The following is a 111,683-nucleotide window of genomic DNA, read 5'->3' as shown; positions in this document are numbered from 1 at the left end:
AGTTCAAAGATTCTTTTGTTCCTTATTGAATGTCTTCTTTCCCAAACCCTGTTTTGCACCTCCCACAGGTCTATCATCAGCTCAAACCTTCCCACTTTAGTGTTGTAGTCTTTTATCAACTCCACAATCTCTAGAAGTTCTTCTTCCTCTCCTTCTTCCAGCTTGATAATGCAAAGCTCTACAAAATGTTTAGCCAAACGATGTGCTTTTAGGTCCAAGCCAAGCTGTTGTGCTCTGTTAAAAAGCTCCTTAATAGCCTTTACATCTTTGTCCTTTACCAAGAGTTCTTTTAACTTTAACTTCAGGAGGAGCTCCGTGTGGCCTTTCACATCCTCCAAAAACTCAAAGTTTTTGGATTTGGAATAGTAAGCTACCTCTTCCAAAAGGTACATGTAATCGGATAAAAAGCTAAGGTATCCCTCTTCAAAGGACTCCATCCAGCTTTTCAGTATTCTTCCCAAGAATCTATCCGGCACTTCCTCAAGGTTTAATTCCTCCCATTCAATTTCAAAGGAGAAAGTTTCCTCCGTCTCTGGGTCCTTTAGCTTCACAGAAAAGCCCTCTTCTTTTTCTTGAACTTCGTATTCCCAGCGCCCAAGGGTTTTTTCCTCCAAAAGATGTAAAAATACAGCGGTTTTGGCTATGGTTTTTGGCTCATAAACCTGAGGTTTAACCAGTTTTTCCCAAACGCCAAGCCCATTTCCGTAAGCTAAAACATTGCTCGGTGCCTCCTGTAGGTATTCCTTTAGCACCTTTTCACCATCTTCAAGTTCCAACAGGTCTATTGCCCTTTTGGCAAACAAAAGATTTTTAACCGTTTCTATGCCGGATATGTCCGCAAAAAACCAGCCGTCAGAGGAAAAGGCAAAGTGCATGTATTTGATGGCAGAAAGGGATTTGAAAACTTCAACGATTTCCTTTGCAGACAGACGCCTTTTGGCATGTTTTCTTAGAAAGTCCTCCTTTGCGGACTGCGAATAGTTCTCCAATATCACATCTACATAATCTAAGAGGGCAAGCTTTGGTTCTCTTAGGTATTTCTCAAGGATTGAATAAGCCTTTTCTTTTACCATGCTCCGCAGGTTCTCCAAGCCTTCCCTGAGAGGTGCCCTCCACTTTTGATGCCAGCCCGGAAGCCCTCCCGCCGAACAGCCACAGTTGGACCTCCACCTTTCAATGCCATGCACACAGCTCCAAGAGGTATAGGGCACAAGTTCTCCTCTTTGGTTTGGCTTTCGGGCTCTGTAGTAATCCTCCAAGGTGGTAAAGTCGTCGGGATATTTTTTGAAGAGGTAGGCAAGGGCAAGCTCGCCAAACTTTTTGTGATGCCCAAAGGTCTCTCCGTCGGTGGCAATAACCACCGGTGGTTCCTTGCTTTTCATAAGTTGATGCAGTCTTTCCGCGGACACCAAAAGCTCTCCAAAGGACACACCATGGGAAAGTTCTCCATCATAGACAAAAACCGCCAAGTCTTCCACCCAAAGGTATTTGGCGTTGCCCTTGACCTGATGGGGTGCAAGGATTACAAACTCTATGCCGTGTTTTTTCAAAAGCCTTAAGGTTTCATAATCCACCGCCAACTCAGGAAGCCAAAAACCCAAAGGCTTTCTACCAAAGAACCTTTCGTAAGCCCTTATACCCCAAACTATCTGAACTTCTCTGTCCTCCAAAGGGTCCAGTGGAAGGATGGTGTGGTTAAAGGTGCTTGCCAGGGTGTGTTCTCTTCCTTCCTTTACCTTTTCCAAAAGCTCGGGATGCTTTTTTTCCAACCAATGGGTTAAGGTCCATCCCATGTTAAAACTGAGATGCTTGTAGCCGTTGATGATGTCTTTGGTTGTGCCATCTTCTCTATAGTGGGCATAGGCTACGGGTAAATAGCATTCTCTGTATATTCTCTCGTTCCAGTCTTCAAAGGGATGGGCACCCTCTTCCAAGGGGATCTCTTCCAAGTAGGGATTTTCCCTAAAGGGTTGGTAAAAGTGTCCGTGGATGATTAGATTTTTCATCTTTCTATAAAAAAGCCCATCTTTTCAAACTTCTTTATGCGTTGATTTACAAGCTCTTGAGAGTTCATGGTTAGCAGAGGTTTAAGGTGTTTTTTTATGCATCGTTTTAAAACCCTTGCGGTACGGACAGGATCCCAGTGGGCGGAGCCAAGGGGCTCAGGAACTATAGCGTCTATGACCTTTAGCTCCAGCAGGTCTTTGGCAGTCAGCTTTAGAGCCCTTGACGCATCCTTTACCTTTGATTGGTCTTTCCACAGGATAGCCGCACAGCCCTCGGGAGATATAACTGAGTATATGGAGTTTTGAAGCATTAGAACCACATTTGCTACCCCCAGAGCCAAGGCACCACCAGAGCCACCCTCTCCTATAACCACCGCGATCACCGGCACCTTCAGGTATCCAAAGGTGTATAGACTTTCTGCTATTGCTTCAGACTGTCCCCTCTCCTCAGCCCCTATGCCTGGGTAAGCCCCGGGCGTATCCACAAAGGTAATCACCGGCAGGCAGTAGTGTTCTGCCAGCTTTGCCACCCTTATTGCCTTTCGGTAGCCTTCTGGGTGCGGCATGCCAAAGTTTCTCTCCATTTTTTCTTTGGTAGTTCTGCCCTTTTCGTGGCCTATGATGGCAATGGGCAAGTCATCTAAATAACCAAAGCCTGCAACTATAGCCTTATCGTCTCCAAACCTCCTGTCTCCGTGAAGTTCTATAAAGTCCTTAAAGATCAGTCCTATGTAGTCTATGGTGTGGGGTCTTTGGGGATGCCTTGCCAACTGCACCCTTTCCCAAGGGTCAAGCTTGGAGTATATCTCCTTTGCCTTTTTCCTAAACTCCCTCTGCAATCTTCTGAGCTCCTTTTCCTTTTCCTTCTCTCCCAGCTGATAGAGCCTTTTTAACTGACTTATCTTTTGGTGAAGCTCCACCAGTTCCTTTTCAAAGTCCAAGAACATCAGAAAGATTATAAAACTTCCAGTAGAAGATCCAAATATACCGCACCACCCACCGCTTTGGAACTGAGAAACAACTCATCGTACCGCCCACCCCCCGCAATGGGATAGCCAACCTCTGGATGGAAGACTTCAAAAACTATGCCCGTGTAATATTCTTGAAGCCTAATCTCCGAAAGGTCATAAAGCACCTTTACACCTGCTTCTCTGAGAAGACTTCCAAGATGCCTTAACTCTTCGCATTGGGAAGAATATTCCTTAAACCTCTCAGAAAACTCCTCAAGGACCTCCTCCCCACCGTAAGCCCTTAGAAGGTGGTATAATGGGTCTTCTTCTTTTAGTCCGTAGAAGTTCTTCTTCCTTAGCCTTTCTTTGGCATATTTGTCTTTGCACAGTCCTTTAACTATTTGAGTGTGCCCCAAGATCACCGAAAGCTCCTCCAGACCCATAGCTTTTAAGTACTCCACCAGCCTTTTTATTACTTCATACTCTCCTTCCGGAAAGGGCACCCCTATGAGCTCTATGCCCATCTGAAACCTTTCCATCTCCTTTGGAGAAAATACCGGACCCCAGTAGAAGACCCGCAAAGGCAGTTGAACCTCCCGCAGGCTGTTTAAAAATCTCATAAGGCTCAGCGTCCAGTCGGACCTTAGGGCGAGTATACTGCGATCTGTTTGTGTGCCAATCAAAAAGGGAGAAAGCCCCCAACTTTCTGGCGAATAAACCTCCAAGGTGGGAAGCTGGACAAACTGATAGTCCTCAAAGAGCTCGCATGCCAAGAGAAAGGATTTTTTCAGCTTTTGGGCATCCTCAAAGTTAAAAAATCTTTCACCCTCGGGAATTTGGCGTGCCATCTGCTAAAATTATAAGGGATGCTTAAAGTTAGGCGAGAGTGAGAATCTTGGGAAAAGGTTTTGCTTAACCATTTCTTAACAGAAAAGGTTTAATATTAAAACTATGGCAGGGGCAAAAGTGGAAAGGCTTATAAAAGAGTTGGAAGATAGGAAAAGTTTTTATGAACGCTGTCTGCGCAAAGGCGAAAGGAGAAGAAAGAGGGAGAGGGACCAATTTTTAACAGAGAAAGACAGAACCATACTGATTGAGTCTTTCGTGCTGGGTGGAATCATAGAAAATCTCATCACCAAAGTCATAAACAGGCTCTTTTAAGTCTTAGCAGAACTATCTAAGGATAACTGGGAAAAGTATGGGAAGTAGTATTAAACAGAAGCTTAGCTTGAGTTTTATGGCGCTGAGTTGGACTATGTTGGCGCTTTACGAGGTATTTGCTAAAATTATAAGGAATGCTTAAAAGCCTAACAAAAGAAGAGAAGAGAGTTATCCTTGGCATATCCTTTGCTGTGGCTGTTCGGATGTTAGGGCTCTTCTTGCTACTGCCCGTTCTTTCACCCTACTTGAAAACCCTTGACGGTGCCACTCCTCTTCTGATAGGGCTTGCCATAGGCGTGTATGGCTTTTCTCAAGCCTTTTTGCAGATCCCCTTTGGTTATCTATCGGATAAGCTGGGGAGAAAGCCTGTAATAATCTTTGGGATGGCAACCTACATACTGGGCAGTTTGATGGGTGGAATGGCAAAGAATATTTGGTTTATGGTGTTGGCAAGGTTCATTCAGGGCTTTGGTGCAGTATCCTCAGCCATGACTGCCCTCTCTGCAGACCTAACAAGGGAGGAGGTGCGAACCAGAGCTTTTGCCTTCATAGGTGCATCCATAAGCTTGGTTTTTACCCTCAGCATTGTGTTTGCCCCCATCGTGGCGGGCACCTTGGGAGTGCCCTTTATCTTTTACCTTACAGCCTTCCTTAGCCTTTTGGCTACCCTGTATGTTGCCCTTTTTATACCAGAGCCCAAAAACCATCACAGGGAAATAGAGCCCACCCTTAGGAACTTTTCCCTTGTTTTAAAGGATAAAAACCAAGCCTTTTTGAACCTTTCCATAGCCCTACTGCATGCCTTTTTGGTGGTGGTTTTCACGGTGGTGCCCTATCAGTTAGTTTATGAATATCAATTTCCAAAGGTTCAGCACTGGAAGGTTTACCTACCAGCCCTTTTGCTCTCTTTGGCCCTTATGGTGCCCTCCGTAGTTTATGCAGAAAAGAGGAAAAAGTTCCGAGAGGTTTTCTTGCTGGGTGTTTTGCTCATAGCCTTGGGGTTTATGCTGTCTTTTCTTAAAAACTCCTTTTTTACTTTGGTCCTTTTAGTTTTCTTCTTTTTGGTGGGCTTTCATCTTTTGGAGCCCATTATTCCCTCTTTACTAACACGGCTTACCCACAGGGATATAAGGGGACTTTCCCTTGGCTTTTTTAACACCACCCAGTTTGTGGGTGCATTTTTGGGCGGGCTTTGGGGCGGTTTTGTTTTAAAGCATGGGCTCATTTACATGACTGTCTTGGGCTTTCTCTTTTCCCTCCTTTGGTTTTTTGGGGCTTACCTTTGGTTTAAAAGGCTGTAAAATATTTCTGTGAGGTTTTTCATTCTTGCCTCCCAGTCTAAAAGGAGGGTGGAAATTCTCAAGATGCTTGGCTACCACTTCTTTGTGGTGCCATCTTTGGCACAGGAACGCAACGAGGGAGAACCGCTGATAGTTGCCAGAAGGAACGCCTACGATAAAGCCCTTAAGGTTTGGAAGGAGTACAAGTTTGCCACCGTCTTGGGGGCAGACACGGTGGTAGTGTTGGGCAAAAAGCTTCTGGGAAAGCCAAGGGACAAAGAACACGCAAAGGCTATGCTTTTGAGCCTTTCGGGCAAGTGGCACAAAGTGATCACTGCGGTAGCCATAATATCCCCCAAGGGAAGGGTGCTTTTCCACGACACCGCCTGGGTTAAATTTAGAAACATTGACGAAGGGGAGATAGATGAATACATTAAAACAGGGGAACCTATGGATAAAGCTGGAGCCTATGCGGTGCAGGGGTATGGTGCCAGGTTTGTGGAAAAGATCCGAGGAGACTTCTACACGGTCATGGGTCTTCCGGTGGTTAAAACGGACCTTTTCCTTAGGCGTCTTCTTGATTAGCCTGAGCGCCTGTGCGTGGGTTTCGGTTGGAGTGGGCACAGATGGTTCCAATGTAAATATTGGAGTAGGCACCCAAATACAGATTCAACATCGGAGGTAAGAGATGAAGGAGTGCATCTTTTGCAAGATCATAAGCAAAGAGGTCCCCTCAAAGGGTGTTTATGAGGATGAGTTGGTCTATGCCTTTCATGACATTAATCCCGTTGCCCCCGTCCACATACTGATAGTTCCCAAAAAGCACATCTTTGGTGTTCAGACCTTAGAGCCCGAGGACGAGCCCATAGTGGGACATATGTTCTACGTGGCAAGAAGGCTCGGAGAGGAGCTTGGTTTGATAAAAGGGGAGGACCTAAAGGGTGGCTACAGGCTTGTGTTCAATGTGGGTGAGGATGCGGGTCAGAGCGTCTTTCATTTGCACCTGCACCTTATAGGGGGTAGGAAGATGACTTGGCCTCCGGGTTGATGTCTTCCCAGCTCTATCAGTTTTTACTCAAAAAGGGCTTAGAGCCAAGAAAGGCACAGGAAGAGTTTTTCCGCATAGTCCACAAAACCATAGAGGAGGGTTCCATAAGCATAGTCCAGGCTCCCACGGGCACTGGCAAAACCTACGGCTACCTTATACCCATAATAGAACGGGGCGAAAAAGCCATCATATCCACTGGCACAAAGCTCTTGCAAGAGCAACTGAGAAGGGACATTGAAACCCTCAGGAGCTATTACTTTTACCTCACGGGGGAGGATGTGGATTATTTGGTGCTCAAGGGTAAGTCCAACTATCTTTGTCTGGATCGGCTAAAGGCTATGCCCTCTGACCAAGTGCCCGCAGAACTTGAGGACCTATTAGGCAGCCAATGGGACGGAGATGTGGAGTTTGCACGGGTAGAGCCTGAGTTTTGGTCTAAGGTGTGCGTGGATGATGACTACTGCACGCCTCACTACAGAAGCATATGCAAATATAGGGATGAGTGCTACTATTGGGCAAAGCTCAAAAGAAGGGAAAAGAAGGCAAGGATTCTTATCATCAACCACGCCCTGTTGGCTTTAAAGGACTTTGAGGACCCACAGGAACGCCTCTTGGTAATAGATGAAGCCCACGAGTTAGACAAATACATAACCTCCTCTTTAACTGACGGCATATCCACCTACACCTTAAGGGTGGAGATCATGGAAAGGATCCTACAATTTTTGCCCGATGCGGACAATGTGGATGTGGAGGGGTTCTTTGAAAGGAACTTCTCTGGGCTTTTTAAATCAGAACAAGAACATGTGCCTCTGCAGGACTTGGGACCCTATGTGAAGGACTTTGAGGATAGCATCCTAAAGCCCTTAAACCTGTATCACAAGAGAATAAGGGAAAAGCTAATCTCAGAGGTCCACGACTTTTTAACGTCCTCCATGTGGGTAAGCGAAAAGTTTGCGGAGTATCTGAGGCGTTCAATGCTTTTGGACTGGGAGGAATACTTTCAGCTTAAAGTAGGCTTTGAAGAACCTTCAGAAGAGGAAGAAAAGCTCATAAAAAAGTTGAAGAGCTACGAGCTTTTGGAAAGGCGTCTCCAAAGGGTAAAGGACTTTTACAAGAGTATGAAAGAGCGTCCCGCAGAACTTGGCTTTGCGGTAAGTAGAAAGTGGAGCAGTAAGTTAAGGACTTTCAACTACCGACTGGAGAGGTTCCCCGTATTTCCCGCCGGATACTTTGACCTGAATGGTTATAAGGGAGTGGTTATAACCTCCGCCACCGCAGACCCAGAGGACCTCTACTACACTATGGGCATAGTGGGCAACTACTATGAACTTCCCCACAGCTTTCCCTACGAAAGGGTAGAGTTTGTGGTCTATGGGGTAAGTCCAAAGGAGAAAAAGGAATGGGAAGAGTGCTTAAGGTTTGCCTACAAAAGGCTCAGAACTCTTTATGACAAAGTTTTGGTACTACTTACCAACAAAGAACAGATTGAACTTTTTAAGGGAGAGGAAGGCTTAGCTGTTCAGGGAGAAGACAGGCTCTCCTTTTTGGTGGAAGCCCTAAGAAGAGGAGACATAAAGGCACTGGTTGGGCTTGATAGTCTTTGGTTTGGTGTGGATGTTAAAGGAAGAAAGGGACTTTTGATGGCAAAACTGCCCTTTGACAGCCCAGAGGACCCTCTAACTTACCACAGGATCAGATATCTGCGAGAGATCGGAGAGGACCCCTTTGAATACCAAAAGAGAAAAGCCCTAATAAAGTTCAGACAGGGCATAGGAAGGCTCATGAGGAGCAAAGAGGACGAAGGGACCATAATTCTCTGTGATAGGAGGATCTTTAAGTTCAAAGAGTTCAAACGAGTGGTGGAGGAGTTAGGTATGAGAATAAAATACATAAAGAATGCGTAAGTGTGTGGCGGTAATAGGCTCCTCCCAAGCCAACGAAGAGGAGTATGAGGTAGCCTATCAAGTTGGAAGACACTTGGCTAAAAAGGATGTTGTTGTGGTCTGTGGTGGAAGGGGTGGAGTTATGGAGGCGGTTTGCAAGGGTGCCAAGGAGGAGGGAGGCATAACGGTGGGCATCTTAACCACCTACACGGGCGAAGAAGCAAACCCTTATGTGGATATAAAGATCAACACGGGCATGAGTTGGAACAGAAACCCCATAGTGGTGGCGAGCGGAGAGTTTGTGGTTGCCATAGGAGGACACTGGGGAACCCTCTCCGAGATTGCCTACGCCCTAATTCTCGGAAAAAAGGTCATAGGCTACAAAACCCACCCAATAGAGGGAGTTAAGCAAGTCCATAGTCTGCAGGCCCTTCTGGCTGAAATAGACCTCTCCCTTGAAAAAATGTAAAATTTGATTATTTTTCTCAATTATGACAAACAGCCTTTTATTTTTGGAGGATATGCTATTTAGAACACTCTCCAAAGAAATAGAAGAGCGCCATAGGGAGGTGTTAGCCCTTTACAGCCATGACCTAGAAATAACCAACATTGCCAACAGTATAAAAAGGCTGTGCGACCATATTTTTGAAATTTACAAAGGCATACCGGACCCCTCAAGGAAGCTGGACGAGAATCTGTATTCAACCCTCTACTATCTTCTCAAAGATATGAGCATAACCCTTTACGACCTGACCATCGCAGAGGGAGAACAGCTATACTACGTAATATCCTCTGCCTATCAGAAGCTAAACGGTGCCGCTAATCTCCTTGAGAGGCTAATGCTCTGACTTCCTTCAGCACCTCCTCGGGTGGGATCTGCAGGCACTTATAGGTGCGGTACTTACACTCCCCTTTTCCGTGCAATGTGCAAGGCTGGCATGGAAGGTTCTTTATGATAACCTTTCCCTCCTCTGGTAGAAGGGAAAAACCCAAGGTGGGATGGGTTGCCCCATAAATTTGCACCGCCTTTGTGCCCACAGCCCTCGCAACGTGCAAAAGCCCAGAATCGTTTCCTACAAAAACCTTTGCCAATTTAATGATGCCCGCAGTGTCCAAGAGGGAAAGCTTACCGCAGAGGTTTTGGGCATTGGTTTTTTCAAAGCCCTCGCACTCTCCTGGGCTACCCACCAAAACCACTTTATAGCCCTCCCTCTCAAGCCCGAGGGCTAACTCTCTAAAAAAAGGATATCTCTTTTTCTTGTACCTTGCTCCCGGTCCGAGTGCCACAAAGCCCTCGCCGTAGTTTTTTTTGAGCAGTTCCAACCTCTCCTCAGATATAAGAAGGGAAGGTCTGTAGCCTTCTTCTCCAACGGCTTTTAGATAGGCAGACACCACGCTGTAGGGCTTTCTAAAGATGGGAAACCTCAGGGCAAGCCGTCTTCTTAGGCTATCCTTTGGGTAGCTTCTCCAATTTCCTCTAAGGAGTAGTCTTAGGACAAGGGTCTTTAAATTTTTGTGCAGGTCTAAGTAAAGGTCAAAGCCTCTAAGTAGGTCAAGCCGGTTAAAGAGTTCATCTTTTCTTATCTGGATAACCTCAACCCTTGGGTCTTCCAAAAAGAGCTCGCCGTAGGGTGGATGGGTAAGAAGGTAGGGCTTGTAGCCCCTTTTTATGAGAGGCTCAAAAAGGCAGGAGGTCAGCACCACATCCCCAAGGGAGGAAAATCTAATCAGCAACGCCCTTTTATCCACCGCTAACGGGGGGTATCACCGCAACTGTTTCCCCGCCCTTTAAGATAAAGTCCTCCCCCACATACTCTTGATTGACTGCAAAAAGGCAGACTTTAAGAACATCCGCTAGATGGGGTTCCCTTTCTATGAGCAGTCTTCTTAACTCCCCTACACTACCAGAGAATTCTAGCATCTCCTCCTGCTTTCCAAGCTTTTCCCTCAGTATGGCAAAGTATAAAAGTCTTATCATCTCAGTCCACCTTCAAAACGCTCAAAAATGCCTCTTGAGGCAGTTCCACCTTGCCAAACTGTTTGAGCCTCTTTTTACCCTCCTTTTGCTTTTCTAAGAGCTTTTTCTTTCTTGTAACGTCTCCGCCGTAGCACTTGGCAGTTACGTTTGCCCTGAGGGGTGGAATCCTTTCGGATGCTATTATCTTATTGCCAATGCCAGCTTGCACCTTAACCTCAAAGAGCTGTCTTGGTATGGTGTCCTTGAGCTTTTCCACCAACTGCCTTGCCCTTCTGTAAGCCTTGTCCCTATGAACTATGAAGGATAACGCATCCACTGGTTCGTTGTTTATAAAGACGTTCAACCTCACCAGGTCCTCTTCCTTATAGCCTATGAACTCGTAATCGTAGGATGCATATCCCCTTGATAGGCTCTTTATCTTATCATGAAAATCCAGAAGGATCTCACTGAGGGGCATCTCATATTCTAACATAACTGTGTTTGGGTCTAAGTACTTAAAGCCCTTTTGAATGCCTCTCTTCTCTTGGCATAAGTTCATAATAGAGCCCACGTATTCCTTGGGTGTGATTATGGTTACGTTTACGAAAGGCTCCTCTATGGCTTCTATTAAGCCCCAATTCTCGGGTAGCTCGGAGGGGTTCTTGATTTCCTTCACAGTGCCATTTTTAAAACGCACCCTGTAGACCACACTGGGTGCGGTGGTAATCAGTCCTACGCCGTATTCCCTCTCAAGCCTCTCTTGGACGATCTCCATGTGCAAAAGCCCCAAAAAGCCCACACGAAAGCCCATTCCAAGGGCTGGTGATGTCTCCGGCTCGTAATAAATGGCTGCGTCGTTTATGGCATACTTCTCCAAAGCATCCCTTAGTTCTTCAAAGGTGTAGCCTTCAGAGGGGTATAGCCCCGCAAAGACCATAGGTTTAGCTGGTCTAAAACCGGGAACTGGACTGTCTGCAGGTCTTTTTGCATCGGTGATGGTGTCTCCAACCCTTATGTCCCTAACATCCTTTATGGACGCTGCAATGTATCCTACCTCTCCTGCAGAGAGCTTTTCAAACTTGGTCATCTTGGGTGTTTGGGCTCCCACCTCCGTTACCTCAAACTCTTTGCCCGTGGAAAAGAGTTTAATCTTTGTTCCGGGTTTTACCTCTCCATCAAAGACCCTAACAAAAGCCACCGCACCCCTGTAGGGATCGTAATAGGAGTCAAAGATGAGTGCCTTTAATGGAGCCTTTGGGTCTCCCTTTGGAGGAGGAATCCTCTCTATTATGGCGTTAAGTATTTCTTCTATTCCTATACCCTCTTTGGCAGAGGCCAGGATCACATCATCACCATCAAGCCCTAAAATTTCTTCAATCTGTTTTCTAACCCTTTCAGGGTCTGCGGCGGGCAGGTCTATTTTGTTTATGACGGGGATTATTACCAAATCCTGTTCCACCGCCTTCCAAAAGTTGGCTACTGTTTGGGCTTCTATGCCTTGGGTAGCATCCACTAAAAGGATAGCTCCTTCGCAAGCGGCAAGGGCTCTTGAAACCTCGTAGGAGAAATCCACATGTCCCGGGGTATCTATGAGGTGCAAAAGGTAGCCCTTGTGTTCCATTCTTACCGCTTGCAACTTTATGGTTATTCCCCTCTCCCTTTCTATCTCTAAGGTGTCAAGCATCTGTTCTTTTAGTTCTCTTCGAGAAACTGCACCAGTGTATTCCAGCAAACGGTCTGCAAGAGTGGATTTACCATGGTCTACATGGGCTATTATGGAAAAGTTTCTGATTCTTTCCAGCATAGATTCTTAAATTATAAGAGAAAGGTGGAATTATCAAGATGTAGAAAAGGCGGGGGAGAATGACCCCCGCAGGTGATTAATAAACGAGGAATATTTTCACAGCCCTTTGGGTTTTAAAGTCCTTACCAAGTAGGTCTGCTACTTCCTTACCGTAGGCAGCTACCCTTATCTTTCCTATATCAACACCCTTCTTGGCAAGGTAGCTGGCGGTCATTTGGGCTCTCCACATAGAAAGGTTGAAGTTATAGTTAGATGTTCCCCTTTTGTCTGCAAAGCCAACTACCAAGACCTCTCTACCAGATTCCTTTATCTTGTTCACCAGCTCATCCAATTTCTTTGCCTCGGACTTCTTTATGTTGAACTTGTTGAAGTCAAAATGCACAACACCCACTTCCTCCAACTGCCACTTGTAAGGACCCACACCTTCGGTTTTTGGCTGAGGTGCTGGTGGGGGCGGTGGGGGCACCTCTGGCTTTCTAGCTTCCAAAGCCCTTATTCTTCTTTCGTGGTCATCTGCAGTTCTTTCAAGGGAAGAAACCCTCTTTTCCAGGTCGCCTGCCTTGTTGTTGGCTTCCCTTGCCAATCTAAGGGCTTCGTCGGCGTTCTTCTTAGCCTCCATTATGGCCTCAAAGTATCCCTTGTAGCATTGGTCCAAGAGATACTTTGAAAATACCTCCTTGGGGCTACCGCATGGGTCTAAAGGCTTGTCTTGCGCGAACACAACTCCCCCAAGTAAAGAAAGTGCTAACAGGCTCTTTTTCATGGCATCGCCTCCTTTTACGGTTATTATAACATAAAACAAATGAAAATTTCATTAAAATTTCGTTAATCATACTTCTCCTTCTTTATCCTGTCCCTTTCCACACCAAGCCCTTCCAAGATGGAAGCCATATCATCCACAAAGGTAGGTGGTCCGCAGAGGTAGTAAAGATTGTCTCGTAGATTGGGAACTTCCTTTAAGATCATATCTTTGTTTATCCTTCCTGTATAACCCTTCCAATGTTCTGGTATTTCCCTTGTTAAGGTATGCACCACCTTTATGTTTGGAAGCTCAGAGAGTTTATCAAGCTCCTCTCGGTATATGATCTCTTCATAGCTGGTATTTGAGTAAAGAAGTATTGCAGAAACATCCCAAAGCTGGGCACTTTTTATGAACCTTAGCATGCACATTAGGGGCACAATACCACTGCCTGCACCTATTAGAACTATGTTCTTAGACATCTGGGGGAGCCATATAAATTTTCCGTAGGGTCCCTTTATCTTGAACTTGTCTCCTATCTTCACCTCCTGCGTGAGCACCACCGATGCCCTACCTTGGGGTGTGCGCTTTATAGTTAGCTCAAGTTTGTCTTTTTGCGTGGGAGGGCTGGCTATGGAGTAAGCCCTTTTTAGAATTTCACCGGTTGGTGGGTAGGGCACCTGTAGCATCACATACTGCCCTGGGTAAAAGTTAAAATCTATGTCCGATATATCAAACACCAAGGTCTTTGTAGTGGGAGTTTCTGTTTTAATTTCTATTACCTGGGACTCAAACTCAATTACGGGTAACTTTTCATTTTCCATAACTTTTAAATTATAGTCTAAGGTTGTTAAAATATTCTTTGATGATAAAAATATACGCCAGTTCAACCTTTGGATTTACAGAGCACTCGGTGGATGAGTTTGGAACGATCCCAAAAGACAGAATTTTATGGATTGACGTGGAAAAGCCAACGGAGGAGGAGATCCTCTGGCTTAAGAGTGCAGTTGGCTTTGAAATGCCACCGAGGGAAGTCTTTGGAGACATAGAGATAAGCAGTAAATACAGAGAAGAAGGTGAAAAGATCTTTATGAATTTCTCTTTTGTCATTCAACAAAAGGAAGACATACTGGTAGAGCCTGTCTTTTTCTTCCTCAAGGGTAGGTTTATGGTGACCATCCGGTACAGAGATATACCGACCCTTATGATCTTTCAAAGAAGGGTTGAAGTTCAGAGGCTTGTTTTCCAATTTCCGGAGGAGATGTTCTCACAGATCATAAGCATAGAGGTGGATAGAATAGGAGATAGGCTTGAGATCCTTGGAAGGCGTATAAGAAACCTTAGGAAGGAGGTCTTTGAAGAGCAAACGGAGGAGATCTTGAAAGATATATCCTACTATGACGAACTGAATATAACCCTAAGGGAGACAATAAACGAAAAGCTCAGAATTCTCTCTCACTTTGTAAAGAGCCCAAAGATCAACGCCCAAACCAAAAGAGAGATAAAGGTGATTCTTGAGGACCTTTATACGCTCTTGGATTATACAGCCTTTTACATGGACAAAATAGACAGCATACAGAACACACTGATAGGTCTTATAAACGTAAGGCAGAACGAAGCGGTAAAGGTCTTTACAGTTTTGGCAACCATCTTCCTGCCTGCAACCCTCGTAGCAAGCATCTTTGGTATGAACTTTGAAAACATGCCGGAGCTTCACTGGAAGTACGGCTATGTTTATTCCCTTGCCCTGATGGTTATAATCACGGTAGTTCTCATCTTTTGGGTAAAGAGGAAGGGATGGCTTTGAGAAAACTTAAAGAAATCAAGATTGAAGATGTACTTTTGGGCCTTATAGTTTTGTTTGCCATTCTTTACCCTCTCATCATAGCCTTCATCATATACAAGTCAGACCAGCCGGTGGAGGATGAGTTAGTGAACGCTGTGGTGGAATACTTCGAAGAGGGCAAATGCACCTTGGACGGTCCAAAGGGGCTAACAGTGGAAAAGAGAGAAGACTTGGAAAGACTTACAGCCCTATGCCAAAGGATAAACCAAGAGGGCTTTGATCTGAGAAAAAAAGAGGTTGAAGAAGGAAAGGCAATTCTGTATTACGGAAAAAAGGTAAAGGGTATGGAAAGAAAGCTTGTCATTGAGCTTACTATTGAAGGAGACAAGATCACAGGTATAAGAGACTATGAAAAAGGGCGTTGATGTGGGTGGAACCTTTATAAAGGTCCTTTGGGAGGATGGCAGAAGGGAGAAAATCTATGTTAGGGATATATCCCAAAACAGAGAAGAGTTTATAAAAAAGCTAAGGGAAGTTATAAAGGACGGTAGACCATCCAGAGTGGGCGTGGCGGTGGCGGGATTTACCTCCTTAGAGGGAGTGGTGTATAGGTCTCCTAACATCCCTGCCCTGGATGGGGTTGATGTGGGGAAAATTTTGGCAGAGGAAGGAATAGAGGGGGTTGTTATGAACGATGTGAGCGCTGGTGCCTTTGGGGAGTGGTTTTATGACTATAGGGATAGTAAAAGTTTGCTCCTTGTGGCAGTTGGCACCGGTCTTGGGGCAGGCTTTGTTCATGAAGGGAAGGTATTCTTGGGTAGCTGTGGTAGTGCCTTGGAGCTGGGACATCATACAGTGGAAAAGGGAGGTTTTCTCTGCAATTGCGGTAGAAGGGGCTGTTTGGAGGCATACTGTTCCTCCTATGGTTTAGAGAGGTTGTATGAAGTTTTTTCTGGAAGGAAGCTGAAAGATTATCAGATCGTCCAGAGGGCGAAGGATGGGGAGGAAGAAGCCCTAAGAAGTGTGGAGACCTTTAAAGAATACCTTGTTTTGGGTTTGATGAACGCGGTTCATATTCTTAACCCTGATTTGGTGGTGCTTGGTGGAGGGTTGATAGACCAACTTAGGGAGTTTTTGGGAGATTTAGAGATTAGGCTAAAGGACGCGGTGGAAAGTTTGCCCTCTAAGTGTTTGAGGGTCAGATTTTCTGAGTGTGGTGAATTCTGTATGGCACGGGGGGCTTTAGCACTTGCCTTAAGGGACGATTTTTAAGGTATGGAAATTCGTCGTATAGAGGGAGTATTTTTACAGCACGCTTTGGAGACCGTCCAAGGGCTAAAAGCGGAGAACATCAGCAAGCAGATGAGCCTAAAGCTTCTGACCACCGTTCCGCAAGCCCTACTTGACGCTTTTTCCGAGGGTACCATCTTGGAAGGGCGCGTGGTCCAAACCCAAGGTAGAACCCTAAGGGTGATGCTAAACAACCAAGAGCTTGTTGCAGAGAATCTGTCTGACCTTGAAATAAAGGAGGGAGATCAGTTAAAGCTGATGCTTGAAAGTAAAAACCCAATTACCCTGAAGATTGTCTCCTTACAAAGAAGGTTAGACATAGAGCGGGTTCTACAGTTTGTGGTTGATTTTCAGGAGGAACCACCCATAAACTTGGACTTACAAAAACTCCAAGCACTGGTAAAGAACTCTGGGCTTTTTTACGAAAGAAAACTGTTGGACTTCCTTACAGGAAAGGTAGATTTGAAGAGCATTCTTGAGGACACAAAGGCACAACTGCTCAGTAATATCTTTAACTTAGCAGGACAAATTCATGGCGGAGAGGTTAAGGACATAAAAACTATAGACCAGCTATTTGGGATGGTGCTAAAGAGGACAGAGAACCTAAAGGAGATAGAGAATCTCTTAAGGACACTCTATCTTGAGAACTTAAATCACTGGGAGTTTACGCAGTTTGTGAGGCTCGTTGAAAGCATTGGAAAAAAGGAAATTTTGAAGGCTTTAGAAAAGGGGGACAAGGATGCCCTCTTGATACTTTTGAGTAAAGAGCTAAAGAGCATAGAGGACACGCCTGCCGGCAAGAGCTTTAGCTTGGCCTTTGAAAGGCTAAGGCAGTTTAGCCTTTTGGTAAGGGATGAGGAGCTTGGTGATCTTCTTAGAAGCTTTTTCGAGGCGGTGGAGAAAGAAGATATCGGCAAGCTCAGAGAAATTCATAGAAGGCTTGAGAACTTCATAGAAGAGGGTAGAAGACTTTTGCCCTTTAGGGAGAAGATAGAGAAGGATGGTCTTGTATGGCTCCAACAGCTAAACACCATCTCTCAGATGCAGAGGCTCATGATCAATGAGGGCACGGTGGTGCTACCCTTTAAGTGGGAAGGGTACAAGGGGGGAATGCTAATAAGGACGCAAAAGAACGAATACAAGGTTTTTATAAACCTAAACTATCCGGAAGGTTTTGTAAGTGCCATCCTCTCAAGCCCGAAGACAGAAAAGGTAAAAGCCGTAAGCTTGAACTTATACACTAACAATGAGCTTTTCTACAAAAAGATGGAGGAAGGAAAAGCCTTGTTGGAAAGCATGCTGAAAGAGGAAGGTCTTCAACTCAGGGATTTAAAGCTAAACCTACTGCCCTCTTCTCAATCTTTGAAGGAGGTTTTGAAGGAGCATTTTTACGAAGCAAATTTATATTTGGTGGTTTGAAATGGAGGAGAGAAAGAAGGCGGTAGCCCTCAGGTACGACCCAGAGAAGGACAAGGCACCCGTTGTTTTGGCAAAGGGCTACGGTGAGTTGGCGGAGAGGATCATAAAAATAGCAAAAGAAAAGAACATACCCATAGTAGAAGATAAGGACCTAGTATCAGCGTTGATAAGGGTGGAGGTTTTTGAGGAGATTCCTCCCGAGCTTTACCGAGCGGTGGCAAAGGTTTTAGTTTTTATAAAGACGTTGAGAACTTAACTCATGCTCTGATAAGATCTGGATGCAGAGTAGAGATAATACCTAAGTAATTGATATACCTTAGCCATATATTGGCTTGCTATTCTCAACTTTTCCTCATCCCAAGCTGTGAGCATATCCTCCAACAGAACCACCACCTCTTCTATATCCTTTGCCAGCTCTTTGTCTGCAAACATGGGGGACATGGCACTTAAGAAGGGGAGGGACACTAAAGTCAAAGACAGAGACTCCAAGGCAAGCTCCAAGAGGTAGGATTTTTTATTTTCTTCTTCTAAAAATTCTATGTTGTTTAGAAGTTCCGAGAGCATTTCAAATATATCCAAATAAAAAAAGGATATACGCATGGAAACCTCGGAGGAGGGCTTTATACTCTTAGCATGCAGGATGATATTGACAGATTTTTCCTGCAACAGCACCAACTCCTCCAGCCTTCTTATGAAGTTATAAATGTACCCATCCATCACAGTATATACCTTGAAAGCTCCACATCCTTTACGAGGTTTGAAAGCTTTGCCCTTACAAACTTGCTGTCTATTATTATACGTTGTCCGGCCAAATCCGGTGCGTTGAAGGATATATCCTCCAAGAGCTTTTCCATTATGGTGTACAGCCTTCTTGCACCTATGTTCTCTGTACGGTTGTTTATCTCCTCTGCAATGCTTGCGATCTCTTCTATGGCATCGCTGGTAAATTCCAGATCCACACCCTCCGTCTTTAAAAGCTCTACGTATTGCTTTACAAGGGCGTTCTTCGGCTCTACCAATATGCGCACAAAGTCTTCCTTGGAGAGGGGCTTTAGTTCCACCCTTATGGGAAATCTTCCCTGCAGTTCAGGAATTAGGTCTGAGGGCTTGGACATATGGAAGGCACCCGCTGCAATAAAGAGGATATGGTCTGTCCTCACAGGTCCATACTTGGTTCTAACCACAGTTCCCTCCACTATGGGCAAAAGGTCCCTCTGCACACCCTCCCGGGAAACACCCGGACCCACTCCCGGTGTCTTGATGGCTATCTTGTCTATCTCATCAATGAATATGATCCCAAAGTTCTCTGCCCTATAGATGGCCTCTGAAATTATTTCCTCTTGATCTATGAGCTTTTCCGCTTCCTCTTGCTCCAGGATCTGAAGGGCTTCCTTTACTTTTACCTTTCTCTTTTTCCTGTAAGATACCATGCCTCCCAGTAGGTTTCTGAGCTGGTCTTCCAACTCCTCCAAACCGGGGGGACCCGCAATGCCTACAATTGGTGGTAGTTTTTCTTGAACTTCTATCTCCACGTACTTATCATCCAACTCTCCCTTGCGGAGCTTTTCTTTGAGGTAAGAACGACTGACGGTAGTTTGGGTAATTCTCGTCCCAAAGCTGAGCTGTTGGGGAGTCAGGTAATCTAAGAGCCTTTCCTCCGCGTTCCTTTTTGCCCTTTCTCTCACCTCCTGCATCTTCTCCTGCTTTACCATCTGATAGGAAACCTCCACCAGTTCCCTCACCATAGATTCCACATCCCTTCCCACATAGCCCACCTCTGTGTATTTGGTAGCCTCCACCTTTATGAAGGGTGCCTTTATAAGTTGGGCAAGCCTGCGGGCGATCTCTGTCTTTCCTACACCCGTAGGACCTATCATCAAAAGGTTCTTTGGTGCCACTTCATCCCTCATATGGGGCGGAAGCTTTTGTCTCCTCCAGCGGTTCCTGAGGGCTATGGCCACTGCCCTTTTTGCCTCCTCCTGACCTATCACATACTTACTCAGCTCTTCCACTATCCTTTTTGGAGTTAGCTCCTCCAAGATGGCAGTTAGTTCTTTGACTTCCATCAAGAGCCTCCCGTTTTCTTCCTAATATCAAGGGTTCTAACAAGCTTTTCAAGGTATGCGTCTAAGTTCTTGGGAAAGGGCTCCAAGCTAATGCTATATGGATACACCCTGTTTATCACACTTAAGGGCGGATTTCCCACGCCCATGGCAGGCACTATCTCCTTTGCTCCTCTCCTCCTTGCCTCCTCGTAAGCCAAACGGTAAGCAGTCCTGAGGGCCTCCTCCAAGTCAGAAAATCTCTCTATTTCATCACCCAGCTCGTAAAGGACTATGTGTTTTGCACTTTTGCGGAACAAATCCCAGTCTAACACCTCCTTTATGTAATGCTTTCCATCTAGTTCCATAATTTCAACGCAGGAGAGGTCTTCCAGCTCAAAGGTTACGATGTAGTAATCCACGAGCTCTCTGTCTGCGTAAACGTCAGGAAAAAAGAAAAGCTCCACCCTAATAGAATAGTATAAGCCAAAAACTTTAAAATGTTATAAATGGTTCCCTCGCAGTGGTTTTCCTCCGCCGAGAGGTACTTGACAAACCCAAAGAAGGCTGAGGAATCCTTTAAAGAACTCCTTGAGAAGCATCCTGAACCCAAGAGCCTTCTGGATTACCTAAACGAAAGAAGGTTTATCCTCCTCTTGAGGCTTTTGGACCACTCCGAGTGCATGAGAAAGTTCCTCATCAACCATCCCACGGACTTTCAGAATGTTATACCGGGGCTCTGGTATGTTTCAAAGAGAAAGGAGGATTATTTGCGAGAGTTAGAAGAGTTGGTAAGCCCGCACTCGGAGGATAAAAAGTTTTCGGAAAAGTTAGCTTATTACCGCCACAGGGAACTTATGAGGCTCCTTTCAAAGGAGTTTCTTGGCACCGCAAAGCTTGAGGATATACTGAGGGAGTATTCTGAGCTTCCAGATGCCCTTTTGGAGCTTGCCTACAGAAGGTCCCTCTCGGAGGCAATTGACCTTTACGGGGAGCCATTGGAGGAAGACCAAAAACCCGCCACCGCCTGCATAATAGGTCTTGGAAAGCTCGGAAGCTACGAGCTCAATTATTACTCAGACATAGACATAATGTTCATACACTCCTCCGATAAGGGAAGGGCAGGGAAGCTAACTCTGAATGAATTTTTCAGCAAGGTATTTCAGAAGGTGGTAAGCCTTATGACAAGCATCACACCAGAAGGCAAGCCCTACGAGGTAGATTTGGACCTCCGACCCTTTGGAAAATCCGGGCCCATCTCCATGTCCCTCAGAAGTGCAGAGCTCTACTACGAGAGCTATGGTAGAATGTGGGAAAGGTTTGCCCTCCTCAGGGCTCGCTACAGTGCGGGAGACCCAGAGCTTTACAGAGCCTTTGAAAGGGAAGTCAAAGAGCCCTTTGTATTTAGAAAATCCATAGACTACAGGGTACTGGAGGAGATAAGGCTAATAAAAGCCCAGATCAATGCCCAGGCAAAGAAAAGTCTCTTAAATAAGATAAACGTCAAGACGGGAGAGGGTGGCACAAGGGAGGTGGAGTTTATGGTGCAGGCTATGGTTTTGCTATTTGGGGGAAAGTTTCCCTTTCTAAGGGAGAGCAACACCATAAGGGCCCTGTGGAAATTACACCAAAAGGGCATTTTTTCCATGGAGGAGGTGAAATTTTTAGAGTCCGCCTATTTGTTTTTAAGGAAGTTGGAGCACCGGATCCAGATGAAAAACTGCACGCAAAATCATGCCTTTAGCCCACAGGAGGTGCCTCTATTAGCCAAACTCATGGACATGGATGTGGAGGAGTTCCAGCGTAGGTTTCAAGAATACACCAAGAGGATAAGCCAGATGTTTTATAACATGCTACCAGCCCAAGAGGAAAAGGAGTTGGATCCTCTAATGGCTTCCCTTTTGGAGGGAGACCAAGAGTCGGGAAAGGAGTTTTTAACTTCCTTGGGCTTTAAAAACCCTGCAAGGGCTTTTAATATACTCCTGAACTATGTGCAAGGAAGCCTTGGAGTAAGCCTATCCTCGGAGGAAAGAAGACAGTTTTACGAACTTCTTCCTCAAATGGTGAAGATGATGGCAAGCACGCCGGACCCAGACGAAACCCTAAACAACTTTGACAAATTCTTCTCTAACCCAACGGGTAGGAGGGTGATCCTCAGCAGTTCCAAGGAGGACTTTAGAACAAGACTATGCAAGGTGTTTTCCTTATCTTCTTATCTTTCCACTCTTATCAGCAGAAACCCAGACCTGGTAGAGGATGTGCTAACTTTATATCAGGATTACCCAGACCAAAACAGATTAGAGGAAGAGTTTGAAAAATACAGGGAAAGGCTACCTTTGAGCCCTGAGAATTTATTCAGAAGGTTCAAAACCATTTGGGAAGTGCGGAATGCTTTAGTTTATTTAGTAAAGCAAGAGGACAGATACACAAAGCTTGAAAAGTTTTTCCTGAGTCTTAGCGAGCTTGCGGACTTTTTGATGAAAAAGCTCTGGCAATTTTCAGAAGGTGTATGCCTTTATGCCCTTGGAAAGTATGGTAGTCGGGAGCTGACGATAGGTTCAGACCTTGACCTTGTTTTTGTGGCAAGGTCGCCAAGCTTTGAGGAGGTCAAATTAGCCCAGCAGATGATCAAGTTCATCACCCTGCATACCTCAGAAGGATACCTTTACAAGTTAGACTTTAGACTGAGACCCATGGGCAGTAAAGGGGAGCTATTGCCATCCATAGACTTTTACAGGGAATACTTTGAAAAGAATGCCCGCACTTGGGAAAGGATCGCATGGACACGGGCAAGGTTCATAGTGGGAGACACAACCCTAAGGGACGAGTTTGAGGAGGTTATAGAGAACTTTCTTTTCAGCAAACCCATAACGGAGAGAGAAATCAGAGAGATAAGGGACATGCGCTTTGCCTTGGAAAGCAACGCAAAGAAAGACAAAGAGCTGATAGATATAAAGTTCGGCAGGGGTGGTCTAATAGACGGAGAGTTTTTAATCCAGCTTTACATACTCAGGGAAAAACTCAGAGAACCATCCATGATCAGGGCTTACAGGATTTTAGCCCAAAAACACTCCCTTTTGAAGGAGGCTTTTGAAATATACATGTTCCTTAGGTTGGTGGAAACAAGGCACAGGCTCTCCAAAGAGCACGGCGGTTCTGTGCTCAACAAAAAAGACAGAGAGAGGGTTGCCAGCTCTCTAAATATGTCCTTTGAAGACTTTGAGGACAAACTCAGAGAAAGCCTGAAAAGAATGCGGGAGATATTCTTGGAGGTTTTTGAGGTATGAAAAGAAAAGACTTAAAACCAATCGCCAAAAGGATAAAACTCTTTTTGATGGATGTGGACGGGGTGCTCACCGATGGAAGGCTATACTACACAGAAAGGGGCGAAGAGATAAAGGTTTTTGACGTTAGGGATGGCTTGGGGATAAAACTACTGCAAAGGTCAGGCATTGAGGTGGGAGTTATCTCCGGGCGCTCTTCAAAAGCCCTGCTTAAAAGGCTTGAAGAACTTGGCATTGAAGAGGTTCATACGGGCAGGAACGATAAGCTGGAGGTTTTAGAGAAAATTCTCAAGGAAAAGAACTTAAAGGCGGAGGAGGTTGCTTACGTGGGAGATGATTACCTGGATGTGCCAGTTTTAAAGGTGGTGGGTTTTCCCGCTACCGTAAAGGATGCACCGCCTTTGGTAAAGAGGTATGCCCTTTATGTATCAAAGAGGGAAGGGGGAAGGGGTGCAGTCAGGGAAATTGCGGAGTTTTTGCTAAATTTGAGGGGAGAGTTAAAGGGACTTTTGGAGGGCTATCTATGACAAAGATTATTCTTCTTTCACTGCTTTTGATTTTTATGGCATACCTTGGCAACCGATGGGTCAATTCCTACGAAGTGATCCAAAAGCCTACAAAAGAGGTGAGCCTTTTGGAAGGAGTTGAGGTTAAAGTCTTTGGTGGAAAGGGGGAGGAGTGGCAAATTTATGGAAGTAGGGCAAGGCTTGAGGACAGCAAGATTTTTATGGAAGATATATTGCTCCAATCGGGGGAAACCACCTTAACCGCAAAGAGTGGTTCCATAGATAGGGACACGGGCGAAGGTTACTTAGAAGGAAACGTGGTTTTGCAAACAAAAGAGGGAGTCTTTAAAACAGACAGGGCGGAGTTAAAGCTAAAGGAGGGGCTTGCCTACGGAGAGGGAAAGGTGGTCTTTGAAGATGGGCGCAACGTGGTGGAAGGGGTAGGATGGCAAGTGGAGTTTAAGCCCACAAGGGTTATAATAAATCAAGCTAAGGTTAAACTGCAATGAAAAGTCTACTTTTCCTGTTAATACTGTTTATTTTTGCTTACTCTCAGCCAATACTGGCAGAGGCTGATAAGATGGTCTATGAAAAGAACAGCATAGTTTACATAGGGAATGTTAAAATCACCAAGGGCAATGAGTTGCTTACCGCCGATAAAGTGATAATCTACTTGGATGAAAACAGAAAAGCAAACTCTGCAGAAGCGGAAGGTAAAGTTTTTTACATGGACGGAAAAAGGACTGCAAAAGCAGATAAAGCGTTCTATGACTTCAAAAAGGATATTGTACAACTTGTAGGCAACGCAAGGATAGAAGAGGGACCCAACTTTGTGGAGGCAGACGAGATCGTCTATTACAGAAAGGAGGAAAGGGCTATAGCTATAAGCAAAAACAAAAGGGTTAGAAGCTTTTATGTGGAAGAGAAGGAGAAAAAATGAACAAAAGCCAGCTTATAGACAAAGTTTCAAAGGAGTTTAACTTGGATAGGGCAAGCGCAAAACAGCTTGTGGAGTGCATTTTAGAAAGCATGGTGGAAGTTCTAATGAGTGGTAAGAGAATAGAAATGAGGGGCTTTGGGGTTCTCAAACTGAAAAAACTAAAGGGCACCTTTGTGAAGAACCCAAGGAATGGGATAGAGTTTTTTGTAGGAGAGAGATACACCGTTAGGTTTAAACCCTCAAAAAGGCTCTTGGAAAGGCTCAATGAGAAGGCTTAAGTGTGAATTTTTAGTGGTAGGTGGAGGACCGGCAGGATCAACCACTGCCTACAAGCTGGCAAAGGGGGGTGCAAAGGTTTTGGTGGTGGATTTCAAGAGAAAAATAGGTACGCCCGTTCAGTGTGCGGAGTTCGTTCCCATACAGCTCTATCATCAATTTAAAGAGTTCTTTGACGAGGAAGCCATAGCCCAAAGGGTAAATAAGATGGTGCATTTTACTCCCTGGGGGGAAATGGTCTCCATGGACTCTCCGGGCTTTGTTCTAAACAGGGAAATTTTTGATTACAAAATACACCTTTTAGCCCTCCAGAACGGTGCGGAGTATATGCTCAGAACCCGGTTTTTGGCCCTAGAAGGAAAGTATGCCCTACTGGAGAACATAGACACAAGGGAAAGGCTTGTGGTGGAGTTTGGGCTTTTGATAGGTGCGGATGGACCACGCTCAAGGGTAAGCATCCTAACGGGAGAACATACCAAAGACTTTTTAACCACTGCCCAGATCACTGCGCCTTTGAAGGTTCCTGTGGAAGACCTTCTCATCTTCTTTAAGGACTACATACCCGGGGGCTATGGATGGCTCTTTCCAAAGGGCTCTACTGCCAACGTGGGAGTGGGCTTGGACCCAAGCTTTGGAATAAATGTGATGGACGCTTTGAAGAGGTTCTTTACAGAGGTTGTGGCAGAGGGTTTTGTGGAGAATAAAATCCTTAAGAGAACGGGTGGATGGATCCCTGCAGAGGGACTTTTAAAGGTGGTCCGAGACAGGGTTATGTTGGTGGGTGATGCGGCAGGATTTTGCCATCCCATAACAGGGGGTGGCATAGCAAACGCAGTGCTCTCTGGAAGCATGTGCGCAGATGCCATCTTGGAAGGTTCTCCGGAGGATTTTGAAGAGCTATCAGAAGACATCTTTGGCGAAACCCTCAGAAGGGCAAGCTTAAAGAGGAAGAAATATATGAAAGAATGGAATGCCTTGGAGGATAGGATAAAAAAGACTTGGATTGCTTTTAAGGAGTATTGGGAGGATTAATCATTGAAAATGAAACTCATTTGATATATATTTAAGTGCATGCAGGGGGACTTGGAGAACCTAAAGAGGGACTTTGAGAGGTTTTTGAAAAGCAGGGGTGGGAAGATAACAAAAGGGCGTTTTGAGATAATTGATATGATCGCCAACTACGGCACGCATTTTGAGATAGAGGACTTGGTCCGATGGATCTCTTCCCGAAACAAAAACGTGGCATCACGGTCCACCATATACAGGACGGTCCGATTACTACAGGAGTTTGGGGCTATAAGGGAGGTCATAAAGCTAAACAACAGGACAATCTATGAGTTTGTGGTAGGAAAGCAACATCACGAACATCTGATATGCGTTGAGTGTGGCAAGATCATAGAGTTCAACAAAGAGGAAATAGAACAACTGCAGGAAAAAGTTTGCGAAGAATACGACTTTACGCCCATAAATCATCGCCTTGAAATATTTGGCATCTGCAGTGATTGTAAGGAGAAGCGTCGTGAGAATAGAGTGGGGTGATCTACCCTTAAAGACCACAAGGGCATGGCATATACAGAGTGAAAGGGAAAGCTTTGAGAAGGTTCTGGAGGAGGTTTCTTCTGTTAAAAACACGACGAACATTTCTGCATTGGTGGAAAAGGCTTCATTAAAGTACGGGATACCCAAGGAAATACTCATGGCTATAATAAGCGTGGAGAGCGGGTTTAATCCAAGGGCTTACAACAAGAATAAGGATGGCACCGAGGACAGAGGACTGATGCAAGTCAATTACCAGCATAATTTAAGTTTGATGAAGGAGTATGGAATCACAGACCCGGAACAGCTTTATGATCCAGAGCTAAACATAGAGATTGGGGCAAGGATCCTTTACGAGAATTACAAAAGGTTTGGCAACTGGATTATGGCAATTAAAGCCTACAATGGTTTAAAGGCGGACAACTGGGATTACGTGAGGAAGGTTTTGAGCAAGGTCTCAGAATTTAGGCGTTCTTATTGAGCCATTGCATGAAGAAGTATATAAGCCAGCCAGTTATGGCAACATAAAGCCAAACAAAGGCGGTTATTGGTGCGATTTTTCTATGCTTTTCAAACATGTTTTTAAAGGCATACCTTATGGTAATAACCGCAAGGGGGAAATTCACTATGGCTAAAATGGTATGCGTCCATAGTATGAAGAAGAAGAGCCCTCTGTAGGGTCCAGTGTAAGGCTGTGGAGGGTAAAGGATGCTTTTCAGCACATAGAGTAAGACAAATACCAAAGCAAAGATGGAGGCGTTGATCATGAAAAATTTGTGGATTTCTCTCTTGCCCTTTTTGATGAAGAACAGTCCAGCCAATATGGAAAGACCGCTTATGCCTATGGTGATCAAGCTGAGGTAGTTTAAAAGTGAATAGCCCATCGTGGGTATTATATCATAGCTGGCTTATAATTTTTGCACATGGATACGGCGGAACTGCTGAAAAATATAAAGGTGGGAGAAAAGTACGAAGTTATTACCACTTGGCATGGGGTACCTGTAAGGATTAAGCAGGAGGTAAGATGGGTCTCGGTACCTGATAGGTTAATCAGCTTTGACTTTTCTGACTGTAAGTTCAAACGGGCCTTCAGTGATGAGAAGGTGTATGTAAAGCTGGGTGAGTTGTATCTTGAGTGTGATATATTCAGCAACATTAGGGACGAACTGGTTTTGCGTGTTAATATGGTGAGCCCACCTCCACCCGTGGTTATAAGGGAGTTTGTAAGGGTTGAACCTTCAGAAAGCAAGCCTGTGTATGTTTCCTTTTGTGCTGGAGAGGATTGCATAGTTTCTGCTAAAGCAGTGGATGTAAGCGAAAGTGGTGTGGGTGTAATGCTATCAAAGGAAGATGTTACTAAACTTCTTTCTATGCTAAATAATTCCGAAGTGGAGCCTTACCATAAAACCTTTTCTATGGTAATAGAACTGCCCGAGGAAGGTAGCATCTCTGCCCTCGGAGAGCTAAAAAACATACTGAGTAAGGATGAGGGCATATACTTTAGGCTTGGGTTTAAGATTGAGCTTAAACCCGCAGACCTGAAAAAACTCAGAAGCTACATAATGAAACGCCAAAGGGAAATACTGGATAAACTAAAGTCTCTATGAACCTGTTGATCAAGCTTGCCCTCAGATATCTTTTAAGCGTTAGGGGTTCTACTCTTGTAATATCCCTAATAGCTTTTGTGGGAATATCACTAAGTGTAAGCGCGGTGCTTCTTACGATGGGTGCCTTCTCGGGTTTTCAAAAAGCTCTCAAGGAGAAAATTTTGTCTACTACGCCTCATATTATAGTTAGCCTACTCAACGATGACTTTGTAGTAAAAGAGGACGAGCTCAGAAAACTGCCCGAGATAAAAAAGATAGAATATGTGATCCTATACAGTGGAGTGATTTCAAAGGAGGGGAGGGTGCATGCGGTCAGTGTTAAGGGATTAAGAAACTTAAAAGGAGAGGGCATCCTTGTAGGAGAGGGTCTTGCGGACGTTCTTGGTATAGAAAAGGGTCAGGAGGTCGTCTTAATCTCTCCCCTTGGTGTTAGAACTCCGTTGGGCTTTGTGCCAAAGGTGGGGCAGTTCAAGGTAGCCGGGTTTATAAAAACGGGTGCCATGCATCAGGACTATTTTACGGTGGCAATGCCGGTAGAAGAGGCGGAAAAGTTCTTTGGAGACAGCTGGCAGATGAAGGGCTATGAAATATACCTAAAAGACCCATACCAGGCCCAGGAGGTAAAAAAGAAAGTGGAGAATATCTTTGGCTTTTCTGCCATTGTGCGTTCATGGATAGACCTGAACCAACAGCTCTTTAACGCCCTGCAGTTGGAAAAGGTTGCCATCTTTTTTGTGCTTTTGCTTATGACCACCCTGTCCTCTTTTAACATCACAAGCTTGCTATTTCTAAAGGTAAGGGACAAGGTAAGGGACATAGCGGTCTTAAGAACCTACGGCTTTAAGAGAAAGGATATTATGCTGACGTTTTTGTTGCAAGGTATTATATTGGGCCTGGGTGGTGCCTTCTTTGGTATAACTTTAGCTTTGGTAGGGCAGTTTCTGATAAATCAGTACAAGCTAATAAGGGTGCCCGCGGATGTGTATTTAATGGACCACATTCCCTGTGCCATAGAGCCCACAGATCTGGCAATTACCTTTTTTGTAGCCCTCTTTATATCCCTGATGGCGAGCCTTGCTCCCTCTTACAGGGCAAGCAAGCTAAGCGTGGTGGAAATTCTAAGAAAGGACTGAAACCAAGGAGCATTCCAAATTGTATGGATTTGCCTTTTCAACTCGTACCAACACAGTTTTGCCCAAAAGCTCCTCTGGACCTTGAAGTGTAGCCCACCTGTTGGTTAGAGTTCTGCCCACCAATTTTCCGTTTTCGTAGCTTTCCAGAAGCACCTCCTGAATGGTGCCCTCGTATTCTTTGGCGATCTCGGATAGTATTTTCTTTTGCAGGTTCAACAGCCTTGCCATTCTTTGGGTTTTTACATCATCCGGCACCTGTCCTTCCATAGAGTAGGCGGGCGTGCCCGGTCTTGGAGAGAACTTAAAGGAAAAGACCTGCTCAAAACGTACCTTTTCCAAAAGGTCAAGGGTGTGCTCAAAGTCTTCCTCTGTTTCAGTGGGAAAGCCCACGATAACGTCTGTGGAGAAGGTTATACCCTTTTTATACTCCCTCAGCATTTGGATTTTTTCCAAATACTCCTCCTTTGTGTAGCCTCTGTCCATTAGGGCTAAGATCCTGTTGGAGCCAGCTTGGAAGGGAAGATGCACATGGGGGCAAACGGTTGGTATTTCTCCCATTGCTTTCGCAATTCTCTCATCCATATCTTTAGGATGTCCTGTGGTAAACCTTATCCTTTGGACGCCTTCCACTTGGGCCACTTCGTAAAGAAGGTCTGCAAAGTGCATGCCAATGTCTTGTCCCCATGCGGTCACATTCTGCCCCAGTAGATGGATCTCTTTTACTCCATCCTCCACCAGGGCTTTGACTTCAGAGAGAATGCTCTGTAGGCTCCTTGATCTTTGTCTTCCACGGGTCTTTGGCACCACGCAGTAAGTACAATTTTTGTCACATCCTTTCATAACCGTTACGTAGGCGCAGTATTGGTTATCTCTGACGGTTGGATACTCCCAAAGCTTGTCCTCATCCTCTGGAGGTTCCTCCAGGATGGCTATGGCTTTGTAGCCTGCCTGTGCTTGCTGGATAAGTTGGGGCAGTTGATGGATGTTAAAAGAAGAGAACATCAGGTCTATCACCGGTGCCTTATTGACAAGCTCCGCACCCATCCGTTGGGCTAAGCATCCACACACACCTATGATTGCCTTAGGGTTCTTTTCCTTTACCTTCTTGTATTCTCCCAAGTGAGAATAAACCTTTTGGTCGGGCTTTTCTCGGATGGTGCAGGTGTTCAAAAGGATGATGTCTGCCTCTTCGTAGCTTCGGGCCTGCTCGTAGCCCAGGCTCTTTAAAATACCCTTTATCCTCTCCGAGTCGTTAAAGTTCATCTGACAGCCAAAGGTCTTTATGTAGAACTTCATAGGAAAAATATTAAAGCTTATAATATCCGTATGCAAGTGGTAAGCACAAAGGATATAGACAAAGTGGTTCAGGTACTAAGGGAAGGTGGCATTGTCTGTGCGCTCACTGATACCATTTACGGGCTTCTGGCGGACGCGGGCAACAGAAAGGCGGTGGAAAGGCTTTACGAGTTCAGAAGGCCCTCCGGCAGACCCTTTATAGTACTAATTCCTAAGGTGGAGGATGCCCTGAACTTTGACATACTCATGCCAGAGCTCGGCTTTGCGCTCCTCAGCTTGGGTATAACGGTTATCTTCCAAAAGAGGACCACCATACCCACCTACCTGACCCGATGGAGAAAAAGCATAGCACTGCGGGTTCCAATCCAGGGCACCTTTATAACAAAGCTTATGAAAAAGTTCGGCGGACCTCTGGTAGCACCCAGTGCAAACCCAGAAGGTATGCCCCCCGCAAGGGATGTAAAGGAGGCCATGGATTACTTTGGAGATAAGGTAGACCTATATGTGAGAGGGGCAAAGCTTGAGGGCAAGCCCTCCACAATTGTAAAGTTTGTCAGCCATAAAACCATAAAGATCATAAGGGAGGGCAATGTACCAAAGGAAAAGGTCCTTCAAATAGTGCGCCTTTATCAGGAGAAGGGAGATCTTGTGCTCTCAGACACCCTTCCTTTTTTCTCTGAGCCTCTCCTTTAGGGTCTTTCTCTTGGGTTTGTCCGCCTTACCTTCTGCACCGCTAAAGATGGCTGACTTTAAAAGTCTTTCTCTCTCCTCCTCTTCCTTTCTTACCTGCTCCTCCACCTCCTCTTGGGAGGCGATCTGAACTCTAATCAGATCCTGCAGAACCCTTTCCTTTAGGGTAAAGAGCATGTTCTCAAAGAGCAGGAAGGCTTCCTTTTTGTATTCTACCAGTGGGTCCCTTGCAGCGTAGCCCCTTAGGTATATACCCTCTCTGAGTCTGTCAAGGATGTGAAGGTGTTCCCTCCAGAGGTGGTCCAGGTTAGAAAGGGCAATGGTTTTGAGAATTTCCTTAAAGAGGGCTTCTCCCCACTGTTCTTTTTTCTCCTCCAAGATTTTTAAAACCTCCGAAACGAGCACTTCCAGGAGCTCTTCTTTATCCCTGACCTTGGGAATGTTTATATCCCTTCCTGCTAGCTCCCGCAGATAGTCCTGTAGAGGTTTTAGGTCCCAAAGCTCTGGCTCTTCCTCTGGTAAAAGCTCTGCGATCTTTTGGTTCAAGAGGTCCTCTGTCCATTCCTTTAGGTATTCTTCCAAGTCCTTGCCTTCCAGTAGGTCCCTTCGCATACTGTACACTGCTTGCCTTTGGATGTTTGCTACGTTGTCGTATTCCAAGAGACGCTTCCTTATCTGAAAGTTCTGGGCTTCTATCCTCTTTTGTGCGTTCTCGATTGCTTTTGTTACCATCCTGCTTTCTATGGGCTCCCCTTCGGGAATTTTGAGAAACTCCATCATCTTTTTTACTCTGTCTCCACCAAAGAGTCTGAGCAGGTCGTCCTCAAGGGAAAGGATAAAGCGGGATTCGCCGGGGTCCCCTTGTCTTCCCGCCCTACCCCTCAGCTGGTTGTCAATCCTCCTTGATTCGTGCCTTTCTGTGCCAATGACCAAAAGTCCGCCCAGTTCTATAACCTTCTTCTTTTCCTCTTCTGTTATCCTGTAAGCTTCCTCTAAGGCTTGCTTCCACTCCTCTTGGGTGGCGGTTTCGGGTATCTTGCCCTTTTTCCTAAGGATCTCCTTTGCCAGGTATTCAGGGTTTCCGCCCAAAAGTATGTCCGTTCCTCTTCCTGCCATGTTGGTGGAGATGGTAACTGCTCCTAACCTTCCCGCCTGGGCTATGATCTCCGCCTCCTTTTCGTGATGTTTGGCGTTCAACACATTGTGAGGAATTTTTCTCTTCTCAAGGAGCTTGGAAAGATGCTCTGAGTCCTCTATGGAGATGGTGCCCACAAGGATAGGTCTTCCCTTCTTGTGCTCTTCCTCTATCAGCTTAACCACCGCATCCCACTTTTCCTTTTTTGTCTTAAAGACCATATCGGGCAGGTCCTTTCTACGCATGGGTTTGTGGGTGGGAACTACGATTACATCAAGCCCGTAGATCTCTTTGAACTCTAAGGCTTCCGTTTCGGCGGTGCCCGTCATACCCGCCAACTTTTGATAGAGCCTAAAGTAGTTTTGGAAGGTTATGCTTGCTAAGGTCTGGTTTTCCTGCTGGACAGGAACACCTTCCTTTACCTCTATGGCTTGGTGGAGCCCGTCGGACCACCTCCTACCCGGCAGTATCCTTCCGGTGAATTCATCCACTATCAAAACCTCGCCATCCTTAACTATGTAATGCACATCCCTTTTGAAAAGCTCGTGTGCCCTGATGGCTTGGTTTATAGCATGCAGAAGGTCTATATGTTTAAGGTCATAGAGGTTTTCAATACCCAAGAACTCCTCAAGCTTTCTTATGCCCTTCTCTGTAAGTTGTACCGTTCTGTTCTTTTCATCCACCACGTAGTCTTCGTCTCTCCGTAGCTGTCTTACAGCTTGGTCCGCCTTGTAATAGATAGAGGTATCCATCTGGGAGGGACCAGAGATGATAAGAGGCACCCTTGCCTCATCTATGAGGATGGAATCCACCTCGTCCACTATGGCGTAGTGATGGTCTTTTACTTGGACGATTTCCTCAAGGCTGAAAGCCATATTATCCCGCAAATAATCAAAGCCGAATTCGTTGTTGGTGCCATAAGTTATGTGGGCTTGATAGGCTGACCTTCTGTCGCAAGGCTCCAGTTTTGTAAAGAAGGCTTTCTTGGCGGACACGTTTACCATTTCGGAGGGCAAAAGTTCTTCAAAGTAGCCCTTGGGCCAAACCCTCCAGTCTTCCTCTATTGCCCTTTGAGCGAGCTCCTCATCCACCCACTCCACCCGGTAGGAGCTGTAATCGGAGTTTATTACGCCTACTTCTAAGCCCAAAAACTTGTATATGGGACCCATCCACTGGGCGTCCCTTCTTGCCAAGTAGTCGTTAACCGTCACCACGTGGACTCCTCTGTCCGTTAATGCGTTGGCATAGGCGGCGGAGGTTGCCACCAAGGTCTTTCCTTCTCCCGTTTTCATCTCTGCGATCTTACCCTCATGAAGGACAAGCCCACCCAAAAGTTGCACATCAAAGAACCTTAGCCCGATGGTCCTCTTTCCCGCCTCCCTCACCAAGGCAAAGGCAAGGATCACCTCTTCGGTTATCCTTCCCTTGGTGATCTGGTCCTTTAACTCTTCATTCTGGGACACTTTGTAAAAGAGTTCCTTTGAGAGGGAGACAAGCTCCTTGTTGGAAAGCCCATCCAACTCCTTTTCCTTCTGGTTGATCTTCTCCACAAACTTTCTTAGGCGCTTTACTTCCCTTTCGTTTTTCGTGCCGATGATCTTCTTTAAAAGCCAATCTATCATAGCAATAAGTATATTACAGTTCCACCATCACCTCTTCCAGTAGCTTAATAAGCTTGCGTAGCCTTTCCTGTTCTTGCGTTAGCTCCTCCACACTTTGCTTTGTCTTTTCCACCTCCTCTGGAGGAGCCTTCTCCAAAAAGTTTGGGCTCTTTAGCCTTGCGGAAAGGCTAGTGAGGGTCCTTTCCACCTCTTGGAGCTTTCTTTTGTAAGATTGGATCAACTCCTCCACCTTTGCGCCAAATTCCACGGGAATGTAAAACTCAAAATCCTTTGAAAAGCCCGCTATGGTGGCTGGTGGCCTTTCTTGAACCTCCATCAACTCCTCCACCTTTGCCAAAGAGAGGATGTACTCTTTAAACTCCTCCACAAGTTCCTTAGAGTCCTCAGCCCTATAGTAGAGCTTAATCTTCTTGGCGGGTTCTATTCTAAGGTCGCTACGCAGTGCCCTTATGGAGGTGATAATTTCCTTGAGCCTTTCAATCTTTTCCTTTGCCTGCGGATAGACCTCTTGAGGATTGTATTGAGGGAACTCTTCCAAGGAGATGCTGTCCTTTACTGCAGTGGGAAGATGTAGGTAGAGCTCCTCCGTAATGTAAGGCATGAAGGGATGCAATAGTTTTAGGATGCGGTCAAAGGTCATTAGCAAAAAGGACTGGGCGGTGATCCTTTCCCTCTCAATCCTCTCCTTTTCCTCTGGTGGTGTGTTCTCTTCCACCTTGGCGTAAAGTCTTAGTTTGCACATTTCTATATACCAGTCGCAAAACTCAGACCAAACAAAGTCATAGAGGGCTTGGCAAGCGTTGGAGAACTTATACTCGGAGAGGGCATTATTTACCTCCTGGGCGGTCTCGTTGAGAAGGGTCAAGATCCAAAGGTCCTCCACCCTTGGTGGTGCAGAGTAGGGTAGCTTTGTTAGAAGGTCGTCATCCAAGTTCATCAGTATGAACCTGCCTGCGTTCCAAAGCTTGTTGGCAAAGTGCTTGTATCCCTCAAACCTCTTTTCTGAGAGCCTTATGTCTCTGCCCTGCTGGGTCAGAATAGCCAAGGTGAACCTCAGGGCGTCCGCACCGTACTTTTCTATTATGTCAAGAGGGTCTATCACATTCCCTTTGGTCTTGGACATCTTCTGTCCCTTTTCATCCCTAACCAAGGCATGTATATAGACATCCCTAAAGGGAATATCCTTCATAAAGAACATGCCCATCATGATCATCCGGGCTACCCAAAAGAAGATGATGTCAAAGCCCGTTACCAAAAGGTCTGTTGGGTAAAGTTTTAGGTCCTCGGTGTTTTCCGGAAAGCCAAAGACACCAAAGGGCCATAGGGCAGACGAAAACCAAGTGTCCAGAACGTCCGTCTCCCACTCAAGCTTATCAGAACCGCAGTTTTTACAGTAAAGCATAAACCTGAACTTCTTGGTTTGGGAGTTGTACTTGTACCTGACGCTACGGTTGGCAAGCAGTGCGGTAGGGTTCAGGTCTTGGGTGAAAAAGAGCCTCAAAGAGTGGGCGGATACGTCGGTGGAGTGGTATTTATGAAAGACAAACCTCTTGTAAAATTCCAAGACCGTCATCTCCGGATGGACAAAGGACGGAGACTTTAGAACCTCCTCCACCTCCTCTGGCGTGAATTCTTCTTTGATCTTGCCGTCGGCAATCAGGTTGAAAATTAGCTTGTCGTAGACCCTATCAAAGTCATCGTCGGTGAAAACGTTTATATGCCCACAGTCTTTGCAGTACCAGACGGGTATTCTGTGTCCCCACCATATCTGCCTTGAGATGCACCAGTCTTTGAGGTTTTCCATCCACTGAAGGTATATCTTCTTCCAGTTTTCGGGCACAAAGGCTACCCTCTTTTCCTCTTCCCAAACCTCCTTTTCCCTCTCCCACTTTACCCTCAAAGACTTCTGAACAGGCTCCAACTGAACCTCTCCCTTTTCTAAGAGCCTTTGTTCCCTGTCATCCAAGAGTTTTAATCCCTCTTTGTCTGCCACCAGCATGAGCTCGCCGGAGAGGTTCTCCTCCGAGTATTCCCTGATCAGGGTTATCGCTCCTTTTACCTTCAGGAGCATGTGGGCATTTTTGTGCTCCTTTGCCTTCTCCTTTGCTACCTCCAAGAGCTCCTCCCTTCCCTCTGGGATGTATATGAAGGATAGCTCACCCTCCTTTTTGCCCACCAAAAAGTCTATGCCTTCTTTGATAACAACCACCAGCTTAGTCTTTGAGCCTTCCGCAACTTTTATAACCACCTCCAAGCCTTGAACATACAGAATTTGAAGGTTTAGCTCCCTTTCTTGCCTTTGGGTGTAGCCAAGAACTGCCTTTATGGCAGGCTCCTTTATCCTTGGGTCGGAGACCTTTAAGAACCACTGGGTGGACACCATGGGCTCAAGGACGGTTTTACACCGGTAGCATTTCCCCACTGCGTGCCTGTGGCTCTCCACCTTTTCAAGGAGTCCCAACTCCTCCAGCTTTTGCACTATCCTCTGCCTTGCGGTGTATCTATCCAAGCCTGCGAACTCTCCACCATTCTCGTTTATCCGTGCAAATTGGTCCATTATTTGAACCATAGGAAGGTTGTGGCTCTTTCCTATCTCAAAGTCCAAAGGGTCGTGGGCGGGTGTGATCTTCACCGCACCAGTTCCAAACTCAGGCTTTACCCTCTCGTCCGCTATTATGGGTATTCTTCTGCCTACCAAGGGCAGTATGGCGTACTTTCCCACCAAGTGTTTGTATCTTTCGTCCTCGGGATGAACTGCTATCGCGGTGTCTCCCAGCATGGTCTCGGGTCTTGTGGTGGCAACGGTTATATAACCGCTTCCATCCTCCAAGGGATACTTTATGTAGTAAAGCTTTCCTTCTTCCTCTTCGTGCTCCACCTCAAGGTCCGAGAGGGCGGTCAGGTCCTTTGGACACCAGTTGACTATGTACTCACCCCTGTATATGAGACCCTCTTCGTAGAGCCTTCTGAAGGCGTACCTGACTAGCCTTGAAAAGCCCTCATCCAAGGTGAACCTTTCCCTCTGCCAATCTACGCTGGCACCGAGCTTTATGAGTTGCTCCCTTATGCTGTTTCTGGAGATGGGCACCCACTCCCAAACCCTCTTTAAAAACTCCTCCCTTCCCATCTCAAGGCGGTTTTTACCCTCCTCCTGGATCTTTTTATCCACCACGTACTGGGTGGCTATGCCCGCATGGTCAAAGCCCGGCACCCAAACCACATCCTTTCCCAACATCCTCTGCCACCTGCACACAATGTCCTGAAGGGTTATGTTGAGGGCGTGTCCCATATGCAAAGAGCCCGTCACATTGGGCGGAGGGATCACCACCGAGAACTTATCCTTTGGCTTTTCTATGTGATAGAGCTTTTGGTAGTACCACCTTTGGGCGTGCTTTTTTTCAATCTCTTTATGATTGTATTCTTTTATGTCCTTCATAAAGAGAAAATTATAAGCTAATACGTCGGGTGAGAAATTACCCCATATTTGAGACTTCCTGAAAAAGCCATAGCCTATAGCGTAGCCATAAAGATAGGCAAGTAAGGTAATCCCTTTCCTCTACCTGCTTACTAGGTTGAAAACCTTCATCTGAGAATTTATACCCTCTACCACCTGCCTTATACTCTTTTGTTCCTTGCTTTTGCAAACCTCTACGTACTCACAACCCCTATATCCCCTGTCTCCCATAAGCCCAGAACTATCCACCAAACTGGAGGTCAGAGACTTTTGGAAGCCTGCCTGCCCTTTTCTTTTCCCGATTAACTCCAAGATATGAAATTAGGTACTTTAGGACCATTTGGTATAAAAGAGGTAATTTTCCATGTTACTGCCTCCTTGGTGGGGGTTTTGGGGATATTATAAGCTCCCTCCTTGCCAAGACTTTTTCCTAGGAGATTTCCAGCTTCTCGGAATTTCTCACCCGACGTGTATTTTATTATTAAGTATGCTATACTAATTAAAAAGATGGGATTTCTATGAGATGTCAGAATTGTACAACTACACCTAAATCACCTCAAAATATAAAAAAGATAGTGGTTTTTGCATCTCATGAATACATGCTAAAGAAAATTTATAATATTTACAAAGATATTTTTAATGTTGAATATTTTAATGATTATGTTATTTGTAATGTAGACTTTGATTATTTCATAGAAAATATAAGCAATTCAAAAGAATTTACTCAGCTTGAACTTGAAAATATCAATATTTTACCTTTGGAATTATATGAAGATTTAAATTTTGCTACCATCAAAAAGTATAAAAGCCTGAGTTATTATATTAGTCTATACCACTCTTCTGATTTAAAGTGGATACTTGATAATGAATCTATAGTCACATATTTTCAGCCAATAGTAAGTTGTGATAACTTAGAGATTGTAGCTTACGAATGTTTATCAAGAGGTATAAAACAGGATGGTACGGTTATGCCACCTAATTTGATGTTTGAATCTGCAAGAAAAACAGGCATGCTCTTTAATCTTGATAGACTTTGTAGAGTTAAAGCTTTAAAAAATGCCAAATCTAAAAATATTCAAAAAGATATATTTATCAATTTTGCTCCAACTTCGATTTACAATCCAGAATTCTGTCTCAGGGATACTGTAAATACTGCATTAGAACTTAATTTAGACCCTAGTAAAATTGTTTTCGAGGTAATAGAAAGTGAAAAAGTTGAAAAATTCGAGCATCTTACAAACATTATAAATTTTTACAGAAGTAGGGGGTTTAGAGTTGCCCTTGATTATGTTGGGTCTGGATATTCTGGTTTGAATCAACTTGTACAGTTAAATCCTGATGTAATTAAAATAGACGTTGAGCTTGTAAGGGATATAGATAAGAATCCTGTAAAGCGGGCAGTGGTAAGTTCAATAGTCCAAATAGCAACGGAGATTGGAGCAAAAACACTTGCAGAGGGTATAGAAACAAAGGATGAATTTAATGTCGTCAAAACATTGGGAGTAAATCTTGCACAAGGCTATCTTTTTGGAAAGCCGTCTCCGGAACCTCTTCGTTCTTTAGGTGATATACGGTTGGATTAAGAATTAGTATGTTATATTAGAATCTAAAAGTTTATGAAGGAAATCTAATTAATACCTTGAGTGAAAAATTAGTGTTTTTTTTTAAATTTAAAAAAAAGATCCTTCGGGCTAAAGTCCTCAGGATGACAGAGAAAGATTAAATGATAAGCATCAGAGAAGGGGTAATCTTATTTGTAATTCTGAGCGAAGCGAAGAATCTCATACTTTTGTTGAATTTCTCACCCTACGCATAAAGAGGAAATTATAAGCTAATCTAACACCTCCACCACACCCCTGTCTATGACCCTACCCCTGAGCAGTTTTCCACCGGATGTTTTTATTCGGACCACCTTCCCCACATATCCCACATCCAAGGCGGTTCCTCGTCCCTCAATTTGTATATTTCCACTACGAAAGATCACTTTTACTATATCTCCCCTATTTACCGCCGGCGAGGGTTTCATAACAGACCTTCTGAGTATTGAACCCTTTGGAATGTCCGTGCTTGCCCTGTAGTCCTCTAGCTCCTTTGGGTCTATGAGAAGGTCCTTAGGAATGCTCTTGAGCCATCTCTCTTCCACATCAAAGAACTCCGCAGAGAGCAGTTCTCCCTTTTTTATGTCCTTCTTTGCCCTTAGGAGCTTTGCCCTCCAGAGGGCATCTATCGCCGCAGTGTATCTGTTTCCTTCAAACTGAAGGTAGGCAAAAGCCCGCACCTTTCCGTATTCCATATCAAGCTCCACCTTTGGCACTCCCTCTCCCTTTCCATCCCAGTTGAGGAGAATAACCTTATTAACCCTAACATCCTCGCCAAATTTTTCCTTTACCTGCCTTTCAACAAAAGCGCTTAGCCCCTCCTTGGTCCAACAGAAGGCAAAGGAGAAGGCAAACAAAAGGTTAAGTAGCCTCAACATCCACGAGCATGAGCCTCCTTATCAAGGTGGCAGGCTCCACCTCCTTTGGACATACATTGTTGCACTTATTGCAGGATAGGCAGTGATACAGCCTTCCCTCCAGGGCTTGATGTAAGCGTTTTTTGTTTTCGCTATCCCTTGGGTCCAAAAGGAACCTGTAAAACTTGGCAAAGAAAAGGGGTCCCGCGTAAGCACTTTCTAAAATCTGAGGACAGTAGGACTGACAGGCAAGGCACAAAATACAGTCTGCGGAGTTTTCTATGCTCTTGCTCAGCTGAGGGTCTATTCGGACCTCTTTTTGACTGCCCTTTACCCAGAGGGAGAACTCTTTGATCTTTTGAGGGATTACCTCATGATCCACCACCAAGTCCTTGATAACTTTAAAGTTTTTGAGGGGTTCAATGAGTACCTCCTGTCCGCTAAGCACATAGGGAAGCACCTGCTCTTTGCAGGCAAGCTTTGGAAAGTGGTTTATGTATATAGCACACGTCCCACATATTCCCGCCCTGCAAAAGTGTCTAAAACTCAGTGTCTCATCTTGGTCTTCCTTAATCTTTTGCAGGGCGGAGAGGAACGTCATTCCCTCCTCGTAGGGAACCTCAAAGGACTGATACCAAACTCTGCCGTCCTGCTCCCTTCTGATTTTCAACCTCAACTGCATAATCTAAATAAAATATGCCAAACCATACCGCTTGTCAGATTTTGGCTGAGTGTTATATTTATATATATATCCGTAAGGGGGCGAACGGTTTCGACGGGGTTCGCAGGCTTAGGGAAGCAGGCAGGGTGGCAACCTTAACAGCCACTCAAAACACTTCCCGAGCGCGAACTCGCTCTCGCTGCCTAATAGAGGCAGCGGCCCACTGATGGCTCTGCGGGTGGGCTGTCAGATGGGTTCATAGACACCCGCTAGGAGGGAAGGATTGGCGTGGTCCTCCCTCCGAAAGGGCACACGCTGAGCCATCCCTTTGCTTGCCAGTGGGCGGGGGATGGTTAAAGGAAAGCACTGGCTAAGCCTGTAGAAGCCCTAATAGCCGGGCGAACCTCGGACGAGGGTTCGATTCCCTCCGCCTCCACCATTAAAATATTCTCATGGAAATAAAAGCCTTTCGGTGGGAGTCGGGCAAACTTTTGCTCCTTGACCAAAGAAAGCTTCCAGAAGTAGAAGAATGGGTAGTTTTGGAGGACCACCTTCAGACCGCACAGGCTATAAAGGATATGATGGTGAGGGGGGCACCCGCCATCGGTTGTGTAGCTGCTTATGGGTTTTTGATGGGAGTTAGGAAGGGGGAAGACCCAAAGGTGGTCTATGAGACGCTAAAAAACACAAGACCCACCGCCTACAATCTCTTTTATGCCCTAAATAGGATGATGGAAGCCTACCAAAGAGGTGAAGATTTGGAGGCAACCGCCAGGGCTATTGAGGAAGAGGATTACTTAGCCAACAGAAAGATGGCAAAGATTGGAAACGAGCTTATTCCAAAAAACGCCAGAATTCTTACCCACTGCAACACGGGAGCCTTGGCTACCGCCGGCCACGGCACCGCCCTTGGAGTTATAAGAGAAGCCCACTATTCCAACAAATCCATTTTTGTTTGGGTGGACGAAACGAGACCTTACCTTCAGGGTTCAAGGCTCACCGCGTGGGAACTCAGCAAAGAAAACATTCCTCACAAGATAATCACCGACTCCACCGCAGGCTTTTTGATGAAGAAGGGGTTTGTGGATTGCGTGATCGTAGGTGCGGACAGGATCACAAAAAGGGGAGATGTGGCAAACAAAATAGGCACGTATGCCCTCTCCGTCTTGGCAAAGGTCCATGGCATACCCTTCTATGTGGTAGCACCCAGCTCTACCATAGACCCAAACATAGAGAGTGGAGAGGATATACCCATAGAGGAACGCTTCGAGGAGGAGGTTAAAGCCTTCAAAAACTGCCAGTTTGCGCCAAAAGAATCTCCTGCCCTTCACTTAGCCTTTGACATAACTCCCGCGGAGAACATCACCGCCATAATCACAGAAAAAGGAATCTGGAAACCGTCATGAACATTTTGGAATATCAAAAAGGGCTAAAGTTAGAAAAGATCAAGCCCTTTAACCTGATATACTCTGAGGAAGACTATCTGCTCTCAGTTTTTGTGGAAAAACTGTCCGAACTGGCACCCGTAAGGGTCCTTTGGGGGTCTGAGCTGGACCTTAAGAGTTTTCTTAGTCTTCTGGGCGAAAGTGGTCTCTTTACCAAAAGCCAAAGGGAGCTGATATTAGTAAAGGAAGGAGAACAGCTCTTAAAAAAGCTAAAGGACCCAAAGCTAATCAGGAGTTTAGCCAACCGGATGAAAACAAAGGCGGTTTTTATAGTCCTTAAGGAAAAGCTGGATAAATCCGCCCTTCAGAAGGAACCCTACAAAACCCTGTTGGAACTGGGAGATTTCTTGGAGGCAAAAAGGTTAGACAAGAGGAAAGTAAGGGAGATGGTAAAAAACAAGGTGGAAAAGGCTGGGAAGAAGATAGAAGAAAAAGCCCTTGAGTATCTCCTTGAAATAGCGGGCGATGACCTTTTGTTTTTAAGGGGAGAGGTGGAAAAGCTGATCCTGTACGCAGAAAAAGAGATCACCCTTGAAGATGTTAAAAAGGTATGCATCACCCAAAAGGAAAGCGACCTGTTTGAATTTTTGGATGCCTTTTTCAGCAAAGATTTAGAAAAGTCCCTTTTGAGTCTTTCTTCCCTCTTCAGAACGGGCATCCATCCTCTTATCATCCTTTCAACCTTAGTCAATTACACCCTGAGGCTTTTGACGGTTAAAAAGAGCCAAGGAAAAACAGAGGATATACTGGGCGAGCTGGGAGTAAAACATCCCTTTGCCATTCACAACCACAAAAGGTATCTTTCCAATTTCACCGAACAAGATTTAGAAAGGCTTTTAGAAAGGCTTTACTGGTTGGACATTTCCATAAAGACCTTCTTTAACCAACCAGAGAAAACAATAACAAACATGGTAATAGATTACTTGGCAAAGGTAGGGACGGAGGCTCCCTCGGAGGAGGTGGAATAAGTTGTTTTACCTGCTTTTAGCCTTTCTTAGCTCCTTTCTTGCCTGCTACTTTCTTTTAAAGTTTTCTACACAAAGGGCTTTGGACCATACGGAGGGAGTTCAAAAGTTCCACAGCTGGAGGGCAGTAAGGCTCGGTGGAGTTGCCTTAATGATTTCTCTTATAACCTCCTGTATAGCCTTTTACCTTTCGGGCAAAGACTTTGCAAAGGAATACCTCTTGGTGATCCTTTCCTCTTTACCTGTTTTCTTGGGCGGTCTTGCGGAGGATTTAACAAAAAAAGTGGGACCAAAATCAAGGCTATTTATGGCTTTTATCTCCGGGATTTTAGCCTTTTTGCTTTTGGGTGCCCATCTGACGCGCATTGATGTTCCTATTTTGGACTTTGTTCTTTCCAACTATCTGATATTTTCTGTCCTTTTTACATCCTTTGCCCTTGCGGGCGTGTCTAACGCGGTAAACATAATAGATGGTTTTAACGGACTTGCCAGCGGTGTGCTAATAATAAGCTTTCTCGCATACGCCTATGTTTCCTATCTTCTGGGAGATTTCTTTTTGCTCTACCTTAGCCTAACCATCACCTTTGCCCTAATTGGCTTTTTCTTCTGGAACTTCCCCTTTGGCTACATATTCTTGGGAGATGGCGGAGCATACCTTTTAGGCTTTTTGGCTGGGCTTTTGGGAGTTTTAGTAGTGGAAAGGCATCCAGAAGTTTCCCCGTGGTTTCCCTTCTTGCTCTTGCTCTATCCCATTTATGAAACGATATTTTCAATCCTGAGACGAAAACTTCTGCGTGGTTTTTCTCCATTCCAACCTGACGCCATACACTTACATACCCTAATCTACAAAAGAATAGTTATAAAACACATTGGTAACCTGTTGCCAACATTCCTAACTAACTCCCTTACCTCTCCCTACCTCTGGTTTATGACTTTTATCTGCGTTATACCTGCGGTTCTCTTCTGGAATAGGACCATCTTTTTAGTGCTTTTCAGCATACTCTTTATGCTGTTTTACACTTGGCTCTATTTTAGAATCGTCAGGTTCAAAACGCCAGAATTTCTAACATTGCCCCTTAAGATTTTGAAAGAACGTCTTCAATAAGGTTTATATATTCTCTCACTATTTTCTCTACGCTGTATTTTTCTTCCGCCAATCTTCTACCCGCTTTGCCAAACTCCCTAAGCTTTTCATCTCCCAACTCAACCATTTTCTTCATCGCCAAATACAAACTCTCCACATCTTTTGGTTTTACCAAAAATCCATTAGCCCCATCAACGCATACATTTTTGCAACCGGGTGCATCGGTGGTTATTATAGGTTTTTCCATAGCCATGGCTTCGAGCAAAACCCTCGGAATGCCTTCCCTGTATGATGGCAGAACTACACAATCCGCCACGCAATAAAAGGGTCGGACATCCTCTTGGAAGCCATGCCATTCAATTAAACCTTCTTTTACCCACTTTTCAAGCTCTCCTTTACTAACTGAATTGGGATTTCCCTCGTCCGGACTTCCAACAATGATAAGCTTTACCTTTGGCTTTTCTTTTTTCAGCCTTTCAAAAGCCTTTATTAGTTCATAAATTCCTTTGTCTTTTAAAAGCCTTCCCACAAAAAGGAAAGTAAATTCATCTTTTTTTGCTTCTTTGCATAATTCAGGGTCAAGGTGCTTTAAATCTACACCTGAGCTTTCAATAAGAAGACATCTTCCTTCGCATAGGTTTTCAAGAGTTTTCATATCCTCTGAGTTCTGAAACACAACCGCCTTATTAAATCTAAAAGCAAGCCAGTATAAAAGTTTTACCAGCTTAGTAAGCCAGCTTTCCCTTATAAACACATACCCAAGCCCGGTTATCACACTTATTGATGGCATACCAAGCAAGCCAGCGGATATGGAGCCATAGATGTTTGGCTTTATGGTAAAGTTAATAACAAGGTCTGGTTTTAGCCTTTTAAAAAGCAAAAAATATTCAAAAAATAGCTTGAGGTCTTTAATAGGATTTTTCCCTTTTCTGTCTAAGCTTTTCACTGGAAAAAAACTAAATTCCCTTCTCAACAACTCCGAATACTTCCCATCCTCCGGAGAAACTGCCATAACTTCATAACCCTTCTCTTTTAAAGCCCTCATAAAGTGAAGTCTAAAGTTGTATAGACTGAAGGCAGTGTTTGAAGATAAGACTATTCTTTTCCTTTCCTTCTTCTCCATAGTTCCGTAGCAGTAGAATAGCTAACCGCAGACAATAGCATAACATACCCATATCTTTTTCTCAATATGGGTCCGACATTTGGCTCCGCTACCACATGAAACCATATAAAGCCTAAACACATCAAAAATACAAGCCAAAACCACAGCTTTTTCCTTTGGAACCAAAGGGCTATAGGTAGTAAAAGCCACGCAAGCCACAGATAGATTGCCTCAAAGGGCGTTATATACCTTGCTATTGTCCCACCGGTTGTGGAACCTTGGCTAAACCAAAACCTTGGAAAAGGAGAAAAGAAGCCAACCGCCAAAGCTCTCGGAGTGTATTCAATAAAGTCCCCCACACTTCTAAACTTTATATCCTCATCAATAGCCCCCGGGTGACCGCTTAAATACATTGCCCAAATCTCATTTCTCCATACCGCAAGGGTGTAAAAGAGGTTTTCTACTTTATCGGGTATGTAAGGGTTCCAATACTATCGCGCTTGTTCTTGTGTTTGTGGTTGTGGTTGTTCTTGTACTTGTGGTTGTGTTTGTGGCTGAAGCAGTCCATAGGTTACGAAGATGACAAAAAATACAAAGGCAGTTTTTCCATACCTTAGAAATGATTCCTTTCCTTTCCGAACTAAGTTTACGGTAGCTATTAAGAGAGAAATCAACAAAAAGAGGGCATAGAAGTAATAGACAATCTTCAAAGCGTACTCGCGACCCACTGTGAAAAATATAAAAGCACCTACTACGCCCGCAAGTATGTAAATTACGTTTTTCTTTATCTCATTGGAAAACGCCAAAGCCAAACTCAAGAAAGTTAAATACATTCCAAGTATGTATAGCCCATCTTTGTGTATTTGGGATACCCATGTTAGAGATGTAGGGAAAATAATAAAGGGAATTGTAAAAATAAGGGCAGTTTTCTTGGAAATGCCTAAAAGTCTGAGCAGTATGTATAAGATTAGTCCAGCGGAAGCATGTAAAAAGGCGTTAAAAGGTAGCAATACCCAAGGCTTGTGAATTCCCGTGAGGGCATAAAAAAGTCCAGCGATGCCAGACATGGCTTGCCTACTAATTGGATGTCTTAAGGTCCATGCACTCCATCCTTCTTGCTCCACTCTTTTTGCTATTTCTACTCCCTCCGTGTGAAACTGGACCCAGTCCCCACCTACCATAAGACCATCTTTCCAGTGGGCAGACGGGAAAATTATTGGCAAAATCACAAACTGAACTAAAAGCCCTACGGTTAATGAGTATAGATAAAAAGCAAGCCAAAGCTTGATGTAGAACTTATAATCTCCAATATATGAAACCCAATCTTTCCGCATCCTTTCTTTCAAAAACTCCCTTTATGTCAAAAAGTATCGATGGCTCAAGGGACAACCTTTTAAGCCCTTCTAAGGTAAATGTTTCAAGAAATACCCTATGCCTTACCGCATACAAAATAGCATCGTAAGGAGCCTTTGCTTTGTAATCCTTCTCAAGTTCTATATCAAACTCCTCCTTCACTTCTTCCTCCCTTGCCACCGGATCATAGACCACAGGTTCAATTCCAAACTCTCTAAGTTCTTTTATAACTTCAAAAACTTTGCTGTTTCTGACATCTGGCACATTCTCCTTGAAGGTTATCCCAAGCACTAAAACTTTTGCACCCTTTACTTGCTTTCCTGCCTTGATAAGCGTTTTTACAAGCTCATGGGCTACATAGATGGAAATTTCTTCGTTTATTCTCCTTCCTGCCAAAATGAGTTCAGGCACATAACCAACTTCTAAAGATTTATGGGCAAGGTAATATGGGTCCACCGGAATGCAATGCCCTCCCACAAGTCCCGGCTCAAACCTCAAGAAGTTCCACTTGGTTCCCGCAGCTTTTAAAACTTCCTTTGTGTCAAGCCCAAGTCTATGGAATATAAGGGCTAACTCGTTTATAAGGGCTATGTTTATGTCCCTTTGAATGTTCTCTATTACCTTTGCCGCTTCCGCTGTCTTAATATCGGGTGCTTTATAAACTCCCGCCTTAACCACAGTTCCGTAGACTTCTACAATTAGCTCTAAAGTTTCTGGAGTATCTCCCGCAACTACCTTTATGACCTTTTCAATAGTGTGTTCCCTGTCTCCCGGATTTACCCTTTCTGGAGAGTATCCCACAAAAAAGTCCTGCTTCCACTTAAGACCACTTTCCTTTTCCAATATTGGCACGCAGACCTCTTCTGTAGCCCCCGGATAGACAGTAGATTCATAAACCACCACGCTACCCTTTGTTAGATTTTTACCCACCACCTCAGAGGCAGACTTTAAAAAGGACAGGTCTGGGTTCTTTAGCTTATCCACTGGCGTAGGCACTGCCACGATTATGAACTTACACTCCTTTATTGCAGAAGGGTCGTCAGTAAAAGAAAGATTAGGGTTTAAAAGCTTTTCCCTGTTTTCCACCTCGCCCGTATAGTCTATTCCCTGCCTTAAAGCTTCCACTCTCTTTGAGTTCTTATCAAAGCCAACCACTTTAAAGTGCTCCGCAAGGCTAACCGCCAAGGGTAATCCCACATACCCAAGCCCCACAACGCAGATTTTTTCTTTATGGGTTTTCAAAGCTTTTAAAAAATCCTTATACTCCATAGAACTTCCTGAACCTAAAATATAGTGTATATAAACGGCGCTATTGTAGGACTAGAAGACAAAACTACGAGTAGGGCTATCAACAGCAAAGCCAAAAGGACAGGAACAAGCCACCACTTTTTGGTGTTAATTATGAAGAGAAAGATCTCCTTCAGTGTTCCCATCTATATCCTCCTTTTTGAATATTGTATACCATCTTAACCTCAGTCCATACCAAATAATTTTTTAGCATCAAACTCTTCAGTCCAAACTGGTTGTTCTTTTTTATCAAACAGATAATTTCCCATAACAAGATAATCCATATCCGTTCTCATAAAGCATTTATATGCATCGTCAGGGTTGCAGACAATGGGCTCCCCTCTGACATTAAAACTGGTATTAATTATTACAGAGTATCCTGTCTTTTTCTTAAAGCTATCTATCAATTTGTAGAACCTTGGATTTGTCTCTTTATGCACTGTTTGAATTCTGGCTGAGAAATCAATATGAGTTACAGCTGGAATATCTGAACGTAAATAGTATAACTTTTCCCTCAAAGGTAATGACCAGTAGTTTAATGGTAAGGGATTACGTCTACTACTTATAACTTCTGCTATAAAAAGCATATAAGGAGCTGGTCTATCAAAAGCAAAATATTCTTGCATATCTTCATACAAAACCGCTGGAGCAAAGGGTCTAAAGCCTTCCCTAAACTTTATTTTTAGGTTCAAGTTCAATTGCATCTCAGGGTTTCTTGCATCAGCCAAGATGCTTCTATTACCGAGTGCTCGCGGACCCCATTCCATTCTACCTTGGAACCATCCAACTACTTTGCCTTGAGCTATGTAATCTGCTACTATATCGCACAATTCTTTAAAGTTATCAAAGTACTTATACTTTGCTTTATATTTATTTGCTACGCGTTTTATTTCTAATTCGCCATATTCTGGTCCAAGATAGCAACCTTGCATTTTATCAAAGCCTTGAATTGTCCTTGGCTTGCCGTAGTACATATGATATACAGCGTAAGCAGCACCTAAGGCGCCCCCTGCATCTCCCGCAGCAGGTTGCACCCAAATGTCTTCAAATATACCTTCCCTAAGTAATCGTGAATTTGCTACACAGTTTAGAGCCACCCCTCCTGCCATAGTTAAATACTTTGCTCCAGTTAATTTTTTTGCATACCTTGCCATTCTTATTATAATGTCCTCAGTAACTTTCTGTATTGCGTATGCGAGATCACAATGATGGGCTTCAATTTCGCTTTCTGGTTCTCTTTTTGGAAAACCAAAAAGCTTCTCCCATTTATCATCTTTTATCATCTTAAGTCCTGTGCAATAATCAAAATAGTCCTGATTTAAAAATATAGAGCCGTCTTCCTTCACATCTACTAAGTTATCATAGATTAAGGATATAAACTTCTTTACTCGTTCTGAATTTGGGTCCCCGTATGGGGCTAATCCCATAAGTTTATACTCACCAGAATTAACCTTGAACCCTAAAAAGTATGTAAAAGCTGAGTATAGGAGACCTACTGAATGGGGAAATCTCAACTCCTTTAATAGTTCAATTTTATTGTCTATTCCAATTCCAACGGAGGCTGTAGCCCACTCCCCAACGCCGTCTATAGTTAAGATCGCTGCTTCTTTATAGGGTGATGGGAAAAAGGCACTTGCTGCATGAGAGAGGTGATGTTCAGAAAATAATAAGTTTAATTTCTTTTTGTTTACAGGTTCAATTTTAGATAGCTCATCTAACATAATCTTTTTAAGAAATAGCTTTTCCTTTATCCAAACATGCATTGACGAAAGAAAGGATTTTATTCCCTTGGGTGCATATACATAGTAAGTTTCTATTAATCTTTCAAACTTGGTAAAAGGTTTTTCGTAGAAAACTATAGCGTCCAATTCATTTAATGAAACTCCACCATATTCTAAACAAAATTTAATGGCATTTATCGGAAAGGAGGGATCATGCTTTTTTCTGGTAAATCTCTCTTCCTGAGCTGCAGCTACGATAAAGTCATCTTTCAATAAGACTGCAGCCGAGTCGTGATAAAAGGCTGAAATACCTAATATATACATTCTTCTTCCTCCGTCACCACTGCTTTTCATAAAATTCTTTGTTGTAATTTTTGTTTATATCAATAAAATACGAGGGCATGCTGTTATCATTAAAGTAGGCAACTATCTTTCTATTAGACAACCTAAATAGAAAGGCTGTCGGAGTCAAAACAAAATAGAATATTATTGTTAGTAGAATCTTTGAGTTAATTGTTCCAATAAACAGGAAGATTTGTATTAATTTTGATGCTATAATTTTGCTTATACTTTCGCTAATTAAAATTATGGCAATTATGGTCATCGATATATATAAAAATGCATCCATCTTAAAAACCAAGAATAACACCATAAATATCAAAGATATGCCGTTCAAGAACTTAATTGCGTCCTTTGTTTCCATTGTGAATTCCTCCTTTTAAAAAGTATTCTTTAATTATAAACTCGGCAAATTTTTGGGCATAAATATCATTGACCTCAGCCGAGGGGTGTCCATCAAGCACATTTACAGCCAGTGGTTTATCGTGAAGTTTCTCTGCGATTTCTTTCTCGAAATTAACTGTCTTAAACCCTATTTTAGAAGCGGTGTCTTCTGCTTGATGATACCACTTTAGATATAGCTTTAACATATCATCTGGATTTCTATAATCTGTAGGCTTATCAGTATATACTCCCTGATTAAGCACTGCAAAGATCGGGGGAGGCAGTCCCTTTTTATTAGACATATCTATTATGTCTTTAAGGGCTTTCTCAAAGTCTTTCCACTCCTTAGAGTTCTTATCGTAAACCCTATCAAGGGCTACATACCAAGGAGGAATTATTCCTAACCTCTCAAGAGTTTTATAGAACCCCTTTTCTATGAATGAAGCTGTAAGCTCTAAATGTAATATTCCAAAGAGACGCCTGATAGGGCTTAAGAAAAACTTAGCGTATCTGTCAATCCTATCCTTTTCTATGCTCCATTCTTGTGATTTAGGCTGAGGGTCGTTCAGACAAAAACCTACTATGACCAGATCAGGATTAACCAAATCTATGAATGTCCTTAGAATATCTCTCTCGGCTATAGTAGGTCCTCCAGGAATACCAAAATTTAAAACCTCTATTCTTTTTGGAAATTTTCCTTTAAGCCTTTCGTTTAAATATTTTTCTAACCTATTAGTATACCTTTCCTCTACCGCAAGCCCAGCACCCCAAGTAAGAGAATCCCCTAAAACCATTATTCTAAAAACATTGTCAGGCTTTGGAATAGCAAATTCTCTTTCCCTAAAGCCGAAACTGTTGTTTACCACTGGATTACCCCAAGTATACAATATTTTTTCATTGCAACGTTTGTAGGAACCACTATAATCATCACAAGGAAGCTTGGGAAGGCTTCTGTAAAGGTAGAATTCAAACCCGTATAAAACTAAAAGCACTAAAATGATGTTTACGACAACCACTTTCCAAATTTTCTTCATCCCAAAACCTCCTTCCATTCCTTAACAATCTTTTCAATTCTAAAATCTTCAGCTCTTTGCTTAGCTTTTTCCGAGTAGTTTTATCAAAGCCTACCACCTTAAAGTGCTCCGCAAGACTAACCGCCAAAGGCAAACCTACATACCCAAGCCCCACAACGCAGATTTTTTCTTTGCCGGTTTTCAGGTCCTCCAAGAATTTGTTCATTTAGAACGTCCTCCAATCAACATTTTTAATAAAAGCTTTCTAATTCTCTTTGAGTAGTTCTCGTAAAATTTAATCACAAAAGATTTAGGCAAAATCATACAAAATAATGTCCAGAGGATAGGTATAAAAAATAATTTTGGGTATGCTTTCACTGAATCCATGCACCATTTGAAAGCCTGCTTATATTCTTCAACCAATGCTGAGTAGTAAATCCCGATCAAGGAGTGTCTTATAAAAGTCTTGGGACAGTGACTTATCATATCATTTCCAAACTCTTGTAGAAAAAGTACATACTTTAAATAAGTCCTCTTTGCTTGTTTAGCGTACTGAAGAGAGACTCTATCTTGACTACCGATATATACTTTATATATTTTTGCTAATGCCTTATGTAAATAAAAACTAACCTGTGCCTTTTTGAAAAGTTTAAGCATTAATATTCCCTCTCCTCCCCAACATTCGTCGTAAAATCTATCATTTTCCAAAATTGAAGTTTTTATAAGAAAAAAATATTCGCGTTCGTATCTGCTACATAACCAGTCTAACCAACAGACTTCTTCATCCTTTCCATAATGTAATCCGGTAAATTCTCCTTCTATGTTATCTACACAATTGGCAAAAACTATACTGTAGTTTCCTTTAATAGCAACATTCAAAAGTTCCTCAATAGCATTTGGCATTATAATATCGTCATCATCTACAAAAGTAAAGTATTCACCAGTGATGTTATCTAATCCATTATTTTTGTTTCCGTCCGGACCGTGTTTATATTTTGTATTAATAACGTATTTAATCCTTGGGTCTGTCAAATATCTTTCTATCAATGGTTTGGCTTTGCCCTCCTCTGTATCATCAGTTATTATTATTTCTAAATTCTGGTAGGTTTGATTTAAAACGCTTTCTAATGTTCTTATTAAGCTTTCTCTGCCAATAGTTGGTATGATAACTGAAACTTTTGGGTTATTCTTTATTTTTTCCATCATAAAACCTCCTTCCATTCTTGAACGATCTTTTCAATTCTAAAATCCTCCGCCCTTTGTTTAACTTTTTCCGAGTAGTTTTTTCTCAAGTTTTCGTCTTCAAGTAGCTTATCTACAGTTTCAACCCACATTATTTCCCTCTCTTCTAAGGGTTCCTTTGCAGTTTTATATTTTACTTCAAAAACAGGTATCAAGACCCCATATTCTGCAAACTCTGGCTTTTGGGTTTGATAGTTAAAATCTGTGTTTGGTGCCAAAATCTCCCTTGGACCGCTTCTGCAGTCGGAAGATACTACAGGCACTCCACACACCATAGCTTCTACTAAAACGTTCCCAAACCCTTCCCACAAAGAAGGAAAAACAAAAAGCTTAGACCTTGCCATGAATTTGAAAGGGTTTTTCTGAAAGCCCAAGAAATAAACATCAAAGCTTTCGGAAAGCCTATCTCTGTCCCAAACATAAGTTTTTAGTCCAAGTTCTTGAGAAAGTTCTACTAAATAATCCTTTAACTCTCCCTCTCCTAAAATCACAAGCTTTAAATCTTTGTGCTTTTCTTTTAAAGCTTTAAAGACTCTTAGCAAGTACCATAGACCCTTTTGCTTTGTTAGCCTTCCTGCGGTGATTAAAACGGGATGTTTAAAAATTTCTTCATAGCTTCCTAACGATTCCTTTGCTAACTCTCTTATTTGATCTATTGGATAGGGATTGTAGATCACCTTTATTTTTTCTTCCTCTATACCGAGATTAATCAAGCTTTCCTTCACTCCGTGGCTAACTGCTATAATTAGGTCTGCCTTCGGATAAAGAAGTCTTACCAAAAGCTTGTTCAGTTTTCTTAAACCAACATGACCTGTTTGCTGGTCCACATGCACGGATATTATGGCTTTGTGCTTCTTAAAAAGCTTGGAAATTATATTTACAAAATTAGCCCTTTCCAAAAATGATACCACAAGTGAATTTTTTTCTATGAAATCCGAAAGCTTATACGCATATATTGGAATGTTTAAAGTTTTTATTATTGGGCTTGTTTTGGTTGAATGATTGCTAAGAAAAAAGATCGGTTTATCTGTCTTGTATTTAACATCACGCTCAAGTAAAATAAATTCAGATATTGGTAAATGCTCAGATAACCTTATTGCCACCTTTTCCGCCCCTCCTCCCGCAAGGGAATTTATGAGAAAGTATAGCTTTACAGCCATTTATTCCTCCAAGTTTCAAACACAAACAATAGCCAAAGCTTGTTATGATTTACTCCTCTGTCAGAAAGAAAGTCCTCTAAAAGTCTTTTGACTTCCACGTGGTTAAACAATCCTTCCTTTTTTATTCTCTCTACGTCCAAATACTCTTTATATAGTCCCTTTAGTTCTCCCTTAAACCACTCATAGATTGGCACCCCAAAACCTTGCTTTGGTCTCTCTACAAGCTCTTTTGGGATGTATTTATACAAAACCTTTCTTAGCAAATACTTGCTGATACCGTTTTTATACTTGAACTCCACCGGGAGTTGAGAAGTCCATTCCACTATTTTATGGTCTAAAAAGGGCTCCCTTCCTTCAAGGGCTACGCTCATGGTTGCCCTATCCACCTTAACGAGTATATCGTCAGGTAGATAAGTTTTCAAGTCAAGTAGCATCATTGAAGCAAGTGGGTCAAGCTCATCAACCAAAGCCCAATCTTTTAAGTCTTTCTTTTCCGACGACCCTATTCCCAAAGGCTTTAGGTCCTCCACCAAAAAGTAGCTAACTGCTAAATCATACTGTTCCATAACATCCTTAGCCTTCAAAACATTTCTAAGCTTTATGTATTTGTCCCTAAAGTTGGTGTATTTTGGCAGAATTGGTTTAAATGCGTTGTAAAGCTTCAGAGCAAGGTCTGGATGGATGAGGTCTAGGGTGTTGGCAAGCAGATTGGAAAAGGGAATTTTTGACAGCTTGGCTATTCTGTCTGTAATCAACCAATACCTTGTGTATCCGCAGAACTGCTCATCTCCTCCGTCAGCGGATAGGGAGACCTTTACCTGAGATCTGGCTAGCCTTGAGACCAAATAGGTGGGAATGGCAGAAGAGTCCCCAAAGGGCTCGTCATAAATCTCTGGTAGCTTTGGGATTATTTCAAAGGCTTCCTTTGGAGTGCAGTAAAGCTCTGTATGTTCTGTTCCAAAATACTCCGCCACCTTTTTGGCATACTCTGCCTCGTTGTATTCCTTTTCGTAAAAGCCTATGGTAAAGGTCTTTAGCTTAATTCCTTCCTTTGAAAGCAGGGCACACACGGTGGAAGAGTCAATGCCCCCGCTCAAAAACATTCCTACCGGCACATCAGAGACAAGCCTAAGCTTGAAGCTTTCCGTTAAAATCTCCTCAAGCTCCTGTGCCAGTTCCTCCTCTGACCTTTTTAGCCACTTATCCTTTTCTTCCTTTCCCTTCAGGAAATAATCTTCTACCTTCCAATAAGGGAATTCCTCAATGTTTCCCTTTTGGTCTAAGACTAAAAAGTGTCCGGGCTTTAGTTTATGGACATTTTCAAAGATAGAATAGGGTGCTGGTATGTAGCCGTATTTTAGGTATAGGGAAAGTCCTGTGAGGTTTAGATTTTTTTCAAACTTTGAGTGTTTGTGAAAAGCTTTTAGCTCTGATGCAAACATAAAAAGTCCGTTTTTGTAATAGTAATACAGAGGCTTTACGCCTATCCTGTCCCTGCAAAGGATAAGCTTTTTGTCTTTTTTGTCCCACAGGGCAAAGGCAAACATGCCACGGAATTTATGGACCGCAGAAAAGCCCCATCGGTGGAAAGCCTTAAGGATAACCTCCGTGTCTGAGTTTGAGATAAATTTATAGCCCTCCTTTTCAAGCTCTTTTCTGATTTCCTTGAAGTTATACACCTCTCCGTTGTAGGTTATCACTAAATTTTCAAACTCCATGGGCTGATGTCCAAGCGAAGAAAGGTCAAGGATGGAAAGCCTCCGGTGTCCCAAAGCTACGGGGAAGTCTTTATCTATAAAAATTCCCGCATCATCGGGTCCGCCATGAATAAGAGTATCACGCATAAGTGTAATTGTTTCTTCAAGGGAGTAAAAATTATTGAAATTAAAGTCAATAAAGCCTACTATTCGGCACATGGTTTAAAATGCTTGTTTGTTCTTTTAATCAACATTTTATAAAAAACGCTTGGCCTGTTGGTAGTATAATCACATTCTCTTCTCCAAGAGTTTCATCAACAGCTTTTTTAGCTCCAGGGCATGTTTCAAAATAGTAATCATCAAAAAGTATTATTCCTCCATGCGACAACCTGTCTAAAGTATAAATCAATGACTCCTTTGTTGGCTCATATAAATCAACGTCTATGTGGGCAAAGCTTATTTTCAAATCAGACGGTAAATGTTTAAATACGTCAGGTATCCAGCCTTTGTATACTTTTACAAAGTCATATTTACTAAGAGCAGGACTAACAAATGAAGTTTTCAAATCTCCAGGTTTCCAGTACGTCCCATCAATCTTAGGATCTGGCTCTGATAAACCCTCAAAACTGTCTACCAAATGAATATGTTTATTTAATTTGTGCATTTCAACAAATACACTCATTATAAAAGCCGAAGCTCCTTTATATACACCAAACTCTATGTAATCTCCATCTATACCCACTGTATATTTTAATAACTGACTAAGAACAAATTTTCTATCTAACGAGGAAGATAATTCTTCTAAACCAAAATTGTTTATAAGTGCTTTTACAAGCGGATCTTCTAAAAAACTCTTCTTCGAGACATCTGTAAAAAATAATATCTCTAAGCCAAACCTTGAACCTAAAATCTGTAGGATTCTTTTATTGTATCTCTGTTTTTCTAGGGGATGGGAGTTGTAATACTTAAACGGAAATTTCAAAAATTTGATGAGTTTCTGTACTTTATTTCCCTTCAATTCTTAACCTCCGCGCTTGAAAATACAGATTAGGACCTCTTTGATGTGAGCTATTTATATAAACAAACGCAACTGGAGACAAAAGAGTATTCCTAATTAGCTTAATAATTTTTAAGCCATATGCCCTAATCTTAACCGAATTAGAAACTTCACCTACTATAATATCATCCACGTAAGCACCTGCCCTTTTTCTATCTCCAAGCACCATAGACTTTAATAAATTTCGTAGATTATAAAACCTGCCAAGCAATTTCATTTCAACGTATGGATATATTTCATCAAAAGTAAAATCCATAATATAAACATGTGCATCTTCAAAACCACTTAGTTTTAAAGCATTTTCAAGAGATCTCCGAGAGAATCTCAAAAAATGATGCGGTGGATGGTCAGCATGTGAAATTTTCCAGTATATTTCTCTCAAAAATCTTTCCCTATTGGGCACGCTTCCCGCTATGTATCCTCCTTCTTTCAAAAGCCCTTTTACCATTTCAAGAAATTCCCTTGGTTTGTCCTGATGTTCTAAAACCTCAAAAAAGGTGATTACATCAAACTTTAAGTTTCTCTCCTTAGCGTATTCATAGAACTCTTCTAAGCTCATGGCAAAAACGGTGTCAATACCAAGGTTCCTTTTTACATTCTCTACAGATTTTTTGTCAAAGTCTATTCCCCATATTTCAAAGCCTTGTTCTTTAGCATGTCTTAAAAATCTTCCGTCTCCACAGCCTACATCCAAAAGCTTACCTCTTACATTGGAAGGAAAGTATTTAAAAAAAGCTTTGTGGTATTCGCCAAGCCTGGTCCCTACACCCTCGTGAAACGCAACATAATCTTCAAAAACTTCACTTTCATAAAACTCTGGAATAATCTTCAACGGCTCCCACCAATGAACATCGCAGTTTGGGCACTCGTAGCGTTTATACTCTTGGTCGTTATAAGGAGAAACATAAGTTTCTTTGAAATTTCGTTCTTCAACTTCTGTGTAGCATATGGGACATTCGATTTTAGCCATTGCTTTTTATTTTAATTTATTTTTCCATCTTTAGCCTCCATATCAGGATACCGTAGGAGACCCCACAAAGAAAGGAGTAAGCAAAAAAAGTTCCCAAGCATATTCCAGCTATTCCAAGCTTATAAACTACTACAAACAGGTAGTTAAAAAATCCGTTAATTAATATACCAATCAAAGCAATAAAGAAAACAGGCAAAAGCCAGTTTATAATTTGAAAGGCTCTATATAGGATTGTCCAAGCAAGAACTAAGAACAAAGAAATTGCATAGTATTTAGTAGCGGTTGCAGTTAGTTCTACATCAGTTTGTGTAAATTTTCCATGTCCAAAGAGTAGTTTTACGGGGATCTCTGGAAAGAAGAACAGAAAAAGCATAACGGGTAGAGAAACAACGAAGGAAAACTTTAAAAACTTGTTCAAAGTTTGAATGCTTGCCTTTGTTTCAGATAGGGATGTAATAGCCATATGTTCAAGTCTTAGAACACTTCGTAAAGCAAAGGCAACCATTGAACCATAAGTTAATGCGGACACGCCCTTTTCTCCAAGCAAAGAGGCAAAAGCCCTATCTACCAAGATAAAAAGGTGGAAAACTCCATACAGGGCAGAGAGAAAAACAAAGTGCCTTAGTATTTCCTTTACCCTTTCGTCTATAAAAAAACTAAAGTGTAAAAACTCTTTGCCAACAAAGATTATATATAGGGTTGCCATAAGCTGGGAAAGGCTAAGGCTTATTGGAAGAACCAATGGACTGTGGAAAAGGTAAAGCCCAAGCACAATAAAAAGAAAAGAGAAGAAAGAAAGAATAAACTCTCCAATAAAGTATGGAGTAAAATACCTTAAGCTTCTTAAGACAGCACCAAAGTGATGGAAGAAGAAGTTTAAAAAAAGATAGGGAAGGAGTAGTAAAAGGTGAAGTTCTGTGGCTTCTTTTGTTCTTTGATCAAAGCCAACCGCTACTTTGGAAAGCAGAGGAATGCCCACTAAGGCTACAAAGGTTAAAGAAAAGGCTAATATGGTGGTAAATGTGAGGAGAAGTCCTGCAAGTTTTTTGAATTCTTCTTCGCTTTTCATTCTTGCAAAGACAAGCTGAGGAACTCCGATGGAGTCAAAGACATCTACAAAGATCAAGAAAATGCCAAGAAGGGATAAAGCCATAAAGAAGGCGTCCGTTTGATAGCTAAACCCAAGGAGTATTGCTATAGCTAAGTGTTTTAGGTATCCAAAGCCTCTTGCAAGTAGGTTTATGGTGGAGGTTTTAATTATAGCGTGCCTTATTGATTCGGGTTTTAGTTTAAGCATGCATGTATTTTATTCTGAAGAGTACTTCCACAGCTCAAGGGCAGAGGAGATAAATTTCTCTATATCTTGGTGGCTTTGTAAAACCACATTCCTCACCCAAGGGTGGTTGTGATAGGAGTAGGGAAAGTCTTTGACGAAAACACCTAAGGTGGGAACTTTGAGGGCTACGCTCATATGATAGGGTCCGCTGTCGGAGGATATAAAAAGCCTGCATGCCTTTATAAGACCAGCAAGCTCTAATATGTTGGTTTTTCCTGCTAAGTTTAGGGCTGGCAAGTGGTAGCCTTCCAAAAATCTCTCATTCACATCCGCTTCAAAGTTTGCCCCGCTTAGGACTAAAAAGGAAGAGGTAGCTTTTTGGACTTTGTGCACCGCTTCTCTGAGCAGTTCTAAATTGGGTCTTTTCCAGAGGGCGTCGGGGGTTCCACAGCCTATGTTCAAGCCCAAAAGGGGGACATCCTCCGGTATGGAAAACCGGCTTCTCATGGTTTCTCTAAACTGCCTGCCCTCCTCTGTTTCCTCCAGCTCTATTGGTAGTCCTTGCCTTTCAATACCAAAAGCCTTTAGAACTACAAAATACCTGTCTGTATAGTCTTTACTCTTTAACACAACCCTGCTGGAGGGAGCCTTGTGGGTGTAAAAGAGACCCCTGCCCGGGAATTCTGCAATGCCTACGGATGGAATTTTGTATTTTAGCCTTGCATACAGACAGAGCATGGAACTTTTCAAGCCGTGTGGCTCCATATCTACGATCAGGTCGGGATTTAGTTCTCTCACAAGCTTAGCAAAGCCCTTGAAAAACTCCATCCAATCCTTCAGACCTTTTAGCCTTTTGTCTAAAGTATGAAAGGAAGCTAAAAGGTGGTGTTTTGATATTAATGTTTCGGACACATAGCCGGGGTCCTTGGTGAGGAAGAGAAGATGCAAGTCTGCGGTTGGGAATTTGTTCTTTAGAGCCCTCCAGCTTGCAGAAGCCCGTAGCATATCGCCCACGCCCGCAGAATGTCCCATAATGAGAAGTATTTTTTTAATGTCCTTCTCCATGCCTTTCCACTACCCTAAACATAAGAAGGATCCAAGGAAGCATCGCATCCCAAAAGCCGGTGAATACGCTACCGATTAGCAAAACGGACAAGAAAGATAAGGAAGGTAAGAGCAAAAGGTCTTCCCTTTGCCTTATTTTGAAGCGGAAGAAGAAAGAGTAGTAGGCAAGCCAAAGCCACAGAATGCCCGCAAGACCAAGAACGCCCTTTTCTATGAGTTCAGAAAGTAAAAACACAGATTCGTAGGTGCCACCCACGGGAGATTTGGGCTCCAGATAGTAGCCGGAGTTTATGCCGTGCCCTATCAAAAGCTCCAAGTAGTTCTTTTCCTTTATGTCTTTTTGCAACACTTCTAAACCCTTTTTGAAGATCTCCCACCTTAGGCTTGATATGGTATTGAGGGCTTGGTCGTCTAAGGCTCTTTTGCCTGTTATTAATTCCCAAGCAATAGCAAAGCGGGGATCTTTTTCCACCAGAATGCCAAAGGTCAGAGAGCCCGCAAAGGTCAAGGAAAGGAAAACAAAAGCTAAGACCTTTTTAGAGACAAAACTTCTGAGTAGGTAAAGAAGGAAAATCAGCGTGATGGCCAAACCAAGCATGGCAGACCTTCTCATGCTAAAAAACACAAAGCCCACAAAGAGCAAGAAGAGTAAAAGGTAGAGTAAAAAGTAATAGCCTTTCCTGGTGTATAAAAGCATAGCTAAAGCACTCAGAGAAAAAAAGGAATAGAGCAGACCCACTTCAAACCAGCCACCCCAGAGGGGAGCGGGCTGTCCTGTTTTGAGAAACTTATAGATAACCACAGGGATCAAAAGAACGCCCGCCGTTATCAAAAAGAGGTTGAACTTTTTAAAAAACTCGTAATCAAGCCTTTCTTTGCCACCCAAAGGATACACAAGCAAAAACAGGGACCTTTCTATACCCTTTCCCAAGTGAGAGGGAGTATACAAAATGGTTGATAACAAGGTTGGAATGGCATAAAGGAGCAGAGGGAAGAATAGTCTCCCATAGGGCTTTAGCCTACCCCTTGCGATGGAGTAAAAGGTGTATAAGGTCAGGATTATAATTAGCCCTTCAAACAGGGATATGGACAAAAGCATAAAGAGGGTGGTTAAAAGAATTAGCTTTTGCACGTTATATAGTTTAGCAAATAAATACAAAATTTACCGTTTAAACCTCGTAGATTATATCCAAAAGCTCCTTTGCCTTGGCTTGGTCTATCTCCTTCAGCCTTTTGTATACCTCCCTTGCTTTGTCTATTTGCTTTATCCTTACATAGCACACGCCCAGTTTGAACAAAAGCTCAGGGTCTTCTCCCTTTTCCTGGATCTCTTTTTTTAGGTCTTCAATGTATTTTTCCACCAACTGCTCTCCCATTTTGCTGAAAATACCCCTGTAGTTCTTCATGGCGTGTCTCCGTAAAATTTGTAGCTTAAGCCACTTATCCGTTCTAAGTTGGAGAGTAAAAGGTCCTCCAAGTAGGGGCTGTAAGATATTAAAACTACACTTAAACCAAAACCCTCCTCTTCTAAGGTCTTCCTTGCGGAGTTGAGAAATTCCCTCAGGATCTCGTCCTGTTCCAGTTCAAAGGGTGCACCCAAGAAGTGATGGCTTATGCCCAAATAACTGCCGGGGTTTACCCTGACGGTCAGACGCAGAGGGTTTAGGGCTTCTATGAGTTTGGCTTTGGAGTTGGCGTAGTTTAGCCCGAACATGAGCATAGCATCGGTGATCAAGTGCCTTGAACTCAAGGACACAAACTGTCTAAAGCCGGTCTCTTTAAAGTCAAGCTTTAGGTTGTCCTTTTGGGTCTCTATCCAGTGGGGATGTGGGCTATCCACAAGCCACAGAATCTTCTCCGGAGAAAAGCCTTCCCTTTCCCACCTGCCCCACATCATACACGCAAGGACCATTAGGGAGTAAAATTTAAACCCATGTTCGGTTTGTTGAGTAAAAAACCGGTGGATAAGCTGATAGAGGTGCTTGGAAGGGAAAAGGTCTCCACTTCGTTGGTGGAGAGAAAGCTCTACTCCTACGATGCCACACCTATACCCATAGAAAGGGCTTTGCCCTCCGCGGTGGTCTTTCCTACCTCTCAGGAGGATGTGCAAAAGTTGGTAAAGGTGTGCTACGAAGAGGAGATCCCTATATTTCCCAGGGGTGCGGGCTCTGGTTTGACGGGTGGTGCGGTGCCTACCTTGGAAAAGGGTGTGGTGGTTTCCTTTGAGAGAATGAACCGCTTTCAGATAGACGTGGATAATGCTACCGCAGTGGTGGAGCCGGGCGTTATAACCTACGAGTTTCAGCAGGAGGTGGAAAGGTTTGGTCTGTTTTATCCACCGGACCCATCTTCCTTTAAGTATTCCACCATAGGAGGCAACATTGCGGAGAACGCAGGGGGTCCAAGGTGTCTAAAGTACGGCGTTACGCGGGAGTATGTCTTGGGCTTGACCGCAGTTATAAAAGAGGGAGAGGTTATAAAAACGGGCAACCCAGTTATTAAGGATGTGGCGGGGTACGATATAACCAAGCTTTTTGTGGGGTCGGAGGGAACCCTTGGGCTTATAACCTCCGCAGTGCTAAAGCTCATACCAAAGCCGAAGGCAAGGGGAACCGCACTGATCCTTTTTAAGAACTTGGAGGATGTGGGAAGGGTGGTAACAAGGATCATGACCTCGGGTATATTCCCCTCTGCCTTGGAGTTTATGGACAGGGATGCCATAAGGGCGGTGGAGGAGTTTAAACCCGTTGGTTTGCCAAAGGATGTTTCTGCGTTGCTTTTGGTGGAGGTGGATGGCTCTCCTCAGAGCGTCAAAGAGGACATAAAGGCGGTGGAAGAGCTGGCAAGGGCTATGGGCTTGGAGGTAAAGGTGGCAGAGGACGAGGAGTCCGCAGAAAAGCTTTGGACTGCCAGAAAGAGCTTGGGACCCGCCTTGGGAAACCTGAGGACTGGCAAAATCAACGAGGACGTGGTGGTGCCAAGGGTGTATCTGTCGGAAGCCATAAGGGATTATCGGAAGGTGGCAGAAAAGTATGGGCTTTTGATGGCGATCTTTGGACACATTGGAGACGGTAATCTCCATGTAAATCTGCTCTATGATAAGAAAAACAAGGAAGAGGAAGAGAGGGCAGAAAGGGCGGTGGATGAGATCTTTGAGATCACCTTAAGGTACAACGGTTCTATTACGGGCGAGCATGGTGTGGGTTTAACAAAGAGGAAGTTTTTGGAGTATCAGTTCGGTCCCGTGGGCATGGAAATACTAAGGGGCATAAAAAAGGTCTTTGACCCGAAAAATCTCTTCAACCCGGGCAAGGTTATAGCTCTCTAGAGGGGCAAAGGTCGTAAAGAGGGCATTCGGAGTGCTTGGGCTTTTGGGCGGTGCATATGTATCTTCCGAGCAGAATGAGTAGGTTTGAGAACTTGCCCCACTGATCCTTTGGCACCAGTTTCATAAGCTCCTGTTCTGCCTTTTCTGGTTTTTGCTGTTTGGTTAAACCAAGCCTTTGGCTAACCCTCAAAACATGCCGATCCACCGCTATTCCCTCGTTTATACCAAAGGCATTGTAAAGGATCATGTTGGCGGACTTTCTGCCTATGCCGGGAAGCTTTTCTAACTCTTCTATGCTCTTTGGTACCTCACCCTCGTACTTTTCCACCAATATTTGACTTATCTTCTTTATATACTCTGCCTTCTTTCTGTAAAAACTTATACTGCTTATTTCTTTTTCTATTTCCTCCAAGCTTGCGTTGGCAAACTGCTGGGGCGTGTTGAACTTTTTAAAAAGCTCTTTCGTAACTTCGTTTACTTTGGCGTCCCTCTCTTGGGCGGAAAGAACCACCGCCACCACCAACTCAAAGGGCGTGCTAAAGTTAAGCTCCAGCTTGTCCGGAAAGACCTTTTCAAGGCGTTTTATGATCTCCTCAACCATGCCTTTATTATATCTTATCCACTATCAAGCAAAACCAACCCTTCTTTGAGATGCGCCTTTTGACCTTTAGGGGATAGTTCCTTAAAAGCTTGAGCATTTCCCTCAGCTCATCCTTTTTGTATATGCCGGAAAGCACTGCCCTTTTTTCAAAGAGTTTTACCAAGTCCTCCATTACCTCAAAAAATATGTGGGTTTCCAAGTTTGCCACCATAAAGTCAAAGGTCTGGTTTATATCTTTGGGCTGTTCCTGATAAACCTCCAACTCCACATGGTTTAGCTTTGCGTTGGCTTTGCACTCTTGAACAGCCTGCGGGTCTATGTCTATGGCAACCACCTTGTTTGCACCCTTTAGCTTTAGGGCTATAGAAAGTATGCCCGACCCACAACCCACATCAATGGCAGACCAGCCCTCCACAAAGAAGTCCTCAATAGCCTTCAGACACATTTGGGTGGTGGGATGAAGTCCTGTGCCAAAGGCACTGCCGGGGTTTATAAAAATGGGCTTTAGCCAAGGGGGTAGAACCACGAACTCACCCAAAGCTATGGGCTTAAAACCCTCCTTTGGTGTTATGACTTTTATTTCCCTAACTTCAACTGGCTCAAACCCTTGCAAAGGCTCATAGACCGCAAAGACTACATCCTCCTTCCCCTCCTCCAAAAGGCGCACACCCTTGCCATAGTCCAGCAGGAACTGGTAAAAATCCTCCTTTCCCAACCTGTAGATATACTCCTTGTAGTTCATGCTTTGCACATAAAATTTTTATCATGCTTTTTTTGATTTTTCTAATATTGGTAAAACTTAGCTTTGCCCTCAACTGCCAAGAGCTTGGCATCAGGCTGGAAAAGGTAAAGACTTACAACATATACGATGAGTTAGTTCAGTATGCGGAGGGACTGTTGAAAAACTGCCAAGAAAACGAAAGCTACCCTTTAGCTTTAGATTACCTGCTCAACGCATTGGAAACTATCTACCAAGATAAAACTAAGGCTAACTCCAAGCTGGTAAGAAGGGTGGCAGACAAACGCACAAAAAACTCACTGCTTATGCTACGAAAGACTTCCAAATACAAAAAAAAGCATCCCCTTTTGTATTCATACCAACAGCTCTTTCATGTGGTGGCAGTGGAAAACAGAAGGGTAGGAGACTATGAATACGCCCTAAAGTATGCCTACGCATCCACACAGATAGGTAAAGCTATCCTCCAGCTCAAGTAGCCTTTGGGATGATTATAGCACCGTCTTCTCCCTCCAAAAGCTCAGCCCTTCCCTCCAAAAACATAATACCCGTAAGCAAACAGGCTATAGCGTCTATCTCATCCTTAGTGTATTTTCTGTCTTCCAAATTAAAGCCAAGCCTCCTGTATAGCTCCAATATAGCCTTCTTATCCTTCCGCCCCACCCCCATAACATCATAAAAAGCCCCCGGAAAAACCTCATAGACCACCTTTCCCCACCCTTCCATCACAGTTTTTAGCCTTATGCCCCTCTCCGTTAAAAGACGCATAGGACCCAAAGAAACCGGAAAGAACTTTATGCCCCTTTCCCTCAGCATCAGGTCGCAAGCCCTAAAGTGGGGACCCCTTTCCTGTATGTTAGCCCTCCCCTTTGGCAAAGACAAAGGAGCATCTATGAAGATATGGGAAAAACCCTTAGAAAGCTCCAAGATCTCCTCATCCTTGTGCAACACAAAGCAGGTTAGCTTGCCATCCTCTAAGTATGCCACTCCCGAGTTTCTCCTTTCCGAACCCGCCAGATCAATACCAAGGACCTTCATCTTAATCTTTTGAAGAACTCTTTTAACATAAGCTTGGCTGGTTCCATAGGCTTATAAACCCACTTTACCCTATGATTAAAGCTAAGATCATCCAAAAGGTTATACTGGCTCATAACCGCCCCCGCCCTTTCATCCTGTGCCAAAAATACCACCTTATCTATACGGACTAAAACCAATGCGTAAGCACACATAGCACATGGTTCCAAAGAAACATACATGGTGCAACCATGAAGGTATTTTTGGTTTAGCTTTTTTAGGGCTTTTTTTATTGCCAAAAGCTCCGCATGGGCAGTAGGGTCCCGCAAACTCTCCACCTTGTTATGGGCTTTTGCAATAACTTTTCCGTCCTTGACCACCACCGCGCCCACCGGCACCTCTCCAGCATCAAAAGCCCTCTTTGCCTGCCTAAGGCACTCCTTTATCCACCGGTCTTCCATGTTTTCAAAATGTTAAAGCCCTTTCTTTTTGTTTTCAAAGAGTTAGAAGGGGGAAAAAGAATCCCACGCGGTGGGTTTAGAACATAGTCTCAAAGGAACCCATCAAGGCGGTGTGGAAAGCAAAGCGGAGGTCACCATCCCACACAGTGGGCTCGGAACTGTTGCCATGAGCAAGGAGTTTGACTTTGAACAAGCGTCGCCATCCCACACGGTGGGCTTGGAACGAAAGAGTTTGACTTTGAACAAAGCATCAGAAAAACAATCAAGTCTCCATCCCACCCAGTGGGCTTAAAACATCTCCCAAAAAGCCTGAAAATCAAAACCTTAACCCTCTCAAAATTGAAACAGCCCACCGATAGGGCACACTAACCCATATTCAGTTGCCAAGTTGAACAAGGGTCCCAAAGGAACCCTCAAAACCCTGCTATTTATTATAAAACAGTTTTTGATTAGATACAAACCTTTTTTCTCACCCGGGGTATAGATAAAAAGTTTATGACAAAAAGCAGTTATTTTTGTTTTGTATGGTGTATAATATTTAGTCCCTAAAAATTTCCCTTTCAGGAGGTTTGTATGAAGGTTAGGGTGGTCCAAAAGGAAGATTTTCACTTTGTAGGCGTTGGTGAAGCCGGAAGAGAAGTGCCCATAGACGCTGCGGGTTATGTGGGCGGTAAGGGTAGAGGCATAAGACCTCCTGAACTGCTTTTCCACTCCATAGCGGGCTGTGTGGGAATACACCTCTACGAAGCCCTTCACAAAGAGGGAAAACACACGGAGCACATAGAAATAGAAACGGACGCAGAGAGGATCACAGAAGGCTATCCAAAGGTATTCACTAAAATTTATCTCTTTGTAAAAGTTAAAGGGGATGTGTCCGAAGAGGATGTGAAAAGAGCCCTTGATAAGACCATCTTTGACCCGGGCACATGTTCCATTGCATACATGATCAACAAAGTGGCACCGATTGAATACAAGATTGAGATTGTGAGGTAGGAGGCAGGTATGTTTAAGAAGGTTTTGGTTGCCAACAGAGGAGAGATAGCCTGTAGGATCATAAGGGCTTGCAAGGAGCTGGGAATACAAACGGTAGCCATATACAACGAGATTGAATCCACCGCAAGACATGTGAAGATGGCTGACGAAGCGTACATGATAGGGGTAAATCCCTTGGATACCTACCTGAACGCGGAGCGGATCGTGGACCTGGCTCTGGAGGTAGGGGCGGAAGCTATCCATCCGGGTTATGGATTTTTGGCGGAAAACGAACACTTTGCAAGGCTCTGCGAGGAAAAGGGTATCACCTTTATAGGTCCACACTGGAAGGTTATAGAGCTAATGGGAGACAAGGCAAGGTCTAAGGAGGTTGCCAAAAAGGTTGGACTTCCCACTGTGCCTGGTAGCGACGGTATTTTGAAGGATGAAAAGGAAGCCCTTCACATAGCAAGGGAAATAGGCTTTCCGGTTCTGCTAAAGGCTTCCGCCGGTGGTGGTGGAAGGGGTATAAGGATCTGTAGAAACGAAGAAGAACTCTTAAGGAACTACGAACTTGCTTACAACGAAGCCCAAAAGGCCTTTGGAAGGGGAGACCTTCTACTGGAAAAGTACATACAGAACCCTAAACACATAGAATTTCAAGTTCTCGGAGATAAATACGGAAATGTTATCCATCTTGGTGAGAGGGACTGCTCCATTCAAAGAAGAAACCAAAAACTGGTGGAAATTGCTCCCTCTCTACTGCTAACTCCAGAGCAAAGGGAGTATTACGGTTCGTTGGTGGTAAAGGCGGCAAAGGAGATCGGCTATTACAGCGCGGGCACTATGGAGTTTGTGGCAGACGAAAAGGGTAACCTCTACTTTATTGAGATGAATACCCGTATTCAGGTGGAGCACCCAGTGACGGAAATGGTCACGGGGGTGGATATAGTCAAGTGGCAGATACGCATCGCAGCGGGAGAGCCCCTGAGATACAAGCAGGAGGACATAAAGTTCAACGGCTACTCTATAGAGTGTAGGATCAACGCAGAGGATCCCAAAAAGGGCTTTGCTCCAAGCATAGGCACCATAGAGCGCTACTATGTGCCCGGTGGCTTTGGCATAAGGGTGGAGCACGCTGCGTCTCGCGGTTTTGAGGTAACTCCCTACTACGACTCTATGATTGCCAAGCTGATAGTTTGGGCTCCCACTTGGGAGGTTGCGGTGGATAGAATGCGCGCAGCCCTTGAAACTTACGAGATCACTGGCGTAAAAACAACCATACCGTTGCTTATAAACATAATGAAGGACCCAGACTTTAGGGCGGGCAAATTTACCACCAAGTATTTAGAAGAAAAGCCACACCTCTTTGATTACCCAGAACACAGGGACAAAGAGGACTTTGTGGCTATAATTGCTTCTGCTATAGCAAGCTATCACGGTTTATAAAAGGAGGTCTAACATGCATGCAGTTGAAATAATTGAGCAGATAAGAGAGGACCTAAAAGAGCTTGAGAAGAAGGGCTTCAGGAAGAAGATCCTCATAACAGACCTTACGCCCCGGGATGGACAGCAGTGCAAACTGGCAACCAGGGTGAGAACCGACGACCTTTTGCCACTCTGTGAGAAGATGGACAAGGTGGGCTTTTACGCGGTGGAGGTGTGGGGCGGTGCCACCTACGACGTTTGCCTCAGGTATCTGAAGGAGGACCCTTGGGAGAGGCTCAGGCGTATAAAGGAGGTAATGCCCAACACTAAACTCCAGATGCTATTTAGAGGTCAAAACATCGTAGGCTACAGACCAAAGTCCGACAAGCTTGTTTATAAGTTTGTGGAGAGGTCCATAGCCAACGGTATAACCGTCTTCAGGGTCTTTGACGCTTTGAACGATAATAGAAACATAGCAACCGCAGTTAAGGCAATAAAGGAACTGGGTGGTGAGGTGCACGCAGAGATATCTTACACAAGAAGCCCCATACACACCTACCAGAAGTGGATAGAGTATGCCCTTGAGATCGCGGAGATGGGTGCGGACTGGCTGTCCTTTAAGGATGCCACCGGCATCATCATGCCCTTAGAAACCTATGCCATCATAAAGGGTATAAAGGAGGCAACCCAAGGAAAACTCCCCGTGCTACTTCACAACCATGACATGAGCGGAACCGCAATAGTGAATCATATGATGGCGATCCTTGCGGGTGTGGATATGGTGGATACGGTGCTATCTCCACTAGCCTTTGGTTCTTCCCACCCTGCCACAGAATCAGTGGTTGCCATGCTGGAGGGTACACCCTTTGACACAGGGCTTGACCTAAAACTCATTGACGAATGCGCAGAGATTGCCAGACAGATAAAGAAAAAATACAAAAAGTATGAAACCGAGTATGCGGGCGTCAATGCAAAGGTTCTCATTCACAAGATCCCCGGCGGTATGATCTCCAACATGGTAGCCCAACTCATAGAAGCCAACGCCCTTGACAAGATAGAGGAAGCCCTAAAGGAAGTGCCCAACGTGGAGAGGGACCTTGGCTATCCACCCTTGCTAACACCATCCTCTCAGATCGTGGGTGTGCAGGCAGTTCTGAACGTGATAAGCGGAGAGAGGTACAAGGTGATCACCAAGGAAGTGAGGGACTACGTGGAGGGCAAGTATGGAAGACCACCCGGTCCCATCTCCAAGGAGTTGGCGAAGAAGATCCTCGGTCCCGGAAAAGAGCCAGACTTCTCCATAAGGGCTGCAGACCTGGCAGACCCCAACGACTGGGACAAAGCTTACGAAGAGACAAAAGCCCTGCTTGGCAGAGAACCCACCGACGAGGAAGTTCTACTCTATGCCCTCTTCCCCATGCAAGCCAAGGATTTCTTCATAGCAAGGGAGAAGGGAGAACTCAAGCCAGAGCCCATAGAAGAGCTGACGGAAACCACAGAGGTTAAGCCCGGCACGGTGCCTGGCGCAGCACCCGTAGAGTTTGAGATCATCTATCACGGCGAAAAGTTCAAGGTAAAGGTGGAAGGCGTAAGCGCCCACCAGGAGTCCGGAAAGCCAAGGAAGTACTACATCAGAGTGGATGGAAGACTGGAAGAGGTTCAGCTTACTCCATTACTGGAAGCCATACCCGCCGGTGGAGTATCTCAGGCGGTGGCACAGCAGTTGGAGGAAAAGGGCATTCCCAAGGCTACCCAGCCCGGAGACGCAACCGCACCCATGCCCGGTAGGGTGGTAAGGATCCTTGTGGAAGAGGGTCAGCCTGTCCAAGAAGGGCAAACGGTGGCAATAGTGGAAGCCATGAAGATGGAAAACGAGATCCACGCACCCATAACCGGCGTGGTAAAGAAGATCTTTGCAAAACCGGGAGACAACGTCATACCGGAGGATGCCATTTTGAGGATAGAACCAGTTAAAGGCGATTCCGATACCTACGGTTGATGGGTTATAATCATGGCTATGCTGAAGGAAGGAGATAAGGCACCGGACTTTTGCTTGGAGGGTATAGACGAAGAGGGCAAAGAGGTAAAGGTATGCCTCAAGGACCTGCTTGGGCAGAACCTGATAATATACTTCTACCCAAAGGACAACACCCCTGGTTGCACCCAAGAGGCTTGCGATTTTAGGGATAACCTGCAAACCCTTATATCAAAAGGCTACAGGGTCCTGGGTATAAGCCCAGACCCCATCTCCTCCCACAAAAAGTTCCAAGAAAAATACCAACTGAACTTTCCCCTTTTGAGCGACCCAGACTACACGGTGGCGAAGCTATACGGAGCCTACGGCACCAAAAAGATGTACGGTAAAGAAACCACAGGCATAATAAGGAGCACCTTTGTTATAAACCCAGACGGAACCATAAAAAGGGCATACTACAACGTAAAGGCAAAGGGACACGTAGAAAAACTCCTTCAGGAGTTATGAACCATCCAAAGACCGACGGACTTTCCAGCTGTTTGAACCGAACCCAAAAGGGCTTGAAAAGGACGCATAGAGGGATTAAACTCGTTAGCTTATGATAGACACCCATTGCCATTTGGACCTTCTCAAAAAGGAAGACTACGAGGAAGCTATAAAGGATAACTCCTTAGAGTATTTGATAACGGTGGGTTATGATCGGAAAACCATACAGAACGCCCTCAGAATTTCCCAAGAGGTGGAAAAGGTCTACTGTGCCATAGGATTTCATCCCCACGAAGCGGATAAAGTAAAGGACGAGGACTTAGACTGGCTAAAGGAACTGGCACAAAAGAACCCAAAGGTAAAAGCCCTTGGTGAAATGGGACTGGACTTTTACAAAGAATACTCCGACAGGAAAAAGCAAGAGGATGTCTTCAGAAAGCAAATTCAGATAGCGAGGGAGCTGGGCATTCCTATAGTTGTGCACTCAAGGGATGCGGAGGAGGAAACTTACAGAATACTTAAGGAAGAAAAAGCCTACGAAGTGGGCGGTGTGATGCACTGCTTTACTGGAAGCTACGAGTTTATGAAAAAATGCGTGGACCTTGGCTTTTACATATCCTACTCGGGCATAATCACCTACCCAAAGGCAGATGCCCTCAGGGAGGTGGTAAAGAGGACCCCCACCCAACGCATACTTTTGGAAACGGACAGCCCCTTTTTGGCACCTCAGCCCGTCAGAGGCAAGCCCAACAAACCCACCAACATCTGGCATACCGCAGAAGTTATGGCTAAACTAATCCCAAACACCAACCTGGAGGATGTGGATAGGATGACCTCAGAGAACGCCAAGCTGATCTTCAACCTGAACACCAACGGTAAAAAGGACACCATAACATACGTAATCAACAACAAGCTTTACATCAACCTAACCAACAAGTGCAACCTTCACTGTGCCTTCTGTCAAAGAGAAAGGGAAAGGAACTTTATGGTAAAGGGCTACTGGGTGTGGGTGGAAAGGGACCCATCGGTGGAAGAGGTAATAAGAGAGATAGAAGACCCCACCAAGTATGAGGAGATAGTTTTTTGTGGATACGGAGAGCCCACCTTGAGGTTCTCTGCCCTTAAGGAGGTTGCAAAGTGGGTAAAGTCCAAAGGTGGAAGGGTCCGCGTAGATACCAACGGTCTTTTGCTTACCTTTATGCCAAAGGAGAGACTAAAGGAGCTTGTGGGTCTTGTGGATGTTTGGTCTGTTAGCCTGAATGCCCCCGATAAAGAGACATACGACAAAGTCTGCAGACCCACCCGACCGGATGCCTTTGAAAAGGTAATAGAGTTTATAAAGACCGCAAAAAGCTTGGGCTTTGAGGTAGTTGCCACCGCGGTAGATTACCCGGGCGTGGATATGAAAAAAACGGAGGAGCTGGCAAAGAGCTTGGGTGCTAAGTGGAGGGCAAGAATATACGAATCGGTTGGATAAGGAAGGGAATATAATCTCCTTTTAATGAGTCAAAATTTCATCACCAACGCCCAAGAAAGGACTTTAGAGGGAAGGCTAAAAACCCTTATAAAACACAGCAGAGAGCTTAAGTTTTTGGTGGGCTTCTTTTACTTTTCTGGCGTGCAGGCACTGTATGAGACACTAAAGGAGTTGGAAAAGGAAGGAAAGCTAAAAGAGGAGCACATAAAGGTCCTTGTGGGCTTGAGCGTGGATAAGGGCGTCTATGGACTTTACGAGTTGGCGCATGGAAATAAAAGCAAGGAAGAGGTAAAAAACAGCTTTTTGCAGTCCCTTGAGAAAGCCTTTACGTCGGAGGAGCTTGACAAGAAGGAAATATACGAGCAGGTGGAGTTTTTCCTAAAGCTTTTGGAGGAGAAAAAGTTAGTCATAAAAAAGACCAGAGAGCCAAACCATGCAAAGCTTTATCTTTTCAAACTTGAGGGAGACCTCCTACAGCATACCTTTATCACGGGTAGTTCCAACCTAACCCTTGCGGGACTGAAAGGACAGGAGGAGTTCAACGTAGAAATAAAAGATTACGGCTTTGAAAGTGCAGAAAAGTACTTTGACGAAAGATGGGAAAGGGCAGTCCCTCTATCTCCGGGGGACATCATAAAAGTTTTCAAAACTCGGACATTCTTTAAGGAGATCTCACCCTTTGTAGCATACGCTTACCTTCTGAAAAACTACTTGGAACTCCATCAGGGAAAGCTTCCAATGTCTGAGCTTGAGGAGTTGATGGAAAGAGCGGAATACAAGCCTTACGACTATCAGCTTTCTGCGGTAGCCCAAGCGGTTGCCTGCTGTGAAGACCACGGAGGTGTAATACTTGCGGACGTGGTAGGACTTGGAAAAACCGTCATCGCATGCCTCACCGCCAAGGCTTTGGGAAAGAGAGGCATTGTTATATGCCCTCCGCACCTTGTGGGAGACGAGTACGAAAAATCTGGGTGGAAAAAGTATATAGAGGACTTTGAACTTCATGGCTGGAAGGTCTTTTCTTTGGGAAAGCTGGAGGAGGTTAAAGAGTATGTAAAAGATAAAAACATAGAAGTGGTCATCATAGACGAAGCCCACCGCTTTAGAAACCAAAGGACAGAAAGCTATTTTTACCTTAGTGAAATATGCAGAGGGAAGACTGTTATACTTTTGACCGCCACACCCTTTAACAACAGACCCGCAGACATCTTTGCCCTCTTAAAGCTTTTCACCATCCCCAAAAAATCCACACTGACCTTGGACGGAAACCTCGCAGACAGGTTTGACGAGTATGACAACGAGTTTAAAAAACTGGCATACATCAACAACTATCACAATTCACCCGACAGTAAAAAAAGAGAGAAGGCTAAAAAGTATTACAAGGAACTTTTCGGAGAAAGGGAAATAGATATTGAAAAGGTCTCTAAGAGGGCAAAGGAGCTTTCGCGAAAGATAAAGGCGGTCATTGAAAAGGTAGTCATCAGAAGGAACCGCCTTGACCTTAAATACTACAAAGACAAAATCCAAATGCCAGAGGTGAGGGACCCGCAGGAGTGGTTTTTTGAGTTGGACAAAAAACAGCTTGACTTTTATGACGAGGTGATAAGGGCTTTCTATGAGCCGGAGGAGGGCGGAAGATTTCACGGAGCCATATATATTCCCATAAAGTATGAAAAGGGCTATGAGCCCGAGGAGGATAACGCAGGATCTCCCGAGGAGAACTTTATATACCTTTATCAGAAAAACCTCTACGACTTTATGAGAAGACTTTTGGTAAAGCGTTTTGAAAGCAGTTTTAAAGCCTTTTACGAGAGCTTGAAAAACTTCATAGGAATACACGAAACTGCTTTGAAGTTTGCCGAGAAAACAGGAAAGTTCATCCTTGACAGAAAGCTAATGGAAAAGCTGGCGGATGCAACCGATGAGGAAATAGAAAAAGCCCTTAATGAGTATAAACAGGCACTTGAAAGTGGAGAGATCAACAAAAAATACCACAAAATCTACGAAATTGACAAATTCAAAGAAAAGGAAAAGTTCTTCCGGCACATACAGGAGGACATAGAGCTTTTTGAGGAGCTAAAGCAAAAGATGGAAGAGTTAAGGCTTTTGGAGGAGGACCCAAAGGCAAAAAGGCTTATTGAAGGTATAAAAGAATTTTTGGAAAAGAACATAAAGGTGGTGGTATTTACCGAGTATGTGGATACCGCAAAGCACCTAAAGGAGTTGCTGGAAAGGGAATTCAACGGTAAAGTCCTTTCCGCCATAGGACAAATAAGCAAAAGAACACAGGAAGAAATCCTCAAAAACTTTGACGCCCAATACGAAAACCAAGAGGACAAATACCACATACTTATAACCACCGACAAACTTTCGGAAGGCATAAACCTAAACAGGGCTGGAGTGGTGATAAATTACGACATACCTTGGAACCCCGTGCGCGTGATCCAAAGGGTGGGAAGGATAAACCGTATAGGCAGAAAGGTTTATGATGAGATATTCATCGTCAATTTCTTCCCCACGGAGAAGGGAGCAGACATAGCCAAATCAAGGGAGATCGCCCAAACAAAGATGTTTATGATCCACCATGTTTTGGGAGAGGATGCCAAAATCTTTTCTCCTGAAGAGGAGCCCAAACCATCCGAGCTATACAAAAAGCTAAACACCTACCAAGAAGAAGAAGAAAGCTTTTTCTCAAAGGTCAAAAAAGAATACGAAGAGATCCTTGAAAAACATCCTTGGATAAAACAAGAGCTTAAAGAGATGCCACGCAGGGTAAAGGTAGCCAAAAAGGGAGAAAAGAACGAGCTTATGGTGTTCATAAGAAGAGGAAAAGACCTTTTTGTTGGATACAAGGACTACAGCCAGAGCATGCCCTTAGAGGTTAGCTTTGAGGAGGTTTATGAAAAAATAAAGGCAAGCCCGGAGGAAAAGGGAAGGGAGCTTTCTCCGGAGTTTTGGGAGCATTACCAAAAGGTGCTTTCAAGCCATTCCTTTGTAATCAAGAGGGCAAGAAGTGAAAACAGCTTGGAAAGTAAGGCATTTAACATGGTCTCCACCCTTTTGAAGATGGATGAACTCAAAGAGGAGAGAAAATTTTTAAACGCCTTGATGGAGGACCTAACCGAATACCAAACACTCCCCGAGTATGTGCTTTCGGAAATCACAAGTTGGGAAACAGTCTTAAACAAGCCAGAGGAGTTGAAAAAGAAAATACAAAAGCTAAAGGCAGACCTTGGAGAGGACTTCTTGGAAAAAACCAAAGCACGCTTTAAGGAAGAAAGCCAAGAGGTTATAATAGCAGTAGAAAATCAGCATGAGTGAGGGAGAAAAGTTAGCCAAAGAACTGGCAGAGGACTTTTCCCTTGAAAGATTAAAGGACTTTTTCTTTAAGAAGGACTTTACAGAAGAAGAAGAGGAGATTTTTATTGATCTAAGAAAGGGAGATTTAAGAGAAAAGGTTCATTCTATAAGGCAGGTAGCACACAAAGGGCTTGAGGACATAGGAAAATTCAAGGCATACGCCATAGAGCTAAAAGAAAACATCACAGAAAGGAGCAGTAAAAAAAGACAGTTTGAAATCGCCAAGGAAATCCTAAAAGCAGACCGATTAATCGCAGGGCTTTTTGTTTTTTACCCGCAGGAGGGAAAATCCTTCCGCTTTTCTTTGGTCTTTACAGAACCCTATGGCACAAGGAGAGAGTATAGCCCATACAAAAGATACACCTACTTTGTGAGCCCAGAGCTACCCAACAAGACCTTTATAAAGCAAGTGGGAGAGTGTGAATTCAAAAGCTTAGAGGATATCAAAAAAGCCTTTAGCGTCCAACCACTAACAAAGGAGTTTTACAAAGAAATTCAAACTTGGTTTTATCATGCGTTGGAAAACTACTAAAAGGAAATATTCTTCCCCGGAGGACAAAAGGAAGAGAATCTTATCCGCCTTATTACAAGGCTAATGTTTGTGTGGTTCATCAAACAGATGGGACTTGTCCCCGAAAAGCTTTTTGACCCAAAGGAGTTAAAAAACATAGTCAAGGACTTTGGAAACGGACACAACTACTACAACGCCATACTTCAAAATCTATTTTTTGCCACTTTGAACAGACCCATAAACGAAAGAGGATGGGCAAAGGACGAAGGCTTTCTCAAAAACAGAAACACCTTTGGAATAAAGAGCCTATACAGGTATGAAGACAAATTTTTGATACCCCCGGAGGAAGTCTTAGGGCTTTTTGAAAACATTCCCTTCATAAACGGAGGGCTTTTTGAGTGTTTGGACAAAGACAGCCAATACATAGACGGCTTTTCAAGAAGATCTGATAAACAAGCCAAAGTGCCCGATAAATACTTCTTCCAAGAGAAAGAGCAAGAAACAGACCTTTCAAAATATGGACTTGGAAGGGCAAAGTTCAGAGGACTAATAGCCATTTTCAAAGACTACAACTGGACCACCGATGAGTCAAGCCCCATAGACCAAGAAGTAGCCCTTGACCCAGAGCTTTTGGGAAAGGTCTTTGAAAACCTGCTTGCGTCCTACAATCCAGAGACCGCCACCACCGCCCGCAAGGCAACAGGAAGCTATTACACCCCCAAAGAGATCGTAGATTACATGGTGGAAGAAAGCCTAAAGGAGTACTTCAAAACAAGAACGAGCTTAAGTGAAGAAAAGATTGAAAACCTATTTTACCAAGAGGAACCCCAGCTTTCCGATGAAGAGAGAAAGGAGCTTGTCCGAGCCATAGCGGATGTAAAAATCATAGACCCCGCCTGTGGCAGTGGTGCCTTTTGCATGGGAGCCTTACATAAACTCGTGGAACTTCTTAACAGAATAGACCCAACCAACGAACTTTGGAAGGAAGAACAGCTAAGAAGACTAACCAATGAACTCTCCGAGCGATGGGAAGAGATGACCCAAGAGGAAAGAAACGAAGAAAGGGCATACCTTTTGGAAGTCTTCAACGAGCAAAGGAATTACCCCGACTACGGAAGAAAGCTTTATCTCATCCAAAACTGCATATACGGAGTGGATATCCAGCCCATAGCGGTGCAACTGACAAAGCTAAGGTTTTTCCTGTCTTTGATCCTTGACCAAAAGCCCAGCAACGACAAAAACAACAACTTTGGCATACTCCCATTGCCCCACCTTGAGACAAAGTTTGTATGTGCCAACACACTAATAGGTCTGGAAAGTTCAAGGCGAGGAAGTGTAGGAATTATAAGAACTCAAGAGATGATGAAAATAGAATGCGAGCTAAAGAGGATAAGGGAAAGATACTTCAGAGTTAGAAACAGAAAGCAAAAGCAAGAATTGGAAGAAAAAGACAGAGAGTTAAGGGAAAAGTTAGCGGAGCTTTTGAAAAAGCAAGGATGGGACAACAAAGATGTCCGGAAAATAATAAGCTTTGACATTTTGGATCCCACCGCAAAGGCAGATTGGTTTGACCCCGAGTGGATGTTTGGAGTGATGGATGGGTTTGATGTAGTGATTGGAAATCCGCCGTATGTGAGGCAGGAGAAAATTAAGAAAGATAAACCATTACTCCAAAAGCAGGGCTACGAAGTTTTCACATCCACCGCAGACCTTTATGTGTATTTTTACGAAAAAGGTTATCAGCTTTTGAAACAACAGGGCGTTTTGGCATACATAACAAGCAATAAATGGATGAGGGCAAAGTATGGAGAAAAGCTAAGAAAGTTTTTAAAAGAAAAAACCACCATCATAAAGCTTATAGACTTTGGCGGTTATAGAGTTTTTGAACAAACAGTGGATACTTGCATCCTTCTATTCAAAAAAGAAAAACCACCAAAGGGACACACCTTTGACTTCTTAACAGTGCCAAGCGATGTGAAAGACTTAGAAAGCTATTTGAGAAAAAGGAGCAAGTATTTAATAGAACAAGAAACTGAAACAGTGCTTAAAAGGGTGGAGTCTTGGAGTGATGTTGAAACTTGGCAAGATTTAAGAGACTGGCAGACCGCTTATGTTGGAAACTGGCAAACCATGTTGCAAGAAAAACTCTCCAACAACTGCTGGACACTCGGAGATGACAAAGTTTTATGCTTAAAAGAAAAGATTGAAAAAGCAGGAAAACCCTTAAAAGAGTGGGATGTAAAGATTTATTATGGAATTAAAACTGGATACAACGACGCTTTTATCATAGACACAGAAACAAGAAACAGGATTTTGGCAAATTGCAAGGATGAAGAGGAGAGAAGGAGAACAGAGGAAATAATTAAGCCAGTTTTGAGAGGTAGGGATATTGAGAGGTATAGGTATAAGTGGGCGGGATTGTGGGTAATCATTATTCCAGCTGGATGGACTAACGAACACAGAGGGCAAGAAGACCCAGAGGAATTTTTCAAAAAGACTTTTCCAGCACTTTATAACCACTTTATGAGTTTTGCAAATGTAAAAGGAAAGGGTAAAGGACTTTTTGACAGGGATGACCAGGGTGATTACTGGTGGGAGTTAAGACCTTGTGATTACTACCTAGAATTTGAAAAGGAAAAGATAGTGTGGCAGGAGATAGTAAGGGAACCAAGCTTTGCATATGACAACACAGGAATTTATGTTGAGGCTACTGGTTTTCTAATGACTGGTAAAAACCTAAAATACTTGCTTGGGCTTCTAAATTCAAAACCAGTGGCATTCTTCTTCAAAACTTTTTATGCCGGCGGTGGATTAGGAGAAGATGGATACCGATATAAGAAAGCATTTTTAGAACAACTCCCCATCCCACCCCTCACTCCTCAAACCCAACCCCTCGCCGACCAAATAGTCCAAAAAGTCCAAGAAATCCTCACGCTTACCCAATCCCCCGATTTTGAGACCAGCCAAGAAAAACAGCAAAAAGTCAAAGAGCTTGAAAGAGAAATAGACCAGCTTGTTTATAAGCTTTATGGCTTAACGGAGGAGGAGATAAGGACTATAGAGTTGGAAAAATGAAAAAGGTAAAGAAAAAAGTAAAAGTGATGCTAAAAGATTTACTGGAGGGTATAAACCAGTTATTCCTTGGAATATTAATAATGTTAACATCTATAGTGTTTTCCCTTCCATTGATACTTGATAGTCCAAGCCTTTCAAAATATATTCCGATTTCAGCAATTCCAATTAGTGTATTTTTAAGTACGCTTGTGGGTATACTCTTGAAGGAATGCGAATCTAAGAGAGAAATTAGAGAACTGAAATCAAGTATTTTATTGGAATTGAGGTATATTCTTATTTCATTGATTGAAAACTTTACACAATTTTATGAAGTTTATTTCACAGTTCTAAGATTTTTCAGATTTGATTTAAAGTGGTTTTATGAACTAACCGAAAAATATGGAAAATATTTCCCTGATTATCTAATGAATGAGATAAAAATACTTATGTTTGTCTATGAAAACCTTGAGAGATCGAAACAATCGAAACAGGAAGATATCGAGGAAACTATAAAGTTTTTAGAGGAATACATAAGGGAAATGAAACTAAGATCGCAATGCCCTACGATGGAAAACGTGCAACATTACTTTGAAGAGGAGGGATCTGGAGATAGAGAAAATAAGCCAAGTATTAACCCTATTCACATGACACTATTATCTTCAACACTAAATAAATTATCAGCTTTAGATAAAGGTTTTGTGGAAAATATACTTTATATATGGCATGAAATTAACAAACTTAACGAGGAAATTGAAGTTCTTGAAGGATTATCACGGACAGATCCAATTCTAATATGTTCTATTTCAAAAAGGATTGAAAGAATAGCTATCAAAATTGATGAAATCCTTGAGAAGGAAGGGACTAACCCTTAAACTGAACAAATACAATTTGCAAAGAGATAAAAATAATAGAATCAAACTAACCCCTTACTCCCCCTGCTTGTGAGGAAGTTTTATAACACTTACCCTGTGAAGCCTTCGCTTGTGAAGGACTTCTAAAGCCACGTAGTCCTTGAATTCCCTGATTTCTTCTTTTAACTCACTAAACTTTCTACTCACATCTTCCTTCAAGCCATCAACTCTCCTGTTTATCTCTTTGACTTCTTCCCTCAACTCCTTAATGTCCTCTCTCAGTTCGCCAATTCTCTTTTCCACTGAATCAATTCTTTTTTCCACCGTATCAATTCTTTTGTTTATCTGCTGAACAAGCATCCACATAATCCCCGTAAAGGTAGCCAAAATCCCAACAAGCCCACTAAGTATTGCAATGTAATACCTAAACTCCACAGGGATAATTATAGGCAGAAGTTTTAAAAAGAATAGACCCGTCCCGCCATTTTGTGAAGGGATAAAACTAACTCCTTACTCCCCCTGCTTGTGAGGAACCTCTAAAACCTTGTAAAGAAGAAGCTTGATCTCTTTAGTCTCTTCCCTCAAACCGCCAATCTCTTCTCTTAAATCACCAAATCTTCTATCCATCTCACCCCTTAACTCACCCAACCTTCTGTATATATCCTCAAACCTTCTATCCATATCATCCTTTAACTCACCCATTCTTCTGTATACACCGTCAAACTTTGTATCCATATCATCCCTCAACTCACCAAGCCTTTTATCCATATTATCCCTAAAGTCATCAATCCTCTTATCCACCGTATCAATTCTCTTATTTATCTGTTGAACAAGCATTCCCATAACCCATATAAAGATAGCCAATATCCCAACAAGCCCGCTAAGTATTGCAATGTAATCCCTGAATTCCATAAGGATAATTATAGGCAAAAGTTTTAAAAACGATAGACCTATTTGAGTGATGATATATTTTTAAAACTATGCCAAGGGTGATAGACCTTGAACTTTTGCAACTCCTTGAAGACAAGCTTGGGAAAGAAGAGGCGAGAAAAGTAGCACAGGCGATAGAAATAGGGCTTGAGGTTATGGAAAAGAGAGCAGAGGAACTTGCTATCCATAAAAAGCTTGAACTCAGAGATGAGCTTACTAAAGAGTTGGCAAGCAAGGCGGATTTACAAATATTGCGGGCTGAAATCCAAGCTATGGAAGCCAAGATTGAAAGAGAGATTCTGAGGCTTGACCGTAAATTTACCATACTGTTTATCATTCTCTTTTTTACCCTGATACTTGTTAATCAAAACGCCCTTGAGTTTCTGTTGAAAGTTTTGGGAGTGATAAAGTAGATTTTGTTAGATTTTATCTATTGATCTTCATCCTTCAGAATTTCCTCCAACTTTTCCTTAAGTTCCGGCAGATCTTCTTTTATAATTTTCCAAACAATACGATAATCAACTGTAAAGTAGCCGTGTATCATTCTGTTCCGCATTGATATTATCCTACTCCAAGGTATATGACTATACTTTTGCCGTATTTCTTTTGGAATTTGGTTTGATGCTTCACCTATTATCTCAAGGTTTCTTACCACCGCATCTTTTGTTTGGTCTGTTTTATCAAAAAGTTCATAGTCCATTCCCTCAATGTATCTTTCAATCTTGTTAATGCTTTCTAAAATGTCAAAGACAAAGAGTTTCCAATCTCTTTCAGACATAGACTATGTCCCCTTTTATCTTTTCCCAAAGTGGAGTTTTTTGCTTAAGGGCAGTTAATGTTAAAACATCCGCTTTAGTTCCCAAAAGGTTTTCAATGTATTCCCAGAATTCATAAAACTCTAAGCCCACTGGTCTTTCAAGCTCTACAAGAATATCCACATCGCTTGTTTCCTTTTGTTCTCCTCTTGCGTAAGAACCAAAAACTCCAAGAATTACTATGCCATACTTTTGCCTTATTTCCTCTTTATGTTCTGCGATTATCTTCTTTATTTCCTCAAGCGTCCGCATGCTTTTCTCAAACAATTTTAAATTTAACCTTTTCCCTTAGCCTCTGTGGTATATTTTTAAAACTATGCCAAAGGCAATAGACCTTGAACTTTTGCAACTACTTGAGGACAAGCTCGGGAAGGAAACCGCAAGAAAAGTGGCACAGGCAATAGAATTAGGACTTGAGGTTATGGAAAAGAGGGCAGAAGAGCTTGCCATCCAGAAAAAGCTTGAACTCAGAGATGAGCTTACAAAGGAATTGGCAAGCAAGGCGGACATCCAAGTCTTAAAGACAGAAATACAGGCAGTTAGGACAGAAATGCAAGCAATGGAATCAAAGCTTGAGGCAAAAATAGAGTTAGTCAGAAAGGAACTTGATGGGAAGATTGATAGCGTTAGGTCAGAACTTAAGGAAGAAATCCTAAAGCTTGACCGTAAATTTACCATAATGTTTCTTATTCTCCTTTTCACCTTTATACTTTTCAACAAAGACGCCCTTGAGTTTTTGTTAAAGGTTTTGGGAGTGATAAAGTGATATATTTTTAAAACTATGCCAAAGGCAATAGACCTTGAACTTTTGCAACTCCTTGAGGACAAGCTTCGAAAAGAAAGGACATAAGATTATGGAAAAAGGGCGGAAGTTCAAACTTTCCCAATGTTTAAAGGTCAAAGCTTGGCTGGTTATTAATCTCCTTTAATATAAGTTCAAGTTCCCTTTTGAGAACCGGAATGTCTTGAACAATAATACTCCAAATTATTTCATAATCAAGATCGAAGTAATCGTGTGCTATAACATGCCTTGTTGATATTATCTCAGCCCAGGGAATGTGGCTATACCTTGTTTGGATTTCTTTTGGAATGTTTCTTGCCGCTTCGCCTATGATTTCAATGTTTCTTACAACTGCATCCTTGGTTTTGTCATCCATCAAAAATTGCTCGTAGCTTAAACCTTCCACATAATTTTCTATCCTTTTTATGCATTCCAACATATCTAAGAGGTAAAGCCTCCAATCTTTTCTCTTCTTAGACATAGATCAAATCTTCTTCTATACTCTTCCATAGCAACGGCTTTTGTTTGACTGCATTAATGGATACTAAATCCACCTTAAGTCCAAGCAAACGTTCTAACTCAAGCTTTGCGGTGACGAACTTTAAACCCAGAGGACGTTCAACCTTTACAAGAATATCCACATCGCTTGTTTCCTTTTGTTCTCCTCTTGCGTAAGAACCAAAAACTCCAAGAATTACTATGCCATACTTTTGCCTTATTTCCTCTTTGTGTTCTGCGATTATCCTCTTTATTTCCTCAAGCGTCCGCATGTTTTTCTCCAACAATTTTAAATTTAATTTCTTTCCGTAGCCCGTGAAGGACTTGCTGTCCAGAAAAAGCTTGGGCTTAAAGATGAACTTACTGTCCTTGTCGGCTTTGTTTTGGAACCAAAGGGAGATATAAAAGAAAGACTAGAGGGTTTTAAGGAACCCTGGATATAATGGTAAAATTGCCGATTAATTTTAGGCTTGAATAAAAGCAGGGCAAAAGCCCCGCCAAAAGAATTTACTTCACAACATCTACCACGTTCCTTCCAACCTTGTCCGCAAGTTCTTTTATTCCACCTTTGAACTGGTATGCGTTGTTAAAGCCAATAGCCCTCAAACCGGTTACTACTGCTGCTGCCCTGTCTCCAGAGTGGCATACTACCACTATTTTCTTGTCTTTAGGTAGTTTGTTTAGGTTTTCTGGTTTGAAAACCTCGTGCATGGGAATATTTAATGTGTTCTTCCAAGTAATTCCCGTAATGCTTTGCTCTTGCGGAGTTCTAACATCAAGGATTACAAAGTCTTCCTTTTTCTTGATCATTTCAAAAAGCTGGTTTGCGTCAATCTGACAAGGTCTTTGCTTTAACACTTCCGGCGTCATTTGGGAGAACATGGCGTCAAGCTTTTTGGCAAGCTCCGCATCGTAAGAAAAACCTACCGCTACAAAGCCAAGCAAAGCACTTGCAACTAACAAACCTCTCTTCATGACAACACCTCCTTTCATGATTTTAATCATAATATTAGTATATTCTTATATTCCAAAGGCGTCAAGAGTGGAAAAGGTTGTTCTAAAAATACAAACTCATTGGCACACAAAGGATAAAATGATACTATGATTTACATTTTCCTCTTTCTGCTTGGTGCGATGCTTGGCTCCTTCTACAACGTGCTCATATACAGAATCCCTCGGGGTATGTCCATTGTTAAGCCTCCCTCCCACTGTCCGAGCTGTAAAACACCCATAAAGTGGTATAACAACATCCCAATAATTTCCTACATCCTTTTGAGGGGAAAATGTCCAAACTGCTCTGCCAAAATATCCATCAGATACCCTTTGGTAGAGGCTTTTAGTGGCTTTTTGGCGGTTCTCTCTTACTACAAATGGGGCTTTAGTATCACAGCCCTTGGACTTTACGTATTCTTTTCCTTACTGCTGGTGCTTAGCCTGATAGATTGGGATACCTTTAGCCTCCCGGAGCCCTTGATGTTGGGTGGAACATTCCTTGGTGTGATAATCTCCGTCTTTAGGGAGGACTTTAGCCTCTATGAGAGCCTTTTGGGAATATTGGCGGGTGCTTTGCCCTTTTTACTTATATACCTTTACTACAAAAAAGTCAGAAAGTTTGAGGGGCTTGGGTTTGGAGATGTGGAGCTTATGGCTCTTATAGGTAGTTGGACGGGCATCTGGGGTGTAATCAGTGCGGTCTTTTTGGGCTCCCTCTTTGGGCTCCTTTATGTGCTTCCTATACTGATAAAACATAAAAGCATGAACTTTGCTATTCCCTTTGGTCCTTTCCTTGCCCTTGGCTGTTTTGTTGGAGTTGTTTTTGATGGCTGGCGATTTTATCTAACAGGCTTTTGAGTGAAGAGGATATTTCCTTTAGCACTGGTTCAAAATGGTCTTTGAGTTCCATTAACTCTTTGTATAGGTTTTCCAAATCTATATCCCAAGTGCTTATAAGCTTGTTTTTTAGGTTCATCATTTTAAGCAGAACTGGGTAATACTGAGGGGAGATTATACCGCCCTCCACCATCTTTAAAAGACAATCATCGCCGAATTTTTTTATGCCAAACTTTGGTGCAAGGTGTTTGCAAATGTCAAAGAGGGAATCGTAAGCCACCTGATAAAAGTATTTGGCCCTGTCGTGATACATAGGCTTTTTTTTGAATTCCTCCAAGCCCACCGATAGGACGAAGTTTATTTTATTTACAGAATCCTTAACAAACCTTGCCTTTTCCTTCAGAAGTTCAAAGTCTATGAGAAGATAATTACCGGTGGTTTGTTTAACATACTCTACCACCGCCTTTGCATAATCCTTAAAAACATGTAGGTTCTTTTCTAAGAAATCGTACAGTTCCTCCGGCTGGACCGTTTCCTTTAGGTCCCTGTATTTAAAGTAAAAATCTATAAAGGCTTGGAGGGTTTCAAGGTCCTCGTAGCCCACCTTCTCTCCAAGTTTTACCAAACAATCCTTTGAGGAGGTCTTTAGACCAAAAACCACCGAAAGGTGCCTACAGGGTCTCATACAGCTTTCAAAGGCTAAGTTGAAATCTACCCTAACCTTGTCCTGGATAAGTTTGTTCTTAACAAACTCTTCTTTGCCTAAAGAGAGAAGCTTTTTCAGGTCTACGTAAGCCTTCTCCAAATTGTGGAAGCTTTCCAAAAGGAGGCTTATGTTTATCTTCTTTTCCATCAAGGATATAATATTAGCACTGTGTGGCTAAACAAGGTGTTTTTAATCACCTTTTTAAGGTTTTTGCTCTTTCTGTTCTTTATGTTTCATGCCCTCCTTTACCTTCCGGGATACACCCAAAAGGCGGTGGTAGTGGTTATATCTTCCCTTTATCTTTCTGTTGCCCTGGTGAATTATTTTTACTCTTTCAAGCTTAGAAGGCTAAACGATTACATAGACTTTTTCTTCCTCATACCTTTGGCTTTACTTTCGGAAGAACCCTTGGCTATTTTTTCCCTTTTGGTGCCTTCCCTCTTTAGCTTTCCCAAAAATCTTGTGCCTCTCTTTATATCTGTTCTTTCTGCCACTGCCCTTGGCGTTTATAACTTTGGCTTGAAGGGGCTTTTGGTTTTTCCTTTAGCTTTGGCGTTGGGAATCTCTCCCTCCTCTGTAGAGTTGCTTAGGAGCCTTCAAAAGGATAGAAGGTATTTTTTGGAACTGAGGAGGGCATACAGAAGCATCCAGAAGGAAGTTTCAACCCTTGAGAGGGAAAAAAGGCAGAAGGAAACGCTACTTAAACTATTAGAGTTGCTTGACAGCAAGAATCCGGAGGAATATCTTAATGGTGTAAAGGAAATGTTCAAGCTAAAAGCCATAAATGTCTTTCCTTTGAAGGACAGTTCTGTAAAAGAGTGCCTTATAGACCAAAGCAGTTTGACCGTTTCTGTGCCGGTGAGCTTAGAAGAGGGTGGTGCCTTGGTTGTTTTCTACCTCAACCATCCTGCACAGCTTATGGATACGGAACTAAAGGAGAATTTAAGTAGATGTGCCAAGATGTTGAACTTTTATATAATAGGCTTTGAAAATAAAGAACAGGCAGTAAAGATTGCAGTGTGAGGTGTCGCCATGGAGGTTTTGGAAAGGGAAAAGGAAAAGGTTTTAGACCTGTCTGGTCTTATGTGTCCTTTGCCTATAGTGATCACCTCCGAGAACATAAAGAGGCTAAAGGAGGGCGAGGTTATAACAGTGATATCCACGGACCCGGGCTTTGAGAGGGACATATTCAACTGGTGCAAGCAAACGGGCAATCAACTTCTTAGCTTGAAAAAGGAAGGAGACAAGGTCATAGCACAGGTTAAAAAGGTCTCCACCGCAATTGAGCCCTCCCTTTGGTATTGGATAAAGTTCCACTCCCTTGGAGTGAAGTTGCACCTAAGGCACATTTTGATGATGTTGAACCCGTTTGCGGAAAAGCCAGACCACTTTATAACCTTTTCTGCCATATCGGAGGGTACAAGGGCTGAGAAATATCTAAAGGGAAGGGCTAAGCTTATCCCAATTCCGGACGAGATAGACCCAAGATGCGGTGTAGTTCTTGCTATAAAGGGAGAGGAAAAGGCAATGGAAATCTATGAGGAGCTATCTGAAAATGGCTTTTTTGTGGAAGCCATCTACAAAAAGGAAGGTAGAAACTACAGGAGGATATATCCCTGAGCTTTCTCGAAGAAGTACTCTCCTACAAAAGGCAAACCCTTAGAAAGGATAAAGAATACGAAGAATTTCTTTGGGAGAAGGTTAAAAAAAGGGAAAGATTTTATAGCTTTGAGGATGCACTAAAGAGCTGTAGGACAAGGATCATAGCGGAGGTTAAAAAGGCATCTCCCTCCGCTGGTCTTATAAAGGAGGTCTCTCCAAAGGAGCAGGCAAAACTTTACTGGGAGGGTGGAGCTGTTGCCATATCGGTTCTAACTGAGGATAAGTACTTCAAGGGTTCCTTGGAGGACCTGTGGGAGGTAAGACAAAGTTGCCCACTGCCATTGCTGAGGAAGGACTTTATCTTTGACCCATTGCAGGTGCTTGAGGCAAAAGCCTTTGGTGCGGATGCAGTTTTGCTGATAGTCAGAGCACTTGAGCAAAGAGTTCTGGAGGAGCTTATTAGCTATACAAAGGAGCTTGGTATGTCTGCCCTTGTGGAGATCTTTAATCTGAGGGAAGCAGAGAGGGCTTTAAAGGCTGGCGCCCACATTATTGGCATAAACAACAGGGATTTGGAAACTTTGAAGGTAGACCTTAACCTATCAAGGGCTTTGGTGCCAAAACTTAAGGAACTCGGTGCCAAGTTTGTGGTGGTGGAAAGTGGGATAGAAACAAGGGAGCAGGTGCTTGAGTTTGAAAACCTTGGTGCAGATGCCTTTTTGATAGGCACAAGCTTGATGAAGAGCCAAGACCCCGTAAAAAAGCTAAGGGAACTTCAGGGCTTTTTTGTTTAAACTTTTTTTCAAAGGAGACGATATTAAAAGGTAAGTCATGTTTGGAGGGACATTAGGGATAGTTTCTCAGGGACTTGAAATACTCAGGAAATCTATTGACATAAGAAACAGGAACATATTGAACGCCAACAATCCGGACTATGCACAGGAAGACCCGGTAATAAAGACTGCTATTCCATACGGTATAAGTTTAGAGACCATTGAAAGGGTTAAAAGCCTTCACTATGTTCAGCAGAGGAACGCTCAACTATCTTTGGTTTCTTCCTTAGATGAAAGGATAAAAAATAATACAAGGGTAGAAGATCTCTTTCAAGAGTTTACACAAGGCTTGGGCGGTATAGAATACATAAACACCTTTTTTACAAGCTATCAGAACCTAATGAAGGACCCAACCAACGAGGGGGCAAGGGCTAATTTGGTTCAGTCTGCAAACTCTTTGGTGGGCTATCTAAAGGACAGAAAAAGGAATTTAGATACCATCTCCCAATCCATTGACTACAGCATGCGTCAGTATGTGGATAAGGTAAATTCTATAACTAAAAAGCTTGCCAAGTTAAACCAAGAAATTCTCATCACCTACGCCCAGACCTACGCAAGGGGACAGGACTACAAAAACATCTTCGACGAAAGGGATCGTCTTTTGAGGGAGCTTTCCGAATACATAAACATAAGAGTGCAAGAGGATGACGTAGGCAGGGTTAAGGTGGAAACCTCAAAGGGCTTTGTGTTGGTGGAGGACAAGTTTAGCTGGGAGCTAGCCTACGACGGTGCAAACAAAAGTATCCTTTGGAAATCTAAGGACGGTTCCCAAGCGGATATATCGGGTGAAATATCCGGCGGTAGGCTAAAGGGTGGTTTGGACGCCATCGCAGACCTGCAAGACTACCAAAACAGGCTTGACCAACTGGCAAAAAAGCTCATAAGCGAGTTAAAGCTACCGGCAAAAACTGGTATAACAGAATACTATTGGACTTTAAACTATGCCAACCCTACAGACCCATTAGGCATCTCTGGGACCATCACACTGAACGGTTCCTCTTCCGTCATCATCAACTACACGTCAACAGACACCCTTACAGACCTGGCAAACGCCATAAATTCTGCTGGAGTTGGCTTTAGTGCGGTAGTGGTTGCCAATCCAGATGGCACTTACACCCTTCAGATCACATCCTCCAGTCCCTCTTACACTATAACGGACAGCAACGGTATGGTGGGTGGAAGGGTCTTTGAAGGTACGGGCATTGCGGACATAAAGGTAGCTGGCAATATTTCCACTCAACTTTCTAACCTGGATTATTCAAAGGCGGACGAGTTTAACCAATTTTCAAGGCTATGGTGGGATAATTCTAAAAACATCTATCAGGGTCTAACAAATGCCATTGCAGGGAACCTTAACAGTTATAAAAAGCAGTATGATATTGAGAACGCTGTACTAAATTCTCTGAACGCTAAACTCCAGGAAATGCAAGGTGTTTCCATTGATAAGGAGTTTATGGAGGTTTTTCAACTTCAAAAGAGCTATCAAGCTTTGGCAAAGGTAGTTAGTGCCATAGATGAGCTTATCCAGACAACTTTAAACATGATTTGAGGTGAAGGGCTATGAAGGTGCCAGATAATTTGCTTTTCTCGTTGTTTATTGAGCAGGATGCAAGGATAAAAAAGAAGCTATCGGAAAAAACTCTGGATATTTCCACGGGAAGGCGGGTAAGAGCCCTTTCTGACGAGCCTACTGCCACATACAACGTGATTGAACTAAAGAAAGAGATAGCCCAGCTTTCCCAACACTCCCAAAACAGGCTCTTTGCAGACACAAACCTCACCTACGTAGACTTTACCCTTGGGAAGGTGTGGGACACACTAAAAGGGCTTTATGCAACTACCGTTAGGGCAAAAAACAGTGCGACCCTTACGCCAGATCAACTCTCCGCATTGGCTGAGCAGTTTGATAAGGGCTTAGGACATCTTTTGGACATGGCAAACGACAAACTTGGACAGAACTATCTATTTGGTGGTTCTTCTCTGACGGTAAAACCCTTTGATCCAAACACTTTGAATTACACCGCCAGTTCCCAAGACTTTGAGGTATGGGTGTCGGAGAACTCAAAGGTCTCGGTCTTTCTCAGAGGAGATAAGGTTTTTGGAAGCAATCTTTATATATCAAAGGTCTCTTATGCCTCTCCCACCACAGGCTTTACTACCCCCGGTGCTATAACCTTGGAGGTTGGTTCAAACACCTACACCATAAGCTACGGCGGTGCAGGAGAGCCCCAAAACATTCAGGAGTTGGCACAGTATATAAACGACAATTTCGGAGACAAACTGCATGCCTTTGTATCTCAAAATCCTGACGGTAGCTACTCCATTGCCTTAGCCTCAGTGGAACTGTCCGCAAACGTTCAGTTTATCAGCATAACCGGAGATCTATCTACGGGCTTTGAAAACCCAAACATACTTCAGGTAGTCAAAAGGGTTAAGGAAAAACTGCAGGGAGGGTTTTACCCAGATGACTTTGACCTCTTTTCCCTAAGCAGGGCGAGCGAGCTGATCTCCCTAAGGAGGTCTGAGGTGGGCTCCGTGCTTTCAACGGTCAAAAACTTACAACCTACCCAGGAAAAGCTTGATGTGGTTCTCAAAAAGCAAAAGTCTGACATTGAAGATGCAGACCTCTCGGAAAGCATCATGGAATACACAAGGTATAGAATAGCCTACGAAGCACTAATGCGTATGGTGGCAGACCAAAAGGACCTAACCATACTAAAATATCTTTGAACCTCTAAGGCTAACCTTCCCTGCGTTGAACTTTAAAAGCCCTTGGGCAGTTCGTAGCAGTAGGCTACCCTCTTGGTCTATGTCCTCAAAGATGCCCACTACGGGCTCTTGAGAATAGACAACCACCTCCTCCCCCAAAAACATAAGCCTTTGCCTTATGGCAGGTCTAAATTTTTCAAACCCAAAGTTCTTGAATTCCTCCAGAACTCTGTCAAGGATTTCCAAGGTCTCAAGGAGAAAGTCTTTTTTTTCAAAGACTTCATTCCTAAGCATGTAAAGGGATGTTGCCATAAGGTCCGATGGAAATTCCTTCTGATTTAGGTTTATGCCCACGCCTACCACTACCTTTTCTTTAGACCTTTCCACGAGCACACCGCAGACCTTTTTACCCGATACATACACATCATTGACCCACTTTAGCATGGGTTTAAATCCCTTTCTTTCAATTTGCAAGAGGACGCCGTAGCCTACCACCAAGGGCAGTGGCAAAAGCTCTTTAAAATCCTCCGCCCTTAAAAGAAAGCTAAAATAAAGGCCACCCTCTTCCGAGTGCCACTTTCTTCCAAACCTTCCCCTGCCTTCCCATTGCCTGTTTGCCACCACCACAGTGCCGTAGGGAAAAGAAAACTCTTTAAGAATGTTCTGGGTTGAACCTGTCTCCTCAAGCCAGAGCATAAAGTCTCCTATCATGTCAGCAGGGCAAAGAGGATCATTCTTTGAGAGGTTTTGTCCCTCCGGTGGGAGGGAAACTTTTCATTACATATGGTGCATTCGCCGTAAACAAAGAGCCTTTTTAGTCCGTAGTCCTTTAGCCTTTTTAGGACCTCCAGTTGGGTGTCCATGTAAAACTTTCCATTCTTGTAGTGTAGCATTTTAAAGTACTCTTTGAATTCCTCACCTACTTCATAACAGCAAGCCTTAGCGGAAGGTCCCACAAAAACAAAGGGTTCCCTCTCAATGGGTAAAAACCTTTCTAAAAATCTCTCCACAATGCCCGCCTTTATGCCCCTCCAACCCGCATGCACCACACCCACCGCCCCCTCTCCTAAAAAAGCCAAGGGCACACAGTCCGCGGTCCTCACACCTATAGGGAAATTCTTTCTCGTGGTTATAATAGCATCTCCCTCCTCTTGTATTTCTTCATCCAAGAGGACCACCCTGTCCGAATGAATTTGCCTAAGTGTGAATATGTCATCCTTTGGGTCGTAGAGTTTTAGCCCTACCAAGGCATTCTTGAACCTAAAGCTCAGCCAAGCTGTTTGCATCTGTTGGTAGTTTCCCTTATGCATTCCATTAAGATCCCTGAGAAAGACCTCTCTTCCAAAACCTTTATGCCCTCTATGGTGGTGCCGGAGGGAGAGGCAACCTTGCTGATCCACTCCTCCGGATGCCCTCCAAAGGTCCTAAGCATAAGGACCGTTCCCTCTATGGTGTCCAAGACTATGTCCATTGCCTGTTGGTAGCTAAAGCCCTCCCTGACTCCCGCCAAGCAGAGGGCAGATATAAACTTCATCACAAAGGCAGGACCAGAACCCGCCAAGGCGGTAAAGGCATCCATCAAGCCCTCTTCCACTTTGTGCAAACTTCCACACTTAGAAAAGCTCTCCTTAAAATTCTCTTCATCCCTTTCTTCCACAAGATCGTTGCACACATAGGCGATAGCGCCTTTACCCACCGCCACAGCCAAGTTGGGCATGCATCTTATGACCTTTTCCCTTCCCAAAAGCTCCTCAATCTTTTTTAGAGATAGCCCTGCCACAATGCTAACCAGCACCTTTCCCTCCATCTTGCCCCTAAGGTTTTCAAGGACCTTTCCCGCATCTTTGGGCTTCACCGCAAGCAGTAAAAGGTCCGAGTTTGCCACCAAAAATTCCAAGTCCTTTGCCCATCCTATTCCCATCTCCAAAGCCTTTTCCTTCTTGCTTGCGTCCGTGTCAAAGGCTACCACCTCTGCGGACTTTTTTAATCCCTCTCCAAAGGCACTTCCCATATTTCCGAAGCCTATTATCCCAATACGCATAGCTAAAATTATATGGTGATGATAAAGGTAAGGGAAATGGAAAAGGAGGACCTACAGGAGGTTTTTAGGATCAACAAAGAGAACTTTACCACCGATGCGTGGACTATGGAGGGCTTTGAGAGGGAGTTTAAGCTTCCTTACTCGGTTAGGTTTGTGGCTGAGGTGGAGGGCAAGCTTGTAGGATACTGCATCCTTTGGTTGATAGAAGACTGCGCCCACGTTATGACCTTTGCAATAGACCGGGCTTACTGGGGAAGAGGTATAGGAAAGGAGTTTTTAAAGGAAGTTTTAAGCAGGCTTAAGGGCAAAGTTAAAAAGGTGCAACTGGATGTTAGAAAGTCAAACCTGAGGGCTATAAGGCTCTATCAGGCTTTAAACTTTTACATCGTAGGAGAAAGGAGGCATTACTACTCTGATGGCGAAAATGCTATTCAGATGGAGTATAGCTTTGATGGTCCTTAGCCTTTTTGCCTTTGGTTCTCCTTCTTTGGAGGAAGCAGAGGTTATATACCTTCCAGAGACCCACGACAACCTCAAGGACCACAAGTTCCAAGAGGAGGTTATAAAAAGGCTCCATCAGGAAGGCTACAGGTTTGTCTTGGCAATGGAGATGTTCCAGCAACCCTTCCAAAAACATCTTGATGATTACATTGCCTGCAAGATTTCAGAGGAGGAAATGTTGGAAAGGACCGAATACAAAAAGAGATGGGGGTTTCCCGCCGAGTATTACTCACCCTTGTGGAGATTTGCGAAGGAAAAGGGCATAAGGATATACGCCCTTAACATACCAAGCGAGTTGGTCAGAAGAGTCTCTACTTATGGCTTAGAGAATGTGAAAGATGACCTTTTGCCCTCCAAGGTCTATGAACACACACCGCAGGAAAAGGAAAGGTTAAGAGAGGTGCTGAAAGAACACCCAAAGGTAGATGAAAAGAGGTTTTTTGATGTGCAGTCTGCATGGGACAATGGTATGGCTCTGAGGATCGTGCGCATACTCTCGGAAGAAAAGTCTGCAAAGGTAGTGGTTATCTTGGGTAGAGGGCATGCACCCGATTTAAACTCCGGCGTGCCGAGGATCGTCCAGCTTCTCAGAAAGGGGACAAAACAGCTTATCATGGAAAGCTCGTCCTCTTCTCAATGGACTTCTCCAGAGATAACTCATCCGCCAACTCCACAAAGCTTCCAAACTGCAAACCGTGAGAGATCCTGCTCACCTTGAGCTTGCTAAACCTCTTCTTCAAAAGCTTTATCAGATAGTTGGCGGTTGCCTCTCCCTCCAAGTTGGGGTTTGTGGCTATTATAACCTCCTTAACTGCGTTTTTCTCTATCCTCTCAAGGAGTTTGTCTATGTTCAAGTCCTGAGGGGAGATACCTTCCAAGGGTGCGATCCTACCACCCAGCACATGATAAACGCCAGTGTATCTTTCAATCCTCTCTATGGCGTAGGCGTCTTGGGGTTCTTCCACCACGCATATAAACCTTTTGCTCCTTTTTGGATCCTGACATATCCTGCACGGGTCCATATCTGAGACCAAACCACACTCACTACACACCTTTATCTGCTCGTTTAGGGCAATCAAGCTCTCCAAGAGCCTATCCCTCTCCTCCTTTGGAAGTTTAAGGAAGTTATACAAAAACCTTGAGGAAGTTCTCTCTCCATAGGTGGGAATTTTTGATAGCTCTTCCAAGGCTTGTTTTATAACCTTAGGAAAGTAGTCTTCAAACATTTAGTAGTATTTTAACGATATCCTTTGAGAGATTAAAATATTGAAACAGCATGAACAGATTGCTCTTTATTATTTTCTGGCTTTTTCTTGCCTTTAAAAGCTCTATGGCGGAGGTTATAAGGGTATTCGCAGCGGCAGACCTCCAATACGCCTTAAAAGAAATAGCCCAAGAGTACATGAAGGCTAACCCTCAGGATAGGGTGGAACTGGTCTTTGGCTCCTCGGGGAAGGGAGCCATTCAGATAAGAAAGGGTGCACCTTACCATCTGTTCTTCTCTGCCAACATGAAGTATGTGGAGGAACTCCACAGAGAGGGCTACATAATAACACAGCCTAAAGCTTACGCAATAGGAAGGATTGTGGTTTGGGTGAGGAAGGATTCGGGCTTGGACCCTTCCAACTTTCCGGACGTACTTTTTAGGGCGAACAAAATTGCCATAGCAAACTGGGAACACGCTCCATACGGACAAGCCGCAAAGGAAGCCCTTGAAAGCTACGGAGTTTTTGAAAAAGTAAAAAACAAACTGGTTATTGGGGAAAACATTTCCCAGACAGCCAGCTACGTCTATTCGGGCGCGGTGGATGTGGGTATAATAGCCCTTTCCCTTGCTCTATCTCCCACCATGAAAGAAAAGGGAAAATACTGGCTAATTCCTCAAGAGAGGCACGGACCCATAGTTCAGGGCTATGGAATAACCAAGTTTGGAGAAAACTCTCCGTCTGCAAGAAGGTTTTACAACTTTATAGAAACCAAAACCGCAAGGAATATATTGCTTAAATACGGCTTTTTTGTGCCAGAAGGTCGCCAATGAACACCATAAAAGGCACTGTTATCTCTATAAATTCCGCCAACGGTGTATCTGAGGTGGAGGTTAAAACTCCCTTGGGAAGCATCTACGCGGTGGTACTGGAAAGCCCTGGAGAGGCAGAGTTTGTGAAGCAAAACAAGCAAGTAAAATGTATCTTCAAAGAGACGGAGGTTTTACTTCTGAGGGAGAAGGTCTCCCAGATAAATCTTTTTAAGGGAACTATAAGGTCCTTAGAAAAAGGTCGCGTGCTCTCTATGTTGGTGGTGGATTGCAAAGGGCAGGAAATAAGAGTTATGCTCACAAGCAGGCAGGTGGATACCCTTGGACTCTCTCAAGGAACAAAAGTTTATATGCTCCTCTCACCCATGCATGTGATTTTGGAGGCAGAGGATGAATAGCTTGGACTTTACACCCTTTTGGCTTACCTTGGAGCTCTCCTTTTGGACTACCCTTATACTGCTCCTTTTGGGTATTCCACTGGCTTACTTTTTAGCGTACAGCAGAAGTAGATACACCTCTTTGGTGGAGGCTTTAGTTTCCCTGCCCTTGGTTCTTCCTCCAACCGTTTTGGGCTTTTATCTACTTTTGGTTTTGAACAAAGAGGGTTTTATTGGCTCCCTTTGGTATAGGCTTTTTGGAAAGCAACTGGTTTTTCATTTTGAGGGGATTTTGGTTGCCTCTGTGATCTACAGCTTGCCTATGATGGTTCATCCTCTCACCGCGGGCTTTAGGTCTGTGCCCAAAAATCTCATAGAAGCCAGCTATACTTTGGGAAAATCCAAGTGGGAGACACTTATCAAGGTAATCCTTCCCAACATGAAGGCTTCCGTGCTTACAGGTATAGTTCTCTCCTTTGCCCACACCTTGGGGGAGTTTGGTGTAGTTCTGATGGTGGGCGGAAACATTGAGGGGGAAACAAGGGTGATCTCCATAGCCATATACTCTGCGGTGGAAGCCCTTGATTACACCACCGCCCATGTTTATTCCCTTGTGCTCTTACTTTTTTCTGTATTCTCCCTTACCGCATTATATGTGCTAAACAGGAGGTGGAGCATTCTGTGATAAGGTTTAGCTTAAAAAAGAAGCTTCACGGCGCTCAGGGAGACTTACTTTTGGAGTTGGAGTTTGAAATGGAAGAAGAGGAGTTTATTGTAGTCCTTGGACCATCTGGCAGTGGGAAGACAACCCTTTTGAGAATGCTGGCAGGTTTAGAAAAGCCAGAGGAAGGATACATAGAGGTAAAGGGTGAAGTCTGGTATGACTCAAAAAGAGGTATAAACTTACCACCGCAGAAGAGGGATGTGGGCTTTGTCTTTCAGGATTACGCCCTATTCCCAAACATGAGCCTTTTTGAAAACATAGCCTTTGGAATGAAGAAGAAGGACCTACAGAGGGTTATGGAGCTCTTGAGGTTGGCAGGCTTAGAACAGCTAAAGGACAAAAAGCCAAGCGTTCTTTCGGGTGGACAAAAACAGAGGGTAGCCTTGCTTAGGGCTTTGGCAAGGGAACCGAAGCTTTTGCTGTTGGATGAGCCCCTCTCTGCCCTTGACCCGGAGACCGCCATAATCCTCAGAGAAGAAATAAAGAAGTTCCAAAGGAGCTTTAACATACCCACAATTATGGTGTCCCACAACAGGGAGGATGCCCTAAGCTTGGCAAGCAGGGTGCTTTTGCTCTCCGAAGGAAAGATAAAGTCGGTAGGAAAGCCAAAGGATGTGCTCTTTTCAAGGAGAGAATCTCCTAAGTTTTCTTTGAACGGCATAGTTCTTGAAAAAGAAATTGCAGAATATGCTTGTATTCTCAGTGTGGCGGTTGGGTCTGAGGTGGTTCAGGTGGTGGTGCCAAAGGATCAGGAGAAGGAGTTCAAGCCGGGAGACAGGGTGCTTTTATCTACAAAAGCTTTTGTTCCCATAGTTCGTAAAGCTTAGATTTGTGTTTTTGGAACAAACTCTTTGAACGCTTGCGAATCTTATAAAATGGTGTTAAATTAGTACGCATGAGGGGAGTAAGCTTAAAGATACTTAGCGTTTTACTTGTCCTTTTTACCCTTGCCTTTGGGCAAGAAGAAGATAGTGTCCTCAAAACACCTCTGACAAAGAAGCTTGATAAGTATAATGTGAGCATAGGTGTGGTAAGTATTGAGGAGCTAAAGGAGAGGTTCAAAAGGGCTTATGACCTACTTGTAAAGCATCATGGAGAACCTTCTAAATACGACACCCATCATCTGGCGGTTTCTCTCTGGAAGGAAGAGGGTGGAAAGATAATATACTTTTCCAACTATAAGGTTGAAGCAGAGGTGCGTTCTCCTCTTCTCAGATCTCAGAGGAAGGTTCTAACCAAGTATCCTCATCAACAGGGAGAAAACTACGGCGAGTGGTTCCAAATGAACGACAGAGGGCTCTACTCAATCACCATTTACATAACCGAGGAAAAGGGTAATGTCAAGAAGGTGCAGTTTGACTATCTACAACAATGAGGATATATCTCAACGGAGAAGAGTTGGAAGTTCCTGAAGGTATTACGATTTCTGAGCTTATCAAAAGTTTAAACATTCAAGTGAGGGAAGTGGGCTTTGCAGTGGCAGTCAACGAGGAAGTGGTGCCAAAATCTAAGTACGAAAGCTACAAACTATCGGAGGGGGACAAAGTGGAAATTGTGCATCTGGTGGGTGGTGGCTGATCACATGTGAGGACCCGCCAGATACCTCCTCCTGCTTTCCACAGAAAAGAAGGCAATAAGCACGAGCACAAATATAACAAAAGCCCTTGCAATGAGAACGCCCGGCTCCGTCTGAGATAAAACCTCTGGTAGTTTGGTAACACCCCAGAAATACAGAAGGATAACCAAAAATACCGGTGAGACAACTGCAAAGAAATAGACCAATGCCTTTGGAATTCTTATAAAGCTGTTGGTGTTTAGCTCCCTGTGAAAGTTATTAACACCAAAGATCCAAACAAAGATTATGATCTCCAAAAGACCAAAGAACAGGAGCATCAATGTGCCCGCCCAAAAATCCACATCGTCTATAAAGCCTGGCACAAAGGCAGACAAAAAGGCACCCGCGCTCACCAAAAGCATAGACACATTAACCGCCTTGGAGTGGCTCCATCTCATCTCGTCCTCTAATAGAGCAACCAAAGGCTGTGTTAGGGCTAAAGAGGAGGTAAGGGCCGCTATGAAGAGCAGGAAAAACCAAACAGTAGATAGCAGGCTTCCGAAGGGCAAAGACATTAAAATGGCTGGCATGGTCATAAAGCCAATGCGGAATGTTCCCTCTTTTGCAAGCTCTGGAACCGCCAAAGCACCAAAGACCGCAAAGGCGGCAGGAATGGCTATGCTGGCACCGATAACCACCTCCACAAACTCATTAAGACCGGCAGTCCACAAACCAGCCTTTACCGCATCCTCGTTCCTCTTGACATAGCTGGCATAAGTTGCGATAGCACCCATACCCAAGGATAGAGTAAAGAATATTTGACCCGAAGCCTCAAGCCAAACCTGAGGGTCCGAAAGCTTTGAAAAATCGGGGGTGTATATGAAAAGCAAGCCCTCCACACCCTTCCATCCGTTCATACTCAAAGATACAAAGCCCAAGAAGATTCCCATTAAAATTAGCAATGGAAGACCGTACTTGGCGGTTAGCTCTATGCCCTTAACTATACCCCTCTGAAGGATTACCCAGTTGATGGCTAAGGTAATCACCAAGAAAACAAGGGCAGTTAAAGAGGGTTCTGTGTAGTCCTTGAAAAAGGAAACATATGGTTCCATGGCGGCTTTGTAGTCAGGACTTTGCACAGGCTGAGGCATCTTTCCAAGCAGAGACAGAAAGGCAAAGCCCAGGGTCCAAGATTCTATGTATATGTAATAGCAAACTATGAGGACGGGAATGGAAACTCCGATGGAGCCGATAACCCTTGAGCCGTAGGAGTGGTTGAAGAAGGAACCTATTATGCCAGTCATAGAGCCATGCCCCTTTGCCCCCGCATACCTACCTATAACCCACTCTATGAGCATTAAGGGAATGCCCAGGAGGAAGAGGGCAACAAAGTATGGAACCATAAAGGCCCCACCACCGTATAGGGCTACCTTGGATGGGAATCTTAGAAGGTTTCCTAATCCTATCGCGTTGCCCGCCGCAGCAAAAATAAGCCCTATCTTAGTTTGCCAAGTTTCCCTCTTCATTGTATAAGCCTATCCAGATCCTGTTCTGTGGGCACACCCGCATGGATTCTGCCGTTCATGCCTATGAAAGTGGGCGTCCCACTTATGCCATATTTTTCTGCAAGCTGTAAGTTGCTTTCAATCTTTTTCTTTCCATCCTCGCACTGATTGTTGGAGTTATACCCACTTTTATACTCTTCCCATCCCTTTTTGTCGCATACCAAGGCAACAGACTTTCCAAAAGCCTGCGGATGTATGGGTAGCGGGAAAAGGATTACACGAACCTCTACTCCCTTTTCATTAGCCCATTTTTCCACTATGGGCTCAGACCTTTTGCAGAAGGGACAGTCTGGGTCTGTCCATAGATAAATATACTTTTGGGAACCTACTTTACCAAAGGCGAAGTCCTTGTGCTTTTCAAGTTCCTTCAGAAGGTCTTGGCTAACCTTCATAAACTCCTGCTGTCTTTCTCTGGTGATGTTCTTCTTGTCCGCAAGGCTTATGAGATTGCCAGCCAGCACATACTTCATTTCTTTGTCTGTGTAAAAAACAAGAGGTTGGGCTCCCACTTTTATAACCACCTCACAAAGTCCCGGAATATCCTTTAGTGTCTGAATGCTCTCTACCTTAAACTCTTGAGGGATAAGCTCCTTGACGCCCGTCTTTATCTTATCCTCAGTGGGACAAGCCTTACTCTGCTGACAGCTTGCAAGCCCAGCAGACAGAAAGCTTACAAACAACCCAAAGGCTAAAATCTTTTTCTTTTTCATAAAAAACCTCCATTAGTAATTATAATAGAAATTGCCACCGAGTACTCCCTCTCGTGGGACAGAGAAATAAGTACCTTTAGGTCCTTGAGCTCTTCCCTCAAGAGTCTAACCTTTGCGGGCTTTCCAAAGTCTCCCAAAATTTCAATCTCAGAGAACTTTAGGACGATCCCTTTGCTCTGATAAATCGCCTTTAAGACTGCCTCCTTTCCCGCCCAACGGGCTGACAGGCAAGCTATCCAATCTGCCTGTTTTTTGCAGTACTCAAGCTCCAAAGGAGTGTATATGCGTTTTAAAAATCTCTCGCCGAACCTTTCTACTGCTTTCCTTATTCTTTCGTTGGAAACTATATCAACGCCTATCATTCATCCACTTCTACCCTATACTCTACCTTCTTTCTTAAGCTTTTCAGCTCTTCCGGAAGCTGGTTTATCTGTTCTAAGACCCTTTCCCTTATCTCCTTAAGGCTCGGCAGGGGAAAGCTTACCCTTTTCACCAAGCCACCCTCTTGAAACCTGCTGACCTTATCGTAATCAAACTTTCCATCCTTCAAAAACCTCCAAACCTGCCTTTTGTATGGAAAGGTCTTCTTGCCAGGGCTCTCTTTGAATTTGGGCTTTCCCTCATACTCCACGAGCTTGTACGCTATGTCCAGGTAAGGTGCATCTGCAGAGGTCAAGAGCTTTGTCCCAACGCCAAAGGCGTCTATGGGCACACCCTCGGAGACCCATCTTTCTATATCGTATTCATCCACTCCTCCGCTGACCAAAATTTTCACATCCTTAAAGCCCTCCTGATCAAAGATCCTTCTTACTTCTCTGCAAAGCTCCGGAATGTCTCCGCTGTCTATTCTTACACCCAAGACCTTTATACCTTCCTTCAGAAGCTTTAAAGCCTTTTTTGCCCCTTCCACAGTGTTGTAGGTGTCTATCAACAAAAAGACCCTGTCTGGAAAGCTCTTTGCAAAAGCCCTGAAGGCTTCCTCTTCTTGATCAAAGACCATTATGTAAGAGTGTGCCATGGTGCCAAAGACGGGTATGCCATATAACATTCCCGCCTGAAGGTTGGAGGTGCCGTTAAAACCTCCTATGTAGCATGCCCTTGCAGAAAGTAGCCCAGCCATGGGAGAGTGTGCCCTTCTTAACCCGAAATCCACCAAAGTTTTACCCTTTGCGGCAATGTAATTTCTTACCGCTTTGGATGCAATTAAGGTTTCAAAGTGTATTAGGTTTATAACTAAGGTTTCTATGAGCTGAGCCTTTGGCAGGGAGCCCTCCACCTGAAGGATGGGCTCGTTTTGAAAGAAGATAGTTCCCTCCTCCAAGGCGTAAAATTCCAAGTCCAGCTCCAGCTCCCTCAGATAGTCCAAGAACCAATCTTTGAATATACCTAAACTCTTTAGGTATTTCAGTTCCCTGTCTCCAAATTTGAAGTTTTCTAAACTCTTCATCAGTGTTTCAAGCCCGCAGGCAACTAAAAAATTTCTGTTCTCCGGAAGTCTCCTGACGAATAGGCTAAAGACAGCCTTCCCGGTCTTTCCGTGCTCCAAGTAGCTTTGGGTCATGGTTAGCTCATAAAGGTCTGTAATTAGGGCAGTGCTTTCCATGTTTAAAATTATAGGTTATGCAAAAACCTTGGGAAGGACGCTTTAGGGAAAAAACTGACGAACTTGTGGAGGAATTTACCCAGTCTGTTAGCTTTGACCAACGGCTTGCCTTACAGGATATACGGCAAAATCTTGCCCACTTGAAGGCTCTTAGAATGGCAGGTATTGTCTCAGAGGAAGAAGAGAAGCTCTTAAGAAAGGGACTTGAGGAGATAGAGCAGGAATTAAAGGAAAACAGAATGGAGTTTTCCAAAGCTTGGGAAGATGTGCATATGAACATAGAAAGGAGGCTAATAGAAAAGGTGGGGGAGGTAGGTGGCAAAATTCACACCGCAAGGTCCCGCAACGACCAAGTAGTAACGGACGAGAGGCTATTTATAAAAGAAGAACTACTAAAGATATTGGAAGGCTTGAGGGAGCTAAGAAGAACCTTGGTGCTCTTGGCAGATAGAACGGTGGATGTGATAGTGGTCTCTTACACCCATCTTCAAAGGGCTCAGCCTATAAGGCTTGCTCACTACTTTTTAGCTTACAGGGAAGCTCTGCTGGTGGATGCCATGCGCTTTGCCCACGCCTACAGGTTGGCGGACAGCTTGCCCTTGGGTAGCGGTGCGTCCGCGGGTGTGGATTTTCCCATAGACCGGTTCTTTTTAGCCCGAGAGCTTGGCTTTAGGTCCCTAACAAGAAACTCCCTTTATGCGGTGGCGGAGAGAGACTTTATCCTTGAGGTTTTGTATGCCTGTGCGGTTTGCGGTATGCATCTTTCAAGGCTGTCTGAGGACCTGATCCTTTGGTCCTCTGAGGAGTTCGGTTTTGTTTCTCTACCCGATAGGTTCTGCACAGGAAGTTCCATAATGCCTCAGAAGAAGAACCCCGATGTATTGGAACTCATAAGAGGAAAGACAGGAAGGCTCTATGGCAACCTTTTTGCCCTTTTGACCGTCTTGAAGGGACTGCCTTACGCCTACAACAGGGACCTCCAAGAAGACAAGGAGCCCCTCTTTGACAGCTTGGACACCCTTAAAAGCATTCTAGTGGTCCTAAAGCCCCTATTGGAAGGGCTGAGTATAAACTCAGAAAAGACTTACTCTTCAGCGGGAAACTTTGCCTTGGCTACAGACCTGGCAAACTATTTAGTTTTAAAAGGTATGCCCTTTAGACAAGCCCACAAGGTGGTGGGTAGCCTGGTGGCACAGCTTTTGGAAAAAGGGAAAAGCTTGGAAGAAGTTAGCTTGGAAGAGCTAAAAGCTTTCTCGGAGCTTTTTGAGGAGGATGCCCTGAGCCTGCTAAAGCCCGAAAAGGTAGCAGACAGAAGGAAGAGCTACGGTGGTACTGCAAAAGAGCAGGTGCTTTTGCAATTAGAGGTTGCGAAGAGGGAGGAAGGACTATGAAGATGTTTATATACTTTTCTTTACTTTTACTTTTGCTTTTGGCCTTTGGCTATGTGGTCTACTTAAACAAAACTCCGGTAGAGTTGGTGCTAACTCCAGAGTTTAACGGAGAATACTACCGCATACCTCCCATGCCACTTGGATTTCTGGTGATTGGGGCGCTCTTTTTGGGCTTTTTGCTTGGGTATTTGATAGCTTGGCTCACAAGTTTAAAGAGATGATCAGCGTGCGTATGCGGGCGGAACTAAAGGGTCTCCATGTATCCGGAGCAGAGAGGATAGTGGATGAAGGGCAGGTGGAGAGGGTGGTAAAGGAACTACTAAAAAGACCAAAAGATTATGACAAGATGGTTATAACTCTAGAAAAGCTGGAGGAAATATACCTGATTCCCAAGGCTCTGACTATATACAGCTACGACTTTGACAGCGTTCAGTCTGCTCGGGACTTTGCGGTGAAGAAGTTGGAGGAGGCGGGTATAAGAAAAGATTTAGCCAAAAAGGCGATAGAACTTTTGGAAAAGGGTCCAAACCCAAAGGGTGGGAACATGAGGGGTGCAGTTCTTATGGATGTCAAAACTGGGGAAAGACTTGAGCCAGACCAAGAGAGAGGAATACGCACCGTTAGGGTTGATTGGAAGGACAGAAAAGCAATAAAGCTTGCCCTTTTGAAGAGGGGAATAAAAAGACAGTATTTACATAGGCTCCTGGACGCCTTAGCCCTTGCCACAAAGAATGTGTACTGTGGAGTTCTTGCAGAGCTCTGCTGGAGCGATGATCCCGATTACACCACCGGGTACGTGGCAAGCAAGAACTTAGGCTATGTGAGGATTAAACCTCTAAAAGAGCCCAATAACCCACTGGGCGGAAGGGTGTATTTTGTGGAGAGGGATAGGGTGGAGGAAATAATAAACTGTCTTGAGAGAAAGGCGGTGTTGGTGGAGGCGTTGTAACACGGTGAATATCCGTTGACGAAAATTTTTGAGATTGTATATTAATATTAATACCTTCAGGAGGTGAAATCGTGCTGGAAAAGGTAGAAGTAGGCAAGAAGGTTAAGGTTTTGGACATTGAAGGAAAGGAGGATAGCCTAAGAAAGCTTCAGGCTATGGGCATAAGGAAGGGTAAGGTATTGGAAGTGGTGCAGAAGCTTGGTAGGAGCATAGTGGTCAAAGTAGACCACTCTAAGATAGCCATCAGTAAGAGCTTGGCACAAAAGATAAAGGTTCAATGAGGATCAACGTAGCCCTTGTAGGAAATCCTAATGTAGGTAAAACGAGCCTTCTCAATCACATTGCAGGAACCACCCTACGTGTAGGCAACTGGGCGGGCACCACCGTAGAAAAAAAGGAAGGCAAAGCCTTTTACAAGGGCTATGAGATTTACTTGGTGGATTTGCCCGGCATTTACAGCCTTGAGCCCTTTTCCGAGGCGGAGCAGGTGGCAAGGGACTACCTTTTGAGCCAAAAGCCCGATGTGGTGGTAAATGTGCTGGAAACTCCCAACATGGAAAGGGACCTCCTACTAACCGCAGAACTACTGGAGATGGAATTGCCTACCGTGATTGCTTTAAACATGGTGGACGAAGCCCGAAGACTCGGCATAGAGGTGGATAAGGAAAAGCTTTCTGAACTTTTGGGAATAAAGGTAGTCCAAACCAACGGCAGGACTGGAGAGGGAAAAAGGGAACTTTTGGAGGCAATAGTCCAAAATTACGAGCAAAAGATAAAGCCCTTTTCCTTGAGGTACTCCCAAACTTTAGAAGAGTACCTTTCCAAGGTGGAGGGAAATACCAAGTTTGAAAAGATCAAAAAAGCCCAAGAACTTTACGGAGAGGATTTTGACAAACTTTTGAAGGATGAGAGATTTGCCTTTGCCCATGGCTTGTTCTACAAGGTGGTGAAAAAGGTAAATCAGGGTGCCTTTGAGCTGACGGACAGTTTAGATAAACTCCTTTTGCATCCAATTTTTGGTCTGTTTTTCTTTTTGTTTTTGATGTTTCTTATGTTCAAAATAGCTTTTGACTTTTCTGCCCCTTGGATGGAGTGGCTGGACGGTTTTATGAATAACTTTATCTCTCCTTTGATAGTTTATATTTTGGGCGAATCTTTGCTTTCAAGGTTTTTATCCGAGGCGGTTGTAGGTGGTGTGGGCTTTGTGCTTACCTTTTTACCCCTGATCGCAAGCATTCTTTTTATCCTTTCCCTGCTTGAGTTTTCTGGATATCTGCCAAGGGTTGCCTTTTTGATGGATGGCTTGATGCATAGGCTTGGACTGCATGGTACCAGTTTTATTCCCCTCCTTTTGGGCTTTGGTTGTAATGTGCCAGCTATAATGGCGTCAAGGGTTATGGAGACAAAGAGGGACAAACTCTTGGTTCTTGCAATGGTCCCCTTTATGAGCTGTCCCGCAAGGCTTGTGGTTTTTTCCTTCTTTGCGGTTCTCTTTTTTCCAAATCCCGCCCTTGTGATTTTTCTGCTCTATCTTTTTGGCGTTCTGGTTGCCTTTTTAACCTCCTTTTTCCTTCAAAAGCTGGTTTATAGAGGCTCTTTGCACCATATGATCTTGGAGCTACCACCCTACCGTTTGCCCGCCCTAAAGCTGGTGCTTAGGATCACCTGGGCACATGTGAAACATTTCATATACAGGGCTGGAACCCTAATATTTGCGGTTTCTGTGATCCTTTGGGCTATGCTAAATTTACCCCCGGGCGTTTCCAATCCAAAGGATAGTTTTGCGGGTTATGTGGGCAGGGCGTTGGTGCCCATATTCAAACCAATGGGGCTTGAAGATTGGCAGATTACCACATCCCTTATCCCCGCCTTTCTTGCCAGAGAGATAGTCCTTAGCTCTATGGCAGTGATCTACTCGGTGGAGGAAGGCAAGAAGGAAGAGTTTGAACCCAGAAAGGCACTGCAGGAGCAAGGAGTAGCCTTTGTCAATGCCCTTAAAGAATCGGTTCTTAACCTTTTGAGCCCTATGCCAAAAGCCCTTGAGGTGAAGGAGGAGCATTCTCAACTAAAGTCTGCCATTAAAAACTCCATGAACCCAGCCCAAGCCCTTGCCTTTATGGTCTTTATACTCTTGTACACCTCCTGCTTAGGCACGGTGGCAGTTTTGCAAAAGGAGGGGGGCACGAAGTTTGCCCTGCTGTTCTTAGCATACAGCCTTGCGGTGGCATGGGTCTCGGGGGTTATTGCTTATAGATTAATGAGCCTTTTAGTAGGTTAGAGTGGAGAGGGAGTGAATCATGATAGAACAAAGCAACTTGCCCACTCGCAGGGTGAATATATCCACCCAGAAAATGCTCGGTGGTATTGGTTCTATTTTGATACTGTTAGGTTGGATGACGGGGGTAGGGATTCTTTTTGGCATTGTGGGGGCTGTTCTATGGCTCATCGGCATGTACCAGCTGAGCAATATACTAGGAAAGCCGAGTATTTTTCAAAAAGCTTTGATAGGTTTCGTTTTAAACATAGCTGGTATGGTAATAGCTTTTGCTCCTTTTGCCCTTACAATGGTAATAGCTTTCCCCTTTGGGCTATAGGCAAAAATGTTGTTATTTAACTTAACGACAGACTCAGAGTTAGGCTTTGGAGCTTTAATTGTTATTACAGTGGCCCTAATTGCTATTATGGTTGCATATGCCATTTTTGTGTTTGGTTTCTACTTACAGAAAAAAGCATACGAAATCCTTGCCCAAGCAACAGCTCATAATCTCTTTAAGATTGCAGGGCTTTTAATGTTTATAGGTGCAATTACAACAATACTTTTTGGATTGGGTATTTTGCTGATAATCGTGGGTTATATAGTACTTGCAGTAGCATTCTTTACAGCACCAAAGGAGGTGGAAGTCCAGGGCGCATAAGATAGGATGAGGTAGGATTATTGTTTAAAGATTATGGAGTATGCTTTGATAGTTACCCTCGGGCTAGTGGTTTTCTATTTTTGGTTTAAAAGAAGGGGAAGTAGGGATTGCTGTGGATGAGTTAGGTCCCTATCTCCCAAGAGGAAAGATAAGCTATCTGCTCCTGGGTTAGTTGGTCTATTTCCACGCCCATACTCTTTAGCTTTAAAACCGCCACCTCCCTGTCTATTTCGTCGGGCACCTTATAGACTTTCTTCTCAAGGTTCTTGTAGTTTTTGACGATGTATTCTGCCGAGAGGGCTTGATTGGCAAAGGACATATCCATTACCGATGCAGGATGACCTTCTGCGGAGGCAAGATTTACGAGCCTACCCTGTGCCAATAGGTATATGCGTCTGCCGTCCTTGAGAGTGTATTCCTCCACGAACCTTCTTATCTCCCTCTTGGATACAGCCATGCTTTCCAGAGCCTTTTTATCAATCTCCACATCAAAGTGCCCTGCGTTGGAGATTATGGCACCGTCTTTCATAACTTCAAAGTGTTCTCCTCTTATGACGGAAGTGTTGCCCGTAACGGTGACGAAAAAGTCTCCGAGCTTTGCTGCCTCTTTCATGGGCATTACCAAAAAGCCATCCATTTTGGCTTCTAAGGCTTTGATTGGGTCCACCTCCGTTACGATCACTGTTGCTCCCATACCCCTAGCCCTTTGGGCTACTCCTTTGCCACACCAACCGTAGCCAGCCACCACAAAGTAAGAGCCCGCTATGAGCCGGTTGGTAGCCCTCAAAATTCCGTCTATAGTAGATTGACCCGTGCCGTAGCGGTTGTCAAACATGTGCTTGGTGTAGGCATCATTCACCGCGATAATTGGAAAGCCCAGAACACCCTTTTGTGCCATAGCCTTGAGCCTTATTACGCCCGTGGTGGTTTCCTCCATACCGCCCATCACCCTACCTAACAAGTGCGGATAGTCTTTATGGATGGTAGATATTAGGTCTGCGCCGTCGTCTATTACTATGTGGGGCTCCTTTTCTATAACAGCCCTTATGTGGGAATAGTAGGTTTCCGTGTCCTCACCTTTTATAGCAAAGACAGGAATTTGATAATACTTTACCAAGGCACTGGCAACATCATCCTGGGTGGATAGGGGGTTTGACGCAGTAAGATAAACCTCTGCACCACCTTCCTTCAAGGTGATCATCAGGTTGGCGGTTTCTGTAGTTACATGCAGGCATGCGGAGATCCTTAAACCCTTAAAGGGTTTTTCCTTGCTGAACCTTTCCCTTATACTTCTCAAGACGGGCATATCCCTTTCTGCCCACTCTATACGGTTTTTCCCTTCCTCTGCCAAGCTAAGGTCCTTCACATGGTATTCCATAGGCTTTAAGTTTATCATATTTTTATGCTGAGACCTGTTTTAGTCCTTAACTTTGGTTCCCAGTATGTCCAGCTGATCGCCAGAAGGATAAGGGAGTTAGGAGTTTACAGTCAAATTGTGCCCTTTTATGAGAAGGTAGAAAAACTCCTTGAAAAGAAGCCCTACGCCATTATTCTGTCCGGAGGACCTGCCAGCGTCTATATGCCAAAGGCTCCACTGCCCGACGAAAGACTGTATGAGTTAAACATACCCATCCTTGGCATATGCTATGGACTTCAGGCGATAACCTTTCAGTTGGGTGGTGTTGTGGAAAAGGCACAAAGGCAAGAGTATGGCAGGGCAAAGCTACAGGTTCTGAAGGAAGACCCATTCTTTGAAGGACTACCAACGGGCTTTGATGTGTGGATGAGCCATGCGGACAAGGTCTCCAGACTGCCACCGGACTTTGAAGTTTTGGCAAGCTCGGAAAACTCTCCTTACGCGGTAATCCGGCACAGAGAAAAGCCCATTTATGGCGTTCAGTTCCATCCAGAGGTTGCCCACACCCAGTATGGAAAGGAGATGCTTGCCAACTTTCTCTTCAGGGTGGCAAAGGCAGAAAAGAACTGGCAGATGGAGGACTTTATTGAAAGGAGCATAGAGGAGATAAGGCAAAAGGTAGGAAACAAAAAGGTTATATGTGCCCTCTCTGGCGGTGTGGATTCTACGGTAGCCTTTGCCCTAACTTACAGAGCTATAGGAAACAACCTTTTGGGAATATTTGTGGATCATGGACTTTTAAGAAAGGGCGAAGCCCAAGAGGTGGAGGGCTACTTTAGGGCAATGAACTTTCCCTTCAAGAAGGTGGATGCAAGCCGATTGTTTTTGGAGAGATTGGAAGGTGTGGAAGACCCAGAAGAAAAGAGAAGGATAATAGGCCATACCTTTATTGAGGTCTTTGAAAGGGAGTCAAGGGACTTTGGGGCAGAGCTTTTGCTTCAGGGAACCCTCTATCCCGATGTGGTGGAGAGTGCAGGCATAGAGGGAGCCCAAGTAATTAAGACCCATCACAACGTGGGAGGACTACCAGAGAGGATGTCTTTGGAGCTTTTGGAGCCCTTGAGGGAGCTGTTCAAAGACGAGGTTAGAGAAATAGGGAAGCTTCTGGGGGTTCCCGAGGGCATACTTCGGAGGCATCCGTTCCCTGGTCCCGGTCTTGCCATCAGGATCTTGGGAGAGGTAAAGGAAGAAGACCTAAACATACTCCGGGAGGCGGACGCCATATTCATAGAGGAGCTAAAAAAGTGGGGACTATATGACAAGGTCTGGCAAGCCTTTGCGGTACTGTTGCCAGTAAAGAGCGTGGGGGTGATGGGGGATGTTAGGACCTACGAGAGGGTAGTGGGTCTGAGGGCTGTGGATAGTGTGGATGGCATGACCGCGGACTGGTCTAAACTGCCCTACGAGTTTTTGGACCATGTGATGCGTAGGATCATAAACGAGGTTAAGGGTGTAAATAGAGTAGTGTACGATATATCCTCTAAGCCACCTGCCACCATAGAGTGGGAATGAACGTAGAACTAAGAAGAAAGCTATTTCATGTATTTTCCATCCTCCTGTGGCTTTTGCCACTTGTTTTACTTCCAAAGCCTTTGCTTTTACTATTGTGCCTTTTAGTGATCCTTTTAAATCTTTCGCTGGTTTTTAAGTTAGGCAGAGACCGACTAAAGTCCATATACGATCTAATTTATTACTTTGAGAGGGAAAAGAACCTTGAAAAGCCATCCATTCAAGCCCTCTGGCTAAACTTGGGCGTATTTTTGAGCTTTATTTTCTTCCCAAAAGAATGCAGTGCGGTGGGCGTGGTAATTACCGCAGTGGGAGACGGCTTTGCGGGTATGGTGGGCTACCACTTTGGAAAAACGAAGATAGGAAACAAGAGCCTAGAGGGTGCTTTGGCTTTCTTTGTTAGCACAAGCTTGGTTCTTTTTCCCTTCCTTGGTCCAAAGGCTTTCTTGGTAGCCCTTGCGGGCACATTGGTAGAACTTTTTTCCAAAAGGGTTGATGATAACTTCTTGCTTCCCTTGGTGGGTAGCTTGGTTGCCTGTCTTTAAGGCAGTTTTTAGGACTTTGTTGTTAATATAATTGCCATTATATTAACACTCCTCCCATCCCATCCCTTGACATTTCTGACAACAATTTGCTATCATTTATATCAAGTATCAAACCTTTAAAAGGAGGGTATTATGGATACTGTCAAAATAAAGGCAAGTGAATATGCAAATTTGATAGGGGTATCTCTGAACACCGTCAAGAACCGCATAAGGGCGGGGGTGCTTCCTGGCGAAAAGGGGGAGGACGGCATATGGTATGTCCTTTTAAACAGAGAGGAGTACGAGTTTTTAACCCAGAAGGAGGAAGAAAGAGCCAAGCAAGAGGCCAATCTTTCTTCCAACTTGGAAAAGCTAAAGGCGGGCTTTGAAGGGAGCCTGATAGCCACCTACTTGGAGATGCTTATGCAAAAGGACAGACAAAGGGAAGAACTCTTTCATGAGCTTTCCAGTCTATACACCCTTCTGGCGGTAAAGGAGAAGGAAATAGAACTTCTAAAGAGGGCTTTAGAAGATCGCGAAAAGGAAAAGGCTTTGGTGGAAGAGCTAAGGAAGGAGCTCAAGGAGAAGGAAAAAGAGATCCACAAATTGGAAGGAAAGCTCAAAGAAAAGGAGCTTGAACTGGCACAGAAGGACATAGAAATCCAAAAGCTACTTTTGGAAAAAGAGAGGGAGATGCTCTCCTTGAGGCTTGAACTTGAGCAGTGTAAAAAGCAAAGGGAGACAGAGTGAGTATTGTCCGGTTATGCTGAACATCCACTAGGGCTCCTTCTGAGCCATTCGTTAAAATAAAAAATCATGGAATTTGAACCGGTTATAGGGCTTGAGATCCACGTACAATTGGACACAAAAACCAAAATGTTCTGCTCGTGCCCTGTGGAGTTTGGGGCAGAGCCCAACAGCCTTGTGTGTCCTGTATGCCTCGGTCTGCCAGGTAGTCTTCCCGTGGTCAATAAAAGGGCTGTTGAGTACGCCATAAGGGCAGCTTTAGCCCTCAATTGCAAGGTGCATACCTTTTCTGTTTTTGCCCGGAAGAACTACTTTTATCCGGACCTGCCAAAGGGATATCAAATATCCCAGTATGAACAGCCCTTGGCTACAGATGGATGGGTGGAGGTCAACGGTAGGAAAATTCGCATAAGGAGACTGCACCTAGAAGAGGATGCGGGCAAAAGCATTCACGAGGGCAACAAAACTTACATAGACCTAAACAGGGCTGGCACACCACTTATAGAGATCGTTACTGAGCCAGACATAGACTCTCCAGAGCTTGCAAGGGAATTTTTGGAGGCTCTCAGGAACATACTCCGGTATGCGGGCGTCTCTAAGGCAGATATGGAAAAGGGACAGCTAAGGTGCGACATAAACCTTTCCCTAAGACCTAAAGGCACAAATCAGCTTGGCACAAAGGTAGAAATAAAGAACGTCAATTCCTTTAGGTTTGTTCAAAAGGCAATAGAGAGTGAGATAGAAAGGCAGGTAAAAATTCTCTCTACTGGTGGAAAAATAGTGCAGGAAACCCGCACCTTTGACCCATCCACCGGGCTCACCTATTCCATGAGAACCAAAGAAGAGGCGGAGGACTACAGATACTTCCCGGACCCGGACCTACTACCCTTGGTAATAAAGGAGGAGTGGATAGAAGAGATCAGGGCAACCATGCCCGAACTTCCCAAACAAAGGTATGAAAGGTTTATGAGGGACTATGCCCTTTCTTCCTATGAGGCAAACGTTCTAACGGACTTAAAAGAGCTTGGAGACTTCTTTGAGA

Annotated in this window: 119 protein-coding genes, 1 other RNA gene and 2 pseudogenes (2 of these 122 running past the window's edge); 65 read left to right on the top strand and 57 right to left on the bottom strand. The window is 43.8% G+C overall.

Annotation, left to right across the window (positions count from 1 at the left end):
• The 3 genes in view from THERU_RS04230 to THERU_RS04220 are tightly spaced (at most 8 nt apart) and all read right to left on the bottom strand, a layout consistent with a single transcriptional unit that may run on beyond the window.
• Positions 1-2,006 carry the 5' portion of a DUF3536 domain-containing protein gene (locus THERU_RS04230; protein WP_025306034.1) on the bottom strand. Its footprint begins 31 nt before the window's first position, so only the first 2,006 of its 2,037 coding nucleotides appear in the window; it begins with the start codon at positions 2,004-2,006; its stop codon lies beyond the left edge, outside the window.
• Positions 2,003-2,953: an acetyl-CoA carboxylase carboxyltransferase subunit alpha gene (locus tag THERU_RS04225; RefSeq protein ID WP_038532111.1), complete on the bottom strand. Its 951-nt coding sequence runs from the start codon at positions 2,951-2,953 to the stop codon at positions 2,003-2,005. The genes THERU_RS04230 and THERU_RS04225 overlap by 4 nt, the downstream gene beginning before the upstream one ends.
• Before the next feature lie 8 nt (positions 2,954-2,961).
• Positions 2,962-3,804 (bottom strand): ATP phosphoribosyltransferase regulatory subunit, encoded by an 843-nt coding sequence (locus THERU_RS04220; RefSeq protein ID WP_025306032.1) that lies wholly within the window; start codon positions 3,802-3,804, stop codon positions 2,962-2,964.
• 103 nt (positions 3,805-3,907) lie between these two features.
• Between THERU_RS04220 and THERU_RS04215 the strand changes: the two genes are divergently transcribed.
• The 7 genes from THERU_RS04215 to THERU_RS04185 all read left to right on the top strand — a co-directional run bounded on the left by THERU_RS04215 (position 3,908) and on the right by THERU_RS04185 (position 9,176).
• Entirely contained in the window at positions 3,908-4,117 is a 210-nt protein-coding gene (locus tag THERU_RS04215) for a hypothetical protein (RefSeq protein ID WP_025306031.1), read from the top strand.
• A 134-nt stretch (positions 4,118-4,251) separates the two neighbouring features.
• Positions 4,252-5,418, top strand: coding sequence for an MFS transporter (locus THERU_RS04210; RefSeq protein ID WP_025306030.1), 1,167 nt, complete (start codon positions 4,252-4,254; stop codon positions 5,416-5,418).
• A gap of 9 nt (positions 5,419-5,427) precedes the next feature.
• The gene (locus THERU_RS04205) at positions 5,428-5,982 is read left to right on the top strand and encodes a Maf family protein (RefSeq protein ID WP_025306029.1); all 555 of its coding nucleotides are present in this window, start codon (positions 5,428-5,430) and stop codon (positions 5,980-5,982) included.
• A 103-nt stretch (positions 5,983-6,085) separates the two neighbouring features.
• Positions 6,086-6,445, top strand: a complete 360-nt coding sequence (locus THERU_RS04200) for a histidine triad nucleotide-binding protein (RefSeq protein ID WP_025306028.1) — start codon at positions 6,086-6,088, stop codon at positions 6,443-6,445.
• Positions 6,445-8,349 carry an ATP-dependent DNA helicase gene (locus THERU_RS04195; protein ID WP_025306027.1) on the top strand — a complete coding sequence of 635 codons (1,905 nt, stop codon included), beginning with the start codon at positions 6,445-6,447 and terminating at the stop codon, positions 8,347-8,349. Before THERU_RS04200 ends, THERU_RS04195 begins: the two co-directional genes overlap by 1 nt.
• Positions 8,342-8,797, top strand: coding sequence for a TIGR00725 family protein (locus THERU_RS04190; RefSeq protein WP_025306026.1), 456 nt, complete (start codon positions 8,342-8,344; stop codon positions 8,795-8,797). Before THERU_RS04195 ends, THERU_RS04190 begins: the two co-directional genes overlap by 8 nt.
• Before the next feature lie 22 nt (positions 8,798-8,819).
• Positions 8,820-9,176 (top strand): hypothetical protein, encoded by a 357-nt coding sequence (locus tag THERU_RS04185; RefSeq protein ID WP_025306025.1) that lies wholly within the window; start codon positions 8,820-8,822, stop codon positions 9,174-9,176.
• On the opposite strand, the gene THERU_RS04180 is transcribed toward THERU_RS04185, so the two are convergent.
• From THERU_RS04180 to THERU_RS04160, 5 genes are all read right to left on the bottom strand, one after another.
• On the bottom strand, positions 9,148-10,062 hold the full coding sequence (locus THERU_RS04180) for a glycosyltransferase family 9 protein (RefSeq protein WP_245565788.1): 915 nt from the start codon (positions 10,060-10,062) through the stop codon (positions 9,148-9,150). The genes THERU_RS04185 and THERU_RS04180 overlap by 29 nt on opposite strands.
• A gap of 7 nt (positions 10,063-10,069) precedes the next feature.
• On the bottom strand, positions 10,070-10,306 hold the full coding sequence (gene moaD / locus THERU_RS04175) for a molybdopterin converting factor subunit 1 (RefSeq protein ID WP_156916195.1): 237 nt from the start codon (positions 10,304-10,306) through the stop codon (positions 10,070-10,072).
• A 1-nt stretch (position 10,307) separates the two neighbouring features.
• Positions 10,308-12,089 carry a translation elongation factor 4 gene (gene lepA, locus THERU_RS04170; RefSeq protein ID WP_038532108.1) on the bottom strand — a complete coding sequence of 594 codons (1,782 nt, stop codon included), beginning with the start codon at positions 12,087-12,089 and terminating at the stop codon, positions 10,308-10,310.
• Between the two features lie 76 nt (positions 12,090-12,165).
• Positions 12,166-12,852, bottom strand: coding sequence for an OmpA family protein (locus tag THERU_RS04165; protein ID WP_025306021.1), 687 nt, complete (start codon positions 12,850-12,852; stop codon positions 12,166-12,168).
• A gap of 62 nt (positions 12,853-12,914) precedes the next feature.
• Positions 12,915-13,652 (bottom strand): ferredoxin reductase, encoded by a 738-nt coding sequence (locus tag THERU_RS04160; RefSeq protein ID WP_025306020.1) that lies wholly within the window; start codon positions 13,650-13,652, stop codon positions 12,915-12,917.
• Positions 13,653-13,693: 41 nt separating this feature from the next.
• Here THERU_RS04160 and corA point away from each other — a divergent pair, with 41 nt between their 5' ends.
• Genes corA through THERU_RS04135 form a run of 5 tightly spaced genes read left to right on the top strand, consistent with a single transcriptional unit; the run spans position 13,694 to position 17,579 of the window.
• Positions 13,694-14,635, top strand: coding sequence for a magnesium/cobalt transporter CorA (gene corA, locus THERU_RS04155; protein ID WP_025306019.1), 942 nt, complete (start codon positions 13,694-13,696; stop codon positions 14,633-14,635).
• Entirely contained in the window at positions 14,626-15,039 is a 414-nt protein-coding gene (locus tag THERU_RS04150; protein ID WP_025306018.1) for a hypothetical protein, read from the top strand. Before corA ends, THERU_RS04150 begins: the two co-directional genes overlap by 10 nt.
• A complete protein-coding gene (locus tag THERU_RS04145) occupies positions 15,023-15,886 on the top strand; it encodes an ROK family protein (protein ID WP_025306017.1) in 864 nt (287 codons plus the stop codon). The genes THERU_RS04150 and THERU_RS04145 overlap by 17 nt, the downstream gene beginning before the upstream one ends.
• Before the next feature lie 3 nt (positions 15,887-15,889).
• Entirely contained in the window at positions 15,890-17,323 is a 1,434-nt protein-coding gene (locus THERU_RS04140) for a hypothetical protein (RefSeq protein WP_025306016.1), read from the top strand.
• A gap of 1 nt (position 17,324) precedes the next feature.
• Positions 17,325-17,579: an EscU/YscU/HrcU family type III secretion system export apparatus switch protein gene (locus tag THERU_RS04135; protein ID WP_025306015.1), complete on the top strand. Its 255-nt coding sequence runs from the start codon at positions 17,325-17,327 to the stop codon at positions 17,577-17,579.
• Here THERU_RS04135 and THERU_RS04130 read toward each other — a convergent pair.
• From THERU_RS04130 to THERU_RS04120, 3 genes are read right to left on the bottom strand one after another with little or no spacing between them, the layout of a single operon-like run.
• A complete protein-coding gene (locus THERU_RS04130; protein WP_025306014.1) occupies positions 17,576-18,040 on the bottom strand; it encodes a hypothetical protein in 465 nt (154 codons plus the stop codon). The two genes, THERU_RS04135 and THERU_RS04130, sit on opposite strands and share 4 nt — an antisense overlap.
• Complete coding sequence (hslU, locus tag THERU_RS04125) at positions 18,040-19,389, bottom strand: ATP-dependent protease ATPase subunit HslU (RefSeq protein WP_025306013.1); 1,350 nt, start codon at positions 19,387-19,389, stop codon at positions 18,040-18,042. Before hslU ends, THERU_RS04130 begins: the two co-directional genes overlap by 1 nt.
• Positions 19,389-19,832 (bottom strand): hypothetical protein, encoded by a 444-nt coding sequence (locus THERU_RS04120; protein ID WP_025306012.1) that lies wholly within the window; start codon positions 19,830-19,832, stop codon positions 19,389-19,391. The genes hslU and THERU_RS04120 overlap by 1 nt, the downstream gene beginning before the upstream one ends.
• Before the next feature lie 42 nt (positions 19,833-19,874).
• On the opposite strand from THERU_RS04120, the gene THERU_RS04115 reads away from it, so the two are divergent.
• Genes THERU_RS04115 through THERU_RS04080 form a run of 8 tightly spaced genes read left to right on the top strand, consistent with a single transcriptional unit; the run spans position 19,875 to position 26,388 of the window.
• A complete protein-coding gene (locus tag THERU_RS04115) occupies positions 19,875-22,652 on the top strand; it encodes a [protein-PII] uridylyltransferase family protein (protein ID WP_025306011.1) in 2,778 nt (925 codons plus the stop codon).
• Positions 22,649-23,176, top strand: a complete 528-nt coding sequence (locus THERU_RS04110; protein WP_025306010.1) for a KdsC family phosphatase — start codon at positions 22,649-22,651, stop codon at positions 23,174-23,176. The genes THERU_RS04115 and THERU_RS04110 overlap by 4 nt, the downstream gene beginning before the upstream one ends.
• Positions 23,173-23,664, top strand: coding sequence for an LPS export ABC transporter periplasmic protein LptC (gene lptC, locus THERU_RS04105; RefSeq protein WP_025306009.1), 492 nt, complete (start codon positions 23,173-23,175; stop codon positions 23,662-23,664). Before THERU_RS04110 ends, lptC begins: the two co-directional genes overlap by 4 nt.
• A complete protein-coding gene (lptA, locus tag THERU_RS04100; RefSeq protein ID WP_025306008.1) occupies positions 23,661-24,095 on the top strand; it encodes a lipopolysaccharide transport periplasmic protein LptA in 435 nt (144 codons plus the stop codon). The genes lptC and lptA overlap by 4 nt, the downstream gene beginning before the upstream one ends.
• On the top strand, positions 24,092-24,373 hold the full coding sequence (locus tag THERU_RS04095) for an HU family DNA-binding protein (RefSeq protein WP_025306007.1): 282 nt from the start codon (positions 24,092-24,094) through the stop codon (positions 24,371-24,373). Before lptA ends, THERU_RS04095 begins: the two co-directional genes overlap by 4 nt.
• Positions 24,360-25,403 carry a geranylgeranyl reductase family protein gene (locus THERU_RS04090; protein ID WP_025306006.1) on the top strand — a complete coding sequence of 348 codons (1,044 nt, stop codon included), beginning with the start codon at positions 24,360-24,362 and terminating at the stop codon, positions 25,401-25,403. The genes THERU_RS04095 and THERU_RS04090 overlap by 14 nt, the downstream gene beginning before the upstream one ends.
• Positions 25,404-25,442: 39 nt before the next feature.
• Positions 25,443-25,910, top strand: coding sequence for a Fur family transcriptional regulator (locus tag THERU_RS04085; protein WP_038532103.1), 468 nt, complete (start codon positions 25,443-25,445; stop codon positions 25,908-25,910).
• Entirely contained in the window at positions 25,891-26,388 is a 498-nt protein-coding gene (locus THERU_RS04080; RefSeq protein WP_025306004.1) for a lytic transglycosylase domain-containing protein, read from the top strand. Before THERU_RS04085 ends, THERU_RS04080 begins: the two co-directional genes overlap by 20 nt.
• Here the strand turns inward: THERU_RS04080 and THERU_RS04075 are convergent.
• Positions 26,372-26,791 (bottom strand): DUF420 domain-containing protein, encoded by a 420-nt coding sequence (locus THERU_RS04075; protein WP_025306003.1) that lies wholly within the window; start codon positions 26,789-26,791, stop codon positions 26,372-26,374. The genes THERU_RS04080 and THERU_RS04075 overlap by 17 nt on opposite strands.
• A gap of 39 nt (positions 26,792-26,830) precedes the next feature.
• Here THERU_RS04075 and THERU_RS04070 point away from each other — a divergent pair, with 39 nt between their 5' ends.
• Positions 26,831-27,514: a PilZ domain-containing protein gene (locus THERU_RS04070; protein WP_025306002.1), complete on the top strand. Its 684-nt coding sequence runs from the start codon at positions 26,831-26,833 to the stop codon at positions 27,512-27,514.
• Complete coding sequence (locus THERU_RS04065; RefSeq protein ID WP_025306001.1) at positions 27,511-28,647, top strand: ABC transporter permease; 1,137 nt, start codon at positions 27,511-27,513, stop codon at positions 28,645-28,647. The genes THERU_RS04070 and THERU_RS04065 overlap by 4 nt, the downstream gene beginning before the upstream one ends.
• Here the strand turns inward: THERU_RS04065 and miaB are convergent.
• The gene (gene miaB, locus THERU_RS04060) at positions 28,633-29,943 is read right to left on the bottom strand and encodes a tRNA (N6-isopentenyl adenosine(37)-C2)-methylthiotransferase MiaB (protein ID WP_025306000.1); all 1,311 of its coding nucleotides are present in this window, start codon (positions 29,941-29,943) and stop codon (positions 28,633-28,635) included. The genes THERU_RS04065 and miaB overlap by 15 nt on opposite strands.
• A 30-nt stretch (positions 29,944-29,973) precedes the next feature.
• Between miaB and THERU_RS04055 the strand changes: the two genes are divergently transcribed.
• Positions 29,974-30,636: an L-threonylcarbamoyladenylate synthase gene (locus THERU_RS04055; protein ID WP_025305999.1), complete on the top strand. Its 663-nt coding sequence runs from the start codon at positions 29,974-29,976 to the stop codon at positions 30,634-30,636.
• Here THERU_RS04055 and secA read toward each other — a convergent pair.
• The 3 genes from secA to THERU_RS08550 form a co-directional block, all read right to left on the bottom strand.
• Positions 30,598-33,390, bottom strand: a complete 2,793-nt coding sequence (secA, locus tag THERU_RS04050) for a preprotein translocase subunit SecA (RefSeq protein ID WP_025305998.1) — start codon at positions 33,388-33,390, stop codon at positions 30,598-30,600. The genes THERU_RS04055 and secA overlap by 39 nt on opposite strands.
• Positions 33,391-33,403: 13 nt before the next feature.
• On the bottom strand, positions 33,404-36,826 hold the full coding sequence (locus tag THERU_RS08810) for a valine--tRNA ligase (protein WP_025305997.1): 3,423 nt from the start codon (positions 36,824-36,826) through the stop codon (positions 33,404-33,406).
• 120 nt (positions 36,827-36,946) lie between these two features.
• Positions 36,947-37,156: a hypothetical protein gene (locus THERU_RS08550; protein ID WP_156916194.1), complete on the bottom strand. Its 210-nt coding sequence runs from the start codon at positions 37,154-37,156 to the stop codon at positions 36,947-36,949.
• 206 nt (positions 37,157-37,362) lie between these two features.
• Between THERU_RS08550 and THERU_RS04040 the strand changes: the two genes are divergently transcribed.
• Complete coding sequence (locus THERU_RS04040) at positions 37,363-38,427, top strand: EAL domain-containing protein (RefSeq protein ID WP_038532099.1); 1,065 nt, start codon at positions 37,363-37,365, stop codon at positions 38,425-38,427.
• Between the two features lie 248 nt (positions 38,428-38,675).
• Here THERU_RS04040 and flgA read toward each other — a convergent pair whose 3' ends face one another.
• Both flgA and THERU_RS04030 read right to left on the bottom strand, forming a co-directional pair.
• Positions 38,676-39,320 (bottom strand): flagellar basal body P-ring formation chaperone FlgA, encoded by a 645-nt coding sequence (flgA, locus tag THERU_RS04035; RefSeq protein ID WP_025305995.1) that lies wholly within the window; start codon positions 39,318-39,320, stop codon positions 38,676-38,678.
• Positions 39,304-39,981 (bottom strand): succinate dehydrogenase/fumarate reductase iron-sulfur subunit, encoded by a 678-nt coding sequence (locus tag THERU_RS04030; protein WP_025305994.1) that lies wholly within the window; start codon positions 39,979-39,981, stop codon positions 39,304-39,306. The genes flgA and THERU_RS04030 overlap by 17 nt, the downstream gene beginning before the upstream one ends.
• Positions 39,982-40,057: 76 nt before the next feature.
• Between THERU_RS04030 and ssrA the strand changes: the two genes are divergently transcribed.
• The 4 genes from ssrA to THERU_RS04015 all read left to right on the top strand — a co-directional run bounded on the left by ssrA (position 40,058) and on the right by THERU_RS04015 (position 43,475).
• Positions 40,058-40,399, top strand: a transfer-messenger RNA (tmRNA) gene (gene ssrA / locus THERU_RS08455).
• A gap of 13 nt (positions 40,400-40,412) precedes the next feature.
• Positions 40,413-41,366 (top strand): S-methyl-5-thioribose-1-phosphate isomerase, encoded by a 954-nt coding sequence (mtnA, locus tag THERU_RS04025; protein WP_038532097.1) that lies wholly within the window; start codon positions 40,413-40,415, stop codon positions 41,364-41,366.
• A complete protein-coding gene (gene holA / locus THERU_RS04020; RefSeq protein WP_025305992.1) occupies positions 41,363-42,373 on the top strand; it encodes a DNA polymerase III subunit delta in 1,011 nt (336 codons plus the stop codon). Before mtnA ends, holA begins: the two co-directional genes overlap by 4 nt.
• A 1-nt stretch (position 42,374) precedes the next feature.
• The gene (locus tag THERU_RS04015; protein ID WP_025305991.1) at positions 42,375-43,475 is read left to right on the top strand and encodes an MraY family glycosyltransferase; all 1,101 of its coding nucleotides are present in this window, start codon (positions 42,375-42,377) and stop codon (positions 43,473-43,475) included.
• On the opposite strand, the gene THERU_RS04010 is transcribed toward THERU_RS04015, so the two are convergent.
• The 18 genes from THERU_RS04010 to THERU_RS03925 form a co-directional block, all read right to left on the bottom strand.
• A complete protein-coding gene (locus tag THERU_RS04010) occupies positions 43,447-44,577 on the bottom strand; it encodes a glycosyltransferase family 4 protein (RefSeq protein ID WP_025305990.1) in 1,131 nt (376 codons plus the stop codon). The genes THERU_RS04015 and THERU_RS04010 overlap by 29 nt on opposite strands.
• Entirely contained in the window at positions 44,550-44,969 is a 420-nt protein-coding gene (locus THERU_RS04005) for a hypothetical protein (RefSeq protein ID WP_025305989.1), read from the bottom strand. The genes THERU_RS04010 and THERU_RS04005 overlap by 28 nt, the downstream gene beginning before the upstream one ends.
• Positions 44,970-45,047: 78 nt before the next feature.
• Positions 45,048-45,890, bottom strand: a complete 843-nt coding sequence (locus THERU_RS04000; protein ID WP_025305988.1) for a hypothetical protein — start codon at positions 45,888-45,890, stop codon at positions 45,048-45,050.
• The gene (locus THERU_RS03995; RefSeq protein ID WP_025305987.1) at positions 45,853-47,178 is read right to left on the bottom strand and encodes a nucleotide sugar dehydrogenase; all 1,326 of its coding nucleotides are present in this window, start codon (positions 47,176-47,178) and stop codon (positions 45,853-45,855) included. Before THERU_RS03995 ends, THERU_RS04000 begins: the two co-directional genes overlap by 38 nt.
• A gap of 14 nt (positions 47,179-47,192) precedes the next feature.
• Positions 47,193-47,342, bottom strand: coding sequence for a DUF5989 family protein (locus tag THERU_RS08745; protein ID WP_342666010.1), 150 nt, complete (start codon positions 47,340-47,342; stop codon positions 47,193-47,195).
• Positions 47,343-47,381: 39 nt separating this feature from the next.
• Positions 47,382-49,271 carry a carbamoyltransferase family protein gene (locus tag THERU_RS03990; RefSeq protein ID WP_211230161.1) on the bottom strand — a complete coding sequence of 630 codons (1,890 nt, stop codon included), beginning with the start codon at positions 49,269-49,271 and terminating at the stop codon, positions 47,382-47,384.
• Between the two features lie 326 nt (positions 49,272-49,597).
• Complete coding sequence (locus THERU_RS03980; protein ID WP_084326264.1) at positions 49,598-50,692, bottom strand: SGNH/GDSL hydrolase family protein; 1,095 nt, start codon at positions 50,690-50,692, stop codon at positions 49,598-49,600.
• Positions 50,607-50,879: a hypothetical protein gene (locus tag THERU_RS08805; RefSeq protein WP_025305983.1), complete on the bottom strand. Its 273-nt coding sequence runs from the start codon at positions 50,877-50,879 to the stop codon at positions 50,607-50,609. The genes THERU_RS03980 and THERU_RS08805 overlap by 86 nt, the downstream gene beginning before the upstream one ends.
• Entirely contained in the window at positions 50,876-51,859 is a 984-nt protein-coding gene (locus THERU_RS03970; protein ID WP_169727089.1) for a glycosyltransferase family 2 protein, read from the bottom strand. Before THERU_RS03970 ends, THERU_RS08805 begins: the two co-directional genes overlap by 4 nt.
• Positions 51,856-53,055, bottom strand: a complete 1,200-nt coding sequence (locus THERU_RS03965; RefSeq protein ID WP_025305981.1) for a glycosyltransferase — start codon at positions 53,053-53,055, stop codon at positions 51,856-51,858. Before THERU_RS03965 ends, THERU_RS03970 begins: the two co-directional genes overlap by 4 nt.
• On the bottom strand, positions 53,046-54,971 hold the full coding sequence (asnB, locus tag THERU_RS03960; RefSeq protein ID WP_025305980.1) for an asparagine synthase (glutamine-hydrolyzing): 1,926 nt from the start codon (positions 54,969-54,971) through the stop codon (positions 53,046-53,048). The genes THERU_RS03965 and asnB overlap by 10 nt, the downstream gene beginning before the upstream one ends.
• Before the next feature lie 28 nt (positions 54,972-54,999).
• Positions 55,000-55,770, bottom strand: coding sequence for a TylF/MycF/NovP-related O-methyltransferase (locus THERU_RS08300; protein WP_025305979.1), 771 nt, complete (start codon positions 55,768-55,770; stop codon positions 55,000-55,002).
• The gene (locus THERU_RS03950) at positions 55,757-56,779 is read right to left on the bottom strand and encodes a class I SAM-dependent methyltransferase (protein WP_084326258.1); all 1,023 of its coding nucleotides are present in this window, start codon (positions 56,777-56,779) and stop codon (positions 55,757-55,759) included. The genes THERU_RS08300 and THERU_RS03950 overlap by 14 nt, the downstream gene beginning before the upstream one ends.
• Before the next feature lie 16 nt (positions 56,780-56,795).
• Positions 56,796-58,076 (bottom strand): lipid II flippase MurJ, encoded by a 1,281-nt coding sequence (locus tag THERU_RS03945; protein ID WP_025305977.1) that lies wholly within the window; start codon positions 58,074-58,076, stop codon positions 56,796-56,798.
• A gap of 9 nt (positions 58,077-58,085) precedes the next feature.
• Positions 58,086-59,120 carry a glycosyltransferase family 9 protein gene (locus THERU_RS03940; protein WP_025305976.1) on the bottom strand — a complete coding sequence of 345 codons (1,035 nt, stop codon included), beginning with the start codon at positions 59,118-59,120 and terminating at the stop codon, positions 58,086-58,088.
• Positions 59,104-60,252, bottom strand: a complete 1,149-nt coding sequence (locus THERU_RS03935; protein WP_245565856.1) for a hypothetical protein — start codon at positions 60,250-60,252, stop codon at positions 59,104-59,106. Before THERU_RS03935 ends, THERU_RS03940 begins: the two co-directional genes overlap by 17 nt.
• A gap of 37 nt (positions 60,253-60,289) precedes the next feature.
• On the bottom strand, positions 60,290-60,526 hold the full coding sequence (locus tag THERU_RS03930) for a tetratricopeptide repeat protein (protein WP_025305974.1): 237 nt from the start codon (positions 60,524-60,526) through the stop codon (positions 60,290-60,292).
• On the bottom strand, positions 60,523-61,017 hold the full coding sequence (locus THERU_RS03925) for a hypothetical protein (protein WP_245565855.1): 495 nt from the start codon (positions 61,015-61,017) through the stop codon (positions 60,523-60,525). The genes THERU_RS03930 and THERU_RS03925 overlap by 4 nt, the downstream gene beginning before the upstream one ends.
• 36 nt (positions 61,018-61,053) lie before the next feature.
• On the opposite strand from THERU_RS03925, the gene THERU_RS03920 reads away from it, so the two are divergent.
• Positions 61,054-62,448: an FAD-binding oxidoreductase gene (locus THERU_RS03920; protein WP_025305972.1), complete on the top strand. Its 1,395-nt coding sequence runs from the start codon at positions 61,054-61,056 to the stop codon at positions 62,446-62,448.
• On the opposite strand, the gene nth is transcribed toward THERU_RS03920, so the two are convergent.
• Positions 62,435-63,049, bottom strand: coding sequence for an endonuclease III (gene nth, locus THERU_RS03915; protein ID WP_025305971.1), 615 nt, complete (start codon positions 63,047-63,049; stop codon positions 62,435-62,437). The two genes, THERU_RS03920 and nth, sit on opposite strands and share 14 nt — an antisense overlap.
• A gap of 7 nt (positions 63,050-63,056) precedes the next feature.
• Positions 63,057-63,791 (bottom strand): 50S ribosomal protein L11 methyltransferase, encoded by a 735-nt coding sequence (locus THERU_RS03910; protein WP_025305970.1) that lies wholly within the window; start codon positions 63,789-63,791, stop codon positions 63,057-63,059.
• A gap of 23 nt (positions 63,792-63,814) precedes the next feature.
• Between THERU_RS03910 and THERU_RS03905 the strand changes: the two genes are divergently transcribed.
• Positions 63,815-64,264: a hypothetical protein gene (locus THERU_RS03905; RefSeq protein ID WP_025305969.1), complete on the top strand. Its 450-nt coding sequence runs from the start codon at positions 63,815-63,817 to the stop codon at positions 64,262-64,264.
• Here the strand turns inward: THERU_RS03905 and THERU_RS03900 are convergent.
• Positions 64,257-64,823: a DUF429 domain-containing protein gene (locus THERU_RS03900; protein ID WP_025305968.1), complete on the bottom strand. Its 567-nt coding sequence runs from the start codon at positions 64,821-64,823 to the stop codon at positions 64,257-64,259. The genes THERU_RS03905 and THERU_RS03900 overlap by 8 nt on opposite strands.
• Positions 64,820-65,260: a nucleoside deaminase gene (locus tag THERU_RS03895; RefSeq protein ID WP_025305967.1), complete on the bottom strand. Its 441-nt coding sequence runs from the start codon at positions 65,258-65,260 to the stop codon at positions 64,820-64,822. The genes THERU_RS03900 and THERU_RS03895 overlap by 4 nt, the downstream gene beginning before the upstream one ends.
• Positions 65,261-65,330: 70 nt before the next feature.
• Here THERU_RS03895 and THERU_RS03890 point away from each other — a divergent pair, with 70 nt between their 5' ends.
• From THERU_RS03890 to THERU_RS03850, 9 genes and pseudogenes are all read left to right on the top strand, one after another.
• Entirely contained in the window at positions 65,331-65,552 is a 222-nt protein-coding gene (locus THERU_RS03890; RefSeq protein ID WP_025305966.1) for a hypothetical protein, read from the top strand.
• A 281-nt stretch (positions 65,553-65,833) separates the two neighbouring features.
• The gene (locus THERU_RS03885; RefSeq protein ID WP_025305965.1) at positions 65,834-66,253 is read left to right on the top strand and encodes an OsmC family protein; all 420 of its coding nucleotides are present in this window, start codon (positions 65,834-65,836) and stop codon (positions 66,251-66,253) included.
• A gap of 9 nt (positions 66,254-66,262) precedes the next feature.
• Complete coding sequence (gene accC / locus THERU_RS03880) at positions 66,263-67,681, top strand: acetyl-CoA carboxylase biotin carboxylase subunit (protein ID WP_025305964.1); 1,419 nt, start codon at positions 66,263-66,265, stop codon at positions 67,679-67,681.
• Positions 67,682-67,694: 13 nt separating this feature from the next.
• Positions 67,695-69,659, top strand: a complete 1,965-nt coding sequence (gene cfiA, locus THERU_RS03875; RefSeq protein WP_025305963.1) for a 2-oxoglutarate carboxylase large subunit — start codon at positions 67,695-67,697, stop codon at positions 69,657-69,659.
• Between the two features lie 18 nt (positions 69,660-69,677).
• Complete coding sequence (gene bcp, locus THERU_RS03870) at positions 69,678-70,142, top strand: thioredoxin-dependent thiol peroxidase (RefSeq protein WP_025305962.1); 465 nt, start codon at positions 69,678-69,680, stop codon at positions 70,140-70,142.
• 91 nt (positions 70,143-70,233) lie between these two features.
• Positions 70,234-71,598, top strand: coding sequence for a YchF/TatD family DNA exonuclease (locus THERU_RS03865; protein WP_025305961.1), 1,365 nt, complete (start codon positions 70,234-70,236; stop codon positions 71,596-71,598).
• Between the two features lie 24 nt (positions 71,599-71,622).
• The gene (locus THERU_RS03860) at positions 71,623-74,919 is read left to right on the top strand and encodes a helicase-related protein (protein WP_025305960.1); all 3,297 of its coding nucleotides are present in this window, start codon (positions 71,623-71,625) and stop codon (positions 74,917-74,919) included.
• Positions 74,912-78,544: pseudogene (locus tag THERU_RS03855) on the top strand (Eco57I restriction-modification methylase domain-containing protein). The gene THERU_RS03860 and the pseudogene THERU_RS03855 overlap by 8 nt, the downstream one beginning before the upstream one ends.
• Entirely contained in the window at positions 78,541-79,395 is an 855-nt protein-coding gene (locus THERU_RS03850; protein ID WP_025305959.1) for a protein disulfide isomerase family protein, read from the top strand. Before THERU_RS03855 ends, THERU_RS03850 begins: the two are co-directional and overlap by 4 nt.
• A 54-nt stretch (positions 79,396-79,449) precedes the next feature.
• Here THERU_RS03850 and THERU_RS03845 read toward each other — a convergent pair whose 3' ends face one another.
• Both THERU_RS03845 and THERU_RS03840 read right to left on the bottom strand, forming a co-directional pair.
• A complete protein-coding gene (locus tag THERU_RS03845; protein ID WP_156916192.1) occupies positions 79,450-79,809 on the bottom strand; it encodes a coiled-coil domain-containing protein in 360 nt (119 codons plus the stop codon).
• Positions 79,810-79,884: 75 nt separating this feature from the next.
• Entirely contained in the window at positions 79,885-80,286 is a 402-nt protein-coding gene (locus THERU_RS03840; RefSeq protein ID WP_156916191.1) for a hypothetical protein, read from the bottom strand.
• Between the two features lie 68 nt (positions 80,287-80,354).
• On the opposite strand from THERU_RS03840, the gene THERU_RS03835 reads away from it, so the two are divergent.
• Complete coding sequence (locus THERU_RS03835) at positions 80,355-80,717, top strand: hypothetical protein (protein WP_025305956.1); 363 nt, start codon at positions 80,355-80,357, stop codon at positions 80,715-80,717.
• A 17-nt stretch (positions 80,718-80,734) separates the two neighbouring features.
• On the opposite strand, the gene THERU_RS03830 is transcribed toward THERU_RS03835, so the two are convergent.
• Positions 80,735-81,082 carry a HepT-like ribonuclease domain-containing protein gene (locus THERU_RS03830; protein WP_025305955.1) on the bottom strand — a complete coding sequence of 116 codons (348 nt, stop codon included), beginning with the start codon at positions 81,080-81,082 and terminating at the stop codon, positions 80,735-80,737.
• Complete coding sequence (locus THERU_RS03825) at positions 81,075-81,371, bottom strand: nucleotidyltransferase family protein (protein WP_025305954.1); 297 nt, start codon at positions 81,369-81,371, stop codon at positions 81,075-81,077. Before THERU_RS03825 ends, THERU_RS03830 begins: the two co-directional genes overlap by 8 nt.
• A 64-nt stretch (positions 81,372-81,435) precedes the next feature.
• On the opposite strand from THERU_RS03825, the gene THERU_RS03820 reads away from it, so the two are divergent.
• The gene (locus THERU_RS03820; RefSeq protein ID WP_025305953.1) at positions 81,436-81,885 is read left to right on the top strand and encodes a hypothetical protein; all 450 of its coding nucleotides are present in this window, start codon (positions 81,436-81,438) and stop codon (positions 81,883-81,885) included.
• A 124-nt stretch (positions 81,886-82,009) separates the two neighbouring features.
• On the opposite strand, the gene THERU_RS03815 is transcribed toward THERU_RS03820, so the two are convergent.
• The 3 genes from THERU_RS03815 to THERU_RS03805 all read right to left on the bottom strand — a co-directional run bounded on the left by THERU_RS03815 (position 82,010) and on the right by THERU_RS03805 (position 83,373).
• Positions 82,010-82,381, bottom strand: a complete 372-nt coding sequence (locus tag THERU_RS03815) for a HepT-like ribonuclease domain-containing protein (RefSeq protein WP_025305952.1) — start codon at positions 82,379-82,381, stop codon at positions 82,010-82,012.
• Positions 82,374-82,670, bottom strand: coding sequence for a nucleotidyltransferase family protein (locus THERU_RS03810; protein ID WP_025305951.1), 297 nt, complete (start codon positions 82,668-82,670; stop codon positions 82,374-82,376). Before THERU_RS03810 ends, THERU_RS03815 begins: the two co-directional genes overlap by 8 nt.
• A gap of 235 nt (positions 82,671-82,905) precedes the next feature.
• Positions 82,906-83,373 (bottom strand): rhodanese-like domain-containing protein, encoded by a 468-nt coding sequence (locus THERU_RS03805; RefSeq protein ID WP_025305950.1) that lies wholly within the window; start codon positions 83,371-83,373, stop codon positions 82,906-82,908.
• A 126-nt stretch (positions 83,374-83,499) separates the two neighbouring features.
• Here THERU_RS03805 and THERU_RS03800 point away from each other — a divergent pair, with 126 nt between their 5' ends.
• Positions 83,500-84,249 (top strand): prepilin peptidase, encoded by a 750-nt coding sequence (locus tag THERU_RS03800; RefSeq protein ID WP_025305949.1) that lies wholly within the window; start codon positions 83,500-83,502, stop codon positions 84,247-84,249.
• Here THERU_RS03800 and THERU_RS03795 read toward each other — a convergent pair.
• A complete protein-coding gene (locus tag THERU_RS03795) occupies positions 84,164-85,081 on the bottom strand; it encodes a DUF86 domain-containing protein (protein WP_025305948.1) in 918 nt (305 codons plus the stop codon). The genes THERU_RS03800 and THERU_RS03795 overlap by 86 nt on opposite strands.
• Before the next feature lie 21 nt (positions 85,082-85,102).
• Between THERU_RS03795 and THERU_RS03790 the strand changes: the two genes are divergently transcribed.
• From THERU_RS03790 to flgL, 5 genes are read left to right on the top strand one after another with little or no spacing between them, the layout of a single operon-like run.
• Positions 85,103-85,957, top strand: coding sequence for a hypothetical protein (locus THERU_RS03790; RefSeq protein WP_156916190.1), 855 nt, complete (start codon positions 85,103-85,105; stop codon positions 85,955-85,957).
• Between the two features lie 9 nt (positions 85,958-85,966).
• A complete protein-coding gene (locus tag THERU_RS03785; RefSeq protein WP_025305946.1) occupies positions 85,967-86,554 on the top strand; it encodes a sulfurtransferase TusA family protein in 588 nt (195 codons plus the stop codon).
• A complete protein-coding gene (trpC, locus tag THERU_RS03780; protein ID WP_342666011.1) occupies positions 86,545-87,330 on the top strand; it encodes an indole-3-glycerol phosphate synthase TrpC in 786 nt (261 codons plus the stop codon). The genes THERU_RS03785 and trpC overlap by 10 nt, the downstream gene beginning before the upstream one ends.
• Before the next feature lie 37 nt (positions 87,331-87,367).
• Positions 87,368-88,918 carry a flagellar hook-associated protein FlgK gene (gene flgK, locus THERU_RS03775; protein WP_025305944.1) on the top strand — a complete coding sequence of 517 codons (1,551 nt, stop codon included), beginning with the start codon at positions 87,368-87,370 and terminating at the stop codon, positions 88,916-88,918.
• 11 nt (positions 88,919-88,929) lie between these two features.
• Complete coding sequence (flgL, locus tag THERU_RS03770; RefSeq protein ID WP_025305943.1) at positions 88,930-90,099, top strand: flagellar hook-associated protein FlgL; 1,170 nt, start codon at positions 88,930-88,932, stop codon at positions 90,097-90,099.
• Here flgL and THERU_RS03765 read toward each other — a convergent pair.
• From THERU_RS03765 to proC, 3 genes are read right to left on the bottom strand one after another with little or no spacing between them, the layout of a single operon-like run.
• The gene (locus tag THERU_RS03765; RefSeq protein ID WP_169727088.1) at positions 90,085-90,774 is read right to left on the bottom strand and encodes a biotin--[acetyl-CoA-carboxylase] ligase; all 690 of its coding nucleotides are present in this window, start codon (positions 90,772-90,774) and stop codon (positions 90,085-90,087) included. The genes flgL and THERU_RS03765 overlap by 15 nt on opposite strands.
• Positions 90,775-90,785: 11 nt before the next feature.
• On the bottom strand, positions 90,786-91,388 hold the full coding sequence (gene pgeF, locus THERU_RS03760) for a peptidoglycan editing factor PgeF (RefSeq protein WP_025305941.1): 603 nt from the start codon (positions 91,386-91,388) through the stop codon (positions 90,786-90,788).
• Positions 91,346-92,119 (bottom strand): pyrroline-5-carboxylate reductase, encoded by a 774-nt coding sequence (gene proC, locus THERU_RS03755; RefSeq protein WP_025305940.1) that lies wholly within the window; start codon positions 92,117-92,119, stop codon positions 91,346-91,348. Before proC ends, pgeF begins: the two co-directional genes overlap by 43 nt.
• 18 nt (positions 92,120-92,137) lie before the next feature.
• Between proC and rimI the strand changes: the two genes are divergently transcribed.
• On the top strand, positions 92,138-92,581 hold the full coding sequence (gene rimI, locus THERU_RS03750) for a ribosomal protein S18-alanine N-acetyltransferase (protein ID WP_156916189.1): 444 nt from the start codon (positions 92,138-92,140) through the stop codon (positions 92,579-92,581).
• Positions 92,544-93,338, top strand: coding sequence for a ChaN family lipoprotein (locus THERU_RS08450; protein WP_169727087.1), 795 nt, complete (start codon positions 92,544-92,546; stop codon positions 93,336-93,338). The genes rimI and THERU_RS08450 overlap by 38 nt, the downstream gene beginning before the upstream one ends.
• Here THERU_RS08450 and recR read toward each other — a convergent pair.
• The gene (gene recR / locus THERU_RS03740) at positions 93,232-93,846 is read right to left on the bottom strand and encodes a recombination mediator RecR (RefSeq protein ID WP_025305937.1); all 615 of its coding nucleotides are present in this window, start codon (positions 93,844-93,846) and stop codon (positions 93,232-93,234) included. The two genes, THERU_RS08450 and recR, sit on opposite strands and share 107 nt — an antisense overlap.
• Before the next feature lie 50 nt (positions 93,847-93,896).
• On the opposite strand from recR, the gene modA reads away from it, so the two are divergent.
• The 6 genes from modA (at position 93,897) to thiS (ending at position 97,334) form a co-directional block, all read left to right on the top strand.
• Complete coding sequence (gene modA / locus THERU_RS03735) at positions 93,897-94,658, top strand: molybdate ABC transporter substrate-binding protein (RefSeq protein ID WP_025305936.1); 762 nt, start codon at positions 93,897-93,899, stop codon at positions 94,656-94,658.
• Positions 94,655-95,053 (top strand): TOBE domain-containing protein, encoded by a 399-nt coding sequence (locus THERU_RS03730; RefSeq protein WP_025305935.1) that lies wholly within the window; start codon positions 94,655-94,657, stop codon positions 95,051-95,053. Before modA ends, THERU_RS03730 begins: the two co-directional genes overlap by 4 nt.
• A complete protein-coding gene (modB, locus tag THERU_RS03725) occupies positions 95,046-95,717 on the top strand; it encodes a molybdate ABC transporter permease subunit (protein ID WP_025305934.1) in 672 nt (223 codons plus the stop codon). The genes THERU_RS03730 and modB overlap by 8 nt, the downstream gene beginning before the upstream one ends.
• Positions 95,702-96,583 carry an ABC transporter ATP-binding protein gene (locus tag THERU_RS03720; protein ID WP_245565852.1) on the top strand — a complete coding sequence of 294 codons (882 nt, stop codon included), beginning with the start codon at positions 95,702-95,704 and terminating at the stop codon, positions 96,581-96,583. The genes modB and THERU_RS03720 overlap by 16 nt, the downstream gene beginning before the upstream one ends.
• A gap of 68 nt (positions 96,584-96,651) precedes the next feature.
• Entirely contained in the window at positions 96,652-97,131 is a 480-nt protein-coding gene (locus tag THERU_RS03715; protein WP_025305932.1) for a hypothetical protein, read from the top strand.
• On the top strand, positions 97,128-97,334 hold the full coding sequence (gene thiS, locus THERU_RS03710; protein WP_025305931.1) for a sulfur carrier protein ThiS: 207 nt from the start codon (positions 97,128-97,130) through the stop codon (positions 97,332-97,334). The genes THERU_RS03715 and thiS overlap by 4 nt, the downstream gene beginning before the upstream one ends.
• Here thiS and THERU_RS03705 read toward each other — a convergent pair whose 3' ends face one another.
• Genes THERU_RS03705 through THERU_RS03690 form a run of 4 tightly spaced genes read right to left on the bottom strand, consistent with a single transcriptional unit; the run spans position 97,335 to position 101,189 of the window.
• Positions 97,335-98,837 carry a sodium-dependent transporter gene (locus THERU_RS03705; RefSeq protein WP_025305930.1) on the bottom strand — a complete coding sequence of 501 codons (1,503 nt, stop codon included), beginning with the start codon at positions 98,835-98,837 and terminating at the stop codon, positions 97,335-97,337.
• Positions 98,834-99,586, bottom strand: a complete 753-nt coding sequence (locus THERU_RS03700) for a DsbC family protein (RefSeq protein ID WP_025305929.1) — start codon at positions 99,584-99,586, stop codon at positions 98,834-98,836. Before THERU_RS03700 ends, THERU_RS03705 begins: the two co-directional genes overlap by 4 nt.
• The gene (gene acpS / locus THERU_RS03695; protein ID WP_025305928.1) at positions 99,583-99,948 is read right to left on the bottom strand and encodes a holo-ACP synthase; all 366 of its coding nucleotides are present in this window, start codon (positions 99,946-99,948) and stop codon (positions 99,583-99,585) included. The genes THERU_RS03700 and acpS overlap by 4 nt, the downstream gene beginning before the upstream one ends.
• Positions 99,945-101,189 (bottom strand): nicotinate phosphoribosyltransferase, encoded by a 1,245-nt coding sequence (locus tag THERU_RS03690; RefSeq protein ID WP_025305927.1) that lies wholly within the window; start codon positions 101,187-101,189, stop codon positions 99,945-99,947. Before THERU_RS03690 ends, acpS begins: the two co-directional genes overlap by 4 nt.
• A gap of 17 nt (positions 101,190-101,206) precedes the next feature.
• Between THERU_RS03690 and argH the strand changes: the two genes are divergently transcribed.
• From argH to THERU_RS03660, 6 genes and pseudogenes are all read left to right on the top strand, one after another.
• On the top strand, positions 101,207-102,580 hold the full coding sequence (gene argH, locus THERU_RS03685; RefSeq protein ID WP_025305926.1) for an argininosuccinate lyase: 1,374 nt from the start codon (positions 101,207-101,209) through the stop codon (positions 102,578-102,580).
• A complete protein-coding gene (locus THERU_RS03680; protein ID WP_025305925.1) occupies positions 102,577-102,801 on the top strand; it encodes a hypothetical protein in 225 nt (74 codons plus the stop codon). The genes argH and THERU_RS03680 overlap by 4 nt, the downstream gene beginning before the upstream one ends.
• The gene (locus THERU_RS03675; protein WP_025305924.1) at positions 102,798-103,529 is read left to right on the top strand and encodes a 6-carboxyhexanoate--CoA ligase; all 732 of its coding nucleotides are present in this window, start codon (positions 102,798-102,800) and stop codon (positions 103,527-103,529) included. The genes THERU_RS03680 and THERU_RS03675 overlap by 4 nt, the downstream gene beginning before the upstream one ends.
• 71 nt (positions 103,530-103,600) lie before the next feature.
• Positions 103,601-103,810, top strand: a complete 210-nt coding sequence (locus THERU_RS03670; RefSeq protein ID WP_025305923.1) for a FeoA family protein — start codon at positions 103,601-103,603, stop codon at positions 103,808-103,810.
• Positions 103,807-105,807, top strand: coding sequence for a ferrous iron transport protein B (gene feoB, locus THERU_RS03665; RefSeq protein ID WP_025305922.1), 2,001 nt, complete (start codon positions 103,807-103,809; stop codon positions 105,805-105,807). Before THERU_RS03670 ends, feoB begins: the two co-directional genes overlap by 4 nt.
• A gap of 19 nt (positions 105,808-105,826) precedes the next feature.
• Positions 105,827-106,444, top strand: a pseudogene (locus THERU_RS03660) (DUF996 domain-containing protein).
• A 121-nt stretch (positions 106,445-106,565) separates the two neighbouring features.
• On the opposite strand, the gene ahcY reads toward THERU_RS03660, so the two are convergent.
• Positions 106,566-107,822 (bottom strand): adenosylhomocysteinase, encoded by a 1,257-nt coding sequence (ahcY, locus tag THERU_RS03655; RefSeq protein ID WP_025305921.1) that lies wholly within the window; start codon positions 107,820-107,822, stop codon positions 106,566-106,568.
• 24 nt (positions 107,823-107,846) lie between these two features.
• Here ahcY and guaA point away from each other — a divergent pair, with 24 nt between their 5' ends.
• The 4 genes from guaA to gatB form a co-directional block, all read left to right on the top strand.
• On the top strand, positions 107,847-109,373 hold the full coding sequence (gene guaA, locus THERU_RS03650; RefSeq protein WP_025305920.1) for a glutamine-hydrolyzing GMP synthase: 1,527 nt from the start codon (positions 107,847-107,849) through the stop codon (positions 109,371-109,373).
• Positions 109,370-109,915, top strand: a complete 546-nt coding sequence (locus tag THERU_RS03645) for a diacylglycerol/polyprenol kinase family protein (protein WP_025305919.1) — start codon at positions 109,370-109,372, stop codon at positions 109,913-109,915. Before guaA ends, THERU_RS03645 begins: the two co-directional genes overlap by 4 nt.
• A gap of 132 nt (positions 109,916-110,047) precedes the next feature.
• On the top strand, positions 110,048-110,644 hold the full coding sequence (locus tag THERU_RS03640; protein ID WP_025305918.1) for a hypothetical protein: 597 nt from the start codon (positions 110,048-110,050) through the stop codon (positions 110,642-110,644).
• Between the two features lie 66 nt (positions 110,645-110,710).
• Positions 110,711-111,683, top strand: the 5' portion of a protein-coding gene (gatB, locus tag THERU_RS03635) for an Asp-tRNA(Asn)/Glu-tRNA(Gln) amidotransferase subunit GatB (RefSeq protein WP_025305917.1). Its footprint extends 443 nt past the window's final position; only the first 973 of its 1,416 coding nucleotides appear in the window; its start codon is at positions 110,711-110,713; the stop codon falls past the right edge of the window.

Source organism: Thermocrinis ruber, assembly GCF_000512735.1.
Classification (GTDB): domain Bacteria; phylum Aquificota; class Aquificia; order Aquificales; family Aquificaceae; genus Thermocrinis; species Thermocrinis ruber.
The sequence above is the reverse complement of the archived record's forward strand: the minus strand, read 5'-3'. Positions and strand labels throughout refer to the sequence as shown.

Coding starts and splice junctions, on each gene's coding strand:
- THERU_RS04225 (WP_038532111.1), bottom strand. CDS start 2,953: ATGTTCTTGGACTTTGAAAAGGAACTGGTGGAGCTTCACCAAAAGATA.
- THERU_RS04220 (WP_025306032.1), bottom strand. CDS start 3,804: ATGGCACGCCAAATTCCCGAGGGTGAAAGATTTTTTAACTTTGAGGAT.
- THERU_RS04215 (WP_025306031.1), top strand. CDS start 3,908: ATGGCAGGGGCAAAAGTGGAAAGGCTTATAAAAGAGTTGGAAGATAGG.
- THERU_RS04210 (WP_025306030.1), top strand. CDS start 4,252: ATGCTTAAAAGCCTAACAAAAGAAGAGAAGAGAGTTATCCTTGGCATA.
- THERU_RS04200 (WP_025306028.1), top strand. CDS start 6,086: ATGAAGGAGTGCATCTTTTGCAAGATCATAAGCAAAGAGGTCCCCTCA.
- THERU_RS04195 (WP_025306027.1), top strand. CDS start 6,445: ATGTCTTCCCAGCTCTATCAGTTTTTACTCAAAAAGGGCTTAGAGCCA.
- THERU_RS04190 (WP_025306026.1), top strand. CDS start 8,342: ATGCGTAAGTGTGTGGCGGTAATAGGCTCCTCCCAAGCCAACGAAGAG.
- THERU_RS04185 (WP_025306025.1), top strand. CDS start 8,820: ATGACAAACAGCCTTTTATTTTTGGAGGATATGCTATTTAGAACACTC.
- moaD (WP_156916195.1), bottom strand. CDS start 10,306: ATGATAAGACTTTTATACTTTGCCATACTGAGGGAAAAGCTTGGAAAG.
- lepA (WP_038532108.1), bottom strand. CDS start 12,089: ATGCTGGAAAGAATCAGAAACTTTTCCATAATAGCCCATGTAGACCAT.
- THERU_RS04165 (WP_025306021.1), bottom strand. CDS start 12,852: ATGAAAAAGAGCCTGTTAGCACTTTCTTTACTTGGGGGAGTTGTGTTC.
- THERU_RS04160 (WP_025306020.1), bottom strand. CDS start 13,652: ATGGAAAATGAAAAGTTACCCGTAATTGAGTTTGAGTCCCAGGTAATA.
- corA (WP_025306019.1), top strand. CDS start 13,694: ATGATAAAAATATACGCCAGTTCAACCTTTGGATTTACAGAGCACTCG.
- THERU_RS04150 (WP_025306018.1), top strand. CDS start 14,626: ATGGCTTTGAGAAAACTTAAAGAAATCAAGATTGAAGATGTACTTTTG.
- THERU_RS04145 (WP_025306017.1), top strand. CDS start 15,023: ATGAAAAAGGGCGTTGATGTGGGTGGAACCTTTATAAAGGTCCTTTGG.
- THERU_RS04140 (WP_025306016.1), top strand. CDS start 15,890: ATGGAAATTCGTCGTATAGAGGGAGTATTTTTACAGCACGCTTTGGAG.
- THERU_RS04135 (WP_025306015.1), top strand. CDS start 17,325: ATGGAGGAGAGAAAGAAGGCGGTAGCCCTCAGGTACGACCCAGAGAAG.
- THERU_RS04130 (WP_025306014.1), bottom strand. CDS start 18,040: ATGGATGGGTACATTTATAACTTCATAAGAAGGCTGGAGGAGTTGGTG.
- hslU (WP_025306013.1), bottom strand. CDS start 19,389: ATGGAAGTCAAAGAACTAACTGCCATCTTGGAGGAGCTAACTCCAAAA.
- THERU_RS04115 (WP_025306011.1), top strand. CDS start 19,875: ATGGTTCCCTCGCAGTGGTTTTCCTCCGCCGAGAGGTACTTGACAAAC.
- THERU_RS04110 (WP_025306010.1), top strand. CDS start 22,649: ATGAAAAGAAAAGACTTAAAACCAATCGCCAAAAGGATAAAACTCTTT.
- lptC (WP_025306009.1), top strand. CDS start 23,173: ATGACAAAGATTATTCTTCTTTCACTGCTTTTGATTTTTATGGCATAC.
- lptA (WP_025306008.1), top strand. CDS start 23,661: ATGAAAAGTCTACTTTTCCTGTTAATACTGTTTATTTTTGCTTACTCT.
- THERU_RS04095 (WP_025306007.1), top strand. CDS start 24,092: ATGAACAAAAGCCAGCTTATAGACAAAGTTTCAAAGGAGTTTAACTTG.
- THERU_RS04090 (WP_025306006.1), top strand. CDS start 24,360: ATGAGAAGGCTTAAGTGTGAATTTTTAGTGGTAGGTGGAGGACCGGCA.
- THERU_RS04085 (WP_038532103.1), top strand. CDS start 25,443: ATGCAGGGGGACTTGGAGAACCTAAAGAGGGACTTTGAGAGGTTTTTG.
- THERU_RS04075 (WP_025306003.1), bottom strand. CDS start 26,791: ATGGGCTATTCACTTTTAAACTACCTCAGCTTGATCACCATAGGCATA.
- THERU_RS04070 (WP_025306002.1), top strand. CDS start 26,831: ATGGATACGGCGGAACTGCTGAAAAATATAAAGGTGGGAGAAAAGTAC.
- THERU_RS04065 (WP_025306001.1), top strand. CDS start 27,511: ATGAACCTGTTGATCAAGCTTGCCCTCAGATATCTTTTAAGCGTTAGG.
- miaB (WP_025306000.1), bottom strand. CDS start 29,943: ATGAAGTTCTACATAAAGACCTTTGGCTGTCAGATGAACTTTAACGAC.
- THERU_RS04055 (WP_025305999.1), top strand. CDS start 29,974: ATGCAAGTGGTAAGCACAAAGGATATAGACAAAGTGGTTCAGGTACTA.
- secA (WP_025305998.1), bottom strand. CDS start 33,390: ATGATAGATTGGCTTTTAAAGAAGATCATCGGCACGAAAAACGAAAGG.
- THERU_RS08810 (WP_025305997.1), bottom strand. CDS start 36,826: ATGAAGGACATAAAAGAATACAATCATAAAGAGATTGAAAAAAAGCAC.
- THERU_RS04040 (WP_038532099.1), top strand. CDS start 37,363: ATGAGATGTCAGAATTGTACAACTACACCTAAATCACCTCAAAATATA.
- flgA (WP_025305995.1), bottom strand. CDS start 39,320: ATGTTGAGGCTACTTAACCTTTTGTTTGCCTTCTCCTTTGCCTTCTGT.
- THERU_RS04030 (WP_025305994.1), bottom strand. CDS start 39,981: ATGCAGTTGAGGTTGAAAATCAGAAGGGAGCAGGACGGCAGAGTTTGG.
- mtnA (WP_038532097.1), top strand. CDS start 40,413: ATGGAAATAAAAGCCTTTCGGTGGGAGTCGGGCAAACTTTTGCTCCTT.
- holA (WP_025305992.1), top strand. CDS start 41,363: ATGAACATTTTGGAATATCAAAAAGGGCTAAAGTTAGAAAAGATCAAG.
- THERU_RS04010 (WP_025305990.1), bottom strand. CDS start 44,577: ATGGAGAAGAAGGAAAGGAAAAGAATAGTCTTATCTTCAAACACTGCC.
- THERU_RS04005 (WP_025305989.1), bottom strand. CDS start 44,969: ATGTATTTAAGCGGTCACCCGGGGGCTATTGATGAGGATATAAAGTTT.
- THERU_RS04000 (WP_025305988.1), bottom strand. CDS start 45,890: ATGCGGAAAGATTGGGTTTCATATATTGGAGATTATAAGTTCTACATC.
- THERU_RS03995 (WP_025305987.1), bottom strand. CDS start 47,178: ATGGAGTATAAGGATTTTTTAAAAGCTTTGAAAACCCATAAAGAAAAA.
- THERU_RS08745 (WP_342666010.1), bottom strand. CDS start 47,342: ATGGGAACACTGAAGGAGATCTTTCTCTTCATAATTAACACCAAAAAG.
- THERU_RS03990 (WP_211230161.1), bottom strand. CDS start 49,271: ATGAAAAGCAGTGGTGACGGAGGAAGAAGAATGTATATATTAGGTATT.
- THERU_RS03980 (WP_084326264.1), bottom strand. CDS start 50,692: ATGGAAGGAGGTTTTGGGATGAAGAAAATTTGGAAAGTGGTTGTCGTA.
- THERU_RS08805 (WP_025305983.1), bottom strand. CDS start 50,879: ATGAACAAATTCTTGGAGGACCTGAAAACCGGCAAAGAAAAAATCTGC.
- THERU_RS03970 (WP_169727089.1), bottom strand. CDS start 51,859: ATGATGGAAAAAATAAAGAATAACCCAAAAGTTTCAGTTATCATACCA.
- THERU_RS03965 (WP_025305981.1), bottom strand. CDS start 53,055: ATGGCTGTAAAGCTATACTTTCTCATAAATTCCCTTGCGGGAGGAGGG.
- asnB (WP_025305980.1), bottom strand. CDS start 54,971: ATGTGCCGAATAGTAGGCTTTATTGACTTTAATTTCAATAATTTTTAC.
- THERU_RS03950 (WP_084326258.1), bottom strand. CDS start 56,779: ATGGCTAAAATCGAATGTCCCATATGCTACACAGAAGTTGAAGAACGA.
- THERU_RS03945 (WP_025305977.1), bottom strand. CDS start 58,076: ATGCTTAAACTAAAACCCGAATCAATAAGGCACGCTATAATTAAAACC.
- THERU_RS03940 (WP_025305976.1), bottom strand. CDS start 59,120: ATGGAGAAGGACATTAAAAAAATACTTCTCATTATGGGACATTCTGCG.
- THERU_RS03930 (WP_025305974.1), bottom strand. CDS start 60,526: ATGAAGAACTACAGGGGTATTTTCAGCAAAATGGGAGAGCAGTTGGTG.
- THERU_RS03925 (WP_245565855.1), bottom strand. CDS start 61,017: ATGATGTGGGGCAGGTGGGAAAGGGAAGGCTTTTCTCCGGAGAAGATT.
- THERU_RS03920 (WP_025305972.1), top strand. CDS start 61,054: ATGTTCGGTTTGTTGAGTAAAAAACCGGTGGATAAGCTGATAGAGGTG.
- nth (WP_025305971.1), bottom strand. CDS start 63,049: ATGGTTGAGGAGATCATAAAACGCCTTGAAAAGGTCTTTCCGGACAAG.
- THERU_RS03910 (WP_025305970.1), bottom strand. CDS start 63,791: ATGAACTACAAGGAGTATATCTACAGGTTGGGAAAGGAGGATTTTTAC.
- THERU_RS03905 (WP_025305969.1), top strand. CDS start 63,815: ATGCTTTTTTTGATTTTTCTAATATTGGTAAAACTTAGCTTTGCCCTC.
- THERU_RS03900 (WP_025305968.1), bottom strand. CDS start 64,823: ATGAAGGTCCTTGGTATTGATCTGGCGGGTTCGGAAAGGAGAAACTCG.
- THERU_RS03895 (WP_025305967.1), bottom strand. CDS start 65,260: ATGGAAGACCGGTGGATAAAGGAGTGCCTTAGGCAGGCAAAGAGGGCT.
- THERU_RS03885 (WP_025305965.1), top strand. CDS start 65,834: ATGAAGGTTAGGGTGGTCCAAAAGGAAGATTTTCACTTTGTAGGCGTT.
- accC (WP_025305964.1), top strand. CDS start 66,263: ATGTTTAAGAAGGTTTTGGTTGCCAACAGAGGAGAGATAGCCTGTAGG.
- cfiA (WP_025305963.1), top strand. CDS start 67,695: ATGCATGCAGTTGAAATAATTGAGCAGATAAGAGAGGACCTAAAAGAG.
- bcp (WP_025305962.1), top strand. CDS start 69,678: ATGCTGAAGGAAGGAGATAAGGCACCGGACTTTTGCTTGGAGGGTATA.
- THERU_RS03865 (WP_025305961.1), top strand. CDS start 70,234: ATGATAGACACCCATTGCCATTTGGACCTTCTCAAAAAGGAAGACTAC.
- THERU_RS03860 (WP_025305960.1), top strand. CDS start 71,623: ATGAGTCAAAATTTCATCACCAACGCCCAAGAAAGGACTTTAGAGGGA.
- THERU_RS03850 (WP_025305959.1), top strand. CDS start 78,541: ATGAAAAAGGTAAAGAAAAAAGTAAAAGTGATGCTAAAAGATTTACTG.
- THERU_RS03840 (WP_156916191.1), bottom strand. CDS start 80,286: ATGGAATTCAGGGATTACATTGCAATACTTAGCGGGCTTGTTGGGATA.
- THERU_RS03835 (WP_025305956.1), top strand. CDS start 80,355: ATGCCAAGGGTGATAGACCTTGAACTTTTGCAACTCCTTGAAGACAAG.
- THERU_RS03830 (WP_025305955.1), bottom strand. CDS start 81,082: ATGTCTGAAAGAGATTGGAAACTCTTTGTCTTTGACATTTTAGAAAGC.
- THERU_RS03825 (WP_025305954.1), bottom strand. CDS start 81,371: ATGCGGACGCTTGAGGAAATAAAGAAGATAATCGCAGAACATAAAGAG.
- THERU_RS03820 (WP_025305953.1), top strand. CDS start 81,436: ATGCCAAAGGCAATAGACCTTGAACTTTTGCAACTACTTGAGGACAAG.
- THERU_RS03815 (WP_025305952.1), bottom strand. CDS start 82,381: ATGTCTAAGAAGAGAAAAGATTGGAGGCTTTACCTCTTAGATATGTTG.
- THERU_RS03810 (WP_025305951.1), bottom strand. CDS start 82,670: ATGCGGACGCTTGAGGAAATAAAGAGGATAATCGCAGAACACAAAGAG.
- THERU_RS03805 (WP_025305950.1), bottom strand. CDS start 83,373: ATGAAGAGAGGTTTGTTAGTTGCAAGTGCTTTGCTTGGCTTTGTAGCG.
- THERU_RS03800 (WP_025305949.1), top strand. CDS start 83,500: ATGATTTACATTTTCCTCTTTCTGCTTGGTGCGATGCTTGGCTCCTTC.
- THERU_RS03795 (WP_025305948.1), bottom strand. CDS start 85,081: ATGGAAAAGAAGATAAACATAAGCCTCCTTTTGGAAAGCTTCCACAAT.
- THERU_RS03785 (WP_025305946.1), top strand. CDS start 85,967: ATGGAGGTTTTGGAAAGGGAAAAGGAAAAGGTTTTAGACCTGTCTGGT.
- flgK (WP_025305944.1), top strand. CDS start 87,368: ATGTTTGGAGGGACATTAGGGATAGTTTCTCAGGGACTTGAAATACTC.
- flgL (WP_025305943.1), top strand. CDS start 88,930: ATGAAGGTGCCAGATAATTTGCTTTTCTCGTTGTTTATTGAGCAGGAT.
- THERU_RS03765 (WP_169727088.1), bottom strand. CDS start 90,774: ATGCTCTGGCTTGAGGAGACAGGTTCAACCCAGAACATTCTTAAAGAG.
- pgeF (WP_025305941.1), bottom strand. CDS start 91,388: ATGCATAAGGGAAACTACCAACAGATGCAAACAGCTTGGCTGAGCTTT.
- proC (WP_025305940.1), bottom strand. CDS start 92,119: ATGCGTATTGGGATAATAGGCTTCGGAAATATGGGAAGTGCCTTTGGA.
- rimI (WP_156916189.1), top strand. CDS start 92,138: ATGATAAAGGTAAGGGAAATGGAAAAGGAGGACCTACAGGAGGTTTTT.
- THERU_RS08450 (WP_169727087.1), top strand. CDS start 92,544: ATGCTATTCAGATGGAGTATAGCTTTGATGGTCCTTAGCCTTTTTGCC.
- recR (WP_025305937.1), bottom strand. CDS start 93,846: ATGTTTGAAGACTACTTTCCTAAGGTTATAAAACAAGCCTTGGAAGAG.
- modA (WP_025305936.1), top strand. CDS start 93,897: ATGAACAGATTGCTCTTTATTATTTTCTGGCTTTTTCTTGCCTTTAAA.
- THERU_RS03730 (WP_025305935.1), top strand. CDS start 94,655: ATGAACACCATAAAAGGCACTGTTATCTCTATAAATTCCGCCAACGGT.
- modB (WP_025305934.1), top strand. CDS start 95,046: ATGAATAGCTTGGACTTTACACCCTTTTGGCTTACCTTGGAGCTCTCC.
- THERU_RS03715 (WP_025305932.1), top strand. CDS start 96,652: ATGAGGGGAGTAAGCTTAAAGATACTTAGCGTTTTACTTGTCCTTTTT.
- thiS (WP_025305931.1), top strand. CDS start 97,128: ATGAGGATATATCTCAACGGAGAAGAGTTGGAAGTTCCTGAAGGTATT.
- THERU_RS03705 (WP_025305930.1), bottom strand. CDS start 98,837: ATGAAGAGGGAAACTTGGCAAACTAAGATAGGGCTTATTTTTGCTGCG.
- THERU_RS03700 (WP_025305929.1), bottom strand. CDS start 99,586: ATGAAAAAGAAAAAGATTTTAGCCTTTGGGTTGTTTGTAAGCTTTCTG.
- acpS (WP_025305928.1), bottom strand. CDS start 99,948: ATGATAGGCGTTGATATAGTTTCCAACGAAAGAATAAGGAAAGCAGTA.
- THERU_RS03690 (WP_025305927.1), bottom strand. CDS start 101,189: ATGGAAAGCACTGCCCTAATTACAGACCTTTATGAGCTAACCATGACC.
- argH (WP_025305926.1), top strand. CDS start 101,207: ATGCAAAAACCTTGGGAAGGACGCTTTAGGGAAAAAACTGACGAACTT.
- THERU_RS03680 (WP_025305925.1), top strand. CDS start 102,577: ATGAAGATGTTTATATACTTTTCTTTACTTTTACTTTTGCTTTTGGCC.
- THERU_RS03675 (WP_025305924.1), top strand. CDS start 102,798: ATGATCAGCGTGCGTATGCGGGCGGAACTAAAGGGTCTCCATGTATCC.
- feoB (WP_025305922.1), top strand. CDS start 103,807: ATGAGGATCAACGTAGCCCTTGTAGGAAATCCTAATGTAGGTAAAACG.
- ahcY (WP_025305921.1), bottom strand. CDS start 107,822: ATGGAATACCATGTGAAGGACCTTAGCTTGGCAGAGGAAGGGAAAAAC.
- guaA (WP_025305920.1), top strand. CDS start 107,847: ATGCTGAGACCTGTTTTAGTCCTTAACTTTGGTTCCCAGTATGTCCAG.
- THERU_RS03645 (WP_025305919.1), top strand. CDS start 109,370: ATGAACGTAGAACTAAGAAGAAAGCTATTTCATGTATTTTCCATCCTC.
- THERU_RS03640 (WP_025305918.1), top strand. CDS start 110,048: ATGGATACTGTCAAAATAAAGGCAAGTGAATATGCAAATTTGATAGGG.